General features: G+C 34.7%; 74 protein-coding genes and 1 pseudogene (1 of these 75 running past the window's edge). 36 read left to right on the forward strand and 39 right to left on the reverse strand.

All coding sequences use genetic code 11. The features are described 5' to 3' along the window. Positions 1 to 280: 280 nt before the first annotated feature. Positions 281 to 4246 carry a hybrid sensor histidine kinase/response regulator transcription factor gene (locus EYY60_RS03025; RefSeq protein WP_235832278.1) on the reverse strand — a complete coding sequence of 1322 codons (3966 nt, stop codon included), beginning with the start codon at positions 4244 to 4246 and terminating at the stop codon, positions 281 to 283. A gap of 292 nt (positions 4247 to 4538) precedes the next feature. On the opposite strand from EYY60_RS03025, the gene EYY60_RS03030 reads away from it, so the two are divergent. The 11 genes and pseudogenes from EYY60_RS03030 (at position 4539) to EYY60_RS03080 (ending at position 28566) form a co-directional block, all read left to right on the forward strand. Next, positions 4539 to 7562, forward strand: a complete 3024-nt coding sequence (locus EYY60_RS03030; protein WP_132987924.1) for a SusC/RagA family TonB-linked outer membrane protein — start codon at positions 4539 to 4541, stop codon at positions 7560 to 7562. Between the two features lie 10 nt (positions 7563 to 7572). Continuing rightward, entirely contained in the window at positions 7573 to 9186 is a 1614-nt protein-coding gene (locus EYY60_RS03035) for a RagB/SusD family nutrient uptake outer membrane protein (RefSeq protein ID WP_132987925.1), read from the forward strand. Positions 9187 to 9305: 119 nt separating this feature from the next. After that, positions 9306 to 11330: a beta-L-arabinofuranosidase domain-containing protein gene (locus tag EYY60_RS03040; protein WP_132987926.1), complete on the forward strand. Its 2025-nt coding sequence runs from the start codon at positions 9306 to 9308 to the stop codon at positions 11328 to 11330. 452 nt (positions 11331 to 11782) lie between these two features. Beyond that, complete coding sequence (locus EYY60_RS03045; RefSeq protein ID WP_162847842.1) at positions 11783 to 15220, forward strand: RICIN domain-containing protein; 3438 nt, start codon at positions 11783 to 11785, stop codon at positions 15218 to 15220. Positions 15221 to 15597: 377 nt separating this feature from the next. Further along, a complete protein-coding gene (locus EYY60_RS03050; protein WP_132987928.1) occupies positions 15598 to 18039 on the forward strand; it encodes a beta-L-arabinofuranosidase domain-containing protein in 2442 nt (813 codons plus the stop codon). Between the two features lie 3 nt (positions 18040 to 18042). Further along, positions 18043 to 19602, forward strand: a pseudogene (locus EYY60_RS22430) (glycoside hydrolase family 127 protein); the annotation flags it as partial. Positions 19603 to 19659: 57 nt separating this feature from the next. Next, on the forward strand, positions 19660 to 20364 hold the full coding sequence (locus EYY60_RS22435) for a DUF6805 domain-containing protein (protein WP_394346636.1): 705 nt from the start codon (positions 19660 to 19662) through the stop codon (positions 20362 to 20364). Positions 20365 to 20368: 4 nt separating this feature from the next. Beyond that, positions 20369 to 23059 (forward strand): glycoside hydrolase family 2 TIM barrel-domain containing protein, encoded by a 2691-nt coding sequence (locus EYY60_RS03065; protein WP_132987931.1) that lies wholly within the window; start codon positions 20369 to 20371, stop codon positions 23057 to 23059. A 10-nt stretch (positions 23060 to 23069) separates the two neighbouring features. Continuing rightward, a complete protein-coding gene (locus tag EYY60_RS03070; RefSeq protein WP_132987932.1) occupies positions 23070 to 24038 on the forward strand; it encodes a family 43 glycosylhydrolase in 969 nt (322 codons plus the stop codon). Between the two features lie 307 nt (positions 24039 to 24345). Further along, positions 24346 to 25944, forward strand: coding sequence for a glycoside hydrolase family 43 protein (locus EYY60_RS03075; RefSeq protein ID WP_132987933.1), 1599 nt, complete (start codon positions 24346 to 24348; stop codon positions 25942 to 25944). 609 nt (positions 25945 to 26553) lie between these two features. Beyond that, positions 26554 to 28566, forward strand: a complete 2013-nt coding sequence (locus EYY60_RS03080; protein WP_132987934.1) for an MGH1-like glycoside hydrolase domain-containing protein — start codon at positions 26554 to 26556, stop codon at positions 28564 to 28566. A 98-nt stretch (positions 28567 to 28664) separates the two neighbouring features. Here the strand turns inward: EYY60_RS03080 and EYY60_RS03085 are convergent, their stop codons facing one another. Next, on the reverse strand, positions 28665 to 29696 hold the full coding sequence (locus EYY60_RS03085) for a LacI family DNA-binding transcriptional regulator (protein WP_132987935.1): 1032 nt from the start codon (positions 29694 to 29696) through the stop codon (positions 28665 to 28667). 392 nt (positions 29697 to 30088) lie between these two features. Between EYY60_RS03085 and EYY60_RS03090 the strand changes: the two genes are divergently transcribed. The 9 genes from EYY60_RS03090 to EYY60_RS03130 all read left to right on the forward strand — a co-directional run bounded on the left by EYY60_RS03090 (position 30089) and on the right by EYY60_RS03130 (position 47416). Further along, positions 30089 to 33109, forward strand: coding sequence for a SusC/RagA family TonB-linked outer membrane protein (locus tag EYY60_RS03090; RefSeq protein WP_132987936.1), 3021 nt, complete (start codon positions 30089 to 30091; stop codon positions 33107 to 33109). 19 nt (positions 33110 to 33128) lie between these two features. After that, on the forward strand, positions 33129 to 34742 hold the full coding sequence (locus EYY60_RS03095; RefSeq protein WP_132987937.1) for a RagB/SusD family nutrient uptake outer membrane protein: 1614 nt from the start codon (positions 33129 to 33131) through the stop codon (positions 34740 to 34742). 140 nt (positions 34743 to 34882) lie between these two features. After that, the gene (locus tag EYY60_RS03100; RefSeq protein WP_132987938.1) at positions 34883 to 36424 is read left to right on the forward strand and encodes a sugar porter family MFS transporter; all 1542 of its coding nucleotides are present in this window, start codon (positions 34883 to 34885) and stop codon (positions 36422 to 36424) included. Between the two features lie 7 nt (positions 36425 to 36431). Then, complete coding sequence (locus tag EYY60_RS03105) at positions 36432 to 38012, forward strand: glycoside hydrolase family 43 protein (protein WP_235832279.1); 1581 nt, start codon at positions 36432 to 36434, stop codon at positions 38010 to 38012. A 55-nt stretch (positions 38013 to 38067) separates the two neighbouring features. Beyond that, positions 38068 to 39198 (forward strand): glycoside hydrolase family 26 protein, encoded by a 1131-nt coding sequence (locus EYY60_RS03110; protein ID WP_162847843.1) that lies wholly within the window; start codon positions 38068 to 38070, stop codon positions 39196 to 39198. Positions 39199 to 39520: 322 nt separating this feature from the next. After that, positions 39521 to 39805, forward strand: a complete 285-nt coding sequence (locus EYY60_RS03115) for a hypothetical protein (protein WP_132987941.1) — start codon at positions 39521 to 39523, stop codon at positions 39803 to 39805. A gap of 81 nt (positions 39806 to 39886) precedes the next feature. Continuing rightward, positions 39887 to 44266, forward strand: a complete 4380-nt coding sequence (locus EYY60_RS03120) for a CusA/CzcA family heavy metal efflux RND transporter (RefSeq protein WP_132987942.1) — start codon at positions 39887 to 39889, stop codon at positions 44264 to 44266. Between the two features lie 4 nt (positions 44267 to 44270). Next, positions 44271 to 45407 (forward strand): efflux RND transporter periplasmic adaptor subunit, encoded by a 1137-nt coding sequence (locus tag EYY60_RS03125; protein ID WP_132987943.1) that lies wholly within the window; start codon positions 44271 to 44273, stop codon positions 45405 to 45407. Positions 45408 to 45637: 230 nt separating this feature from the next. Beyond that, positions 45638 to 47416, forward strand: a complete 1779-nt coding sequence (locus EYY60_RS03130) for a mechanosensitive ion channel family protein (protein WP_132987944.1) — start codon at positions 45638 to 45640, stop codon at positions 47414 to 47416. Between the two features lie 6 nt (positions 47417 to 47422). On the opposite strand, the gene EYY60_RS03135 is transcribed toward EYY60_RS03130, so the two are convergent. Continuing rightward, on the reverse strand, positions 47423 to 47776 hold the full coding sequence (locus tag EYY60_RS03135) for a cupin domain-containing protein (RefSeq protein WP_132987945.1): 354 nt from the start codon (positions 47774 to 47776) through the stop codon (positions 47423 to 47425). A gap of 132 nt (positions 47777 to 47908) precedes the next feature. On the opposite strand from EYY60_RS03135, the gene EYY60_RS03140 reads away from it, so the two are divergent. Further along, complete coding sequence (locus tag EYY60_RS03140; protein ID WP_235832280.1) at positions 47909 to 49636, forward strand: tetratricopeptide repeat protein; 1728 nt, start codon at positions 47909 to 47911, stop codon at positions 49634 to 49636. Positions 49637 to 49696: 60 nt separating this feature from the next. On the opposite strand, the gene EYY60_RS03145 is transcribed toward EYY60_RS03140, so the two are convergent. Then, positions 49697 to 50467, reverse strand: coding sequence for an alpha/beta hydrolase (locus EYY60_RS03145; protein WP_132987946.1), 771 nt, complete (start codon positions 50465 to 50467; stop codon positions 49697 to 49699). Between the two features lie 171 nt (positions 50468 to 50638). Then, positions 50639 to 53071: a sensor histidine kinase gene (locus tag EYY60_RS03150; RefSeq protein WP_132987947.1), complete on the reverse strand. Its 2433-nt coding sequence runs from the start codon at positions 53069 to 53071 to the stop codon at positions 50639 to 50641. A 198-nt stretch (positions 53072 to 53269) separates the two neighbouring features. On the opposite strand from EYY60_RS03150, the gene EYY60_RS03155 reads away from it, so the two are divergent. Then, positions 53270 to 55243: a sigma 54-interacting response regulator gene (locus EYY60_RS03155; RefSeq protein WP_132987948.1), complete on the forward strand. Its 1974-nt coding sequence runs from the start codon at positions 53270 to 53272 to the stop codon at positions 55241 to 55243. Here the strand turns inward: EYY60_RS03155 and EYY60_RS03160 are convergent. After that, complete coding sequence (locus tag EYY60_RS03160; RefSeq protein ID WP_235832281.1) at positions 55240 to 56025, reverse strand: alpha/beta hydrolase; 786 nt, start codon at positions 56023 to 56025, stop codon at positions 55240 to 55242. The genes EYY60_RS03155 and EYY60_RS03160 overlap by 4 nt on opposite strands. A gap of 283 nt (positions 56026 to 56308) precedes the next feature. On the opposite strand from EYY60_RS03160, the gene EYY60_RS03165 reads away from it, so the two are divergent. Continuing rightward, positions 56309 to 57145: an alpha/beta fold hydrolase gene (locus EYY60_RS03165; RefSeq protein ID WP_132987949.1), complete on the forward strand. Its 837-nt coding sequence runs from the start codon at positions 56309 to 56311 to the stop codon at positions 57143 to 57145. A gap of 195 nt (positions 57146 to 57340) precedes the next feature. On the opposite strand, the gene EYY60_RS03170 is transcribed toward EYY60_RS03165, so the two are convergent. The 8 genes from EYY60_RS03170 to EYY60_RS03205 form a co-directional block, all read right to left on the reverse strand. Further along, a complete protein-coding gene (locus EYY60_RS03170; protein WP_132987950.1) occupies positions 57341 to 58021 on the reverse strand; it encodes a metal-dependent hydrolase in 681 nt (226 codons plus the stop codon). A gap of 136 nt (positions 58022 to 58157) precedes the next feature. Further along, positions 58158 to 58616, reverse strand: coding sequence for an SRPBCC family protein (locus tag EYY60_RS03175; protein WP_132987951.1), 459 nt, complete (start codon positions 58614 to 58616; stop codon positions 58158 to 58160). A gap of 136 nt (positions 58617 to 58752) precedes the next feature. Next, complete coding sequence (locus EYY60_RS03180; RefSeq protein ID WP_132987952.1) at positions 58753 to 59379, reverse strand: hypothetical protein; 627 nt, start codon at positions 59377 to 59379, stop codon at positions 58753 to 58755. Between the two features lie 6 nt (positions 59380 to 59385). Next, positions 59386 to 60294, reverse strand: coding sequence for a signal peptidase I (lepB, locus tag EYY60_RS03185; protein ID WP_132987953.1), 909 nt, complete (start codon positions 60292 to 60294; stop codon positions 59386 to 59388). A gap of 144 nt (positions 60295 to 60438) precedes the next feature. Further along, positions 60439 to 60855 carry a DUF4440 domain-containing protein gene (locus tag EYY60_RS03190; RefSeq protein ID WP_235832282.1) on the reverse strand — a complete coding sequence of 139 codons (417 nt, stop codon included), beginning with the start codon at positions 60853 to 60855 and terminating at the stop codon, positions 60439 to 60441. Between the two features lie 80 nt (positions 60856 to 60935). Further along, complete coding sequence (locus EYY60_RS03195; protein ID WP_132987954.1) at positions 60936 to 61445, reverse strand: hypothetical protein; 510 nt, start codon at positions 61443 to 61445, stop codon at positions 60936 to 60938. Between the two features lie 254 nt (positions 61446 to 61699). After that, positions 61700 to 62221: a hypothetical protein gene (locus EYY60_RS03200; protein WP_132987955.1), complete on the reverse strand. Its 522-nt coding sequence runs from the start codon at positions 62219 to 62221 to the stop codon at positions 61700 to 61702. A gap of 225 nt (positions 62222 to 62446) precedes the next feature. Next, positions 62447 to 63385: a ring-cleaving dioxygenase gene (locus EYY60_RS03205; protein ID WP_132987956.1), complete on the reverse strand. Its 939-nt coding sequence runs from the start codon at positions 63383 to 63385 to the stop codon at positions 62447 to 62449. A gap of 317 nt (positions 63386 to 63702) precedes the next feature. Between EYY60_RS03205 and EYY60_RS03210 the strand changes: the two genes are divergently transcribed. Continuing rightward, a complete protein-coding gene (locus EYY60_RS03210) occupies positions 63703 to 65283 on the forward strand; it encodes a sigma 54-interacting transcriptional regulator (protein WP_132987957.1) in 1581 nt (526 codons plus the stop codon). A gap of 7 nt (positions 65284 to 65290) precedes the next feature. Here EYY60_RS03210 and EYY60_RS03215 read toward each other — a convergent pair whose 3' ends face one another. The 12 genes from EYY60_RS03215 to EYY60_RS03270 all read right to left on the reverse strand — a co-directional run bounded on the left by EYY60_RS03215 (position 65291) and on the right by EYY60_RS03270 (position 76023). Then, complete coding sequence (locus tag EYY60_RS03215) at positions 65291 to 65641, reverse strand: cupin domain-containing protein (RefSeq protein ID WP_132987958.1); 351 nt, start codon at positions 65639 to 65641, stop codon at positions 65291 to 65293. Then, positions 65641 to 66261 carry an alpha/beta hydrolase gene (locus EYY60_RS03220; RefSeq protein WP_132987959.1) on the reverse strand — a complete coding sequence of 207 codons (621 nt, stop codon included), beginning with the start codon at positions 66259 to 66261 and terminating at the stop codon, positions 65641 to 65643. The genes EYY60_RS03215 and EYY60_RS03220 overlap by 1 nt, the downstream gene beginning before the upstream one ends. Positions 66262 to 66279: 18 nt before the next feature. Next, entirely contained in the window at positions 66280 to 66570 is a 291-nt protein-coding gene (locus EYY60_RS03225; RefSeq protein WP_132987960.1) for a GNAT family N-acetyltransferase, read from the reverse strand. Between the two features lie 72 nt (positions 66571 to 66642). Continuing rightward, positions 66643 to 68001, reverse strand: coding sequence for a sigma-54-dependent transcriptional regulator (locus EYY60_RS03230; protein ID WP_132987961.1), 1359 nt, complete (start codon positions 67999 to 68001; stop codon positions 66643 to 66645). After that, on the reverse strand, positions 67998 to 70229 hold the full coding sequence (locus EYY60_RS03235; RefSeq protein ID WP_162847844.1) for a sensor histidine kinase: 2232 nt from the start codon (positions 70227 to 70229) through the stop codon (positions 67998 to 68000). The genes EYY60_RS03230 and EYY60_RS03235 overlap by 4 nt, the downstream gene beginning before the upstream one ends. A 118-nt stretch (positions 70230 to 70347) precedes the next feature. Then, entirely contained in the window at positions 70348 to 71019 is a 672-nt protein-coding gene (locus tag EYY60_RS03240) for a YoaK family protein (RefSeq protein WP_132987963.1), read from the reverse strand. Between the two features lie 5 nt (positions 71020 to 71024). Then, positions 71025 to 71498 (reverse strand): Dps family protein, encoded by a 474-nt coding sequence (locus tag EYY60_RS03245; RefSeq protein WP_132987964.1) that lies wholly within the window; start codon positions 71496 to 71498, stop codon positions 71025 to 71027. Positions 71499 to 71702: 204 nt separating this feature from the next. After that, complete coding sequence (locus EYY60_RS03250; protein WP_132987965.1) at positions 71703 to 72137, reverse strand: DoxX family protein; 435 nt, start codon at positions 72135 to 72137, stop codon at positions 71703 to 71705. An 11-nt stretch (positions 72138 to 72148) separates the two neighbouring features. Then, positions 72149 to 74035 (reverse strand): amidohydrolase, encoded by a 1887-nt coding sequence (locus EYY60_RS03255; protein WP_132987966.1) that lies wholly within the window; start codon positions 74033 to 74035, stop codon positions 72149 to 72151. 61 nt (positions 74036 to 74096) lie between these two features. Then, positions 74097 to 74729, reverse strand: a complete 633-nt coding sequence (locus tag EYY60_RS03260) for a hydrolase (RefSeq protein WP_132987967.1) — start codon at positions 74727 to 74729, stop codon at positions 74097 to 74099. 97 nt (positions 74730 to 74826) lie between these two features. Continuing rightward, positions 74827 to 75147, reverse strand: coding sequence for a phosphoribosylpyrophosphate synthetase (locus EYY60_RS03265; protein WP_132987968.1), 321 nt, complete (start codon positions 75145 to 75147; stop codon positions 74827 to 74829). 60 nt (positions 75148 to 75207) lie between these two features. Further along, positions 75208 to 76023 (reverse strand): alpha/beta fold hydrolase, encoded by an 816-nt coding sequence (locus EYY60_RS03270; protein ID WP_132987969.1) that lies wholly within the window; start codon positions 76021 to 76023, stop codon positions 75208 to 75210. A gap of 486 nt (positions 76024 to 76509) precedes the next feature. On the opposite strand from EYY60_RS03270, the gene EYY60_RS03275 reads away from it, so the two are divergent. After that, positions 76510 to 77700 carry an MFS transporter gene (locus EYY60_RS03275; RefSeq protein WP_132987970.1) on the forward strand — a complete coding sequence of 397 codons (1191 nt, stop codon included), beginning with the start codon at positions 76510 to 76512 and terminating at the stop codon, positions 77698 to 77700. A gap of 69 nt (positions 77701 to 77769) precedes the next feature. On the opposite strand, the gene EYY60_RS03280 is transcribed toward EYY60_RS03275, so the two are convergent. The 12 genes from EYY60_RS03280 to EYY60_RS03335 form a co-directional block, all read right to left on the reverse strand. Further along, positions 77770 to 78720, reverse strand: a complete 951-nt coding sequence (locus tag EYY60_RS03280) for a polysaccharide deacetylase family protein (protein ID WP_132987971.1) — start codon at positions 78718 to 78720, stop codon at positions 77770 to 77772. A 209-nt stretch (positions 78721 to 78929) separates the two neighbouring features. Continuing rightward, positions 78930 to 80297 carry an alginate export family protein gene (locus EYY60_RS03285; protein ID WP_132987972.1) on the reverse strand — a complete coding sequence of 456 codons (1368 nt, stop codon included), beginning with the start codon at positions 80295 to 80297 and terminating at the stop codon, positions 78930 to 78932. 3 nt (positions 80298 to 80300) lie between these two features. Continuing rightward, positions 80301 to 81323: an MBL fold metallo-hydrolase gene (locus EYY60_RS03290; RefSeq protein WP_132987973.1), complete on the reverse strand. Its 1023-nt coding sequence runs from the start codon at positions 81321 to 81323 to the stop codon at positions 80301 to 80303. A 238-nt stretch (positions 81324 to 81561) separates the two neighbouring features. Beyond that, entirely contained in the window at positions 81562 to 83325 is a 1764-nt protein-coding gene (locus EYY60_RS03295) for an amidohydrolase (RefSeq protein ID WP_132987974.1), read from the reverse strand. Positions 83326 to 83333: 8 nt separating this feature from the next. After that, on the reverse strand, positions 83334 to 84353 hold the full coding sequence (locus tag EYY60_RS03300; protein WP_132987975.1) for an alpha/beta fold hydrolase: 1020 nt from the start codon (positions 84351 to 84353) through the stop codon (positions 83334 to 83336). 39 nt (positions 84354 to 84392) lie between these two features. Beyond that, positions 84393 to 85190 carry an alpha/beta hydrolase gene (locus EYY60_RS03305; protein WP_132987976.1) on the reverse strand — a complete coding sequence of 266 codons (798 nt, stop codon included), beginning with the start codon at positions 85188 to 85190 and terminating at the stop codon, positions 84393 to 84395. Between the two features lie 235 nt (positions 85191 to 85425). Beyond that, positions 85426 to 87375 (reverse strand): sigma 54-interacting response regulator, encoded by a 1950-nt coding sequence (locus EYY60_RS03310; RefSeq protein WP_132987977.1) that lies wholly within the window; start codon positions 87373 to 87375, stop codon positions 85426 to 85428. 14 nt (positions 87376 to 87389) lie between these two features. Beyond that, a complete protein-coding gene (locus EYY60_RS03315) occupies positions 87390 to 89000 on the reverse strand; it encodes a sensor histidine kinase (RefSeq protein WP_132987978.1) in 1611 nt (536 codons plus the stop codon). Between the two features lie 145 nt (positions 89001 to 89145). Continuing rightward, positions 89146 to 90384 carry a sensor histidine kinase gene (locus EYY60_RS03320; protein WP_132987979.1) on the reverse strand — a complete coding sequence of 413 codons (1239 nt, stop codon included), beginning with the start codon at positions 90382 to 90384 and terminating at the stop codon, positions 89146 to 89148. Positions 90385 to 90392: 8 nt separating this feature from the next. After that, positions 90393 to 96767: a hybrid sensor histidine kinase/response regulator gene (locus EYY60_RS03325; RefSeq protein WP_132987980.1), complete on the reverse strand. Its 6375-nt coding sequence runs from the start codon at positions 96765 to 96767 to the stop codon at positions 90393 to 90395. Between the two features lie 390 nt (positions 96768 to 97157). Then, positions 97158 to 97589, reverse strand: coding sequence for a response regulator (locus tag EYY60_RS03330; protein WP_132987981.1), 432 nt, complete (start codon positions 97587 to 97589; stop codon positions 97158 to 97160). Then, on the reverse strand, positions 97576 to 99036 hold the full coding sequence (locus EYY60_RS03335; protein ID WP_132987982.1) for a sensor histidine kinase: 1461 nt from the start codon (positions 99034 to 99036) through the stop codon (positions 97576 to 97578). The genes EYY60_RS03330 and EYY60_RS03335 overlap by 14 nt, the downstream gene beginning before the upstream one ends. A gap of 612 nt (positions 99037 to 99648) precedes the next feature. On the opposite strand from EYY60_RS03335, the gene EYY60_RS03340 reads away from it, so the two are divergent. The 4 genes from EYY60_RS03340 (at position 99649) to EYY60_RS03355 (ending at position 102893) form a co-directional block, all read left to right on the forward strand. Further along, positions 99649 to 100152, forward strand: a complete 504-nt coding sequence (locus EYY60_RS03340) for a CAP domain-containing protein (protein WP_132987983.1) — start codon at positions 99649 to 99651, stop codon at positions 100150 to 100152. Between the two features lie 140 nt (positions 100153 to 100292). After that, the gene (locus EYY60_RS03345) at positions 100293 to 100751 is read left to right on the forward strand and encodes an RNA methyltransferase (protein WP_132987984.1); all 459 of its coding nucleotides are present in this window, start codon (positions 100293 to 100295) and stop codon (positions 100749 to 100751) included. A gap of 36 nt (positions 100752 to 100787) precedes the next feature. Beyond that, positions 100788 to 101639 carry an AraC family transcriptional regulator gene (locus tag EYY60_RS03350; protein ID WP_132987985.1) on the forward strand — a complete coding sequence of 284 codons (852 nt, stop codon included), beginning with the start codon at positions 100788 to 100790 and terminating at the stop codon, positions 101637 to 101639. Between the two features lie 75 nt (positions 101640 to 101714). Beyond that, positions 101715 to 102893, forward strand: coding sequence for an FAD-dependent oxidoreductase (locus tag EYY60_RS03355; RefSeq protein ID WP_132987986.1), 1179 nt, complete (start codon positions 101715 to 101717; stop codon positions 102891 to 102893). A gap of 93 nt (positions 102894 to 102986) precedes the next feature. On the opposite strand, the gene EYY60_RS03360 is transcribed toward EYY60_RS03355, so the two are convergent. Next, the gene (locus EYY60_RS03360) at positions 102987 to 104243 is read right to left on the reverse strand and encodes a DUF3370 family protein (RefSeq protein ID WP_132987987.1); all 1257 of its coding nucleotides are present in this window, start codon (positions 104241 to 104243) and stop codon (positions 102987 to 102989) included. Positions 104244 to 104576: 333 nt separating this feature from the next. Between EYY60_RS03360 and EYY60_RS03365 the strand changes: the two genes are divergently transcribed. From EYY60_RS03365 to EYY60_RS03395, 7 genes are all read left to right on the forward strand, one after another. Further along, entirely contained in the window at positions 104577 to 105803 is a 1227-nt protein-coding gene (locus tag EYY60_RS03365; RefSeq protein WP_132987988.1) for an ROK family protein, read from the forward strand. A gap of 457 nt (positions 105804 to 106260) precedes the next feature. Further along, entirely contained in the window at positions 106261 to 107388 is a 1128-nt protein-coding gene (locus tag EYY60_RS03370; protein ID WP_132987989.1) for a glycoside hydrolase family 10 protein, read from the forward strand. An 88-nt stretch (positions 107389 to 107476) separates the two neighbouring features. Beyond that, positions 107477 to 108892 carry a DUF5009 domain-containing protein gene (locus EYY60_RS03375; protein ID WP_132987990.1) on the forward strand — a complete coding sequence of 472 codons (1416 nt, stop codon included), beginning with the start codon at positions 107477 to 107479 and terminating at the stop codon, positions 108890 to 108892. A 34-nt stretch (positions 108893 to 108926) separates the two neighbouring features. Beyond that, positions 108927 to 110726: an FAD-dependent oxidoreductase gene (locus EYY60_RS03380; RefSeq protein WP_132987991.1), complete on the forward strand. Its 1800-nt coding sequence runs from the start codon at positions 108927 to 108929 to the stop codon at positions 110724 to 110726. Between the two features lie 4 nt (positions 110727 to 110730). After that, positions 110731 to 111393: a GDSL-type esterase/lipase family protein gene (locus EYY60_RS03385; RefSeq protein ID WP_132987992.1), complete on the forward strand. Its 663-nt coding sequence runs from the start codon at positions 110731 to 110733 to the stop codon at positions 111391 to 111393. A gap of 30 nt (positions 111394 to 111423) precedes the next feature. Further along, a complete protein-coding gene (locus EYY60_RS03390) occupies positions 111424 to 112626 on the forward strand; it encodes an AGE family epimerase/isomerase (RefSeq protein ID WP_132987993.1) in 1203 nt (400 codons plus the stop codon). Between the two features lie 34 nt (positions 112627 to 112660). Next, positions 112661 to 115343 carry the 5' portion of a SusC/RagA family TonB-linked outer membrane protein gene (locus EYY60_RS03395; RefSeq protein ID WP_132987994.1) on the forward strand. Its footprint extends 338 nt past the window's final position, so only the first 2683 of its 3021 coding nucleotides appear in the window; it begins with the start codon at positions 112661 to 112663; its stop codon lies off the right edge, out of view.

The raw sequence follows: 115343 nt of genomic DNA on the forward strand, positions 1-115343 counted from the left end.
GAGCGGCATCCTTTTGCGGGAACCCGAAACTTCTATTCTCCTTTGAAAGCTCTTCCGCAAAAGATATAGCGGACAGCACGGCCCGAAGGGAAACGCCCAAATTTGCTCTACTTTGAATTCTTAATTTAAATCAAATTGATGCAATAACATCAGTTATGTAATATTCGTGTTTAAAAATTCCTTAAAAAATAAAAATGATAGTTAAGTATGATATGATCAAAATTGTCTTAAGTGAAATTTTATTTAAAACATTTTTGAATTTTAAAATTGGAAAACACTTTTAATTGTTTCCAGATTCATTCATTTGTGCATATTCTGTGGGTGTCATTTTGAATTGTTTCTGGAAATTACGACCAAATGTTGTTTGAGAATTGTAGCCCACAATTTCTGCGATTTCATAAACTTTATGGTGTCCCAAACTTAGTAACTCTGCAGCTTTTTTAAGTCGGGCGATATTTATGAGTTCATTTGGGTTTAAGTTTGTAATTTCTTTTATTTTTCTGTAAAAAGTAGAACGGCTCATTGCCATCTTTTCAGCAAGGATTTCAACGCTTAATTCAGCATTAGATAAATTCTCATTGATGATTTCGTCTAATTTTTTAATGAACGTTTCGTCAATTTGGCTATGTGCGACACTTTTTAAATGTGATAGTGGTGAACTAGAATAAAAATCCATTAAATTTTTTCGATTCTCAATTAAATTCTCAACCTGAGCTTTTAGATATTCCATTGAAAATGGTTTACTGATGTAGGCATCCGCGCCAACTTCAAGGCCTTCAATTTTTGAATTCAAATTATCTTTCGCTGTAAGCAAAATCACTGGAATATGACTGGATTGTAAATCTGTTTTTATTTTTCGGCATAACTCAAATCCGCTGATTTCTGGCATCATTACATCACTTATAATGAGTTGGATGGTATGTTTTTCAATAATATCGTAAGCTTCATGAGCATTTTTTGCTCTGAGTACGAGATAGGTTTCTCCTAAATCATTAGAAATAAATTCTAATAAATCAGCATTATCTTCAACGACAAGAATTGTGGTTCTAGTATTTGTGATTTCTTCAATTATTTCTTCTTCAGTATTTTTGCGTCTTTGCTTTTCTTCATTTTTATAAAAATCAAAATGTTTTTCTTGATGAAGTGGCAATTCTAGGACAAAACTATTGTATTGCTTTTCAGCCGTATCTAATTTTAGTGTTCCTGAATGCAATTCTGTTAGTGAATGCGAAAGTGATAATCCAATTCCGGTTCCTGTAATGCTCATGGTATCAGGAGCTCTAAAAAATGGCTCGAAAATTTTGTTTTTAAGATTTTCTGGAATTCGATTTCCATCGCTTTTTATTGAAATTCTAAAATGAGAATTGTTTTTTTCTAAAGCGATAATAATTGTTTTTCTGCAATATTTTATGGCATTATTGAGAACGTTGCTTACAATTTTCTTGAGGGCTTCTTCATCAACATAAGCATAAATAGTTTCGGGACTCAAGTCAAATTGAATATCAATATTTTTATCTTTTATGACTTGACTGAAACGGATATAAGTATTTTGAACCAAATCAGTAATATTTACCTTTACAAAGGTTAATTTCACTTCTTCGGTTTCCGTTTTTCTAAAATCCAATAATTGAGAAACCAAATGCAATAAACGTGATGTATTTTTCTCCATAATACTCAAATCGCCGTAAATTTCAGGCATTTGTTTAGCTTTCTTTAGAACCTTGTCAAGTGGACTTTTGATCAAAGTCAATGGTGTTCTTATTTCGTGCGCTATATTGGTGAAAAATTCGATTTTGGCGTTATAGATTTCTTTTTCTTTTTGGTTATTGAGGTACTTAATTTTTTGATCATTTTTCTGCTGAATGTATTGATGATAGTATCGCAAAGCATAGTAAACAATTGCAAAACCTAAAGCAAAATATAGAATATACGCTAATGTACTTGCATAAAATGGAGGCAGAATTCGAATTTCTAAGGAAGCGGTTTCATCGTTATAAAGTTTGTTGCTGTTGTATGATTTTATCTTAAAAGTATATTTACCAGAAGGGAGTTCGGTAAAAAAGACTTGATGCTTCTTGCCTAGAGGAATCCATTCATCACTGATTCCTTCCATTTTGTACCAATATTGCGTCATATCAGAAGAATTGTAGTTTAATGAACCAAATTCTATGCTAAATGATGATTGGCTGTTTTTTAATTCTAATTTATCTGTTAGCGTTATAGATTGGGATAGTGGCGAATCGTTTTTGTTGACATCGACTTCAATATTATTGATTTTGAGCCCCGTTATTAAAATTGGTGTTTTTGATTTGTCTTTTTTAAAAGTATCAGGATTGAAGCTAATGAGTCCGTAAACGCTTCCGAAATACATAGTTCCGTTATTGCTTTTAAAACCTGAACTATAATTAAATTGATCGTTCAATAACCCATTTGCTTTAGTATAAACGGTCATTTTATTGTTTTTGACATTAAATTCTACTAATCCTTTAGAGGTCGAAATCCATAAATTATTTTTTGAATCTTCCAGAATAGTGAAAATTAGATTGCTTGGCAAAAAATCTTTTTTAGTAAATCTTTTGAATGCGTTTGTTTTGGCATCAAATAAGTTAAGGCCATTTTCGGTGGCGATCCAAATATTGTTTTTGCTGTCTTGAAAAATGTAGTTTATCGCATTACTACTTAAACTGTTGTTGTTTTTTCTGTCATTTTTAAAGAATGTTTTTTGCTTTGTTTTTGGATTATAGCAAAATAGTCCGTCACGATAAGTTCCTGCCCATAAATTTCCGGATTTGTCTTCTAGAAATGAGGTGAAAAAATAACCTTCTGGGTAAGCGGAGAATTCTACAAAACGATCTTTTTGGGTATCAAATTTCTGAATTCCTAAAGCTGATAATGCCAATAAATCTTTAGCTTTTGTTTGATATAGTTTGTAGATAAAATTACTTTTTAAACCTCCATTTTGACCTGTTGAGTAGTGTTTTATTACTCTTGAAGTCTTAATATCCATTACATCTAAGCCGTGTTCGAAAGTCCCAATCCAAAGTTTGTCCTTAATTGGCAAAATAGCATGAATATTATTATATGAAATATTCTGAGAACTTCCATCTGCTTTAAAATTTTGAAAAATTTCTGTGTTTGTACTTAGTTTGTTGAGACCTCCATCTTCAGTTCCAATCCATAAATTATTATAATCGTCTTTGTGAATTTCGCGAATAACATTTCCGCTAATTGAATTTTCGCCTACAACGTGAAAATATTTTTTAAATGAAGTATATTGTTTTGGGAAATAATTTACTCCACCAAAGTATGTCCCAATCCAGATGCCACCTTCATTATCAATAGTTAAGGAATGTACTGCATTATCAGATATAGAGTAAGGATTATTGTAACTTTTACGAAGAACTGAATACGATTTTGTCTTTAAATTATATATATGAACGCCATTTTCTGATGACATCCACAATTCATCTTTTCCATTTTTTATAAAATTTCTAATGTAAAGCGATTTTTCGGTATAGGTAAAAAGACGCTTTGTGGTATTGTCTTTTGCATTAAAAACCAGCGCACCATGATTTTGTGTTCCAATTAAAATCTCATCCTTGTTATACGATTTAAGAATATTGATAATAAAGGGCAAGCCATTTGTAAAAGGTGCTGTAATTTCAAATTTTACAAATGAATTATTCTTTTGATCGTACTTAAACAAATTATTATAAGTTGCAAACCATATTGCGCCTTCAACATCTCGAGTTAACGTTATGGCATTGAAATTTTTCTGTGGTTCATAGGTAAAGTTCTCTTTTGTTTTAAGGGAATATTTATATAAAATACCATTGGCTATGTACCAAAGATTGTTTTGTTTGTCATCTTCAATAGCTTGGATTGATTTATTGATGGTTGTTTCTAACAATTCAAAACTTTCGTCTTTTTGGTCAAATTTAAAAAGGCCATTATCAGTTCCAACCCAAATGGTATTATTTAATTGATGCAAACATTGAATAAAATTACTGCCTAAAGTTTTTGGGTCATTTGGATCGTTTTGGAATGATTTGAATGCATATCCGTCAAAACGATTCAAACCATCCTTTGTTCCAAACCACATAAATCCTTTTTTGTCTTGAAGCGACGTCAAAACAGAATTATTAGACAAGCCATTTTCGACTTGATAATGTCTGAAATAGTAATTCTGAGCGTTTGTAAGACAACTCATCAATAAAAATAATACAGCTGATATTTTATTTTTCACACGATTTAATTTGTTTTAAATATAGTATTTAGAATCTTAAAATTCTCCCTAACACATGTTCAATTCGTCTCATTAAAGAGGCATTTTATCCCAAATTACAGGCTTTTTTCCTCAACAGCACCAAATGAATAGTTTTGCCTAACAATTGAAACAAAAGGGTCAAGACTTTAGTGGTTAATTTAGTCTATTTGGCTCACTAATTCACATATCATAATTTATTGGGAGTAAAATTATATATGATGCAATTTTTACCAACTATTAATTTTTATTATCTAACCAAAATGAAAAATCAATGAAAAACAGTATTAGATTACAGTGGTTAAGCAATTTTAAAGCTTTGTCACTTTTTATGATGATTTTTTTCTGTACTGCCACGAGTTACAGTCAAAATGAAATTTCAATCTCAGGAAAAATTACTGATGCAAACAGTCTCTCATTACCAGGAGCAAATGTTTTAGTAAAAGGAACCAAAACTACAGCATCAACAGATTTCGATGGGAATTTTTCGATCAAAGCGCCGTCAAACGGAATTTTAGTTGTTAGTTTTATTGGTTATCAAAGCAAAGAAATAGCAATTAACAGCCAGAAAAACATAACTGTAAAATTAGCCGAAGAAGCTTCAAAATTAAATGAAATTGTTGTTGTGGGTTATGGAACTCAGAAGAAAGGAGATTTAACGAGTGCTGTTGCTCACGTAACAAAAGAAGATTTTGTGCAAGCCCCTGTAAAAGATGTTGGACAGCTTTTGCAAGGTAAAGTTGCAGGTTTAACGGTTACAAACAGCAGTGGAAATCCAGATTCTGGAAGTTCGATTTTCTTAAGAGGAACTTCAAGTATCAGTAATCCGACGCCACCGCTTATTTTAATTGATGGAATTCCAGGAGGATTAAAAGATTTTGCTCCTGAAGATATCGAAACTATTGATATTTTGAAAGATGGTTCTGCAGCCGCAATTTACGGTACAAGAGCAAATAATGGAGTATTGTTGATTACAACAAAAAGAGGAAGCAAAAAAGATATGAAGCCAGAAGTAACTTTTCAGCAAACAACTTCTACTCAGACTATCGTAAAATCGCCAAATTTTTTAACAGCTGATGAATATAGAGATGCCATCAAAAAAGGAATTATTCCTGCAGCTTCTGACAAAGGATCAAGCACAAACTGGATTGATGAAATTACACAAGGAAACATCAGTACAACTTATGACCTTGCTATTAGAGGAGGAAACAACAAAACAAATTATTACGGATCGGTAAATTACCGAGCTTTCGAAGGTATCATGATGGGATCTGATAATAATAGTTTGTATACAAATATCAACGTTAATCATAAAATGTTTGATGATAAACTTCAAATTACTTTCGGAATCAACAATCAGGATAATATTTTAAATGTAAACAGCGTTGGAAGTAGTTTCAATGGCGTTATTTATAGAAACGCACTTATTGCAAATCCAACTGCACCAGTTTTGAAACCTGAAGGAGCAAACTATGCTGGAGATTATTATGAGAACTTTGCCATTTTCGTAAACCCGGTGGCGGACCTAAAAAACAGTGTTGGTGAACGCAAAACACATAGAACGCGTTCAAATCTTGGCGTGATTTTAAAACCAATTGATTATTTGACTTTCAATTTAAGTTTGGCGCAGGTTTCAAGCAACACAACAAGAGGTTATTATGAAAATAAATTCCACTCGTCAAATTTGCTTGGCGGATTAAATGGATATGCTAACAAAGGTTCTGAGGAATATAAAGATCGCCAGCTTGATTTTACAGGACAGTACGAAAGAACTTTTGGTGCAGGACATCACGTAACAGGTTTATTAGGTTATAGTTATTTTGAAACGGAATACGAAAACAGCTCACAATATGCTTACAATTTTGCGACAGATTATTTTACATACAATAATATGGGCGCAGCGACAAACTTTGGCCCAACTGGAAAATTAACATACTTAAACGGAGCTCCGTTTGTTACAAGTTATAAAAACTCGTATAATTTAATTGGCGGATTTGCTCGTTTAAATTATGATTTTAATGGGAAATATTTATTAAGTGGAACAATTCGTCGTGAAGGTTCATCAAAATTCATTGGTTCAGATAATCCTTGGGGAACTTTTTGGGCAGTATCTGGTGGATGGAGATTAGATAAAGAAGAATTCCTTAAAAATGCTACGTGGTTGAATAATTTGAAAGTTAGAGCTGGTTATGGAATTACAGGAGCGGCACCTGGAGGTTATTATTTAGGACTTTCGCAATTAGGGCTTTCAAGCGTAAGTAACTCATTTTATTATAATGGAAACTTTGTTCAGACGCTTTCTCCGTTCCAAAATCCAAATCCAGGATTGACTTGGGAAGAGAAAAAAGAAACCAATATTGGTCTTGATTTTGGGATGTTCAACAGCAGATTTACTGGTACAATTGATGTTTACAACAGAAAGACTGACGGTTTATTATTCAATTTTCCAGTGCCTCAACCACCAAATTTAGTTGGAACAACTTTCGCAAATGCAGGTGTTATGGAAAACAAAGGGATCGAGGTTTCTTTAGGTTACAATGTGATTCAGAATGCAAATGTAACTTGGAATGCACAAGTTAATGGATCTTATAATGAAAATAAATTCGTTTCGTTCAGTGATGATCCACGTTACAAATCGGCAAATGATTATGCAGATTTTGGTTCAACAGGAGAACCGATTCAGCAAAGTACGCATCGTTTACAAGTTGGTCAGCCAGTTGGAAATTTCTACGGATTTAAAGTTGTCGATATTACAGATCAAGGAAAATGGGTTTATGACGACTTAAATAAAGATGGGAAAATTACAAACGATGACCGTCAGATTTTAGGAAACGGTATTCCAAAATATAATTTAGCTTTTAACAATACAGTAAAATACAAAAACCTTGATTTTACAGTTACAATGCGTGGTGCTTTTGATTACCAGATTCTAAATTTTGACCGTATGTTCTATGAGCAAAACGGAAATGTGGAGCGTAACAGATTAAAAACAGCTTTGGAGCCAGTTTTTGGAAAAGCGGTTTTGACAGAATCTGAAAAATACAATTCATATTACATTGAAAATGGAGATTACTGGAAAATTGACAACATCGTGTTAGGATATACTTTCAAAGGTTCAACATTCAAATTTTTTGATGTTTTCAGAATTTATGCATCTACTTTAAACACTTTCTTGTTTACAAAATACAAAGGTTTAGATCCAGAATTGTCGCCAGAAGGTGTAACACCAGGAAATGATTATAGAGATAAATACCCAACTACACGTACGTTCACTATAGGTATTAATGCTACATTTTAAATAAAAGATCATGAAAAATAAAAAAATACTTTCGATTATAGCATGTTCACTTTTGATGTTTAGTTCATGTACTGAATTAGATGATAATGTGTACAGCACAATTGCAAATGACCAATTTAATCCATCAGAAGGCGACTTGGCTTCTTTGATTGGACCAGCATACACACAATGGAGAACTTTATATGCAAACAGACCAGGTTGGTGGGAAATGCAGGAGACTTCGGCAGATGAAATCATTTATCCAGGTCGTCCAAACGGTTGGGTTGATGGAGGAATTTACAAACAAGTACATCAACATATTTGGACTTCACTGCAACCTCAATTGCAAACAGTTTGGAATCAAGCTTATGGTGGAATCGCACAAGCAAATAAAATTATTTACCAAATTGAAAGCGGACAAATTCCTGTTAGTCAAGGAAAAGAGCAACTTATTGCAGAAATCAGAATGGTTCGTGCAAGTTATTATTATGTTTTATGCGATTTGTTTGGGAATGTTCCTGTTCAAACTAGTTTTATTGTTGAGCCAGGATATTTGCCAGAGCAAAAAACACGTAAACAGGTTTTTGATTTTATCGTAACAGAAGTTAAAGAATCGATGCCGTCTTTAAGCCAAACAGTTGGTACATCAACTTATGGGCGTTTTACACAATGGGGCGCGCACGCGTTATTGGCAAAAATGTATTTGAATGCCGAAGTTTATACAGGAACGCCAATGTACAACGAATGTATTCAGGAATCGGATATTATTATTGCTTCGGGAAAATTTGCTTTAGCGGCATCAGTTAGAGATGCTTTTAGTCCAAAAAATGAAAATTCTCCTGAAACTATCTGGGCAATTCCTTATGACGAAGTAAAAGCTGGAGGATTGCAATTTTGGATGCTTGGATCTTGGGATTCGCAACGCGCTACATACAATTCCAATGTTGGAGGATGGGGCGGAATGGGCGTTTTGCCTCAATTCATCAATTCTTTCGATCCACAAGATGACCGCTTAATATATGGTTTCAGATACGGTTTGCAATCTGGTTATGATGGAAAACCGTTGACAGCAGGTTATGGTGCCGATGCCGGAAAACCATTTATTCTGAGAAACACAATGCCAACAATTGATTTATGTCAGCAATTAGATGGCTATCAAATCAATAAGTATTCTATCGAATTAGGAATTCAGCAAAATATGAATAATGATGCGCCTTTCTTCAGATATACTGACGTTTTGATGATGAAGGCCGAATCGTTATTGCGTACAGGAAATTCAGCTGCAGCCGCAACAATTGTTTCTCAAGTTAGAGCAAGAAGTTTCAGCAGTAATCCAGCTAAAGCAACAGTTACTGGAGCGCAGTTATTATTGGGAAGTGTTTACAATTATGGCGTGACCGATAATAAAATGACAGCTACAACTGAAGGAGGAGCTGATATTCAGTACGGAAGATTTTTAGATGAATTGGCTTGGGAATTCAATCAAGAAGGACGTCGCCGTCAGGACATGATTCGTTTCGGAGTGTTTTTTACAAAATCATGGTTTGCACATCAAAAAACAAATAAAGATTATTTGAAAATCTATCCAATTCCACAACAGGAATTACAAAAGAACTCTAAACTGGTGCAAAATCCAGGATATTAAAATTAAGTGTTAAGTTAGTTTGTTTCGTTAACTTTTGGTTGGTTAACTTAATTAGTGATGCTTCTGGAATTTTGAGCCAATTCCAGAAGCTAATTTTTTATAATTTAGAAGATAAAAAAATGAAAAATAAAATAATTCCTTTTTTGGTATTTGCTTCTTTTGCAGCTGTTTCTTCTGCACAAACAAAAAAAGCTCCAGCATATGTTGAAAGGGTTTTCGAAGAAATTCCGTTAGGACAAATCAAGCCTTCTGGCTGGCTGAAAGAGCAGCTTTTGGTCATGTCAAATAATTCGACAGGACATATTGATGAGATTTATCAAAAAATCCAAAATGATAACGGTTGGCTTGGTGGAAAAGGTGATGGCTGGGAAGAAACGCCATATTGGTTGGACGGTGCTGTTCCGTTGGCCTATCAAATTGATGACAAAGTTCTAAAAGAGAAAGTTTTAAAGTATATCAATTGGACGATTGAAAACCAACGACCTTCGGGATATTTTGGCCCAATTACAAAATGGGAACGTGAAACTGGAAATAAAGTTGACGTTCAAAACAGCGATAAAGGCGAAGATTGGTGGCCCAAAATGGTCATGCTAAAAGTCATTCAGCAATATTATACTGCAACAAATGATACTAGAATTTTGCCTTTTATGACGAAGTTTTTTGATTATCAAATAAAAACTTTGGATAAATCACCAATCGGAAAATGGACAGAATGGTCAGCTTCTCGCGGAAGCGAAAATATTCAGATCGTGCAATGGCTTTATAGTATTAATAAAGATAAAAACCTTTTGACTTTAGCCGAAAAAATAAAACAGCAATCTTTTGAATGGAGCAAATGGTTAGGAAATCGTGACTGGGTTATTACAGCAGCAGTAAATCCAAACGGTGATCACTGGATGCGCAGACACGGTGTAAATGTGGCAATGGCACTCAAAGAACCAGCTGAAAATTATTTAAGAACAGGCGATTCAACTTATTTGAAAAATCTGAAAACAGGTTTCAATGATTTGATGACGCTCCACGGTCTTCCAAACGGAATTTTTTCTGCCGATGAAGATCTTCACGGAAATGCTCCAACACAAGGAACAGAACTTTGCGCCATTGTTGAAGCTATGTACTCACTAGAAGATATTATCGGAATTACGGGAGAAACTTCCTACATGGATGCACTGGAGCGAGCAACTTTTAATGCAATGCCATCGCAAACTACTGATACATATAATGAAAAGCAGTATTTTCAAATGGCAAACCAAATTGAAATTCAGCGTGGTGTTTACGCTTTTTCTCTTCCTTTTGATCGCCAAATGAATAATGTTTTGGGAGCAAAAAGTGGTTATACCTGCTGTTACGCCAATATGCATCAAGGTTGGACAAAATTCACACAACATTTATGGTACCGAAATAAAAATAACGGGCTTGCTGCTTTAGTTTACAGTCCGAATGTGCTTTCTACAACAGTTGGTTCTGAAAATCAAAAAATCACAATTACCGAAAATACACAATATCCATTCAATGAAAATATTGATTTTCAGATGGAAATGAAAAAAGTAGTTCAATTTCCTTTTCAATTACGCATTCCCGTTTGGTGTACAAATGCTGAAATTTTTATTAACAATCAAAAAGTTGATTTTAAAGCAATAAACGGAATTGTGACTTTAGATAGAAAATGGAGTAACAAAGACAAAGTAACTTTAAAACTTCCAATGAAAGTTAGTGCTTCTTCTTGGGCAGATAATTCAAAAGTAATCGAAAGAGGGCCATTGGTTTATGCGCTAAAAATGAATGAAACTTGGGGTAAAGGAAACCAAGAAAATGAAGGGGAGTATTTTACCTTAAACTCAACGTCAAATTGGAATTACGGTTTATTGGAAGAATCAGTTAAAAATTTAGAAAAAGATGTTCAAGTAAAACAAATTGGCTTAAAAGAAAATTTCAAATGGAATTTAGCTAACGCTCCAATTGAAATTTCCATAAAATCAAAGCAAATTCCAGATTGGAAAGCGGTAAATGGTTTGGCATATTTGCCCGTTTCCGGAAGAGACGGTGTTTATAAAGGAAATGTAAGTAATGTTCAGGAAACTATTACTTTAGTTCCAATTGGTTTTACAAAATTGAGAATTGTAGCATTTCCTTTGGTAAAATAATTAGGAATTTTAGACAGTGTTTAAAATTTGTTCTCAATAAAGTTTGGTCGAACCCCAGCGGGGTAAAATATTTATAGAAATTTCAATAACACAAATGAAAGAGCTCCAGCGGAGCGACATATATTCGGAACAATGATAAATATGTCGCTCCGCTGGAGCTTTATATAATAAACGTCAATTCTTTGCTATAAATATTGCGCTTCTCCGAAGCTTATCAAAAAAACAAGAGCTGTCTCAAAAATGAGACAGCTTTTTTTATATCATTAAAAGCGAATAATTAAAAAATGTTTTACGAATTTTTTAGTTAACAAAAGAATACTATAAAGAATTAAGAATTTATTGGTTTTGGTACGAAAAGTCGTAATTCTGAAACAATTCGAATGCTTGTTTTTTGGGCTAAAAATTACCTTAGAAGTCTATTTACTAATCTATTAACCCAAATTACAACCATTATGAAAAGAAGATTACATTTTAATCTGCCTTTTCTTTTTCAGAAAAAAAAGGACCATTTCCGAAAAGAAAACAGGCAGTCGAATTTTAGATTTTATCGTTTAGCTGTTCCGCTCTTGCTGTTAATCAATTTGATTTCGGCGCAAACAAAAACAATTTCAAAAGCGGACTATTATGACAAAACTTTAGCCATGCTTATTGGAAGTTGTGGCGGAGTTGTAACGGGATATGAATACTTAAAAGTGTACAATACTCCTGATGGATTTTATCAAGCCGGCGCGACAGTAAAACAACCAGTTGAACCACTTTTGGGACTTCCTGATAGCTGGTTTGTTTTATTGAATGGAACTTTAGGCGGAACCACAAAAGACGAATTCAATTATTTTTCAAATTACGAAGATGGAAAAATTTATTCAGATGATGATCAGCATGTTGAAGTTTTCAATCAGCATATTTTAGAAAAATTCGGACCATCGGTTGCTTATCAAGATATTCGAAAAGAATGGATTGATCACGATTTGAGAGATTTTGGAGGAACTTCAGATGCTTTGGGTTTACTGTCAAGCAAAAATTTGATTGCGCCTTTATTCGGAAAAAGAGAAAACGGAAATAATGGGCACTGGCTTCCAGAATGTTACATCGAACACGAAATGATGGGCGCTAATTTCCCTGGATTGCCATATAAAGCGGCAGAATATGTAGAGAAATTCTCAAGTATGTCTGGGCAAGGCGAGGCATTAACTTGGGGACAATATTGGGCCGCCGCACACGCAATCGCTTATTTTGAAACTGATGCCAGAGTTGTACTTCAAAAATCGATGGAAGTTGTTCCCGGAAACAGTTGGATTCGTGGTATGTATGATGTTGCAGTAGCATTACATCAAAAATATCCAACAGATTGGCGTGCAGCGGTTCGAGAATTATGGACGGAAAAATACCGTAATTTCTATGCCGTTGGTTACGATAAAATTATGTTGTTGAGCGATGTCAATCACGGAACAGGATTTTTGGCCATTTTATATGGACAAAACGATTATATGGAAACTTTGAAAATCTGCTCATTGGCTGGAGGTGACGGTGATTGTACTGCCGCCAATGTCTGCGGAATGATGGGAATCATCAAAGGAATGGCTGGAACGCCACAAGAATTCTTAGATCATATTTACAAAAATGGGACCGGAGTTTGGATCAACGATACGGCGCACGGTTTACATATGCACAAAGATTTTCCGAGAGACAGCAAATTCACAGATTTGGCAGCTCAGTTTCAAAGAAATGCAGAACGCATCATGCGCGCAAATGATGCGACTATTACAGGAAGCTCATATATTATTAAAAATGAAACCAGCATTGCAAAAGTTTCATCTGTCAATTATGATTTTGAAAAAGGCGATTTGACCAATTGGAATATTTGGAATTCGGCAGGAAGCAGCAATACCATTTGGGCCGAAAAACAATACAATGCCACTACAAAAGCAAGTTTGGCAGCGACAGGATTGTATAAAGGAACTGTTATTACAGACTCTAATACGTCTGAAGCAAAATTGTATCAAACGATTACAGGCTTAAAACCAAATACAACCTACAAAATCGAAGGTCGAATTAATAGTGCGGCAGGAAGAGAAGCTCGTTTTTATGCTGAAAATTATGGTGGAAATTATGTTTATGCTTCGGTTTTAAATGGCTTGACAGCTTTTCCGTATAAATATCTTTATATCAAAACAGGAGCAACAAATACTTCTGTAGATGTTGGACTTCATGCCGTTGCGACTACCAATGCGAGCAAATGGTGTAATATTGATGACATTGTAATTACTGAAGTGCCAACAATTCCGATAACAACTTATGAAGCTGAAAGTGCCGTTTTAGCTGGTGGCGCAAGTTCTGCGACTTCTGCAAGTGCAAGCGGAACAAATTATGTAACAGGTTTGTCATCGGCAAGTGCATCAGTTGCTTTTAATGTAAATTCAGATTATAAAGGCGAAAAATTGGTTCGTATTTATTATGCGAATTCAGGAAATAAAATTTTGCAAGGAATTGAGCTAAACGGAATTAATATCGGGAACGTCGAATTTATGGATACCGGTGCAACGGCAGCATTTTCTCAAAATTATATTGAAGCGTTTCTGGATTTGAACTTAGGAACAAACACAATCAAAATTTTAGGAGCAACAAACGGTGTAAACATTGATAAAGTTGATGTCTTGAATTCGTATAACGGAACAAAACCTGGTGACGATTCTGATATTATTTCTGGCGGAATTTATAAAATTACTGTTCGTCATACGGGTAAAAGTTTGAATGTGAATGGTGTTTCAAATGATAATGGCGCCTTGTTCAGTCAATGGGATTATGTGGGCGGAGCAAACCAAAAATTCAGAGTTGAAGCTTTAGGGAATGGATCATATGCAATTTATGCCGTTCATAGCAATAAAGCGGTTGACGTTTTAGGTTCATCTACAGCAAATAATGCATCAGTTGGGCAATGGGATTATGTGCATGGCGGTAATCAGCAATGGGGAATCATCAGCTTAAATAATGGCTTTTATAAATTAGTCAACAATCATAGTGGCAAATGTTTGGAAGTAACGGGCGCCGGAACTGTAAACGGAAGTTTGGTAACACAAAATGATTATGCAAACGCCAATAATCAGCAGTGGAATTTTGAGAAAATTGGCGACGCAACGACTCCAGTTTCTAGAGGAATCTATAAAATCGTGAATCGTAACAGTGGAAAAGTAATTGATATTGCGGGAGTTTCTCAAAACAATGACGCGGCTGTTTCGCAGTGGGATGATTTAGGAGGAACAAACCAGAAGTTCCAATTAGAATTAACTTCTGGTGGTTACTACAAAATCACGGCTTTGCATTCTAATAAAGCTATCGGAATTGCAGCTTCATCAACCGCAAATGGTGGCGTTGCAACCCAAAGAGAATATATTTACGGAAATAATCAACAATGGAGTATTGTCCCTGTAACTGGAAATTATTTCAAAATAATTAATCGTTTAAGTGGAAAAGCACTTGAAGTTCCGGGTTCAAGTACGACGAACGGAACTCAATTAGCACAGTTGGATTCTGGTACAGCAAACAATCAACAATGGACTTTTGTAAAACTAGATAATGGCCAAGGTGTTTTGGCAAAACCAGGAAAAACAGAAGAAGTTTTAGCGGTTGATGAAGCTGAAATTCAAAATAATGAAATCAAAATAACCGTTTTCCCAAATCCGACAAAAGGATTGGTGAATGTTTTGGTTTCAAATCCGCAAGAAGAAATTAGTATTCAAGTTTATGGAGTGAATGGAAAACAGATTTACAACAAATCATACGACTTTGAAAATTCAATAAATTTAGACTTAAACGATCTTGCAAAAGGAATTTACATTTTAAAGGTTAAAACCGGAAACAAGATTTCGACTCAAAAAATTATTCTGAATTAAAAACAAATCACTTTTTTCATCCAAAATCCGCGAGTTCTGACTTGCGGATTTTGTTTTTTAAATCCATTTGAAACCGAATTTGAAAAAAAGTAGCATTTGAAACATTTTGATTGCTTTTTTAGTGAAAAAATCATTGATTTTTTTATTGAAAAAGCTATATACGATGCGGTTTAAGAAAAGAATAGGTAGTGAAAATTCAAAATATTGAAATACCTCTAAAAATAACTGTTTTGGCACAAAAGGACTAAAAAATGAGAAAATAAGACCGCCAAATTGAAGCTAATTTTAATTTATTTGAACTTTTGAGATACATGAAATTGGACATTTTAATTTCAGAAAGAACTCCCATCTCACAAAACTGATAAACATAAATTTTGATGAAAAAGAATCTTATTACGGCACTTTTGCTTTCGAGTGCTTTCAGCATTTCGGCACAAGAAAAAAACAAATATATAGTCAAAGAAAATGGTCCAATTGTTTGGAAAGATTTTCCGTTAAATGATACCAGATTGCTTGAAAATAGTCCGTTTTATCATGCGATGAAATTGGATCAGAAATACCTTTTAGGAATGGATGTCAACCGAATGCTGAACGGCTACCGAAAAAGAGCTAATCTGCCTTTGTTAGGAAATTATCCAGGATCTAATCAGCCGGAAAATACACGACCAGGGGAAATGCCACATTATATTTCGGGAATTGCTTTAATGTATGCGCAGACGGGAGATTTGGAATACAAAAAAAGAGTCGATTATATGATGGCTTCTTTAAAAGAATGCATCGATATTATCAATAAAAACAACCCAGATCAGAATTATATTTTGGGAAGAAAAAATTGGGACAATCCGCTACATGATTTGGCGAATGGAAAAATAACTTTGGATGGTGGAGACGAAACCAATTATCCTTGGGGCGGAATGGGGAATTTTTGGTACGTTGTTCATAAAGATTTGGCCGCGTATCGCGATTGCTACATTTACTGTAACAGCGAAATTGCTTTCGAATTATTAAAAAATGAGGGTTCTAGAATTGCTGATTTTGCCTTAAAAGCCAATCCTGATTTATTTGATGATATGTTGGATATCGAACATGGTGGAATGAATGAAGTTTTTGCAGATTTATATGCTTTGACTGGCGAAAAAAAATACATGGAAACGTCAATGAAATTTAATCATCAAAAAGTGATTTTGAATACGGCTTTAGGAAATGATGTTTTATACGGAAGACACGTAAATATGCAAGTTCCCACTTTTGCAGGAACAGCCAGACAATATCAGCTTGACGGAAATAAAGTCAGTAAAGACGCGACCTTTAATTTCTTGGATCAAATGTACGCGCAACATAATCATGTTATTGGCGGAAGCGGGCGTTACGAGCGCTACGTTCAGCCAGGCGATGAAACCAAAGGTTTAGGCTTCACTTCTGATGAAACTTGTGCGACTTACAATATGCTAAAAACAGCCAGAACAGCTTTTGAAGTCTCGGGCGATTTGAAACATTTAGATTATTTTGAACGTGCGCTTTACAACCATATTTTGGCTTCGCAAGATCCTGATTCTGGTGGCGTGACCTATTACACTTCATTAATGCCGGGCGGATTTAAATCATATAGTGATGGCTATAATTTGGAAAAAGTCTGGTGCTGTGTTGGAACAGGCATGGAAAATCACGCGAAATATGGTGAATCGGTTTTCTTTCATAATAAAGAGGATTTATTTCTGAATTTATTTATTCCGACAACTTTAAAATGGGAAGAAAAAGGATTAGAAATCAGCTTAAAGACTAATTTTCCAGAAGAAGATATTATTAATTTAGAAATCAATGAAAACAAATCTTTTTCAAATAAATTAATCGTTCGTTATCCATCTTGGGCAGGAAAAGCAAAAGTTTGGATCAACGATAAAGAAGTTTCTTTTAATGGAAGAGTGGGAGGAACAATTGAACTATCAAACAATTGGAAAAAAGGCGATAAAATCAAAATTGAAATGCCTCAGAATTTCTGGATTGAAAGATCAAAAGACGAACCCAATTTAATAACCATTATGCGCGGACCGTTAGTGATGGCAGCAGCGCTAGGAAAAGACAAAATGCCGGGAAGCGATTTGGTAAGTTACGCCATGCATTACAACAATTGGGTAACGCCTCAAAATGATATTCCGTCGCTATTGGCTTCAGAAACTGATATTAATAATTGGATTGTTCCTGTTGCTGGAAAAAAAATGGAATTCAAAACGAAAGGCGCAGGAATTTTAAATGGAAAATCAAACGAGATTACTTTGATTCCGTTTTATCAAATGCATCATCAGCGTTATTCGGTTTATCTGAAAATGTTTTCTAAAGAAGAAATAGCCGAACGTCAGAAAATTGTAAGCGATGAAATTGATGTTTCTTCAGAATTAGACGAAAAAAAGCATAAATTGAACGCTGGCAATTCGACCCGAATTTTAGAAAAAGACGCTAGGCATTTCTGGGAAAACAATCGTTATGGACGCAGCGTTTCTAAAAATGAAAGTTTTTCATACGAAATGAAAGCAAATGAAAAAGCTTCAAAGCAATTTTTGACCGTAACGTTCTGGGGAAGTGCATCAAACGGAAACGGAATTTCAATTTACGCCGATGATCAGCTTTTGAGCACAGAAGATTTGGGAGAAAAACAGCCTTTGCAATATTATGAGAAAAGCTTTGAATTGCCTGAAAGCCTGAAGGGAAAAAAGAACGTGAAAATCACCTTCAAAGTCCCTGAAAACCATACAGCTGGAGCAGTTTACAGCTTGAAATTATCTTCGGATATTTCAAAATTTAAAGGATATTTATTTTATTAGAATATGAAAAATAATGTTTTTAAAATCTTAGGAATTATCCTGTTTTGCACCGGAATTCAAGCACAGCAAGGATTTTCTGTAAAAGACAAAGTGTCGTATAAAGCTGACTTATTTCAGTTGAATGAAGTTCGGCTTTTAGATAGCAAATTCAAAAATGCAATGGATAAAGATGGCGCTTATCTTTTGGCATTAGAACCAGATCGTCTGCTTTCGAGATTTAGGCAATATGCTGGGCTTTCGCCGAAAGGCAAAATTTACGGAGGCTGGGAGGCAAGAGGAATTTCAGGGCATTCGCTTGGGCATTATTTTACAGCGGTATCTTTGATGTACGCGGCAACTGGTGATCAACGATTTAAAGAGCGTGCTGATTATATCATAAATGAACTTGCAGAATGTCAAACAAAGAAAGGAACAGGATACATTGGTGCAATTCCAGACGGCGATAAAATTTTTGACGAAGTAGCCGCAGGAAATATCCGTTCGCAAGGATTTGATTTGAATGGTGGCTGGGTGCCGTGGTACACGCAACATAAAGTTTTGGCTGGCTTGGTTGATGCTTATACTTATACAGGCAATAAAAAGGCGAAAGATATTGCCGTTGCTTTTTCAGATTGGATTGATGTAAAATTCAAAAATTTGACGAAAGAACAATTCTAAAAAATGTTGGATTGTGAACACGGTGGCATGAATGAAGCTTTGGCAAACGTATATGCGATTACAGGAAATAAAAAATATTTGGATTTATCTCAGAGATTTTATCACGAAAAAGTTTTGGTTCCGCTAGAAAATCAAAAAGATCAATTGGCTGGATTGCATGCTAATACGCAAATTCCAAAGGTAATTGGAACGGCAAGAGATTATGAATTGACGGGAAATCCTAAAATGCACATGGTTTCTGATTTTTTCTGGAAAGAAGTTACAAATCATCATTCGTATGTAATTGGAGGAAATAGTAATTACGAGCATTTTGGAGAACGCGATAAATTGGCCAATCAATTAAGCACAAATACAACCGAAACTTGTAATTCGTACAATATGCTCAAATTGACCGAGCATTTATACAAATTAGATCCGTCGTCGTCGTTTATGGATTATTACGAGCGCGTAATTTACAATCATATTTTGCCTTCGTTAAATCCAGAAACGGGAATGGCGTTGTATTATTTTCCGCTGAAATCAGGCGAAAAAAAGATTTTCGGAACGCCTGATGACTCGTTTTGGTGTTGTACCGGAACAGGAATGGAGAATCACGCCAAATATGGTGAAGCTATTTATGCCAAAGGAAGTGAAGGCGATTTATACATCAATCTTTTTATTCCGTCTGTTTTAAATTGGAAAGAAAAAGGATTTAAAATGAAACAAACAGGAAGTTTTCCTGAAGAGGATAAAGTGACTTTTACGATTGAAGAAGGAAGTTTTAAAAACAAAATTTATTTGCGTGTTCCAATTTGGACTTCAAATGCGTCAGTAAAAATTAATGGTAAAAAAGCTACAGGAAATTTAACTTCGGGAAGTTATTTTGTGATTTCTGACAAACTTAAAAAAGGTGATGTAATCGAATACACTATGCCGATGCATCTTCATAAAGAAGCCATGCCAGATGATCAGAATAAAATCGCAATGCTTTATGGACCAGTGGTTTTGGCCGGAGAATTGAATAAAAATGCAATGAAAGCGAGAGAAATTCCAGTTTTGGTTACCAACGATTCCGACATCAACAATTGGATTCATTTAAATGACCAAAACAAGTTGAAATTTACTATAGACAATGCGCAAAAAACTACTTTATTGCCTTTATACTCGATAATTGACAATCGCTTTATGGTGTATTGGGATAAATTTTCTACAGCTGAATGGAAAGTTCAAAAAGAAGTTTTTGAGAAACAACGTATTGAAGAAGAGGAACTTGAGGCTAGGACTTTAGATCATTTAAGAATTGGAGAAATGCAGCCAGAAAGAGATCATCAGTTTGAAGGGAAAAATACTTTTACGGGAGAATTTCAAAATATGCGTTGGAGAGATGCTCGCGATGGTGGCTATTTTAGTTTTGTAATGAATACGAAAAACAGTACAGAAGCAAATTTGATTTGTACGTATTTTGGTAGTGATGGAGGAAAAAGATCCTTTAGGATTTTAGTAAATAATGTCGAAATTGCGAAAGAAATTTTAAAAGCCAAGAAACCAAATTCGTTTTATGATGAAACATATGCGATTCCGACGGCTTTACTAAAAAACGAAAACCAAATTACAATTCAATTTGTAGCCGATCCTGGGAATACAGCCGGAGGATTATTTGACTGCAGATTGGTAAAACCACAAAATTAATACCATGATTCAAAAAAAGATTTTACTGCTTGTAACTGTATTTTGCTTCGTGACTGGTTTCAGTCAGGAAAAAATGAAACAATCCATCAATTCTAACTGGCAGTTTTACAAAGGGAAATTAAATCAAGCCGATTTAGAAGACACAAAAAATACCGCTTGGGAAGATGTCAATTTGCCACACAGCTGGAACAAATTTGACGTTATGGATGATCAATGGGGATATTACAGAGGTGAAGGTTGGTACAAAAAAATGCTTTTTGTAAATCCGCAATGGAAAAACAAATCGGTTTATCTTTATTTTGAAGGTGCAAATCAAACTACAGAAATTTTTATCAACGGAAAAAAAGTAGGTTCGCATATTGGCGGTTATTCTGCTTTCAGTTTTCCGGTAAATGAATTTCTTCAATTTGAAAATCCTGAAAAAGGAAATCAAATTGTGGTAAAAGTAGATAACAGTTACAACGATGATATTCCGCCTCTTGATGCCGATTTTACTTTTTACGGAGGAATTTATCGTGACGTATATTTGATTGCTTCAAACGAAGTTCATTTCGACATGACAAACCGCGCTTCTGATGGTGTTTTTGTTACAACTCCAGAGGTTTCAGCTTCGGCTGCGAAAATCCAAATTAAAGGAAATATTGAGAACAATTCGAAACTTTCAAAAGATATAATTGTTACCACTAAATTATTCGATAAAAATGATGTAGAAGTGGCTACTTTGAGTACTACTTTAAAATTAAAACCAAACTCAAAAACAGCATTTTTACAACTTTCAAAAGCGGTTCAAAATCCAAAATTATGGTCACCAGATGAGCCTTATTTATACAAAGCGGTTTCGGTTATTATAGATAAAAAGACAAAGGAGCAATTGGATTTATTTTCAGCGCCAGTTGGTTTTAGATGGTTTTCATTTACTGCTGACAAAGGTTTTTATTTGAATGGAAAACCAACTAAATTAATTGGAGCAAACCGTCATCAGGATTATAAAGATTTAGCGAATGCTTTGCCAGATGTTTTGGCTGAAAAAGACATGCAGTTGATAAAAGACATGGGCGGAAATTTTGTTCGCGTGGCACATTATCCGCAAGATCCATCGGTTTTAGAAGCTTGTGACAGAATCGGACTTTTGGCAATGGTCGAAACTCCGGAAGTAAACCGAATTACAGAAACGAAAGCTTTTGAAGAAAACAGCATCGAAATGCAACGCGAAATGATTCGTCAGAATTTCAATCATCCAAGCGTAATTGTTTGGGCGTATATGAATGAAATTTTGCTTCGTCCGAGATATGAAGATAAATCACCAGAAAGGCAAGCGTATTATAAAAACGTTGCTGCATTGGCACAAAAACTAGAGAATGCAACTCGCGAAGAAGATCCAACACGTTATACGATGTTGCCAAATCACGGTGCTTTTGATTTGTACAATTCAGTTGGATTGACAAAAATCCCGATGATTGTGGGATGGAATTTATACCACGGTTGGTACAATGGCGAATTTGCTGGCTTAGAAAAGTTTCTGGAAAACCATCATAAAGTATTGCCAGACAAACCTGTAGTTATTACAGAATTTGGTGCTGATGCAGATAGAAGAATGCGATCTGATAATCCGAAAAAGTTTGATAAAACTATGGAATATGCCATGTTGTATCACAAACATTATTTGAATGCCATCGAAAATTTAGATTATGTTGCTGGAGGTACTATTTGGAATTTAGTTGAATTCAATTCAGAAGGAAGAGCGGAAAGCTGGCCACACATGAACAATAAAGGAATTATTTCTTGGGATAGAATTCCTAAAGATGCTTATTATTTCTATCAAGCGAGATTGCTTAAAAAACCAGTTGTAAGCATCGGATCTAAAAGTTGGAATAATCGTTCGGGAGTTTTGAGTTCAGAAAATGAATCGGTTTTTTATCAGGATTTGGAAGTTTTTTCAAATGAAAGTGAAATCACTTTAAAAGTAAACGGACAAAGTTTAGGAAGCCAGAAAACAAAAGAAGGATCGACTATTTTTAAAGTTCCGTTCAAAAATGGAAACAATATTGTAGAAGCTTTTTCGACTTCAAATGAAAGTGTAAAAGATTTTGCATCAATTCATTTCACACTTTATGCACCGAATTTAAACAGTGAAAAATATCCTTTTGAGAATATCAGAATCAGTTTGGGAGATCAAAGACAATTTACTGAAGAATTGACACAGCAAAACTGGCTTCCAGAACAAGCTTACACAAAAGGAAGCTGGGGTTATGTTGGCGGACAAGCGTACAAAATGCCAGGAAATCCTCAAATTCCATACGGAACCAATAAATTGATAAAAGGAACCGAAAATGATCCAATTTATCAAACGCAAAGAGAAGGAATTGAAGCTTTTAATTTTGATGTTCCTGACGGAAAATATGAAGTGACACTTTATTTTGCTGAGTTTCTTTCAGGAAAAACAAGAGAAGCGCTGGCATATAATTTAGCAGAGAAAAGTCAGAAGGAAGAAAAAGCCTTTAGAGTTTTTGATGTTTTGATAAACGGACAATTATTTCTGGAAAACTTTGGAAATAATAATTACTTGGAACCTGAAAAAGCCATTGATATGAAAACAACGATTTATGTAAAAGACGGCAAAGGAATTCAGGTTGATTTCAAACAAAAAACCGGTAAGACAATCCTAAACGGAATTGAACTGAAAAGAATTTTCTAAAAAACATAAAATGAAAAATTTACTCTTTACCTGCGTGCTTTTTGCATGGGGGCTTGCTTCTTGCGCCCAAGAAAAACCTGAGATGTACTTTACAGATATGTCTTCTGGGAACCCTGTGGCAAAAGATCCGAAAGTGGTTTTCTTCAAAAAAAGCTATTGGATGTATTATTCGATTCCGGGAAAAGAGATGTCGGGATGGCATATTGGGATTGCGAAAAGTGATAATTTAAAAGATTGGAAGAAAGCTGGCGAAATCAATTCGGGGGCTGAATATGAGAAAAACGGACTTTGTGCTCCGGGAGCTTTGGTTCGAAATGATACGATTCATTTGTTTTATCAAACCTATGGAAATGGTTTAAAAGATGCTATTTGCCACGCTTATTCAACAGACGGAATTAATTTTAAAAGAAACGAAACAAACCCAATTTTCAGTCCAACTGGCGACTGGACTTGTGGACGCGCAATCGATGCAGAAGTAGTAGAATTTAAAGGAAAATATTTCCTGTATTTTGCCACTCGTGATGCTTCTTATAAAATTCAGAAACAAGGTGTTGCTTCGGCACCAATTAAAACTAATTTCAATAAAAATAATTGGACACAGTTGACGAATACTTCGGTAATGGAACCAACTTTGGATTGGGAAAAAAACTGCGTTGAAGGTGCTTCTTGCATTAAAAAAGGAAAATATTTGTACATGTTTTATGCAGGCGCTTATAACAATGAACCACAGCAAATTGGAATTGCAAGAAGTTCAGATGGAATTCATTGGGAACGAAACGGCGTTAAACCTTTTTTAGAAAATGGAAAAGCTGGAACATGGAATTCTGCAGAATCAGGTCATCCGGATATTTTTAAAGATCAAAAAGGGAAATATTGGCTTTTTTACCAAGGAAATAATACCAAAGACGGAAAATCGTGGTATTTATCTAATTTGAAACTGAATTGGAAAAGTGATGATTGGCCTACGATTCAGAAATAATAAGTTGGTTTTTTAACACATAGAGACATAGTTTTATTTTGTCTACAAGAGGCGTTTCACTTGTTTAAATAAACATAGTCAGTGTAGTCTGTGTCATTTCGAGGAACGAGAAATCACACTAGAAACTCCGCAAAGAAGAGCGCCAATCTTTGTAGATATAAGAGTGTGATTTCTCGTTCCTCGAAATGACAAACTTTGAGAACTATGTTTTAGAAACTAGTTTCTTTCTATCATCTTTTCAAAATAAAAGGAAAATCTATGTTTCTATGTGTTTAAAAAATCAAGCGCAATTAAACTATTAATAAAAATGAAAAACATACTTTACATTTTCACCGCATTACTGCTATTTTCATGTAGCACTAAAAAGCAAATTACTTCCAATGTAAAACCTTTAGAATTAGTAAATCCTGCATTACCCGGCGATAATCCAGATCCGTCGATTATCAGAGTTGGAAAAAACTATTACGCAACTTCAACAACAAATGAATGGGCGCCCTATTTCACGATCTATAAATCGACCGATTTGAAAAATTGGACACTCGTAAACCATGTTTTTCCAGAAGGTTTCAAAGACATGAAAGACCAATGGGGCGAAAATAATTTTTGGGCTTCGGAATTGGCTTATGACAAAAAGCAAAACAAAATTTATGCTTATTACACAGCTCACAACCGATTTACAAAAGGAAATCCGGGTTTGCAATGTGGAACGGCTTGGATTGATGCTTCTAAAATCGAAACAGGGAAATTTACAGATAATGGCCCCGTAATTATTGAAGATGATTGTGGCGCAATTGACGCCTTTGAAATGGAAGATAACGGAAAAATTTACGCTTTCTGGAAAAATGATGGAAATGGCTGTGGAAAAGAATCCTGGATTTGGATGCAGGAAATCAATGAAACCAGAACCAAATTATTAGGCACAAAAAAGAAAGTATATACCAATAGCCAGCCTTGGGAAACGGCTTTAGTTGAAGGTGCTTGTTTTTTTAAATTCGGAGATTATATTTATAGTTTATATGCTGTTGGAGGCTGTTGCGATGCACGTTGTAATTACAAAACCGGAATTGCCCGCACAAAAAGTTTAGAAAGTGGTGTTTGGGAAAAATATCCACAAAATCCTATTATGGTCAGCAATGAAAAATGGAGATGTCCGGGGCACGGAACGGTTATTACGACCGAAGAAGGAAGATTGTTTATGCTGTATCATGCGTTTAACATGGATTATGATGTGTATGTGGGTAGAGAAGGTGTAATTGAAGAATTGGTTGCGGGAGAAGACGGCTGGCCGATTCTACGAAATAACATAACGGCAAACCGACCAAAATCGGAATTGGATTTTAGTGATGATTTTAGAAAAGATCAAAAACTAAATTTAGCTTGGCAATGGCCTTCAAAAAAAGAAAGACCGCAATTGAGTTTCAAAAATGGCTTGGAATTGAAAGCTTCAAACGAAAATCATAATCTGGGGACTTTTTTGGGACAATACATTAAATCAGTTGATTTTACAGTAAATACTTCGATACAAATTACAGAGGCTGAAACTGGAATTGCTTTAGGTGGTGCAATTTACAAAAGTACTTGGCCTGGAGAATTGGGTGGAATTGGGGTTTCGATCTCTAAAAACGGAATTAAGATTTTCAATAATTTAGAAAACGGTTATCAAGTTTTAAAACAAATCGATAAAACTTTTTCTGGCGAAATCGAATTGAAAATGAATATTCTAGAGAAAGCAAAAACATTGGAATTTTATTATAAAGAGAAAAATTCAGATTGGATAAAAATTGAAACTTTAACTTTTAATCCTGACAAATATGCGCCGTGGGGAATGGGATACAGAATTGGAATTGTTGCTAAAGGAGAAAACAGTTTTGGAATTTTTAATTCATTTGAAGTGAAGAATAATTAAAACGTTGAGTTTTTTTAAACACATAGAAACATAGTTTTATTTTGTCTATAAAAGGCGTTTCACTAATTTAAATTCACATAGTCAGCGCTGTATGTCATTTCGAGGAACGAGAAATCACACTCGTATATCTACAAAGATTAATGCTCTTTTTTGAGGAGTTTCTAGTGCGATTTCTCGTTCCTTGAAATGACAAATCACAACAACTATGTGTTAGAAACTAGTTTCTTTTAGCCATCTTTTCAAGAATAAAAAGTCTATGTTTCTATGTGTTTAAAAAATTGGCTTATTAGAGAGTCGTTTCAATAAAAAATCCTCGAAATGAGACTAATTCGAGAAAGAATGAGATTTTTTGTCTGACCTTAAAAAATTATAATCTCTTTATTTGCTGATCTATAAACGATTTAATTAATAAAAATTCGTTGGTGCATTTTTTTTAAACACATAGAAACATAGATTTTCTTTTTCTCTAAAAAATGTTAGAAAGAAACTAGTTTCTAACACATAGAACTATGTGAATTTAAATTAGTGAAACGCCTTTTTACTTATTCAAAAGTTATGTTTCTATGTGTTTAAAATGAATCCAATGAGCTAAAGAAAGATTTTTAATTTATGCGACATTATTTTCTGCTGTTTTCTCTACTGATTGCTATGCCAATCTTGGCTCAAAAAAACGAAACTCATTTTATAGATTCCAATAAAAAAAGCATTTCACATTACGGCAATGACAGCGACTGGTATTTGAAAAATATTCCGTTTTTTGAAATTTCAGACAAGGAAATAGAAGATGTGTATTATTATCGTTGGGAAGTTTACAAAGCACATTTGCGAAATATTGGCGATTACGGCTATGTAGTGACCGAATTTTTAAATGCCATGAGCTGGGATCATAAACCCTATAATACATTGAACGCGGCAACGGTTTTTCATATTCATGAAGGAAGATGGCTCAAAGATCGTTTGTACATGAACAATTATATCGATTTTATGTATCAGCATGGCGGGAACAATCGTCGTTATACCGAGTCGATTGCCGATGCGACTTATGCCAATTATCTAATCAATCGCGATAAAGATTTTATCATAAAACAATTGCCGTCAATGATTAAAATTGATGCTGATTGGCAAGATCATTATGATGCTTCTAAAAAGCTGTATTTTGTTGAACCTGTTATGGATGCAACTGAAAATACCATTTCATCAATCGATGCAAGCGGAGGAACGGACGGTTTTACAGGTGGTGATGGATTTCGTCCTTCGATAAACAGTTATATGTATGCAAATGCTTTGGCGATTTCTAAAATTGCGTTGTTGAAAGGTGATCAAAAATTGGCCGAAAAATATCAGCAGAAAGCATCGGAACAAAAACAAAATTTTCAGGATAATTTATGGAACCCGATTTTAGGGCATTTTACGGATCGTTTTAAAGTCAATAATGAATTTGTAAAATATTGGGACTTTATTCGCGGGCGAGAGTTGGTCGGATTTGTGCCTTGGGTTTATAATTTGCCTGATGATATTGAAAAGTATAATTCTGCTTGGTCGCGTTTGCGTAATCCGGAAAATTTTGGTGGAGCGTTTGGTTTGCGCACAGTTGAGCCATCTTATCAATATTATATGAAACAATATCGTTTTGGGCCAAACGTAGCAAAAGAATGTCAATGGAACGGTCCAAGCTGGCCTTATCAAACCACTCAGGTTTTATTAGGAATGGCAAATTTGCTGAATAATTACAATCAAAAAGAAATTTCGAAAAAAGATTATTGGGAAATTCTGAAACAATATGCCGATCAACATTACAAAAACGGAAAACTTAATATTCTAGAAAATTATTATCCCGACCAAAAAGGCGCCATTGCCGATTTTGACCAAAGAAGCGAACATTACAATCATTCTGAATTCAATGATTTAATTATTACAGGTTTGTGTGGCATCAGACCTTCAGAAGGAAATAAGCTGGAGATTAATCCGCTTGTTACTGAAGATGTGAAGTATTTCTGTTTGGAAAACATTCGTTATCATAATCAAAATTTGACGATTTTATATGATGAATCTGGAAATCAATACAAAAAAGGAAAAGGTTTGTCGGTTTATTTGGATGGAAAAATGGTTTTAAAACCTTCAGTTTTGGGAAAGAAAATCATTTCGCTTTCAAATTCATCTGAAATTGACCAGCCTTCAAAATCAGAAATAAATTTAGCAGTAAATATCAAAGGAAAAGATTTTCCTAAAGTTGCTTCTTCAAACTCAGATTCAAAAGAAATAAATCAGCTAAATGACGGCAGAATTTGGTATTTTGATAATGTCAGAAATTATTATGAAATGAAGGTTTTTCAAAAGAAGGAAAACTGGATTGAGATTGATTTTGGAACAGAAAAAGAGTTTCATAAAATTGTTTTGTCCTTTATAGGTTCAGAAAATAAAAAGCTTTTGGATGAAAAATGTATGCTTTCAATTTTAGATGAAAATGGGAAATGGAAAATGGTTTCAAAACCTGATAAATTAGTTGTAAATACCCTTAATGAAATTGTTTTTGATAAAGTAAAATCGAATAAAATTCGATTGTCTTTTACAAGTAAAGTCGCAAAATCTGCTCTGAAGATTGGTGAAGTCGAAGTGTATTGAGTTTTTAATCTCGCAAAGTCGCAGAGGCGCAAAGTTTTATTTATAAAGACTTAAAAAAAATAACTTCGTGACTTTGCGAGCAATTTACGCCAGTAAACTTAAGGAGTAATTTTCTTAGTAGAATCACGCTCAATCAAACTCGCTTTAATGATTTTAGTCTCAAATTCAGGCTGATTTTGATCTTCGTTTTCTATTCTTTCGATCACTTTCTGTACAGCAATTTGTCCCATAAAAACGCCATGCTGGCTGATGCAGGAAATAGAAGGTTTGCAATATTTGAACATTTCACTATTTGTAAAGCCAATAATCGAAATGTCATCAGGGATTTTATAACCTCTGTTTTGTGCAATTGTCATTGATTCAACCGTTGAATATTCTTCAAGTCCAATAATAGCATCTACTTTTTGATAGTCGAGCATCGTTTTGATTTCGGTTTCAAAATCATATTCTTTTTTAATCAGCGAAATCAGTTTTTTGTTTACAGGGATATTATAGTCTTCGTGTGCTTTTAAATAACCATCGATTCTAAGTTTTACAATTCCGAGATAATCCAAAATCGTAACAATGGCAATATTTTTACATCCCGTTTTTATTAAATGTTCTGTGGCTTTATACGAGCAATTGAAATCATCAACAATGATTTTGTCTGTATCCAAAGAATCAAAAACGCGATCAAACATAACGACCGGGCCAGCATTTTTTATGAAGTTTTCAATATGCGAAACATGTTGTTTGGATTGCGCTTCTTCACACAAAGAAATTAGAAGACCATCGATAATTCCGTTTTCTAATAAGTTGATTGAAGTAATTTCTTTTTCGAGTTTTCCATTCGAAATAATAGTAATCAAATTATAGCCTTTTTCGTTTGCCGTTTGTTCCATTCCGTTAAAAATCTGAACAAAAAAATGATTGAGAATAGTAGGCATGATGACGCCAATAGTTTTGGTTTTTTTGTTCAATAAACTTAAGGCAATACTATTGGGTTTGTAATTATGAAGCTGTGCGTAATTTTTGATTTTATTTTTTGTTGCAACGCTAATATCATGGCTGTCGTTCAAGGCTTTAGATACCGTTGCGATAGAAGTGTTGAATTCTTTTGCAATTTGTTTAAGCGTAATTTTTTTATTCATTTTTGAGATTCTTAGGCAATAAAATCAACAGCATTTTTTGTTTTTCACTGACTAATATACAATATAAATCATGCCGATTTATGAATTATGTTTTGCTTTTCATAATTTTTTTTAGAAGAAATAGTATTGTAGTTAAATTCTTTAATATTTCGTTTTTTATGAAAAATTTACTTAAACCTTTAAGTAAAATTCCAGCAAAATTTCCAATCAGTTTTGATGCCTTGTATTTACTGCATTTTTAGAATTTCGATTCCATTTTTTTCACAAACTCATTTTTTGTGATTTGAAGATTTGTGAAGTTAAAAATTAAAGCATTCCTATTTCACGTCTATATATTTGAACTATTAACAAAAAAACAACCAAAAAAATCCAAATTTAAAAAACCAGCATTTATGAAAAATTACTTATTCAAAATGGTATTGTCTGTTTTTCTTTTGATGACGACAAACTCATTTTCACAAAATGTCTCAGGAACTGTGACATCGAGTACAGGTCCATTGCCTGGCGTAGATTTAAAAGTTAAGGGAACGAAGATTGGCACAACTACAGATTTTGATGGAAAATTCTCGATTTCTGTGACGGCAGAAACAGCAACTTTAGTAGTGAGCTATTTGGGATATGAAACGAAAGAAGTTGCAGTTAAAAAAAATCAGCCAGTGACAATTACTTTGAGCGAAAGCACAAATACACTAGATCAAGTGGTTGTGATAGGATACGGACAAACGCAAAACAAAAAAGCAGTTTCTACAGCAGTTGGTGTTGTAAATGCGGCACAAATTTCAGAATTGGCTGTGAGCCGCCCAGAAGCCGCTTTGCAAGGAACTACGCCGGGAGTTACTGTAGTTCAGACTTCAGGTTCTCCGGGTGCGCCACTTACGGTGCGCTTGAGAGGAGCAGCGTCTGTTGGAGCGTCGGCACCTTTGTATTTGGTTGATGGGCAACAGGTTCCGAATTTGAATTTTGTGAATCCAGACGATATCAAAAGTATGAACGTCCTTAAAGATGCTGCGTCATCTGCTATTTATGGTGCGCGTGGTGGAAACGGAGTTATTTTGGTAGAAACCAAAACCGGAAGACGAAATTCTTCAAAGCCAAGCATTACAATTGATACTTACACTGGTTTTCAATCTCTGGGAAATAAGCCAGATTTGATGCAGAAAGATGCTTATGTTTCCTATTTAAATGATTTTAGAACCAAAAATCCAGGAAACGGAAATCCGCTTACTCCAGCCGAAATTGCAAAATTGCCCAATACAGATTGGTACGGCGAATTATTCGAGACAACACCAGTTTCTAGTTTAAGCGCTTCTGTTTCTGGCGGAGGAGAAAATTATTCATATAATATTTCTGGGGGACTTTATGATCAAAAAGGTATGGTTGGCGGAAACGAGGGCAAATCGCAATACACTAGAAAAAATGTAAAAATGAATTTTGAGACAGATCTTACTGCTAGATTCAATTTGAGTGTTGGACTTAATTTGGTTGATGTTGAGCGCGATTATCTTTTTGAAAATCAATCTGGAACTGGAATTTCGATTATGAATTTTGTGAATTCAATTCCGGCAATTTATCCTGCTTTTGCTCCTGACGATTCTTCAGTTCCTTTCGGAATGGGAAATCAGCAAGGAGTTGTGGTAAATGGAGTTTCGTTGCCAACTGTTGGTGCTGTAGCAAACCCGTTTTTAGCTTTGATTATTACCAATAATAAATCGGTTTCAGATATTACGACAGCTAATATTAAAGGAACCTGGAAAGTAACAGATGATTTTAAAATCACAGCAACTTATTTCCATTACAAAGACAACACTTTCGACAAACAATTTACGCCAACTTTTGACTTTTCAGAACAAGGTTATGTAAATACAAATGCCACTTTGAAAGAAACAGTTTATTCCAACAAAATGACTCAGTTTGACGGAAATGGTTCTTATAAATTCTCGAATTTAGGAAATCATAATTTAGATGTTTTAGCTGGAATGTCGGTTTATGAAACTTCTTTCGGTACAAGTTCAAGAAACGGAGTTGGCTTTTTTACCAATGATTTTGATTCAACGAATTTTGCTACAATCCGAAATCCATCTGGAATTACATCTGCGGTTCCTTATGCATTTGATACTGCTTTAGTTGGGTTTTACGGAAAAGTAAATTACGATTACGCGCATAAATATTTATTGTCTGGAACTTTAAGAGCAGATTCTTCTTCAAATTTTGGATCAAATAATAGAACAGGAATTTTTCCTTCTGTTTCTGGAGGATGGGTTATTTCTGAAGAAAGCTTCCTAAATGATACAAAATGGATTAATCTTTTAAAACTTCGCGCGAGCTGGGGTATCAACGGAAGTGATAATATTGCGCCATTTCAATATTCTGCGGTCTTGAATTCAGGTTCGGGAACTAATTTTGGTGGAGAAAATGTTTCAGGCTTGACGCCAGCATTTTTGCCAAATCCTGATGTGAAATGGGAAGAAGTGGCACAAACGAACTTTGGTTTGGATATCAATGCTTTCCATAATTCATTCGGATTGACTTTCGATTATTACATCAAAAAAACCAGCGACATGCTTATTCCAATTGGTGTTCCTTTATTTTCGGGTTATCCTGCGCCGGCAACAAATATTGCTGATATGGAAAACAAAGGTTTTGAGTTGTTGCTTTCGTACAGAAAAAAATATGAAAATGGATTTTCTTGGGATATCTCAGCAAATTTAGCTCAAAATAAAAACAAAGTAACCAGTTTAGGAAACAACGGACAGCCATTGACTGGTGGAACAGGAACTTTTGTTTTCAACGATCCAATTACATTGACTACAGTTGGACATTCGATTGCCGGATTTTATGGTTATCAAGTAGAATCTATTGATGCTTCCGGGAATTTGGTTTACAAAGACAATGATGGAGTTCCAGGAATTACAGCAGCAGACAAAACCTACATTGGAAGCGCTCTTCCTGATTTTACTTATGGCGTTAATCTTGGCGCAGCTTACAAAAATTTCGATTTCAATGCATTTTTATACGGTTCAGAAGGAAATGATATTTATGATGCGACAATTAGAACAGATGCCGGATATTCAAACAGAAAAAATTCATACGCAACAAATGGTTTGAAAAACAATTTAGGTTTTGGTTTGACCGATTCTCAGGTTTCAGATTTTTATGTGAAAGATGGTTCTTTCTTAAAATTAAAAACAGTGACTTTAGGATACAATCTTCCATCGAGTTTGGTTGATAAATTGAAAATAGACAAATTCAGAATCTATGTTACAGGGCAAAATTTATGGGTAAACACCAAATACGATGGAACAGACCCCGAAATTGGTGAATCTGGAGCAAGCAATTCTTTGGATATGGGAATCGACAGGGGATTTTATCCACAGGCGAGAACAATTTTAGTGGGGGTACAAGTTAAGTTTTAATGTAAAATAAAATTTCGTTATGAAAATTAAATATATAAAAGGAAGTGTTTTAGCATTTATGATGTTATTTATGCTCAACAGTTGCTCTGAAGATTTTTTGACCATCGAGCCAACAACTCAGTTGACTGCAGATGCGATTCAAACCGATTCAGATTATGAAGCGTTAGTAAATGCGGCTTATGATCCTTTGCGTTGGCAGGTTGACGGAGCGGCGACAAGACATATGTATCCGGTAATGTTTCAGGATATGCGAGCAGATAATGTGGTGTCACAATGGGCGACATTTTGGGTTGCGGGTCAAGCTTTTGACAAAAATCCTATTCAGACCAATAATCCTAGCGTAGAAGGAATGTGGAAAAAATGGTACACGATGATTTCAAGAGCCAATACTGCTATTGGTCTTATTTCTGAAACACAAAAAATAAAAGATGAAGCGTTTAGAAATCAGTTAATTGCACAAGCTAAGTTTTTACGTGGATTTGCTTATTTCGAATTGGTTAAACATTTTGGAGGTGTGCCTTTGATTACAGAATATATTAAAGATGCTTCTTATAATTTCAAGAAACCTAAAGCCACGACGGCCGAAGTTTATGCGCAAATTGAAAAAGATTTGCTAGATGCGGCACAAACTTTACCAACGGTTCCTGCAAAAAAAGGAAGAGCTACAAAAGGTGCGGCGTATGCGGTTCTGGCGAAGGCAAATTTATATCAAAAAGATTATAACGAAACCGTTAAATACTGCGAAGAAGTAATGAAATTGGGGTATTCATTGGAAGAAAAATTCGAAGACAATTGGGATTTGAGTAATGAATACGGAAAAGAATCTATTTTCGAAATTGGCTACATCAGCGGTTCATTATACAATAATTTTGAAGGCGGACAGAGTTATTCTAACCAAGGTTCATCTTCACATCAAATGTTTGGCTTCTTGTTTAATAGCTCTGTTGGAAACAGCGCTTTTGGAAACAGTGTTCCAAGACAAGAATTAATTGATTTTTATGATGACTCAGATCGAAGAAAAGAATACACTTTCATTACGCCAAAAACAATTGTAAGAGGCGGAAGAGGAGCGGTTTCTTGTAATTGTAGCACAAATCCTGACGGTTCAATCAATTGGAGTACAGAAGGTCAATGGGTTTTTGGAACTGATACTTACAATTATTTTTGGCCAACGGGTACAGCAGCTTTCAAATCTAAAGCAAGTATGTATAAATATTGGATTCCGCCAGCAGTTCAAGACGGTTTACAAAACTATGCTGATTCTCCATTAAATGAAAAAATCATTCGTTATGCTGATGTTTTGTTGATGCATGCTGAAGCACGATTAATGGGAGGAAATGGCATTTTGAGCGGAGCAAGTTCGTTTCAGTTAGTTACAGAAAGAGCTTACGGAGCAGGAAACCCAAAAATTCCAGCTTATACATTACAAGGTGTTAAAGATGAAAGAAGAAGAGAATTAGCAACCGAAGGCTGGGACAGATATACCGATTTAGTACGTTGGGGCGATGCTAAAACGGCACTTGAGGCTGTTGGAAAAGTATTTACAGCAGGAAGAGATGAATTACTGCCAATTCCGGCATCAGAAATTCAGCAAGTGGGTGCAAGCATTTTAATTCAAAATCCTGGATATTAATTAAGTTTATAGTTAATTTCATGTTAGTTGTGGTTGAGCTGTGTGTAAGGCAGCTCAACCTTTTTTAAAAATTAATTAAATTTCAAGTTTTTGAGTTTTTCTCTCAAACTATTTATGAAATAAAACAACCGTAATTTTAAATGAAAAAATCAATATTTGTAGCTTTTGTAGTTTCGTTAGGCGGATTTTTGTTTGGTTTTGATGCAGGAATTATTTCTGGAGTAATGTCTTATGCTGGTCCTGAATTTAATCTGAATGATTTTCAAACCGGTTGGGTGGTAAGTTCGCCGTCGTTTACAGCCATGTTTGCTATGCTAGTTTCGGGGCGTTTGAGTGATAAAATCGGAAGGAAGAAATTATTGATTTTGGCCGCATTTTTATATGCATTATCCATTGTTTTGTCTGCTTACAGTTTTTCTTATGAAATGCTTTACATAGCAAGGATGATTGGCGGAATTGCATTTGGAATTGCCCTTGTTATTGCGCCAACATATATAGCCGAAGTTTCTTTGGCCCAAAATAGAGGAAAGCTAGTTTCAATCCAGCAACTCAATATCGTATTGGGATTTTTCGCCGCTTTTTTGAGCAATTATTTTATCAATTTTTTATATACATCTGGTGGCAGTAGTTTTTTAACCGAAACAAACGTTTGGCGCTGGATGCTCGGAATTGTAATTATTCCGTCTATTTTCTATTATATTCTTTTGTTTTTGGTGCCTGAAAGCCCGCGTTGGTTGTTTATTCAGAAAAGAGACGACGAAGCCAAAGAAATTTTGATTTCCATGCATGGAGAACAAAATGCAAAAAATGAAGCCGAATCTATTTTGGAAAGTTTGAAAGAAGAAGGTCATCAGAATAACGAAAAAGTGAAAATCGGAGATCTTTTTAAGCCTTCATTAAAGTTTGTTTTTACGGTTGGATTGGTAATTGGTATTTTACAACAAATTACCGGAATCAATGCGATTTATTTCTACGCAACATCTATTTTCAAACAAACCGGAATAGGAAATGATGCTTCATTTTCTTCGGGAGTTTTGTTGAGCTTTATTACAGTTGCTTTCACCATTGTTGCCATGTTTTTGATTGACAAAATGGGGCGCCGTCCATTGTTATTAATTGGTATTGGAGGAATTGCAATTAGCATGGCATTCTGCTCATTCGGATTTAATGAAGCAAAATACCAGCTTGCATCAGAGAAAATCACTCACTTAGATTCTTCTATAAAAGAAAAATTAAACCCAATTGCAGATAAAGTTTATGATACTGATATTGCTTTTAAAAATGAAATGAAATCACTTTTAGGAGATCAAATTTATGCAAAAAATGAAGGGACAATTCTGGAAATGGCAACGCAAATGAACGCTGTTTTGGTTTTGGTTGGCGTAATGGGATTTATTGCTTGTTTTGCTTTTTCGCTTGGTCCGGTTATGTGGGTGATGTTGTCAGAATTATATCCAAATCGTTATCGTGGTTTGGCAATCGGAGTAATTGGTTTTGTAAATGGATTTGTGAGTTGGGTCGTACAGCAAGTTTTTCCTTGGGAATTATCAAATCTAGGAAATGCAATTAGCTTTTCTATTTTTGGCGGAATCGCTTTAATCGGTTTTTTTGTTTTGTATAAAATTCTTCCAGAAACCAAAGGAAAATCATTGGAACAAATAGAGATTGATTTTGTAAAATAAGATGGATATGATTCAGAACCCAATTTTAAAAGGTTTTAATCCTGATCCTTCTATTTGCAGAGTTGGAGACGATTATTACATTGCGACATCAACATTTGAGTGGTTTCCCGGAGTCCAAATCCACCATTCAAAAGATTTGAAAAACTGGAAGGTTATTGCGCATCCGCTTAACCGAATTTCACAACTCGATATGAAAGGAGTTCCAGACTCTTGTGGCGTTTGGGCGCCTTGTTTATCCTATAAAAACGGGATTTTTTATTTGGTTTACACCAATGTAAAATCGTTTGACGGCGTTTGGAAAGATACGCCGAATTATGTGGTAACGACAAATGATATTTTAGGAGATTGGAGCGAGCCTGTTTATTTGACATCAGCGGGCTTTGACGGCTCTTTTTTTCATGATACCGATGGAAAAACCTGGTACATTAATATGCTTGTCGATCATCGAAAAGGAAAGTTTTTTGGCGGAATCGAACTTCAGGAATATGATACCAACGAGCAAAAATTGATTGGGGAAATATTCTACCTAACTTCAGGTACTGATTTAGGATTTACCGAAGGCCCGCATTTGTATAAAAGAAACGGCTATTATTATTTAATTCTTGCCGAAGGCGGAACAGAATATGGTCATGCTGAAACGGTTATGCGTTCAAGAGACATTTCGGGACCTTATGAGTCGCATCCTAAAAATCCGATTTTGACAGCTCGGAATTCTCCGGAATATGAATTGCAAAAAGCAGGACACGCTTCTTTTGTTGAAACTCAAAATGGAGATTGGTTTGTCACATTTTTGGTAAGCCGACCTTTGACGGTGCAAGGAAGATGTATTTTAGGAAGAGAAACCGCAATTGAAGAAATTGTTTGGAAAAACAATTGGCCGTATTTAAAATCAGAATCGAATTTGCCTCGTTTAGAAATTCCATTTTCAGGATTTAAAGAAGTTGTTTTTGGCAAAAGCTCAGAAAAAGAAGATTTTGATTCAGACACGCTTTCGATTGATTTTCAAAGTTTGAGAATTCCACAATCAGAAGAATGGATTTCGCTTACTGAACGTTCGGGATTTTTAAGATTGAAAGGAAAAGAATCACTAACATCGACACACACACAAGCTTTTGTTGCGAGAAGATTGCAACATTTTAATGCTCAAATTACAACGTCTGTTTGGTTTGAACCTACAAAATTTCAGCAATTAGCAGGATTGGTTTTGTATTATAATACAGGACATTACCATTATTTGCATATTACAAAAAATGGCAATGACAAAGTGCTTTCAATTGTAAGCTGTTGCAATTATTTAATTATTGAACAAAAGGAAATAGTCGTTGTTTCTGGAGTTGAAGAAATTTTGTTGCGAGCAAATATTAATCATGACGAATTACAATTTAGTTTTAGCATAAATAGAAATGACTTCAAAAACATTGGAGAAAAACTGGATATGAGCATTTTGTCTGATGATTATGTTCGGGACGAAAGTGAACGTTATCGACCTGCTTTTACGGGTTGTTTGGTAGGATTGTGTTGTCAAGATTTAGCAACTAATACTGTTCATGCTGATTTTGATTGGTTTGAATATAGAATTTTGGATTGAGTGAAAAGTAGAAGAAAGAAGAAAGAAGAAAGAAATGACGCAAGAATTTAGAAATATGAAATTAAGATATATTACGATTATTGGATTTTGTTTTTTGATGTTGAGCTGTAAACAGAATGCTGCTAAAGAAAAAGTTGCGGAAAGAAAAGAACAAAAACGAGCCAAATTTGAACCTGAAGATGGCGAAGTAATTTTGTTTATTGGTCAAGAAAATGATGCTTTAGGCGGAACGGAAAAAGATAAAAATGGTTATTTGGATCATTTTCCGGCACCCGGCGGATTTACAATGTACACTGATATTATGCCGGGAGTCACAGAAGAATTTGATGGACATTCTTTTACTTATACAGGTTTAAATGGAATTTATGAAACGGCAGATTGGGGAGATGGACCAGAAAATATGTCTTTGCAACTGAATAGTCTTAATTTTAAAAATTCGGCATTGGCAATTGGTTTAGCTATAATTGATTCTGAAGAAAAAATTGCGAGTGGTGAATTGGATCCTTACATTCTAAAAATGGGAACCTTCTTTAAAAGTTTAGGAATACGTCCTGTTTTTCTCCGAATCGGATTTGAATTTGACGGCCCTTGGAATCGTTATGAAAGAGTCGCTTACATTAATGCTTTTCGACATATTAAAGATAAACTAGACGAACAAGGCGTTACAAATGTTGCTTATGTTTGGCAATCAAAAGGCTTTGAAAGCACTTTAAAAAATCTGGAAGAATGGTATCCGGGAGACGATTACGTAGATTGGTGTGGATTATCTTTCTTCAATAATTATAAACAGGAAAAAATGATTGCTTTCGCAAAAGCAAAAAACAAACCTGTTTTTATCTGTGAAGCTGCTCCAACAGTAACAGATTGGGAAAATGATCTAAAAGGCAACACAGGACTTACAAAAAAAATGATTTTATCTAATCCTGAACAAGCTAAAATGGCTTGGGATGAGTGGTTTGTTCCTTTCTTCAAAACCATAAACGATAATCCTAAAACGGTAAAGGCAATTAGTTATATCAATGCTAACTGGAAAGATAAACCCCGATGGAAAGTGAATCCAACTTTTAAAGGAATTGATTCCAGATTGCAATTGAGCGATTTCATCACTAAAAAATGGAATGAAGAAGTCGGGAAAGATAAATATTTGAAAGCTTCGCCAGACCTTTTTGATAAGTTATATAATTGAATATTTTGAAAGTGAACGAAAAATGTGCTGATAAATTCAGCACTTTTTTGTTTTATTAAAGTATAGGTAAATTAAGAGAAACTGTCGAAAATCAGAATTCTTTAAACTTGTTTTCAATGTTTGTAAAATCGCGTAATTGCTGAATATTTGGAACACGTAATAAATGACAAAGATTTTACAGATAAGTCTTGTAATAAAGCTTCAATCTTAATATTTTTGTGCTGTGCGAAAAATTTCCCTGTACATATTGATCCTTTTAATCAACTTTAATAATTGCTTTTTCGGGCAATTATCAAAAGTACCTGTTCTTGTACAGCATTTTATGGAACATCAGGAAAGGTCAAACGGACAAGGACTTGCATTTGCCGATTTTATCGCTATGCATTACTTAGGTCAGGATATCAATGATAATGATGATGAGCGCGATATGCAGCTTCCTTTTAAGAAGGTTGATCCACACTCACAACATATTGTATTTATTCCAAGCCGAGTTTATACTTCGACTTTGCACATAATTCCTCTAGACTCTCAATTTGTAAATAATTACAAAGCAAATTTTCATGCAAATCCTTATTTAGGAAGTCTGTTTAGACCTCCAATTGCATAATTCTTTTTATTGGAAGTTAACAATGCCATGCAGTTTTGAACCGCATGAGTGTTGCATTTTAGTATTCCCAAAAAAGAAAATATGCTTAATAAAATCATTCAGTTTTCAGTTAATAATAAACTGGCAATTGGGATTTTCACATTGCTATGGATTATCTATGGTGTGTTTGAAGTAACCCGTTTGCCAATTGATGCCGTACCTGACATCACTAACAATCAGGTACAAATTATAACCACGGCTCCATCATTGGGAGCCGAAGATGTTGAACGCTTGATTACTTTTCCCATTGAACAAGCCGTAAGTAATATTCCGCAATTGAAAGAAAGCCGAAGTATTTCAAGATTCGGTTTGTCTGTTGTTTCAATTGTTTTTGATGACGATACCGATGTGTACTGGGCGCGTCAGCAAGTAACGGAACGTTTGCAGAAAGTCGAAATAGACGAAAATGCCAATATGCCCGAAATGGCGCCCGTAACAACAGGACTCGGTGAAATTTACCAATATGTTTTAAAACCGCAATCCGGATACGAAAGCAAATATTCACTAGCCGATCTGCGAACTATTCAAGATTGGACAGTAAGAAGACAATTGCTTGGAACTCCAGGAATTGCTGATGTTTCTACCTTTGGAGGAAAGTTGAAACAATACGAAGTTGCCGTAAATCCAGCACGATTGAAAGCACAAAATTTAACCATTAGCGATGTTTTTAATGCTTTAAGCCGTAGCAATCAAAATACAGGTGGAGCTTACATCGAAAAAGGTCCTACAGTCTCGTATATTCGAAGTGTAGGTCTTGCTAAGAAGATCGAAGACATTGAGAATATTGTCATTAAAACGACTCAAGCCGGAACTCCGGTTTTGGTGAAAAATGTGGCAGAAGTAAAATTATCTTCAGCAATACGTTATGGTGCTTTAACTACAGATGATATTGGAGAATCGGTTGGGGGAATTGTGATGATGTTGAAAGGTGAAAATGCCAGCAATGTCATTGAAAATGTCAAAACAAAAGTAGCCGAAATCGAAAAAATTCTTCCCGAAGGACTTAAAATAGAACCTTTCTTGGATCGTACTAAAATGGTGGACAACGCCATTGGAACAGTTGAACACAACTTGATGGAAGGTGCATTGATTGTCGTTTTGGTTTTGGTTTTGTTTCTAGGAAATTTAAGAGCTGGACTTATCGTAGCTTCTGTGATTCCGCTAGCAATGCTTTTTGCTATTATAATGATGAATACTTTTGGCGTAAGCGGCAATTTAATGAGTTTGGGAGCGCTAGATTTCGGACTTATTGTAGATGGCGCCGTTATTATCGTCGAGGCGATTTTGCATCATATGCATACTTCGAAAAAATACAAATCGATAGATAATATTTCTCAGGAAGAAATGGATAAAGAAGTTTCGGGTTCAGCTTCGCGAATGATGAATGCAGCTGTTTTTGGACAGATCATAATTCTGATTGTATATCTGCCAATTTTATCACTCCAAGGAATTGAAGGAAAAATGTTCAAACCAATGGCTCAGACTGTGGCGTTTGCCATTTTAGGTGCTTTTATATTGTCATTGACGTATGTGCCAATGGTGAGTTCGCTTTTCATCAGCAAAAAAATAAGTCATAAGCTTAACTTCTCAGACCGTGTAATGTTAAGATTAGAAAATTGGTATGAAAAAGCGCTAACAAAAGCATTAGCCATTAAAAAAAGCATTGTTGTTACAGCAGTTGTATTGTTTGGTTTCGCCGTATTTTTATTCGGATTGATGGGAGGTGAATTCATTCCACAATTAGAGGAAGGAGATTTTGCAGTAGAAACCCGAATGCTTTTAGGAACAAACCTTTCGACTACAACTGAAACGATTGTAAAAATTTCGGCCGAATTGAAGAAACAATATCCTGAGGTCAAAAAAGTAGTTTCTCGAATCGGAAGCGCTGAAATTCCAACCGATCCAATGCCAATTGAAGGAGGCGATATGATTATTGTTTTAAAAGACAAATCAGAATGGACAAGTGCTTCTTCTTTCTCTGAATTGGCCGAAAAAATGGCAAAAACGGTTCAAGAAGTTGCACCAGGTGTTACAACAGGTTTTCAGTTTCCAGTTCAGATGCGCTTCAACGAATTGATGACAGGAGCAAAACAAGATGTTGTTTGTAAAATATTTGGAGAAGATCTCAATAAACTCGATGAATATTCAGAAAAACTAGGGGCAATAAGCAAAACTGTAAAAGGTACTGCTGATTTATACGTGGAGAAAGTTACAGGTATGCCACAAATTGTAATTGACTACAATTGGGCAGAAATGGCAAAATACGGTTTATATGTTCAAGACATTAACAGAACTGTAAATGCTGCTTTTGCTGGAGCCGTTGCCGGAAATATATACGAAGGAGAAAAACGTTTTGATTTGGTTGTACGTGTTGAAAACAGCGGCAGACAAGGAATTGAAAATGTTAGAAACCTTTTAGTTGCAACACCTTCTGGAACACAGATTCCGCTATATCAAGTAGCTTCTGTTCAGGAAATTGAAGGACCAAATCAGATTCAACGTGAAGATGCCAAACGAAGAATTATTGTTGGATTTAACGTTCGCGGACGTGATGTGCAAAGCATCGTAAACGAATTACAGCAGAAGGTCAATGCTCAGATCAAAATGGATCCCGGATATTATATTACATATGGTGGTTCTTTTGAAAATTTACAACAAGCTAAAAGCCGACTTGGAGTTGCCGTTCCAGCAGCACTTTTTATGATTTTCGCACTCTTGTATTTTGCTTTTAAATCGTTTAAAGAAGGAATTATCATTTTTACCGCGATTCCGTTATCGGCTATTGGTGGCGTTTTTGCTTTATGGATGCGCGATATGCCGTTTAGTATTTCGGCGGGAGTTGGATTTATTGCTCTTTTTGGAGTAGCCGTTTTAAACGGAATTGTGTTGATATCGGAGTTTAACCGAATCCAAAAACAGGGCGAAATTACAAATCCTTTTGATATTATTATAACAGGAACCAAAAACCGACTTCGTCCGGTATTGATGACCGCCGCAGTAGCTTCTTTAGGATTTTTGCCAATGGCGCTTAGTAACGGAGCAGGAGCAGAAGTACAACGACCTTTAGCTACTGTAGTAATCGGCGGACTGGTGACTGCTACATTATTGACTCTTTTTGTACTTCCGGCCATTTATTTGATGACATATAGTATGAAATCTTTTAGAAAGAAAAAGAAAATGAAAAACATCTCAGCAATTATAGTCGTGTTATTTCTATTAAATGGTTTTAATGGTATTTATGCACAACAAACGGAAAAAATTTCATTGCAACATTCGATTGAAATTGCGCTTAAAAATAATAGCAGAATCAAAGCCGCAAAGTTCAATGAGGAATCTAAAACGTTTTTGAATAAAGCAGCGTATGATCTTCCAAAAACACAAATCGATGCCGATTATGGTCAATTCAATAGTCGATTAAACGATACGCGCTTTGGAATCAGCCAGACCATTAATTTTCCAACAGTATATTCCCGACAGAAAAAAGCATTTACTGCGGGAGCTGAAGCAGCAAAAGCACAAAACCAGCTGACACAGCAGGAAGTAAAATCATCAGTCCGAAAATTATACTACGAATTGGTATGGCTTAATAGCAAACGCGATCTTTTGCATTATGCAGATAGCATTTATCGATTAATGGAAGAAAAATCACAATTGCGATTTAAAACAGGAGAAACAAATGTTTTAGAAAAAAGTGCCTCACAATCGGCTAGACAGTTTTATACCAATCAGCTGAATATGCTGGAACTTGATGTTGATATTGCGCTTCGTTCATTTAACGCTTTGTTGCAGGATGACAAACAATATTCACCAGAAAAAACAAACGTAAAAATGGATTCGGGCTCACGTTCGGAAGTTAAAAATATAGACGAATTGCCTATGACAAAAGTTTGGAAACAGGAAACCGAAGCCGCAAAATGGCGATGGAAAACTGAAAAAGCTCGTTTGATGCCCGATTTAAATTTTGGCTATAATAATCTAAGCATTACGGGTTTTCAAACCAATGCTGCAGGACAGGAAGTGTATTATAATTCAGGAGATCGATTCAGTTATATCACGGCAGGTCTGAGTGTTCCTTTGTTTTTTGGAAGTCAATCTGCTAAAAGCAAAGCTGCAAAAGCTGAATTTCAAAATCTTGAAGCACAATCAGAAGCCGTAAAAATTGAAGTTGCAGCACAAATACAAAATGCTTCTAAAGAAGTTCAGAAATACAAGCAAAGTCTTCAATATTATGAAAGCGAAGGTTTGGCAAATGCACAAATTATTATTGATGCAGCTAACAGTCAATTGCGTAATGGTGATATTGATTATCTACAATGGGTTTTAGTCGTAAATCAAGCGATTACAATTAAAAATGAACATTTGGATACGGTGAATAATTATAACAAGGCTTTGATCACCTTGCAAACAGTAACAAATTTATAATGCAATGAAAAAGAAAATCATTTTTGCGTTTACAATCGCCGTGTTGATGCTGACATCATGCGGTAAAAAAGAAGAAAATAAAGAGGTTGAAGCAGGAAAAACAAATTCTAATTTAATAACCTTATCGGTAGAGCAGGCTAAAAATGCCGGAATTGTAACAGGAAATCCTAAAGAAAAAGAGCTTAGTGCGATTGTACAGCTTCAGGGTGAAGTTACGGTACCGCCAAACAGTTTGGTAAATGTAACTTTCCCGTTAGGAGGCTATATTAAAAAGACGAATATTGTAACGGGAATGCATGTTAGAAAAGGACAAATTTTGGCCGTAATTGAAGACATGCAATACATTCAGTTGCAACAGGATTATCTGACTGCAAAAGAGCAATTCAAAGCAGCTAATTTAGAATTCAGTCGTCAAAAAGAATTAAATGCAAAAAAAGCAAGCAGTGACAAGGTTTTTGAGCAAGTCACAGCTGAACGCGAAACGCAACGAATTGCAATGGCATCATTAGCACAGAAACTTGAATTATTAGGACTTAACGTAAGCCGATTGAATGCTTCAAACATTACAAAAGCAATTAATGTGGTTTCTCCCGTAAATGGTTTGGTTTCAAAAGTAAACATCAATAATGGCAAATATGTTTCGCCAACCGAAATGCTTTTTGAATTGACTAACATTCAAGATGTAATGCTGACTTTTAATGTTTTTGAAAAGGATGTTCAATCGCTTAAAGAGGGGCAAAAACTAGAAGTGTATAGCAATTCTAATCCTGAAAAGAAATTTAGTGCAAAGATTCAGTTTATCAATCACAGTCTAAATCAGGATCGCGCAGCTGAGGTTATAGCAAGATTAGATCATTATGATTCACTTTTCTTGCCAGGACTTTTTGTAAATGCAGATATTCATATCACGAATAAAAAGCAATTGACGTTGCCCGAAAATGCGATTGTAGACTGGAAAGGCAAAAGCTATGTTTTTGAAGACAAAGGAAACAACAGTTATAAAATAGTGCCTGTTAAAGCAGGAATTACTCAAAATGGTTTTAAGCAATTTACTTCGGAGGTTATTACGGCTTCGTCAAAATTGGTGGTAGAAAACGCTTATGCACTTTTGATGAAAGCGATGAATGAAAGTGCACAATAGGTTTAAATTCCAAAAATAAAATCTCAAATTCCAAAACGATTGGAATAAAAAAACAGTTTAGTTTGAAGAAAGGCGGTGGTATTTATATCACTGCCTTTTTTATTTTCACTAAAAAATAAAAAAGAAATAATTCTGCTAGATTTTAGGACTTATTTTTTCTCCCAGAAAGATTTCTTTTTTTCTGCTATATTTCTTATTTTTAGTAGATTAAACTGCTAAAATAGATTTCCATGATTTTAGGTGCTAAACGTTTTCTGTGTAATTTATCACTATTGTTATTATTTTTAGTTATCCCAAATACGGTATCTTCTCAATTATTGGGTACATCCAAACCAGCTACGGAAGTACCTGAAAAATCACCAGAAGATTCTCTTGGAAGGCGAACACCTCAAGGTACAGTAAACGGATTCATAAAAGCAATTGGTGACCAAAATTATTTGCGTGCGAGTCAGTATTTTGTGTTGAGTAAACGTGCGTATCGCAAAACTGCAGAAAGAATAAAAATTGCAAAAACTTTTCAATTGCTTTTAGATCAAGGCGGTAACTTATCTCCTTCATCAATTATCAGTAATAAAGAAACCGGACGTACAGATGATGATCTAGCAATTGGAGTAGATCTTGTGGGAAACATATCTACCAATAAAACAGTAATACAGCTTTATGTAGAAAATCAGTCAGATGATAGTGAGCCTGCTTTATGGCTTTTTTCTGCTGAAACTATAGATTCGATTGTTTCAGCTGATGTTGCAAATGAAAAGACTTTTTTAGATCGGATATTGCCTGATTTTTTATTAGAAAAGAAATTAGGAAATGTTCCTTTGGGGCATTGGGCAGTTGTCGTAATTATGATGGTAGTGTCATACTTGCTTTCTAAAATGTTGCTTTTTGCTTTGGCCTTTATGATTCAAAAAATCTGGAAAAGAGCAGAAAGCGATAAAGGCAGGGCCATAATTGAAGCTTTTGAATTGCCTATTCAAATGTTTCTTGCTGTAATTTTATTTGTTGTATTTACGCAACGAATGGGGATTTCTATTGTAGTTCGTCAGCGTTATAGTATCATTATCATCACTATTGGAATAATTGCTTTTTTAATATTACTTTGGAGAATAACTGATTTTGTAAGTACGTTCACTCGTAGGAGAATGAGTTTAAGCGGACGAGTCTCAGCAGTTTCTACTATTTTATTCTTAAATCGAACTACCAAAGCGGCTATTGTTGTCATCGGAATTATTGCTATACTAGGTATTATTGGTGTAGATGTTACAGCCGGACTCGCTGCATTGGGAATTGGGGGGATTGCTTTGGCGCTTGGAGCACAAAAAACGATAGAAAATTTTGTTGGAAGCGTAAGCCTTATTGCTGATCAGCCAATTCGTGTTGGCGATTATTGTAGAGTCGATGATATAAAAGGAACGGTAGAATCCATCGGGATGCGCTCAACAACGTTGCGAACTTCAGCGCGAACAATTGTGACTATTCCTAATGGACAATTATCGGCGAGTAAAATTGAAAATTATGCGCATCGTGACCGTTTTATATTTAATCCGATATTAGGTTTTAGAATGGAAACAACGCCCGATCAAATGCGTTATTTATTGGTAGAAATTAGGTCTTTGCTTTATGCGCATCCATCAATATTAGATTCGCCGCCAATTGTTCGTTTCACAGGAATTACAGCCGATGCCTTGAAAGTTGAGATTATAGCATATATCGAAGCAATAAGTCTGGAAAAATCACAAGAAGTACAAGAAGATGTTTTATTGCGAATGATGGATATCATAGAAAAAAGTGGTACTTCATTGGCCTATCCATCGCAAACTATCTATATGGCGCGTGATACTTCTTCTTCAAATGAAAAATCTGCTGCAGTTTCAGAAATCGTTAAAAAATGGAAAGAGAATAACGAATTGCAATTGCCAAATTTTGATCCAAAACGTATTGAAGAATTAAAAAACAGCATCAAATATCCAGACGATGGAAGTTTTATAATGAAAGAAGAAGAAGAGTAAAAAATATTACTCTTCAATAGTAGTTCTGTCGTTATTTGTTGTGGGTTGAGAAATCACAAGAAATTCAAGTGGTTCCAACGTTTCATTTGCGATATAATGTTTTGTTTTTGGCTGAACCAATATTCCTTTTTGCTCGGCAACAATTGTTTTGTTTTCTTCCAAATAAAAAGTTGCTGTGCCTTTCAAAATGAAGAAAAATTGCTGCGCTTCCTTATGAAAATGTAATTTTTCTCTCGTTGAAGGCGGCATGCTTTCTTGTTTTATCGAAAGTCCAGCCGTGTCTGCTAAAATCCAGCTATCGCAATTTTCACCCCATAAATAATGTGTTGCGGTTTGTTTGTCAATTATTTCATTGCTCATTTTGTAGTTAATGTTTTGGTTTAAAGGTATTTTACTGAAAAACAAGTATTTAGTTTTGATTTTTTATAACTTTGTTAGCAACTTTCTTTGTTTAGGAATTGTTTCACTGATGTAATAAATTAAATAGTTTTTATGATGAAACATTATTATCTGCTATTTGCTGTTTTATTTCTATTTGCTTGCAGTAAAAATAAAAATACTGAAACAAAATCTCCACAAATTACCTCAAAAATTGGTTGTTTAACTCCAAAGACAACAGATAAAGATTGGTATTCACTAAATAAAAAAGCACCAAAATTTGAAGGTCTTAAAGGAATAGATTTTAAAATTTCTACTAAAAATCAAGAAGTACAGCAGTATTTCAATCAAGGAATGATGTTGGCTTATGGTTTTAATCATGCCGAAGCTGCAAGATCATTTTATGAAGCTTCGCGTTTGGATCCTAATTGCGCAATGGCATATTGGGGTTTTGCTTATGTTTTAGGCCCAAATTATAATGCCGGAATGGAGGAAGATAATTTTCAGCGTGCTTATGATGCCATTCAAAAAGCTAAAAAACTTTCAGTAAAATGTTCTCCAAAAGAAATCGCGCTAATAGATGCAATGACAGTAAGATATGTAGAAAATCCGCCAGCGGACAGAAAGCCATTGGATATTGCCTACGCCGAAGCGATGAAAAAAGTATATGCCAAATTTTCAACAGACCCTGATATTGGAGCACTTTATGCCGAATCTTTAATGAATTTGCATCCTTGGGATTTGTATGATAAAAATACCGGAGCAATAAAAAAATGGACTCCCGAAATAGTAGAAATTTTACAGGAATTGATGGTGAGAAATCCAAAACATCCTGGGGCGCATCATTTTTATGTTCATGCTCTAGAGGCTTCTTCGACACCTGAAAAAGCCTTAAAAAGTGCGAAGTTATTAGAAACTTTGGTTCCCGGCTCTGGCCATTTGGTTCATATGCCGTCGCATATTTATATTCGTACGGGAGATTATCATGAGGGATCACTTTCAAATATTCAAGCGATAAAAATTGATAGCCTTTATACGACTGTATGCCATGCACAAGGGGCATATCCGCTTGCTTATTATCCGCATAATTATCATTTTTTGACGGCTACTGCAGCTTTAGAAGGAAACTCTAAATTGGCTTGGAATACTGCTAAAACACTTCAAGAGCATATTTCTGTCGAGATTATGCGTCAGCCAGGATGGGGAACTTTGCAGCATTATTATACAATTCCATACTATATTGCAGTTAAATTTGCAATGTGGGATGCCATTATCGCACTTCCTAAACCTGAAAATGATCTTGTTTATCCACAAGCGATTTGGCATTATGCGAGAGGCATGGCTTATCTTGGAAAAAATAATTTGATAAATGCCGAAAAGGAATTTTCAGCTCTTGATAAACTGTCGAAAAATACAACTTTAAAGGACCTTACAATTTGGAATATCAATACTACAGCAGATCTTGCCGTTATTGCTTCGAAAGTTCTTGAAGCCGGAATTGCTTCAAAGAAAAAGGATTTAAACAAATCGATATTGTTGTTAAATGAAGCAATAGCAATTGAAGACAATCTCAATTATAATGAACCTCCTGATTGGTTTTTCTCGGTGAGACTTTATTTAGGAGCAGTACTGCTTAAAGCAGAAAAATACAATGAGGCAGAAAAAATCTATCGTAAAGATTTAGAAATCTGGCGCAAAAACGGCTGGGCATTAATTGGATTATACAATTCGTTGTTAAAACAGAAAAAAGAAAGCGAAGCTTTAAAAGTCAAAACTGCTTTTGATGATTCATGGCAATATGCAGATTTTAAGATTACATCTTCTGCGTCAATAATGGAGTAAAAAAAGGCTTTTGTCAAAAAAAATCTTGACAAAAGCCTAGTGTTTTTTCTAGTTGAATATTTAGAGTGCTTCGTACCAATTAAGAATATAATCGGCTACCGATTCCCAGCCAGGTTCTCCACAAATAAAATGACTTTTGCCATCAAATATTTTTAGATCAACACGACCTGCTTGTTCATTATATTTATTGGCAATCGTTTCTGTGAGACTAGGAGGGAAGATGTGGTCACTGCCTCCTCCAATAAATAAAATCGGTTCATGAGACTTCTTGAAATTGATATTTGAAAAAGAGTTCAAAACCAGTTCGCGGCTCACTTTATAACTTTCTGGAACGGCAAATTTTTCAAAAGCTTTTCTTTTTTCCGCTTCTGGAATAGTATTAAAAAAAGCATAATCATACCATTTTCTGCTTCCCATAAAATATTTGTTTGATGAAAAGAACCCAAATGCAGGGATTACTGTTTTTAAGGTTTGAAATGGTGGAAAAACATTTTTGGGTGGCGCGCCATCAATACTTACTCCTGCAGCGGCTTTTCCTAATTCTACTAATTTCAAAGCAGCCATTCCGGCCATTGAGTGGCCAATTACTAAAGGTTTTTCGGGGAGGGAATCGATTAATTTGCTGATATTATTAACTACATCTATAAAACCAGTTTGAATTAAATTTGGATGAACTTTTGCTCTCAATTCCGCAGGATCACCGTCGTGTCCTGGATTTGCAGGCGTATAAACGGTATATCCTTTTTGCTCATAGTACGTTTTCCAATCTGTCCAAGTTTTATCGTTGACAAAATTTCCGTGAATAAGTACAATCGTTTTTGATTTTGACATGATTATTTTTATTTGATTAATGTTAGAATTTCTGCTATTCTAAAGAAAGAAACCAATTTACATGCCATGCAATAAAGCGCCAACAAACAATTGGTTTGCATGCTTTTTTTAGGTTTTAAAAGCACTATATTTCGCTAAACAGATTTAGATTAGTGAGATTTCGCTATCCAATTATCTTCTTTTTTCATTCATTGGAAATTCTTTAGAAAACTCGATTTTAAATATTGTTCCGTTTTTATTTTCCATAGAGAAATTAGCATCTAAATCGTCGCTTAAGCCTTTTATCAAACTCAGTCCGAATGAATTGATTTTTTTGGCACTGATATTTGCGTCAAAGCCAATTCCGTTGTCAGCGATCGTCAGTAGGTATTTGTTTTCTGAAGTAGCCGCTAAAGTGATGTAAATCATGCCGCTTTTATCATCGGGAAAAGCATATTTAATTGAATTGGTAATCGATTCATTCAAAATTAATCCGAGTGGAACTGCCTGCGCGACATCTAATTCCAATGGATCGATTTTCAATTCAAAGCGAATTCGTTGTCCAAGTGAAAAAGATTCACGTAAATATTCGACCAATTCTTTAATGTAATTAGGCATATTGATGGTCGAAATATTTTCAGAATTATACAATTTCTGATGGATCAATGACATCGAATGAATACGATGCTGGCTGTTTTTAATAGCCGACAATGCCATATCATTTTCTAAATATGCCGATTGAGAATTGAGCAGACTAATTACGGTCTGAAGATTATTTTTCACACGATGGTGAATTTCTTTCAAAAGCCACTCTTTCTCATCCAGCAAATGTCTAAGATTGATATTTTTCTGATTGATTTCTTTTTCCTTTAATTCTAATTCGGCATTGTTTTTTTGCTTCAAACGATATCTGTTGAATAATAATGCAATTATTAGCACCAATAAAACTAAGCTCCAAATCGAAAGCGTATTTAATAATTTGGATTTCTTTAATGCTGTTTCCTGCAAATCGGTTTCCTTATCTAATTGCTTGATTTTTTGTTCCTTATTTCCAGTTTCATATGCAATTTTAAGTTCTTCGATTTCTTTATTTTTCTTGCTTCTAAACATAGAATCACTCACAATTTTATAGTTTTGAAAGTGTTTTAGAGCTCCTTTATAGTTTCCATTAAGAGAATCTAAGCGAAATAATAATATTTGAAAACCTTCTGAATTGTAATCTTTTCTATAAGTTTTTCGAAGCTCCATAACTTTATCGGCATAAAATTGCGCTTCTTTTAAGTTATTTCTGTTCGCATAAAATAGACCCATAAAGATATATTGGTGAATAATCTCTCTAGCGGTTTCAGGACTTTTCACTTGCTTAGCATAAAAATCCATTTCCTTGTAGTATTTTTCTGCTTTTGTATAATCTTTTAAATCTTCATAGCAATTTGCTTTAATATAAGCAATACACATTTTGTCAAAGGTATTTTTAGGAGGATACTTTGCGGTCATCGTATTGATATGATCCAGCGCTTCTCTATTTTTTCCCTTTTCTGATAACGCTGCAATAGCACCAAAAAAACTTTTGTACCAGGCACCGCTGTTTAAGGTGTTTTGACCAATTTCAATGCTTTTATCATACATTTCAAAGGCTTCTTCAGTGTGGCCAAGTATATTATAAACGTCGCCAAGACGCATGTAGTAAATATCACCAAGAGTGAAATCCTTTTCGGCTTCCATTCTTTTCACACTTTTTAAAGCATAATACAACGCAACTTTAAGATCGCGCTGATTCATAGCAAGAAAGGCAAGAGTGGTCTCCGTAAATTGCTGATGTGTAAAATTAATTTTTCGTAGATCTATAAGATTTTGATAAAGTCTTTTCTTCGCCTCATTTATTTTTCCGCCCCAAAAATAAATAGTAGTAATTTTTGCGTAGTTCTCGATTCTTTTTTCTTCCATTTTTAGTGAAGCATAAATTGAAATTGCTTCTTGCAGTATTTTTTCTTTCTGAGGATCTAAAATGAATAAAAGTGTCCCATAGGCATCTAGAGCTCGAGCAAGGCCTAATTGATCCTTTTGTTTTCTGCAATCGTCAATAACTTTCAAAAAGTACTTATTTCCTTCGACTTGATTATTTGCCTGATAATAGAATTTTCCAAGTAATAATAAACTCTCATGTTGCCATTTTTTGATTTTTAGATTATTTGATTCGGCAACAGCTTGATCTATAAATGTTTTGGCATTTTGAAGATCGTCTGGTTTTGAGCCAGGCTTAAAAAGATAATAATTAGAAAGTTGATAGAGAAGTTTGATATGATCTTCATTTTTTGTTTTTGCCAAAAGTCTTTTTGCCGAATCAATATTTCCTTTATTAATTAGCTCGTTTCCAATTAGATTTTCTCCATTATTAAAGCCTTCGTCATAAGCAAGTGAAAGTGGAAGTTTATAAGCTTTACAGGCTAATACAACAGAACTGTCAGCATCAATTGTGCCCTGATTAGCATTGTATAAATACATGGAACAAAATTGGATCAGCAGTCTTTTTTTATTTAAATCATAATTTGAAACAGATGGGGATTGAGCTGAAGAGATGAAAACATTCACTAAAATCAAAAAGAAAGTAAAACGAAGTTTCATAAAGGATTTATTTTTAGGTTTTTGGTTAAACAAATATAGAAATAAACGCAACTGATTGCTTGAAAAAATATCAAGAAAATTCACATTAAAAGTCTTTTTTATGATTTTTATTTGGCAAAAAAGTTAATTTACTTCGATTAATTAAGTAATTTTATCTCAATGTTTTAGATTTGCAATAACACTAAAAATACCACAAAAATGGAAATAGCTTCTGGTCACGTTCAAAATTCGCCCGAATCTAATTTTAAAAGGAAGATTTTAATTGTAGAAGATCAATTTATTGAAGCACATGATTTACAGTTGATTCTCGAAAAGGCAAACTATGAAGTGACTGGAATTGCACGTTCGGTTGATCAAGCCTTGGAGCAAATTGAAATTGAAAAACCTGATTTGGTTTTTTTGGATATTATGCTGAAAGGAAACAGAAGTGGCATTGAATTGGCTTATTTTCTTAAAGAAAAATACATCGGATTTATATTTATTTCGGCCAATTCTAGCAAAAGTATTCTGGATCAGGCCAAAATGACACAACCATACGGATTTATTGTGAAACCATTTCGCGATCAAGATGTTCTCACCACTTTAGAAATTGCATTTTATCGCCAACAATATAGTTTGGAAACCCAGTTGATGCAGCAGTTTCAACTCCAGAAAGAAATTACAGAAGTTATAAATTCAAATTTAAAAAGGGAAGAAGCGTTATTGGCTTTTGGTAAAATAATTCAAACGTATATTCCTTTTGATTATTTAGAAACTGGATTTGTAACGGCTACAAACTATGACAATCTAGGAATTATTCGGAAAAATATTGATTTGTATCAAATTATTGATTCAAAGAAGCTTTCGCAAATTGCTGCAGTTTCTGAAAAAGAATTGAATGAAACCTACAATAAATCGAAAAAGGATAAAAACCCGATTATTTATAGTGAAGAATCGTTAATCAATAATCTTCAGGAAGCACCTATAAAAGCAATTATTGCTCATAGTTTCAGAATTAAATCTTATTTGGTTTTTCCTATTTCAGTGGCATCAATTCAGTGTTATCATTTTACTTTTTACAGCCGAAATTTAAAAATTTATTCTCAGGAAAATTTAAAACTTCTGAGTTCTCTTGAACATACTTTCTCTCAGTTTATCAATAAAATTTACTCGAAACAAGATTTCAGTTCAACAGCTCAAAAAACTGAAATTAAACAGACCAAAAACACAAAAACAACAGAAGGTTTTGAAGGAATTATTGGCAACAGCTCGCAAATGATTTCTGTTTTCAATTATATCCGAAAAGTCGCTCCGTCTGATACTTCAGTTTTAGTTTTAGGCGAAAGCGGTACAGGAAAAGAAAAAATTGCGCAAAGCATTCATGCTTTATCTCCAAGAAAAGACAAACCATTAGTTATAATTAATTGTGGTGCGATTCCTGAAAATCTTGCCGAATCATTGCTTTTTGGGCATGAAAAAGGAGCTTTTACAGGCGCGCTAGATCGCAGAATTGGGAAATTTGAACTTGCTGATGGCGGTACTGTTTTTCTGGATGAAATAGGCGAGATGTCACTAGAACTTCAAGTGAAATTATTGCGTGTTTTACAGGAGAGAGAAATTGAACGCGTTGGAGGATCTTCATCTTTAAAAATCGATGTTCGAATTATTGCGGCAACAAATAAAAATCTTGAAGAAGAAGTTGCGGCTGGAAGATTTAGAATGGATTTGTACTATCGTTTGCACGTTTTCCCAATTCTAGTTCCTTCACTGAAAAAACGAAAAGAAGATATTCCAGATTTGGCAAATCATTTCATAAAAGTATATAGTGAAAAACTTGGCCGTAAAGCGCCAAATATGTCTGATTTTGCGTTGCAGCAAATCATGAATTACAATTGGCCGGGAAACATTAGAGAACTAGAACACGTAATGCAGCGTGCCATTTTGTTGACAGATGGAAATACGATCAAAGAAATTGAACTTTCGATTTCTGCAAAAATGCATCCGGAACAAACTTCTGAGCCATTTTCCATTAAAACTATTTTAGAAAATGAGCGCGATTATATTCTTTATATTCTTAAAAAATGCAACGGAAAAATTTCTGGAGCTGGTGGCGCTGCAGAGATTTTGGATATTCATCCTTCGACGTTGAATTCAAAAATAAAGAAATTGGAAATTAAGAGAGAAATCAGTTAAGCAATTTTTTCAAGCCAATTCGCAATAAATGCAGCAACAGTTTTCCAATTTTCCTGTTTTAAAACAAGATGATTGCTTTCTGGAAATTCTTTGTAACAACTTATCGAATGGACATTGTTGTATTTTTTAAAATTTGAATGCTGAATTGACGCTCCGATAAAATGATCTTTGGAGCCAGACACAAATAGCAAAGGGCAATGTTTTTTTGTGAAATCTATTTTTGAAGCTTTAGATAAAATATCTCTTAAAACTAATTTAGACTCTGGAATTGCTAATTTTTCATAGGTGTCTTTTTGTTCTTCAAATGCCATTTCATTGGTAAAATAATATTGCCATTTTTTGAAAGGCATCAAATAGATTTTTTCTGCAGTATCAAAAAAAGAAACAGTGTTCCAAATTGTTTTATAAAAGGAAAAACGGAAATACACTATTTCTGCTGGAGGAATGGCATGCATGCAAACTCCAACTGAAACCAGCTCTTTCTGAACCAATAATTGCGTTAAAAGCCCGCCATAAGAATGACCAATCAAAATAGGTTTTTCAGGCAGTTTTTCAATAATTTCAGTGTAATAATCTACTAAGTCATTGAGTCGAAGATCGGCAATTTTAGAATTGGAATTCGTTTGTCTTAAAGTTTCTGATGTTTCATTTTTGTAGGGCCAAGGCGGTGCAACCGTTTTGTATCCTTTGCTTTCAAAAAAAACGATCCATTCTTCCCAACAAGAATGGCTAACAAACGCCCCCGTAATAAACATAATCGTTTTTCTGCTAGATAAATACATAGGCTCACATCATTAAGATTGTTTCAAGAAAGCAGTACAAATTTGGTTTGCAAAAACAAAAGGAATGCCTTTTTTGTAAAGTATTGATTATAAAAGCATTTCTGTAAAAAGGAATTTTAGAATTATTATATATCGTTAAAAAGAAGTTTTAATTATTGAAATATCATAATTTGAAATAAGATAAAGGTTTCTTAATGCCTTGTTTTAAAGTGTTTTGTATTTTGGTTTAATCTTTGCCCGCCTCAGTTCGAAGAAAAAAGATAGGAATCTTTAAATTATAGTTATGAAAAAAATTTATGATGCAGAAACACGTTTTGCCGATCTCGGCGATCGTAAAATTGCTTACCGCTCTTACGGAAAAGGGAAAGCAATATTTTTTGTAAACCGTTTTAGAGGAACTCTCGATACTTGGGATCCGTTATTTGTGGCATTGATGGCAAAAAAGTTCAATGTTATTGTATTTGATTATTCGGGAATTGGTTCTTCTACGGGCAGTTTAGCACCCGACTTGACAATTGTTGCCAAGGATATTAAAGACCTTGCCGATTTTTTGAAATTGGATTCAATTGCGGTTTTAGGATGGTCTTACGGCGGATTGGTGGCTCAAGCGGCGACTTTATTATATCCTAATCTTGTGACACATGCGGTTTTAGTGGGTACAAATCCACCGGGAACAAATTTGGTTCCAATAGAGCAGGCGTTTTATGATGCGGCCTTAAAACCTTTGAATGATTTTGACGATGAAATTGTTTTGTTTTTTGAGCCAAAATCAGAGCCAAGCCGATTGGCAGCTAAAGCTTCACATGACAGGATTCATAAAAGAATTGAGGTTGAGAAAATCCCATCGACAATGGATGTTTTTCAATTGTATTTCGGCGGAGGAGATGGATTTAGAGAAGATGTTTTAAATTTCAGGGAACAAATCAAAAAAACGAAAACTCCTATTTTGATTATTTGCGGTGATCACGATATTAGTTTTGCAGTAGAAAATTGGTATTCATTTTTCAATCAAATGACCAATGCCCAACTGGTTGTTCATTCTGGAACAGGACACGCGCCACAACATCAATATCCAGAATTGACTTCAAAACAAATCATTAACTTTATAAAATACACATAATAGATTTAGAATTTCATTCACGCATAGGATTGAAATTCTACAAAAAATAGTATGTGTTAAAAGGAATAGTTTCAGCGACTATTCCTTTTTTTTTATAATTATTTTTTACGAACGGATTTTTTCAATAAAAAGGATAAATGATATTTCGCTAAAAAGTTTTTTTTAGCGAAATATAACTGAGAAAAATGCTCTAAATTAAATATCTATTGAAGTATTTATTTTTGGCAAGTAAAGTTGAAGATTTGCATTTTTGAATGTATCCAATGCTTTTTGATGATCCATAACAATGAACCCAAAAGTGTCATAATGAACACCTAAAACTTTACTCACGCCCACAAGTTTTGAAGCTTCAATAGCTTCTTCAACTCCCATTGTGAGTCCGTCGCCAATAGGGAAAACGGCAAAATCGAGTTTAGTGAATTTTGGAATAATCTGCATATCCAAAGTAAGTGCAGTATCGCCACTGTAATAGAAATTTCCGTCAGAAGTGGTAAGCACAAAACCACAGGCAATGCCACCGTAAGAGCCGTCCATAAAACTGCTCGGATGTTGTGCAATCACACATTTTACAGTTCCGAAATCAAAATCAAATTTTCCTCCTGGATTGATAGGATGCGCGTTTTCGATTCCGTTTTTTAAAAGCCAGTTATAGATTTCAAAATTGCCGAGTACTTTTGCTCCAGTGTTTTTTGCAATTCTTTCTACGTCTAGGATATGATCGTAATGGGCGTGTGAAATAAAAATATAATCTGCTTTTATGGCATCTACATCAACATCTTTTGCTAATTCATTTGGAGTAATAAAGGGATCAAAAAGAATATGTTTTCCATTGGCATAAACCGAAAAACACGAATGTCCGTAATAGGTAATTTTCATGATTAAAGATTTAATTAGTTTATAATCAATCTTGTTTTCAAGAAATATGCCAGCAGATTTTAATAAAAAAAGCTGTCTAAATTTTGGACAGCTTTTTAGAATGTTTTTGTATTTGACAGAAGATCAAATGGGTTTTTTATTTTTCTGAAACTTCTTTTAATTTATCCATTGCCTTTGGATACATGCTATTGAAATAATCCAAATAGTCATCAATAACATCCATTTCTACTGTGACTGTTGTAATGCCGTTATTTTCCTGAAAAGTATAATTTTCATGTCCGCCAGCCCATTTTTCTACTTGTTCGCCTGTGGTTACTTCAGTATCTCCATCTATAAAACCGTAATGACGAATGGAAACAAAATCAGCAGGTTTATGTTCTGCAATTTCCGATACCATTCCACCTCTTTTGCCGTTTTCATCTGTTCCAACAAATAGGATTTTGCTTCCTTTAACCCAACTTCCTTCATAAGTAGAAGTAGGGTTGAAGGTTGCCGTCCAATATTCATAAGTGGCCTTGTCTTTTAAGCCCAGCATCGTTTCATATACTTTTTGAGCTGATGCATTTATCTCTTTTTTAAATTGTAATTTTTGCATGGCTTATTTGTTTTAAAAGTTTATATCAGTTTGATTTGTAATAATTTATATTTAAAATGTCTTATTAGAAATATAAATTTACAATATAAATTCACAATTTCGACAATGCGTATAACGGTTAGTATTTCTGTTTAGATTACTGTAAATGGTTAATAGTACGTTTTTTATTAATTTCATCATTAAGTGCACGAATTTCAGAAGTACTCTTTTCACCTAATATGTACGCTAGCTCCCAATAATCAATTTTTCCAATTAAATAATAATCAATGAGTGTTTCTCTTACTTTTTGAAAGTCATCTGAATTAATTAATTCAAAAGCATATCTTTTTGATGTACTGGACTCAAAAAAGAGTATTAGAAAATTATTAGTTCCATTGGAAAGAGCGGGACCTAAATTGCCACTTGAAATATGAGCCAATCTGCCAACATAATCATCATTAGAGATTTTAATTTTTCGTATTTTTTCAAGTGGATAAATTTCGTTGCCAACAGTTATTGCTTCCTTTTCAAATGATAAGTAGCCTTCGAGTTTTCCCCGAAGCGGTTCTATTTTATTTGAGTTATAAAATTTTAAAATTATGCCGAACATAAAAGTACTAACGGCAAACCAACCAAAAATTTCATCAATAAGGTTATGCTCTAGGTTAAGAACTTTTTGTTTGAAAAGCATTACTCCACAAATAAAAAATAATGTCGAATATGTAATAGTTTGTGGACTCCAATAAAATTTATTAGACTTTATAAAAATTGAAAATTTTGGCATGCTTTCTTATTTATTACGAAAATCAATATTTATTCGGTCATTAGTTTTTCCCCAATAACTAAACACTACTTTTCCTTTAATTTCATCTTCTTTTATAACGCCGATATATCTTGAATCCATTGCATTGTCACGATTGTCTCCCATTAAATAATAACCGTCTCTAGGAATGATTATATCGTGTTCTGCGTTTTCGTCATCTTCAAAAGGTTTTTTAAGCGTATAAATCTTGTGTTTATGGCCATTTGGAAGTTCTTCTTCATATTCTTTAACATCAAATTCTTCGCTTTTTGTTTCTTTAATGAATGAAGTTTTGCATTTTTTTCCATTAATGATCAAAAAATTGTTCTGAATTTCAATTTTGTCATTTGGCAATCCAACGATTCTGTAAATCCACGGATACAGACTGTCTTTTTTTTGAAAAATCACAATGTCTCCATAATTTGGTTTTACGTTATCGAAGGCATTTAAATCAGCAACAACATTATCGCCAACTTTTAAAGCAGGTTCATTTGCAGTCGTTGGAATTTTAAAACTTTTAATTCCTATGATTGAATTAGCATCGTAATACCATAGTATCGTGTAAACTCCAATTATGATTCCAAGAAAATAATACCATTTATTATAAGGTTTTGGCGCAAAGTCTTTTAATTTTTTGGCATTTGTAGTCGCATCATAAATCAGATAAATTCGATATGAAAAACTAATTATTAAGATTAAAACAAATCCAACAAAAAACACTCCTAATTTTGTCAAACCATAAAGAACTGGTAAAAAAAGTTCTATAAATAGAAATAGCATTCCTTTTTTAATTTGTCCATTATAGATTTGACCAAATCCTGGTCCAATTAAGGCTAATAAAAATGCTAATTTGGGATTTCTTGGTTTGTTTTTTTCTTTACTTATTTCAGAATTCATAAGGTTTGGTTTGTGCTTTATAAGAGATATTTAGGATTACAAAAAGTCACAGATATTTGCGCAGTAACTAGCGGGAAGCATTATGTGAAGCGAAGTTGGTTTTTATTCATCTTTCGCTCTGGTTGAATGCAGCATTTGCAATTTTCAACCGTTTTTGGTTAAAATTGCGGTTGCACTTTCCAGCCAATATACTTTTTTACTTGTTTGATCTTCAAACGAAAATACTGCGTGGTTTTTGTAGGCAACCCAAGCCATTCCATTTAAAATTTTTACTTCAATAATTTCAATTGAATTCACTCGTTTCGGAATCGGTTTATCAAGTAGGGCCTTGTCTAAATAATTTGCAATAGTTTCATTGTTCCAGACTTCTCCATTTTCTAAAAGAAGAAAATCTTTTGTATAGTATTTATCAATGTTTTTAGAATCTAATTTAGACCAAATTTCATCAAAAGATTCGATAATTAATTGCTCTATTTTTGATTTGTCGGTTTTGGTTGCGTTTTGTCCAAATGATAATGTTGTAAAACATATCATAAAAATTAGGGTATGGAGTTTTTTCATTTTTTGTTTTTTGATTAATAATGAAATGTCATTTTGCGTAGTGCCTCGTGATTATGTGGAGCGAATCTCTATACTTTGGATTACATGCTATTGTTTTTTAGATTCATTTTTTGTAAAATATTGTTAGCACGTTCATTATTCAGCCAATCAACTATTCTAATTGTTTTACCATTTTTTTGAATAACAATAGAGTAGTAAGAGTTTGAAAATAGATAGTTTATTCGTGTGAAATATTTTGTTTTTTCAATTCCTAAATCTAAAATGGAAATTTTTTCAATTTCAGATTTAAGATATTCGTGTGGTTTACTGAAAAGTTTGTGTTTATTTGTAACTTTTATTTTTTCTGGAGAAATTTCTAAAATTACTTTGCCAAATGTGTTCCATAACCAAATGTAAAGGAAGAGAATAAAAAATCCTAGAAAAGGAATCAATGAAAAAATATAACTCAATGCGGAAAGTAAGTAAGTTTTTTCAATCGAAGCAAAAGGTAAAATAATTAGCATTATAAAAATCAAAATTAATAACGCAAAAGAAGATATTATAGTAATAATCCAATTTGACTTGTTTTTAATTGTTATGATTTCGTTCATGTGATTTTTATCTGTTTTTTTGTAGCTAATGTTGTGGTGTTATTCTGGTTTGTTTTATTACTATATTACATTTTTGTTTTTAGAGTTTTTAGCGAGCCAATACCGATAGCGCAGATTTTGCAATCCGTGCCCGCAACAGTGAGACATAATACAAATTATCAAATATAAACTTAACATTAAATATGTATTTTTTGTATTTACAGAAAATAGACAATCTTTACAGGCACGGATTGCAAATCCGCGCTATCTGGATTTTATTTTCTCTTTTCTAATTTGAGTATAACATTTCGATCTTTTGATTGATAATAATATAGTCTGATATAAGCATTTTCATCTATTGCACCACCTTTCGATTTGGAGTTATTGTATCCAAAATCAGATAAGTCGAAATCAGAAAATTTAAATTTCACATTTTTTACTTTGAATCGTTCAGTGTCGTGCCCTGATGATGGCATTCCATGAAAGTCAGTTACATAACCTTCGACTGATTTTAAGCCATTGTTCAAAATGCTATAAGTTCGATATATCTTTTTAGTTTGGAGAATGACTAAAAATATAAAAAAGATGAAAGACATATATTTAACTATTTGTGTTTTTGCATCTTCGAAAGTTTCATTTTGTCCTAATAAATTCTGAAATATATTCCCTTCGTTATGTTCATTAGTTCTAAGTCTTTTATTTGCTATCCAAAATATAATTAAGGGTATAGCCAAAAACCATGATTTTTTTATGACTTCCAAAATTCCAAAATCGTAAATAATATCAAATTGTTGCATAGAACTTGATTTTGTAATTTCAGCTAATTGTTTTTTTTTTTTTACACTTATCACACCTAATTTGAGCAAATGAATTAACCCAATTCAGCATTTTTAATTACCCAAATATAAAATATTTCCTCATAAATAATAATTTCTCGGAACAAAAAAAGCCATCCTAAATCAGGACGGCTTTTTCAAAAAAATAGTTGTGATATTCGGGATAAACCCAGTTTAGTAAGCGAATTAATTTATTTTAACCAAATGTGCTTCAATGGCCTCTCTTTGTGGCTCGTATTGTGCTGGAAGTTTTAGGTTTTTGCCTAATTCTTCTAAGCTTTCATCTACTGTAAATCCAGGATTATCGGTAGCGATTTCGAATAAAACACCGCCCGGTTCTCTGAAATATAGAGAGTGGAAATATTGTCTGTCAATTTGTGGTGTAATCTGTAATCCGTATGCTTCGATTTTTTCTCTGAATTTCATCAAAATTTCATCATTTGGCACACGGAAAGCTACGTGGTGAACGGTTCCGTTGGCATTCAGACCGCGTTTTTCATCAGCTAATTCTACTAAGTCCACAATTGCAGCATTTTCAACAGCATCAGTTGCATAACGGTAACGGTTTACATCTTGGTCAATCAATTTATAGCCAAATATTTCTGTTAAAACTGCTGCAGTTGGTTTGATGTCGTTTAAAGTCAGCGTAATGTTGTGGAAACCTTTTGTTGCTACATCCGCTTTTACTTCGTCAGTTTCCCAAGCTTTTCTGTTGTCTTCCGTTTTAGATTCGATCAATTCTAATTTCAATCCGTCTGGATCTAAGAAAGTCAAATATTTCTCTCCGAATTTCTCAGCCGGTTTGTTGTAAATTACATTGTATTTCTCAAAACGTTTTTGCCAGAAATCCAAGCTTCCTTTTGGCACAGAATATCCAATTTCAGTTGCCATTCCAGAACCTTTTCGTCCTTGTTGAATTCCTTCGCCCCAAGGGAAAAAAGTCAAGATTGTTCCTGCGCTTCCTACTTCGTCACCAAAGTAAAAATGGTATGTTCCTGGATCGTCAAAATTCACTGTTTTTTTGATGAATCTCAATCCTAAAATGTTTGAATAAAAGTTGAAGTTGCGTTTAGCGTCACCTGCAATTGCAGTAATATGGTGTAAGCCTAAAATTTTATTTTCCATGGTATTTTTATATTAAATTGTTGTTTGATTTTCTTATACAAATTTACGTCCGTTATGCTTCTTCATCGATTAACCTAGATTAAGAAATGAAATACTGCATGTTTTTGAAATTTTCAAATGATAACCAAATAACATTCCATTTGAATTAATGTCTTATTATTCAAGGATTTTTAAAGAAAGTTCGCTTTTAAGATTACACGATATATCGTGATTTTGCGGAATGTGAAATGTATATTTAGAAAATCGATAGTTATTTAATTAGGACTATTTCTTAAATTTACTTTTTTACCGCCAAGAAATACCACAGAAATACCATTATGGAAAAGCCGATAGATCAAACTGCAATCCTAATAAATCGAATGCAGGAAAGAGAAAAAGAACAAAGACTCATTTTATCTATCTGCGGACCACTTTCTCAAGCAACAAATAAAGTTGAATTTAATGCTATCGTTGAAAATGTTTTAAAAGACAATTTTCAATTTGATGATTTTATTTTGATTTCTTCAAATGAAGAAGAAACCGAGTATCAAATCTTTTATCAATTTTTGAATAAAACCGAGGAAACAAAAAAATATGTTTTGAATGACGGATTTTTTGATCGTTGCTTGAATTCTGCCGAAACGGTTGTTTTCAATTTGAATGAAAGCCAAAATCATCCAGATTATATTCAGGCGGTTTATAGAAAAGGGTTTAAAAATGGGGTAGGGATTGGTCTTCCAAATAATAAAGGAAACCAAAGTGTACTTTTTCTTTTCTTTAAAAGGGCCAATACTTTCACTAAAGAATCTAATCGAATTTTAAGGGGAATTGCGACGCAACTTTCGATTACGATTCGAAATATTAGTTTGACAGAAGAATGCGAAAGAATTAAGCTAGAATTGACAACTTTAAAAAGAAATACTTCTCAAAATTTGGAAGAAATTAGTGGGGCACAAAATCTAGGGTTTAATGGAATTATTGGAAACAGTGATGCCATACAAAATGTGAACAGATTGATTTCGCAAGTTGCATCTTCTCCTTCAACAGTTCTCATTTTTGGTGAAACAGGAACCGGGAAAGAATTAGTTGCAAGAGCAATTCATGATTTATCGCAAGTCGCCAACAACAAAATGATTAAAGTAAATTGTGCGTCGATTTCTGAAAATTTAATAGAAAGCGAGTTATTCGGACATGAAAAAGGGGCTTTTACCGGCGCTACACAACAAAGAAAAGGCAAATTTGAAGAAGCAGAAAACAGTACCATTTTTTTAGATGAAATAGGAGAGTTGCCTTTAGAATTACAAGGAAAGCTTTTGCGTGTTTTGCAAGAAAAAGAAATTGAGCGTGTTGGCGGAAACAAAAGTATAAAAGTGAATGCAAGAGTAATTGCAGCAACCAATAGATCACTAGAAAAAGAAGTTTCAGAACAAAGATTTAGAAGTGATTTGTATTATCGTTTAAATGTTTATCCAATTCTATTGCCGGCACTCCGTGAGCGTAAAGAAGATATTGAAGTTTTAGCTAATTTTTTCTTGGCAAAATACGCAAAACGAGCAGGTAAAAACATAAAGGGTTTTACCAAAAAAGTGCTTAATAATATGAAAGCAAATGCTTGGCAAGGAAATGTGCGCGAATTGGAAAATATGATTGAAAGAAATGTTTTGTTTGCTAAGGACGATGTTATTAAAGAAATGGTTTTTCCTGAAATTTTTAAATCAGATCTAAGTTTTTCTGAAACGACATTCCATACTAAAACATTGCAGGAAGTAGAGAAGGAGCACATTTTAAAAGTGATTAAAAAATGTAACGGAAGAATTTCGGGCCCGCATGGCGCTGCGGTATTGTTAGGACTTCCTGCAACAACTCTTGCTTCCAGAATGCAAAAAATAGGAATTAAAAGAGAACATTTCGTTGACTGATAGAGTCTTATAATTTTATAAAAATAGACTTTCTCAGTTTAGCCTCAATATTTTTGGTTTTGTGACCTTTTCCAGTAGTATCTTCAACCAAAAGAATTGAACCTGTATTGAAGGTTCTTTTTTCACCCAATGAGGTTTCGATTTCTACACCGCCTTCCAATAAAATAATATATTGACGGTCTGGCGCATTATGAAAATCGTAATCATAAGAAGGATTGACTTCTCGGAAAACGATAGATTTAACAGCTTCATCATCTGATAAAAAACCGATGTCGCCATTGTTCTTCAACGGAACTTCAAAGTCTTCAAAATGACTTTCACCGTTGGAATCACTATAAACGCGTGTAATCGTAATCATTATTTTTTATTGAAAATCAATGCGTTTGCACAATCTACTTCATCTTGGCTAATAGTATGTCCCATATTTGGATAGATTTTTTTAGTGACATCTGCGCCCATTTTTTCCATCAAAGCTTCAGTCTCATTTACTCTTTCTACAGGAACATGAAAATCAGGATCGCTTGTTCCTATAAAAACTGGCGTATTTTCAAAGTTTCCAGAATAATGATTTTCATAAACTTGATCGCCAATTAATCCGCCTGTAAAAGCTACAATTCCACCATATTTGGCAGCATTTCTAGAGGTGAATTCTAAAGCAAGACAAGCTCCTTGCGAGAAACCTAAAAAGTAAATGTTTTCTTTTTCAATTCCGTTTTGCTGAATGGCTACGACAACTTGATGAATAGCTTCTATTGATTTTGAAAATGAAGGCTCATTTTGATCAAGCGGAGCCAAAAATGAATACGGATACCAGGTTCTATTTTCTGCTTGAGGCGCTACCAAAGCAAAATCATCCACTTTGAGATGTTTTGCAATTGATAATATATCGTGAGCTCCAGCGCCACGTCCGTGTAGCATAATTAAAGCTTTTTTAGCTTCATTTAACGGAATTCCGTCTGTCAATATATTAGTGTTCATACTATTGTGTTTTTTAGATTATTTTTTCCAGATATCTTCATATTCATCTGGATGTCTTTTGAACTGCGCGTGAACATAAGGACAAAGAGGCAAAACTTTCAAATTATTGGCACGAACGTATGCCACCATTTCTTCTAAAAGCTTTTTGGCATAACCTTTTCCTTCAGCTTCAGGTTCGACTCCAGTGTGATAAACCGTTAATACATCAGGCTTGAGGCTTACAGTCATTTCTCCAAGTTTTTTGTCATCAACATAAAGATTGAATGCGCCGTGTTTTTTTTCGTCTAATTCTAATTTTATTGTTTCCATATTTATTTTTTTATGTCTTGGTTTAGAACTACAAAGTTCGTTAAACTAACAGTTAAGTCTACTTAATGTAGATTAATTATAATCTTGTTTAATGCCTAATTTTTTCATTTTTGAAAACAAAGTCTGTGGTTGCATTTTTAGCAATTCTGCAGCTCCTCCTGAGCCCGAAACTTTTCCGTTGCATAATTGCAGAGCATTCAAAATATGTTCTTTTTCCATTTCTTCCATTGATTTTATTTTTCCTGCAGTTTGTTCCACAGTAACGGAAGTTTTTACTGGAAGATCAAATTTTTCGATTTCATTAGTTTGAGCCAATAGCACATTTCTTTCGATCAAATGTTCTAATTCACGAATGTTTCCCGGCCAATCATAATTGTTTAATTCTTCTAAAGCATTTGGATTTATGCTCTTTACATTTTTTCTTGCTAGTCCCGCATATTTTTTTAGAAAATGATTAGCAAGTGCTTCAATATCTTCCTTTCGATCTTTCAGCGTTGGCAATTGTATCGGAAAAACATTCAAACGATAATACAAATCAAGTCTAAAACGGCCTTCGGCGACTTCTTTTTCTAAAGATCGATTGGTCGCTGCTACAATACGAACATTGATTTTAATGGTTTTATTGCTTCCAAGTCTTTGAATTTCTTTTTCTTGTAATACGCGCAATAATTTTACTTGAGAATCTAACGGAAGTTCTCCTATTTCATCTAGAAAAATAGTGCTGTTTGCAGCTTGTTCAAACTTCCCAATTCGCAAGCTATTGGCTCCCGTAAAAGCGCCTTTTTCATGTCCAAAAAGCTCTGATTCTATCAAAGATTGGGTTAAAGTGGCGCAATTTACAATTACAATTGAATTTGATTTGTGCGACGACAAATTGTGTATTGAATGTGCCACTCTTTCTTTTCCTGTACCGCTTTCGCCCAAAATCAATACAGAAGTCTCAGCTGGTGCAACAAGTTTTATTTTTTCTATAACATCTTGTAAAAGTGGACTTTTGCCAATGATTTCCGAAATTTCATTATTTACGCCTTCGTTGTCAATTGAAGCTAAAGTTCCAATTTCTTCATTGTATTTATATTTTGCAATGTCCAGCATTACAACTAAATCTTTTTCGCGAAATGGTTTCACTAGAAAACCATACGGATTTGTTGCTTTCACTGCTTCTAGCGTAGTCTGATTGGTATTTGCAGAAATGTAAACGAAAGGCAAATTTATTTTGCGAAGTTCCCACGCTAAATCTATTCCGGTCAGAGCGCCTTTGAGCATAATATCAAGCAATACCCAATCTGGTCGTTTTTCTTCTATAAACTTTTTGGCCTGAACAACAGAAGAAGCAATCCCTACAACTTGATAGCCCGCTTTTTGCAGCATGATTTTTAAATCATTTGCAACGATGAATTCATCTTCAACAATTAAAATTTTCTCTTTCATTGTAGTATTGCTGTAATTTCAGAATCTTCAACAACAGTTTCAAATTCATTATTTCTTGTAAATGTAACCTTGATTTTTAATCCGTTATCATTTTTCATTTCAAAAATTCCGTCTATTTGAGAGCTTAAGCCGGTCATCAAACTCATACCAAGTGAATCTCTTTCAGCATAGTTGAAATTTTCAGGCAGACCAATACCATTATCTGCGATAATTAGTTGATAAACATTTTGTTCAATATTTTTTAACGAAATAAAAATTTCGCCTTTTTTGTCTAAAGGAAAGGCATATTTAATTGCATTACTGATGGCTTCATTTGTAATTAATCCAAGAGGAACAGCTTGTGCGACATCAAGACAGGTATTTTTTATTTCTAGAACAAAATTGATTTTTCCGTCTGTATCATAACATTCTTTCATGTAATTGATTAATTCATAAATATACCAAGACATATCGATATTTGAAAGATTATCAGATTGATATAATTTTTGATGAATCAGTGACATTGCATGCATTCTGTGCTGGCTGTTTTGAATGGCGAGTAATGCATCTTCATTATCCAGATAAGCAGATTGTGTGTTCAATAAACTAATGACAATCTGAAGGTTGTTTTTAACACGATGATGAATTTCTTTCAGAAGCCATTCTTTTTCTAGCAGCATTTTTTTATTGAGCTCATTTTGCTCGTTGATTTGCTGACGCTGTATTTCTAGTTCTTCGTTCTTTTTCTTTTTAATTCTGAAACTATTGTATAAAAGTCCAAGAATAAGAATTAAGACCAAAACACTTCCAATAAATACATATTTCACAACGTTGTCTTTCTGAATTTGAATTTGCTGTACTTTAGCTTGTTGTGTTAATAAATCTATATTTCTGTCTTTTTTATCAGTGTCAAATTCAATTTGAAGATTGTTAATTTGTTTGTTCGTCTCGCCTTTATAAATAGTATCTAAAATGTTTTTATATAGCTGATAATGTTTTATGGCATCGAGATATTTACCTCTTGAAGAATCTGCTTTAAACCAGATAAGATAATTGTCAGACAACATTATAGGATTGTTTGACGCTGTCGCAAGCGAATCTAAGCGGTAAAGTATCGGATATAAATCGGTATAGTTTTTTAACTGATAATGATATCGGGCGAAACTTCTCAGAATTGGCATTCCGTTTTCGGCACTTTTCTCGGCATATTTACCACAATAGGCTACCAATTTTTTATAGTATACTGTTGCTTTTTCATTATTGTTTAGTACTCTGTAAATACCCAGAAAAAGGTAATTTTCTTTTATCAGCCTCTCCTCATCATAAGAAGGATAATTTGCCTGCATTTCTTTTAAAAGTTGGAGCGCATCATTTCCTTTTTTTTGCAAAATAAATGTCGAACAAAGATTATCGCCAATTGTCCTGACATAATCTGTATCTTTATGCTTTTTGGCTATTTCCAGACCCTTATAAAAATATTCCGCTGCATTGTTTTTCTTTTGAAGATTGAGATATGCCATTCCAACATGATTGTAAATTGCGCTTAGCTGTAGTGAACTATCACGTACCGCTAAGGCTGTTTTTTCTGCTAAAAGGGCATACTTCAAAGCTCCTGCAAAATTTCCTGTGTGGGTATATCCGTCAGAAAGTAGATTATAGACACCTTGTAAATGAGGAAATTTTATCGATTGATACAAAAGAAGCGATTCTTTTAAAAGTGTCAAACCTTTTTCCTCATTTTCATTCATAAGGTATAATTCACCGGTTTCTTTTAAAACACCCGCCTGCTTAGCTTTTGCGCCTAATTTTATCAATAGCGGAATCGCCATTTCTTTGTATTTAATTCTCTCATCTAGAGATTCACCATACATAGAAAGTTCTAAGTAAGCATCTGCCTGAAGTTCTGTTAAATTATTTTGTTTGGAATATTGCAGCGCTTCTTTTGCTTTTTTTAAGCCTTTTTCAGAATCTCCTTTTTCTCTGTTAATCTGAGCATTAAGGAGAATCGATTTTCCAATTCCAGATTTATAGTTTAATTGAGTGCCTAATTGCCTTGCCTGCAAGTTTGCACTATCAGCTTGATCGAGATCTGACTTATATTCGTGATCTTTGTTTAGGTAATATGCACTTAAAAGCAATAATAAATCAACTTTCAGGTGATCATCATTTGTTTCAGCAATTCTCGTTTTTAGTTCTTTAGGATTCTTTTTTAATTGCGTCTGTGCTTTTGAATGTACTGAAAAAAACAAAAAAAATACACATAAAAACTTTATGTGGTTTTTGGCAATAATACAACGGATAAAATTCATTTTTTAAAGGTACTATTATTATCAGCAATCTGCAATTTGCAATCCAAAAAATCTATGTTTATCGTACTTCGCGATGATACCAGTAACAAATAATCATTGCAGTTCCAGGAAGAATTAAGGTCCCCAATCCAAAAAACTTACCTGCAACTGCTCCCATAAAACATCCTATCAAAAAACCGATTATAGTGACTAATTGCTTTTTAAAACTTAATAAAACCTCAACATCTTTGAGTCCACTTTTTAGCAAGTTCCCTAAATCTAGAGAAGCCTGCGTTACATTACCGGTCATCATGGTTGTCGGGCCGTGTGTTTCTTTTGCATAAAGCTTTCCAAAAGCATTTTGAAGTCCCATTGCAAATACTGTCGCCATAGCTACAGCATAAATTGCCCATTCTGAAGTATTGTTAAAGTAGTCAAAAAGATAGGCGGCAATGCCACTTAAAACCAATATTACGCCTTCCCAAAACAAAATGGTATATCGATTGGTTGCTTTTAAGGCGATTCTTCCGCCCGCAATTACGGCAATTATGAACACAGGAAATGTCAATAATTTTACCCAAGCATGAATGTCGTATCCTTTGATGATTTGGTAAGCAAAAACAATAAAGTTTCCTGTAACGTGCGCAGAAAAAATCGAATCGGCGGCGACAAAGGTCACGGTATCGCAATACCCTGCAATCATGGTGAGAAGCAGGGTTACGTACCAAATGTTTTTTTGTTGTAGTTCCATAGTTTTTAGTTCAAATGTGCACGAAGCATCCAAGCCATTTTTTCGTGATTTTCTACGAGACCTGTGATAAAATCACTTGTACCTGCATCTTGAAGTTCATTGGCAATACTGTTGATGTTTTCGCGCAAATAGATTATGATGCTTTCATGATCCAAAAGCAATTCTTTAATAAAACCATTGGCATCATTTTTCTCTTGTAATTCTTCTGTAAGATGTGTCAATGCTAAGAAATCTTTTAGCGTTGCAGGTGTATAATGTCCTAAAGATCGAATTCTTTCAGCAACTGTATCGACAATTTCGTCAATGGCATCATATTGCTGTTCAAAGAAAAGATGTTTGTTATAAAAATCTGGACCTTCAACATTCCAGTGTGCTCTTTTTGTTTTGGTATAAAGAACAAATTCGTCTGCAAGAATTTTAATTAATACCTCAACAACTGCTGAGATGCTTTCTTGTTTGATTCCGATGTTTGTTTTCATTTTAAATTTGGTTTAGTAAATAATATTTTATGAATAATTCCAAAATATGTTAAACACATAGAGACATAGTTTTCTTTGGTTTTGAAAAGAATGAAAAAAGAAACTAGTTTCTAAAACATAGCTATGTTCATTTATACAAGTGAAACGCCTTTGTGCGCATCAAAAAGCTATGTTTCTATGTGTTAGAATATTTATGTGTTAAAATTAATTGTTTATGAATGTCAATAAATAATAATCAAGTGAATAAGTTCCTGCGCCAAGTGCAAGAAGTAATAATAGTGATAAAGTGTACATGTAAGGAACGTCGCGCACTTCGAGGGAATCATTTTTATGAACCACAAAATAGCCAATTGCTGTTACTCCAATTGTAGGTAAAACAGCCAATCTTGTCCCGAGTCCGAGCATAATGAAAAACGGAATTATGGTATCTGAAAACGTCGCCACTAATCCATTTAGTTTTTCAGGCAAATGCAACGGATTTGGAACATGTTCTTTTTGTCCGTTTTCAACTCTGAATTTCTTCATTCCGTGTACTCTGAAAAGCTCAACAGCAAGGAGAATTCTAAAAATCAAGAGCGCTCCATTATTGAAGGACGATCCCAAATCGGAATACAGGATTTGTTTGATAATTTCAATCATTTCATTTAGATTTAAAAAGCAAAACAGGAGCAACCTAATGCACCCCAAAATGCATGATAATTATTAACAGGAACATTGCTCATTCGGGCCGCGTCGTGATTATGTGCGTGAACACCACAACTTCCACTGCAACTGTGAATTTGTGCCGTCAATTTTGGTTTTGAAGATGCTTTTGCATTTTTTTCAATTGCGTTTTGCAGGCTGCTTCTCACTGGATAGCCATTGTAAATATTTGTTGGCGACCAATCTGGCAAAATCGGAATATGAGGAGGCGAGAAGGACGAAAAATCGCCATTAGCATAGACGATTTTTCCATCTACAATGGTCAAATCAGATTCGATTTTTTTGATTTCTTCATCTTCAACGGTAAAATAGTCACGATCTAAAACGGTTAAATCAGCAAACATTCCCACTTTGATATCTCCTTTTTTGGTTTGTTCTTGCGAAAACCAAGCACTTCCTCTCGTATATAATTCTAAAGCAGTTTGTCTGCTTAATCTTGTTTCATTGTACAATTGTAAGCCACCAACAGTTTTTCCAGCCGTCATCCAATACATTGAAACCCAAGGATTATAACTGCTCACACGTGTAGCATCTGAGCCTGCGCCTACAGGAACTTCCATTTCAAGCATTTTTTTGATTGGAGGCGTATTTTCAGCAGCTTTTGCTCCATAACGATCTGTAAAATATTCGCCTTGGTACGCCATTCTGCTTTGTACAGCAATACCGCCTCCTAAAGCTTTTACACGTTCGATGTTTCTTTCATCGATGGTTTCGGCATGATCAAAAATCCAAGGAAGTCCGTTGAAAGGAATTTCTCTGTTGATCTTTTCAAAAACATTTAAAAACCTTGTAATGCTCTCGTTGTATGTAGCATGAAGTCGAAATGGCCAACGATTTTCTACCAAAAGGCGAACAACTTTTTCCAGTTCAGCTTCCATATTTTCAGGAAGATCGGGTCTTGGTTGAAGAAAATCCTCAAAATCGGCAGCAGAGAAAACCAACATTTCTCCAGCTCCATTGTGGCGATACATATCATTTCCTTGATATAATTTTACCGTGTCAATCCAATCTGAGAAATCTTCAAATTCATGCTTGGGTTTTTGAGTAAAAAGATTGTAAGCAATTCTTATGGTCAATTGTTTCTTTTCATTCAATTCGTTAACGACTTTGTAATCGTCAGGAAAATTCTGAAATCCGCCACCGGCATCTATAACACTTGTAATTCCAAAACGATTCAATTCTTTCATATAATGACGAGTCGAATTGATTTGGTGTTCGTAGGAAAGCGTTGGGCCTTTTGCCAAAGTCGAATACAAAATCATTGCATTTGGCGTCGCAATTATAAGTCCAGTTGGCTCGCCGTTTGAATCACGCTCAATATGTCCACCCGGAGGTGCTGGCGTATTTTTGTTGTAGCCAACTGCTTTTAGAGCTGCTCGATTCATAAAGGCTCGATCATACAAATGCAGAATAAAAACTGGTGTATCAGGCGCAATTGCATTAATTTCTTCCAAAGTAGGCATTCTACGCTCAGCAAATTGAAATTCAGACCAACCGCCAACGACGCGAACCCATTGCGGATTTGGAGTACGATCGACTTGTTCTTTCAACATTCGAAGCGCATCTGCTAAGGAAGGAACACCATCCCAGCGCAATTCTAAATTATAATTCAAGCCACCACGAATAAGGTGAATATGCGAATCGTTGATTCCGGGAACGACTCTCTTATTCTGAAGATCAATTATTTTAGTTTCTTCAGAAGAAAAACTCATAACCTCGCTATCATTTCCAACAGCAATAAATTTTCCGTCTTTGATTGCAACTGCTGTAACATTTGGAGTTCCTGGATTGAAACTATGAATTTTTCCGTTGAATAAAATTAAATCTGCTTTCATAAATTAATTGATTAGAGTTGTGCTTAGGATAGGTTCTAAATATTGTAAATGGATTTACTGATTAGTGTTTCAGCATTTTGTGTGCGTATTGAATTCCTATACCATATGAACCTCCATATTTTTTCATTAAAGAAGTTACAGGACCATAAGTTTCTTGACGAGCCCAGTCTCTTTGAAGCTCTAATAAATATTGGATAGCAGTGATTGGAATTGCACCAGCTTGTATCATTCTTTCCACAGCACGTTCGTGAGCTTCTTTGCTTACATCACCACAGGCATCTGTAATTACATATACTTGGTAACCTTCCTCGATTGCTGATAAAACTGGGCCAACGATACAAACACTCGTCCATAATCCTGCAAGAACTAATTTTTGTTTTTTCTTTGCTACAATGGCTTTATAAGCATTTTCATCTTCCCAGGTATTCATTGTTGTACGGTCGATATATCCTGAAGTTGCAATTGGATAAAATTCTTCTACTTCTGGAAAAACGGGTCCTGAAAAACTTTCTTCTGCAACAGTTGTTACAATTGTACTTACATTGAAAATTTTTGATGCTCCTGCAACAATTGCAACATTAGTACGTAATTCGTGCACAGGAAGATTGCTTGTAGCAAATGCCATTTGTCCTTCAAAATCGATTAATACTAAAGCGTGGTTGTCTGGGGTCAATAAGTTAACTGATGGTTTCATATGGTTTATTTTTAAGATTTATAATTAGTTAAGCCAATGAAAGGCGAAACTTTTAATAGGTTATTAAAGAATTCGTCTTTTGAAAAGACATTTTTAGTTATTGATGTACTGAAAGTTTTCTAATCATTTCAGTTGAAACACTGTCGGCATAAGTTCCGAAAGCACTTGTTAGAACACCTTTCAAATTATGGATTTCAGATATAATGCCGTACACAATATCTTCGTCTGCGGGATTACTGTCGCCTTCAAATCGGAATAAATATTCAATTTTGAATTCTTCCGGCGACAAGCTTTGTTTCGTAGTGTTGCAACGAATACAATCTGAATCAATATTGAAATCGGCTGTAAAACCTTGAGTATTCAGCCATTGTAAAGCTTCAGTAACTGTGTCGAAAGAGGGTTGTTGAAAAAAACTCATAGTGTGATAAGATTAAAACTGCCTGTATAAACAGACCTTTTGCAGGCAGTTTTGATTGATTTATTTGATGAAATCCAGAATATCGTTATTGATTGTTTCTGCATTTATAGTTGGCATTCCGTGTGAGAATCCTGGGTATGAAATCAATTTTCCGTTTTTCAATAATTTTGCTGATTTTGGTGCTTGATGAAAAGGAACAATTTGATCATCTTCTCCGTGTAATACAAGAACCGGAATATCTAAACTTTGAAGGTCTTCTCTAAAATCTGTTTCAGAGAAAGCTTTAATTCCTTCATGGTGCGCCCAAACAGATCCCATCATTCCTTGACGCCACCAATTTTGTTTGATTCCTTCTTGAACGGTTTGTCCTTCACGATTCCATCCGTAAAAAGCTATTGGGAAGTCATAAAAAAACTGTGCTCTATTAGCAGCTGTACCGTTTCTGATTTGATCAAAAATTGACAAGGGTACACCTTCAGGATTTGATTCGCTTTGAACCATAATTGGTGGTACTGCACTAATAATTACTGCTTTTGCAATACGTCCTTTTCCGTATTTTGCAGCATAACGAATTACTTCGCCACCTCCAGTTGAATGCCCAACGTGAATTGCATCTTTCAAATCAAGAGCAGCGGTTAATTCAGCAATATCAGATGCGTAAGTATCCATGTTGTTTCCTTCAGAAGTTTGGCTAGAACGGCCATGTCCTCTGCGATCGTGTGCAATAACTCTGTAACCTTTTTTTAGGAAAAACATCATTTGTGCATCCCAATCATCGCTTGATAAAGGCCAACCGTGGTGAAAAACAATTGGTTGTCCCGTTCCCCAATCTTTATAATAAATTTCTGTTCCGTCTTTTACTGTAAATGTGCTCATGATTTTTGATTTTAAGATTAATAATTTTTTGTTATTTTATTTGTATAGATTATTTATTTCAATTTTTTAATATTAATACTGTGTAATCATTAGAATAATACTGTTTCTGATGCAAATATATTATGGTCTTATAGGTGTATCGATTAATCTAGATTAAGAAGTAAAAAATACTGCTCATTTTAGTATTAGATTTCGCTTATAAGACCATATTTGACAGTCTTCATCTGTGTCATTTTATAATTTGTGCCAGAATGCCAAACAATAGCCAATTAGTGTGCCTTAATTCTTAAAACCTTTACTGGTAAGGGTTTTTGTGTTTTCGGCTATTATTTTAGTAGCGATATATCGTTAATTTATGCAACGAAATAATATTATGGCGTTTTTTGAAGCTTAGTTATTTTTATCACGGGCTTTTCTGTTTTTTTGCGTTTCTTTGCCCCATTAAATCTTGCGTTAAGATTTAAGCTCGAGTAAGAATAAGAATCAATGTCAAATAATAAAAAATCCATTTATACAGTTCAGTTTATGCTGCTTTGTATGAGCTCGCTTTTATTTTCCTCCAGTTTCAATATGATCATACCAGAACTTCCGAATTACCTTAGTAGTTTGGGAGGAGCTGAATATAAAGGACTTATTATCTCGCTATTTACTCTTACAGCAGGATTATCGCGACCCTTCAGCGGGAAATTGACAGATAAATGGGGGCGTGTTCCGGTTATGGCGGTTGGTTCTGTGGTTTGTTTGATTTGTGGTTTTTTGTATCCCATATTAAGTTCGGTTTCTGGTTTTCTTTTTTTGCGTTTAGTGCATGGTTTTTCAACTGGATTTAAGCCAACAGCGACATCTGCTTATGTTTCAGATATTATTCCGCAAGAACGTTGGGGAGAGGGGCTGGGCATGCATGGTTTATGCTTTAGTATCGGCGGCGCACTTGGGCCAGCATTGGGCGGCATGGTGGCTAATGCTTACGGAATTGATGCGATGTTTTACAGTTCTTCATTTCTTGCTTTTTTGTCTATTGTGATTGTGATTAACATGAAGGAAACCTTAGAGACTAAAGAAAAACTTCATAAATCGATGTTTTTTCTCAGCCGTACCGATATTATCGATGTTGGTGCACTTCCCGCGGGCATCATTACATTTTTTTCTTATTCAGCTTACGGATTAATTCTGACTTTGATTCCGGATTGGAGTGAACATCTTGGAACAGAAAATAAAGGCGTATTTTTTACTGCTTTTACTGTTGCATCAGTTCTTGTGCGTTTTGGAGCGGGAAAAGTTTCAGACCGATATGGAAGAACAAATGTTTTACTCGTGGGGTTAATTATTACGTCCTTTGCAATTTATACCATCAGCGAGGGCAGAGATGTGACAATGCTGTTGATAGGTGCCGGAATTTATGGAATGGGGACAGGCATTTTATCACCAGCCATAAACGCATGGACAATTGATTTGAGCAAGCCACAACAGAAGGGAAAAGCTATTGCAACGATGTACATTTCAATGGAACTAGGTATAGGCTTAGGTGCACTCGTGGGGGGAAGTTATTACCAAGATCAGATTATGAGAATACCACAGATATTAAAAATTGATATTTTGATGCTAGTGCTGGCGATTCTATATTTAGTGTATTGGAAAAGAAAGAAAAATAGTCGAGCGGCTAAATCGCTTACATAATTTAGATTTTGAAAACCTGCAAAATTCTTTGCAGGTTTTTTGTTTTCTAAATGTTTATTCAAAAAGATGTTATTCTCTAATTGATGTTTTATCCTGAAGTGTCATTTTAGCAATTTCGTCTTTTCTTTTAAAACTTACGCCATTGTGTTTTTTCATATAATCCAGCAATTCTGAAACTGTTTTTACCATTTGTGGCGTTCCGCCAATTCGGTCGTGAAAACTGATAGACATTTGTCTGCGTTTGAACTCGCTTTCTGCGTAGAGTTGGTCAAATTCTGCTTTAACTTGATTGAAGAATTGATCAGTAGAGAAGTTTTTGCCTTCTACTAAAACAATATCATTACAGCGAATTGTGTATGGAACAACAACAAAATCTTTTTTATTGGCTTGAATTATAAAAGGTTCGTCTCGGCTTAAATCGTCTATGTGATACGTAAAACCTAGTTCTTGCAGAATTTTGATTGTATTTTCTCCGCGTCTGAGCCAATTGGCATTGTATCCAACAGCCGTAAAACTTGTTACATTTTTTATGGCATCGACACCGTCTTTGATAAACTTTTTTTCTTCTTCGTAAGACATCGCATATTCTGAACTCCAGTTCATTCCATGCGCCGCCGCTTCATGTCCGCGTTGCACAATTTCTTTGGCAAGCGTAGGATTTTTTAAGACTGCAGAGCCTACCATATGGGAGGTAACTTTTATGCCGTGTTTGTCCCAGTTGTCCAACATTCTCGGAATTCCTTCTTTATACCCATATTGATACCAAGTCTCAGCTGGCAAATCGCGATATCCTTTCTGCATGTTTGGAGGAAACGGACTTTCTGCATTTTCAGGTTGTCCGCCTGCTTCAAACTGCATTGAAACTGAAACGACTAATCTCGATCCATCTAACCATTTTTTTTGTATTTCAGAATCCATTTTTTCTTCTTTTATTGGGTTCGAAAATGCATCAACAGGATTTGCCATTACTGCAGCGCCAGTTAAACCCGCCATTTTTATAAAGCTTCTTCTTGTTGTCATTTTTTTGATATTTAGAAATTATCATTTTCTCTTTGTGCGGTAAGTTTTTAACACATAGAAACATAGATATACTTTTTAGAAAAAGGCGTTTCACTTAATTTAAATAAACATAGCTCTATGTGTTAGAAACTAGTTTCTTTCAATATTCTTTACCAAAATTTAAAAATCTATGTTTCTATGTGTTTGAAAAATCTATCAATGATTTAAACTTAAAATTTAAGTTGCATCGTAACTCCTGTAAAAAACATATTTTTTCCGGTTCCGGCTGCTTTTAAGAAATCTCCGGCTTTAAACCAAGTTGCCTCAACGCGGAAATATAGATATTGATTTGGCGTATAGATAATTTCGCTTTCTAATTGTTTTCCGATTTCTTTAGCATCTGTTGCATCTCCAGGATATATCATAATGGTATTAGGACCATAAATTCCATCTTCGCTGCTGTATCTCCAAAACATATCATAATCGACAACCCAATCGATATTTTTTGCCAATTCTAAACTAATCGACGGATGAAAATCAACAAGGTTCGACGGGCCAATTACAGATGCCAATCCGAAATAAGCACCTCTTGGAAACAACGGATTAAAGGTGTTTAATTTAGTATCGCCATTTGTTTTATCTCCACTGATCAGTTCAACTTTAATTCCGAATTCCGGTTTTAAAACTACAGTGGAAAGTCTGTATCCTGTATTTAAGGAAACTGTCCATGCTTTAATGTCTTTAGAAGCAACATCTCCAAATTGATAAACCGCTTCGGCATCATAACGCCATTCCTTGTATTTCCCCCAAATACGTGTTCCCACAGAATGACGTAATTCTTTTCCGCTTGCGTCATCAAAATTGGCATTTGCTCTTTCATAGCCTAAATAATAAAGGTCAATATTTTTGATGGCCGGAATTTTATTGATTACAAAATAACTTCCCCAGAATTGTCTTTTTTTATTCGAATAATCATCAAAAATACCGTCTTGAGCCACTACATAATGGCTGTAGAATAAATCGGCATGATAATTATTGTAACCAAAAATTGCTTTTGCGGCATCAAAAGATTGGCGGTTATTTGGCCCATCTCGAACGGCAACCAAACGCTGAGATCCATAACTTAACTCCTGTCTTCCGGCTCTAAAAATCAATTGTTTGTTTCTTTCCGAAAACAGATTAATATCGATAAATCCCTGATGCACTTCAAGTGGATTGCTGTCGACTGGACTCGGATCTATTCTTCCATTTGCATTACTGCTTTGAAGCTGAACAAAAGCTCGAAAATATTTGCTAGAATGAAAATCGGCGTGAAGCAAAAATCGGTTTAAAATGTAGCCGTCAGGATCTTGCGGATCGTCTCCCCATTTTTCATTTTTGGCATAGAAATATTGATACCTGACTTCTCCTCCAAAACTCAAATAAGTTTGCCCCGAAGAGGAGAGAGGCATATATTTCATGGTTTTGTACCAATTTTTTTTGACGGTATCTTTTTGTAAAACCTCATAGTTTTCGTCAAATCGCAGCGGTTTAAAATCTGGATAGGACTGAGCATGGAGGTTAATATAAATAAGTAATAATAGAATGATTTTTTTCATGGCTTATTTGCCTAAACTGTTTTTCTTAATATCGTTGTAAGCGTTTGGAATATTGAAATTGTAATGCAACCAATTAAAAAGTACATAACCTTTATCAAATTCTTTCATCGTGACAGATGCTTTTACTTGCTCTAAAGTTTCCCCTTTTTTAACGGCAGCTTCTACATTTGTCTTCAAAGCATTTACATAATCAATGGTATATTTAATGCCTTTTTTATTTGTAATTCGGCCGTGACCTGGAACGACAACATCATTATCACCAATCATATCGTAAATTTTTTGAAGATTGCGAACAGGCTCCAAAAAATAACCGTCAAACAGCCAAGGAATCGTTGGGCTTTCAGCAATAAACGGATTTCCGGCCCACAATACATTTTTGTCTGAATCTTTCAAAAATACAAACAAATCTGCTGGCGATTGCGCTGTTCCCACATTAATAATTTCTACAATTTTATTGCCTCCCAAATCAAGTTTAATACTTTGATTTACTGCAATTGTAAGATCAGCGGCACGGTAAACACTTTGTTCTATCCCGCGGTCTTTTCCAAAAAGCATGATCATAAATTGTTTTATGTTTTCGAAATTCTTAGAAAGATTTTCTTTGCAGAATTCATTTTGTATTAAAATCGTCTCTTTTGGAAGCAGATAATTTCCAAAACAATGATCTCCGTGATCGCTTGTATTTACAGCAAAAATAATTGGTTTTGGAGTTACGGAACGAATCAGTTTGTACAATTGATCGTATAATCTTTTGTTCAGCATAGTTTCAATCAACAAAACGCCTTTATCGCCCACAATGAATCCAGCAGACGTAGCCTGCGGAATTCCTTTTGTAGTTTCTATTTCGGTTGTTGACGGCGAAACCGCATAAACATTATCCGAGATTTTATGTAATTGCAAGTTTACTTTATTGGCATCCCAAATTGGAACTTCTGGTGGCATTGGAAATTGCGCATACGTTTTTTGCGCCGATAAAAAGACGACGACAAAAAGTATTGTAATTAAAATAGATTTATAATTTTTCATGGTTTAATAATTTTGTTAATGTTCAATTTTATTAGAAGCAAAAGCATTTGGCATTTTTGGATTCATGGTTCCTGCTCTCCGCTATATCTTTGCTTTTTTAAAGAAAAAAAGCAAAGGATATCGGTGCGATCAGGGCTAAAGGGAGAAAAATCGCTTTCTTGCAATCATCCCAAAAAAGAAAAATCCGTTAAAATCCGCGTCTTCGCGAAAGCGAATCAGTAAAATCCGCGTGCCATTCTTATTTTTGGTAACCGCCAAAATATTTCACGGGAGACCAATCCGGAATTACTACAGGAATTTCTGGATTCAAAGCTTTATATTCCGCGGAAGCGTAAACAATTTTGCCATTAACAATAGTCAAAACTGATTCGATTTTTCGGATATCATCTGGTTTAAGCGAAAAATAATCATCTGATAAAATCGCCATATCGGCATACATTCCTTTGATCAATTTTCCCTTGTCTTTTTCTTCGCCAGAAAACCAAGCGCTTCCAGATGTATACAATTGCAAGGCTGTGAATTTGTCCAAAACTTGATCTTTAGGCCAAAACTGCATACCGCCAATAGTTTTTCCGGTTAAAAGCCAATGCAATGACATCCAAGGATTGTAAGTTGAAATTCGTGTCGCATCTGTTCCCATTCCGACTGGAATTCCTAATTCTAGCATTTTTTTAATTGGAGGCAACTGTGTTTTTGGAACGCCGTATAATTTGTTATACAATTCGCCTTGATAATACATTCTGAATTGAACTGCGATACCGCCGCCTAATTTTTTAACACGTTCCAATTCAGGATTTGTAATAGTTTCGGCATGATCAAAAAACCAGCGCAAACCGTTAAACGGAATTTCTTTGTTTACTTTTTCGAAAACATTCAGCATTCTGTCAATCGATTCTCCGTAAGTAGCGTGAAGTCTAAAAGGCCATCTATTTTTCACCAAAAGTCGAATAATGGGCTCCAAATCAGTTTCCATTTCATCAGCTAAAACAATTCTTGGTTCCAAGAAATTTTCGAAATCGGCGGCTGAAGCTACAATGTTTTCTCCGGCACCTTCTTCTACATAACCATTTGCGACAATCAGATTGTCATTTTTATTGATTTTAGTTTCGGCAACCCATTTTTCATAATCTTGCAATTCTTTGCCTTTTTGCTGTGCAAATAAGTAATATGAAATTCGGAGACTCAATTTGTTTTGTTTGGCCAAATCTAAAGAAGTAACATAATCAGCAGGGAAGTTTTGGCTTCCGCCCGCAGCATCAATAACACTTGTCAATCCGAAGCGATTTAGTTCATGATTAAATTGTATGGAACTGTTGATTCGTTCATCGGGAGTTAATTTTGTTGTAAGCCCCATTGTCATGTAAATGGCTTTTGGAGTTTCTTTGGCGTACATTAAACCGGTTAGATTGCCTTTAGAATCCTGTTCTAAAAGACTTCCTTCGTATTTTGTATCTTTTGTATATTTTAAAACTTCAATTCCTTTTTTGTTTAGAAAAGCTTTTCCATATAAATACGTTATAAAAACCGGTTTATCAGGAACGGCCGCATTGATTTCGTCAATTGTAGGTTGTCTTTTTTCTTCAAATTGAAATTCATTCCAGCCTCCAATAACTTTTATCCAAACGCCATCGGGAGTTCTTGCGGCTTGTTCTTTCAGCATTTCCATAGCACGTTTTAAGGTTTTTACACCATCCCAACGAAGTTCAGAATTATAGTTCAAACCTTCACGAATTACGTGCATGTGGCTGTCATTTAATCCAGGAACGACTGTTTTCCCTTTGGCATCAATCAATTTTGTTTCCGATGATTTATAAGAAGAAAGAATGTTTTTTTCTGTTCCAATATCCAGAATAATTCCATCTTTCATTGCAATTGCCTGAACAAATTCGCCTTGTTTCTGCATTGTTGCAATTTTTCCATTATAAATAATCAGGTCAGCTTTTTGCTGGGCTTGAGATGACAAGCCCGCAGAAAGCAATAGAATTAATAATAATTTTTTCATGATATTTATTATTTAGCCAAAAAGAAGGCTAGTAAATCTTTTTGTACTTGTGCGGTATTTTCTTGAACTAGCCAATGTCCAGAACCTGCAATTTTAGATTCGGTTACATTTTCAGCAACCAATTTTGAGTGATCTTTAAGGAATGCAGCGGCGAAATATTCTCCACCCATTGCTAGTAATGGCATTTTCAGTTTTTTCTTTGCGAAAATTAAATTGTCTTTTCCGTCTTGATCAAATGCGCCAAACCATTTAAATGCAGCAGTTGTGCCTCCTTCGGTAGCATAAGCTCTAATAAATTCAGCTGATTCTTCCGCAGTAAATGGATCTTTTACATGGCCTACAATTGGCCAGAAATTAGTCAAGAATTCTTTTTCTTTTCCTTTCACGATCTCTCCAGATGCAGGCCATCCGAAGAAACCAAACCACCATGCAGACCCTTTTACATTTGACCAAACTGGCTCAATTCCAGGTAAAAGTGCATCCATCAAGGCAACTTTGTTTACGCTGTCGCCATATTGTGCAGCATAAGCATACGCAACCATAAGTCCGATGTCGTGTCCAGCCAAGTTGATTTTTTTATATCCAAGCTGATTTACCAATTCATGAATGTCAGATGCCATTGTTTTTTTATCGTAACCGCTTTCTGGTTTATCAGATTCGCCAACACCTCTTAAATCGGGAGCTATTACCGTGAAATGTTTAGAAAGTTCTGGCAACAAGCGATTCCACATATACCAGTTTTGCCCAAAGCCGTGAACTAAAACTAAGGGATCGCCTTGTCCGCCAATAACGTAATGAATCTTGATTCCGTTTACAGTGGCTGTAGCATGTTTAAAATTTGCCGGCGGATTTGCTGGTGCAACTTCTGCTGTTTCGGTAGTTTCTGCCGGTTTAGTTTCTGTGGTAGCTGTTTCTTCGGCTTTTTTATTACAAGAAATTATGGTCAATATTAAAATAGCAACAGCTAGAAACTGTTTTGCTTTTGTTTTTAAATTGAAAAAAGTAGTGTTTAATGAATTTGTTTTCATGATTAAAATTTTTAGAAGTGGTTAATGATTAATTGATTATTATGAATTTTGTGGAGGCAGTTTGGCGATCCATTCTTGAATGTAAACCGCTATTTCCTGCCAACCAGGCTGATTTAATACAAAGTGATTTCGATTTGGGAAAACCTTAAAATCGGTGATTGAATTTTTGTCTGAGTATTTTTTGTAGTTCGAAAAATTCAGTGATTCGGGAATAGTGTGGTCGATTGACCCTGCAATTAGCAAAAGCGGTTTATGCGGTGCTTTAAAATCTACTTTTGCAACAGAAGTTATCGTGTCGCGAACAATTAATTTAGATTCTGGAATTGCCGATTCACAATAGGCTTTATCCTGCCATTCTTCAGGCATTCCGTTTGTAAAGGCATATTGCCATTGCAAAAAACTCATTAAGAAAGTTTTCTTGGTAGAAGTGAAAAAACCAAGTGGTCCCCAGCCAGCTTTTAGGAAAGAAAATTTGAAAGTCATTATTCCTTGAGGAGGAACCGAATGTATTGCAATTGCAGATGAAGCTAGATTGCGTTGCAAAAGTATTTGTGCAATAAGTCCACCGATAGAATGCCCAATTATAATAGGTTTCTGTGGCAGATTTTTAGCGATATTCTCAAAATATTCAATTAATTGAGATAATCGCAAACTCGCAATCTGCGGATCAGGATGACGTTCCCGCAAGACATTTGCAGGCGCATCTTTGTACGGCCACGCGGGAGCAAGGGTTTTAAAACCTTTGTTCTCAAAAAATAGTTTCCATTCATCCCAACATTTATTGCTGACAAAAGCTCCAGTAATAAAAAGAATCGTAGTAGGGTTTTCGGTTAGCATAATACATATTTTAATGTTATGCCAAACTTTAAACTAAAATCGAACCTAATTTGTAACTAATTGATTTTTAATAAGTTGTGCGTTTTTGAAATTGTAATGCCAAACTATATATCGTTAAAAAACGAAAAACAACCAACTTAATATCGTCTTTTTTAATTATGAGTGATGAATTATTGAATTTGAAAATTTCATGTAAAAACTATGTAATTAATAATTAACAATTGATAATTAATAATTAAAAATGACTTCTCTTAATTCCTAATTTTTGCATTCTTGACGCTAATGTAGTAGGAGGAAGGCCCAATATTTCTGAAGCGCCACCAGCGCCTCTGATTCTTCCGTTGCATTTTTCCAAAACATTAATTATATGTTCTCTTTCATTTTCTTGAATGGTTTTGAAGTACCATTCGTTTGATTTGTTGTTTACTTTGATTTCATCGAAAGCAGGAAGCGGAATATGTTCAATAGTATCAGTTTTAGTCAAAAGAATACTTCTTTCAATAAGATTCTCAAGTTCACGAATGTTTCCAGGCCAATGATAAGTTAATAAACTTTTTAAGGCATTTTCTGATATTTCACGTACATTTTTTCCCGTTTTAGCGCTATATACTGCAATAAAATGGCGGGCAAGAAGTCCTATGTCTTCTTTTCGTTCTCGTAATGGTGGCATTTGGATTGGAAAAACATTTAAGCGGTAATACAAATCAAGCCTGAAACGTCCATCTGCGACTTCTTTTTCGAGATTGCAATTTGTTGCGGCGATAATTCGAACATTTACTTTTATGGGATGATTTCCACCCACGCGCTCAATTTCTTTTTCCTGAATTGCGCGAAGTAATTTTGCTTGCATTTCCAGAGGCATATCGCCAATTTCATCTAAAAACAAAGTGCCATTATTGGCTTGTTCAAATTTGCCAATTCGTTTTTCTGTTGCGCCTGTAAAAGATCCTTTTTCATGTCCAAATAATTCTGATTCGATAAGGCTGGGCGGTAAAGCGGAACAATTGATTTTTATGAATGGACCATTTTTTTTACTCGATAATTGCTGAATGCTATTGGCAATACTTTCTTTTCCTGTACCGCTTTCGCCAGTGATTAAAACAGTTGTGTCTGCTGGAGCAACTTGTATGATATGATCGAATAATTTTAAAAGCATTGGGCTTTTGCCAACGATGGATTCGAATCCGGATATTTTTGTGTTTTTTCCGGTACTATGATTTACAGCTGAAGTATTTTTTTGATCTAATTTTTTATCGGCATGTATTAAATTTTCAATCGCATAAATTAAAGGTTCTTGAAGCCTGTCGCACAATTTTAAATGATTTTTATTGTAATTGGTAGATTGTCTGCTAAAAAATGACAGATACAATCCGCCATTTTCGTGAAGTGCTAGCGGAACGGGAAGCATTAAATTGGACTTCATGTTCATTGAATTGGCGATCAATTTTTTGATCGGTGTTTTTTCGCATATTCTAACGAAATCATCGTCGTTATAGAATGTTGCATCAGTTTCAACTTTGCTTTTGTTTCTTAATTCATTGATTTCAGATTCTTTTAAAGCTGTAATATTTTGCAATTCTTCAATTCCAATTTTTTGATATTCATGCAAACCGGTTCTGGCATATCCCAAAACACGATTGGATAATTTGTTATCGATGTAAAAAACGGCCATCACAAGATCAAAAGAAATGAGCGATTGCAGAGAAGTAATAATGTTGAGAACTCGATCATCCCAAGTACCGCTTTTTTTGACGATTGATTTTAATTGTTTCTGAAATAAAAGCTCTTTTCTGATTGAAGATTCTATACCGTGTTCTTGATGATATTCCGCGATTTCAATCGTAATCAATAAATCTTTTTCGCGAAAGGGTTTTACCAAAAATCCATACGGATGCGTCAGTTTTGCTTTGTTTAGAACTTCTTCATTAGAATTAGCGGAGAGATAAATAAAAGGAATATTATTTTCCCTGAGTATTTCGGCGAGATCAATTCCCGTTTCTTTCCCTAAAAGGAAAATGTCCAAAAGAACCAATTCGGGTTTTTCCTGAGCAATATAATATTTAGCATCTGAAACTGATCGCGCCATTCCAGTAATAGAATGTCCTGCTTTTTTCAGCATCAATCGCAAATGATTTGCTTCTACAAACTGATCTTCAACAATAAGTATTTTTAGTGGTTTTGCCATTTTATAGAATTAAATTAATCAAGATTATTTTCATTAACAGCAAATTCCAAAGTTATTTTGGTACCATTTGCGTTCGTTATTAAAAATTTTCCTTCGATGTCAGCGGCCAAGCCATGCATCAATTTTATACCTAAAGAAGGATTGTTGTAAGGATCAAAATTAGGCGGAAGTCCAATGCCATTGTCACGTATGATGAGTACGTAATTATTGTCGTTATTTTTTTTAAGAGAAATGTTAATGATGCCTTTTTCTTGGTTTGGAAAGGCATATTTTATTGCGTTTGTTACGGCTTCATTAAAAATAAGTCCGATTGGAATGGAATGTGACAAAGGAAGATTAAAATTGTCAACATCTAACATAAACCGAATATTGTTTTGTATTTCGAAGGAATCTTTTAGGTATTCTGTCAATTCGAAAATATAGGATGACATTTCAATCAAAGATAAATTCTCAGATTGATATAATTTTTGATGAATCATAGACATCGTCTGAATTCTGTTCTGACTGTCATTAATAGCCTGCACGGCTTCTGGAGTCTTCAAAAATTCAACCTGACTTGCTAATAAGCCAACAACCATATGCAGATTGTTTTTTACTCTGTGATGAATTTCACGCAAGAGCCATTCTTTTTCAACTAAGAGATTTTGCAGCGTAGTGTTTTTTTTATTGATCTCATTTTGTTGCGTTTCCAGTACCTTATTGGTTTTTTTCTTGAACATGAAACTTTTGTAAAGCAATCCAAGAATGATGAGCAAAAGCACCAGAAAAATGATCATTGAGTTACGTAAAATCGCCTCATTATCAAGTTTGCTTTGTTGCAAATGATTTTTATTTCTTAATTTGATGATATCTCTGTTTCTTTTTTCTGCTTCATAAATAATGTTGAGCCTTGTTGAAATTGGGTAAATGACTTCTTCTTTAAGATGTGCAGCTCTATAATAAAATATGGCTTTTTTGAGATAATTTAGAGCGTTATTAAAATCAGAAGAAGAAAAATACAATTCGCTAATTTCTCTGTAGCAATCGCCAATCCTTTTATTGTTTCCGGCTTTTTTAAACATGGAGGCAGCTTTGAAAATTGGATCCAACCTTGACGCTATGGGAGCATTAGTTCGCATTTTTGAAGACCAAACCATAACCCAAGATTCGGCCAAATCATCGAAATCGTCTGTTTGAGTCAATGCTTCAATTGCTTTCCTTGCAAAGACTTCTATCATTGCATTATTGTTTCGCAACTCACTCACCATAGAGAGCTGTAAATAGCATTTGCCAATATAAATATTAGAATGAAGCACCAAACTTATCTTAAGAGCTTGTTCGCCATATTCAAATGCTTTCTCTAATGTTTTAGGGTTGTTGTACGAAGCTTCATACCAATCGCTTACTTTCAATAGAATTTTGATTTTATCGATGCTTTCTGGTAATGAGGGCAATTGTATTTCCGCTTTTTTTACTTGCTGTTCGGTATAAGGTGCTTCTTTTTCTTTATGATATTTGTTTGTTGGAAGACTTTTTTCTGCTGTTTCAATTTGCTTTTCGTTTTTTAGAAGAGTCAATGCATTTAAGTCTCCAATTGTAAATAAAACAAGGAGAAACAAAAAAACTTTTGTTTGGTTAGAAAACATCTTTGGTAGAATTAAACTTGCTATACGAAGGTATTGATAATTATGTACCTAAGTTTAAAATATCATAAAATTGATTGCCGACGATATTTCGTCGGCAATCAGATAAATTTAACTTCTTACGGTTGAATAGGAGGAAAGTTGTAAACTAAGATTGCGGAATATAAATGTCAAAAGTTGCACCTTGCATGGGCTGTGAAGTTGCTATTATTATGCCGTTATGATTCTCAACTATTTTTTTGACAATTGCCAGGCCAATTCCGGTTCCATCATAAATATCTCGACTATGCAATCTTTGAAAAACGCCAAATATTTTTTCGCTGTGCTCGGCTTCAAAACCAATTCCATTATCTCGAAAACTGATATGACAGTAATTTTCAAGCGGCACCAATTTATCATTATGCAAATCCTTTCCGGTCGCAATACGGCTTTTGATTTCAATTTTCAACGGAACTTCCTTTTGAGAAAATTTAAGCGAATTGTTGATCAAATTTTCGAGAAGCTGAATAAATAAAAATGGAATGATATTAATTCTTCCATGCAAATCAGTGATAATTTGTGCATTTTTATCCTTAATATTTTCTTTTAAAGCTTCTTTTACATTATCGACAATCGATTCGAGATCGGTGCTTTCATAAATTCGATCCATGACATTGGTTCTTGAAAAAGCTAAAAGGTCATTAATCAATTCGCGCATTCGATTGGTTGAATACAAAATCCGATCAAATTTTAATCGTCCATCAGGACTTAAATTTTCATATTCTTTTGCTAGAATGATATTTGAAAAAGTTTGGATTTTTCGCAATGGTTCTTGAAGATCATGACTTGAAATATGTGTAAATGCATCTAATTCGGTATTTTTTCTTTTTAATTCGTTTGCATATTTTTCGATGGCTTGATATTGCGAAGCCAGATCTTGATTGGCTTTTGTGATTTTGGTATTCAATGCATTTGTTTCTTCTTCCTTAAGCTGTAATTCACGTGTTTTCTTATACAATTCAGTAAAAACCATCACTTTTGCCTGAAGTATTTCGGCAGATAATGGTTTTATCATATAATCAACTGCACCAGATTGATATCCTTTAAAAATATAATCTGACGTATTCATATTGGCGGTAAGGAAAATAATTGGCACGTGTTTGAGTTTGTCACTTTGCCTAATAAGTTCGGCAGTTTCAAATCCGTCCATCAAAGGCATTTGCACATCCATTAGAATAATCGCAAAATCTTGGCTTTTCAAAAGAATCCGTAGCGCATCTTTTCCTGATGTAGCCTCAACAAATTGATAGCCACGATCAGCAAGAATGACTTGTAAAGAAAGCAGATTTTCCTTTTTGTCATCAACTAATAATATTTTAACAGGAGATTTTTCCATGATGTTTTTCATTTAAAATATTATTTCAGCCAAACCCTCATTAATGAAGACAATTGTTCGACATTGACCGGTTTGGTAATATAATCAGAAGCTCCAGACTCAATACATCTTTGTCGGTCTCCTTTCATGGCTTTTGCAGTAACGGCAATAATCGTCAAATCTTTATGTTTTGCATTTTGTCTAATGATTTTCATAGTTTCATAGCCATCTAATTCAGGCATCATGATATCCATTAAAACAATATCCATTTTGACATTCTGATTTAAAATCTCAATCGCTTCATGGCCACTTTCGGCACTGATAACATCGAGACCAAAACGCTCTAAGGCCGTAGTCAAAGCAAATAAATTTCGGACATCATCATCAACAAGAAGCACTTTTTTATTGATTAGGACATCTTCTTTTAAGTAATACGTTTCGATTTGTTCCCTCATGTGGTCAGGTAGATCTCTATGCACTCGGTGTAAGAATAGGGCAGTTTGATCTATTAATTCATCAATCGAAACGGCACTTTTGGTTATGATGCTATGCGCAAATCGGCTTAGCTTGCTGCTTTGTTTTTTATTGACATCGCCGGCAGAATGAATAATGATAGCAGTTTCTTGTCCGTTGATATTATTTTCTAAATCGCTAATTAAATCTAATCCATCTGCATCTGGAAGAACGAGATCCAAAATAATACAATCAAATGACTTTTCTTTGATCAATTCGACAGCATCTTTTGCTGTAAGTGCTGTCGAAATCGAAATGTCATCTCCTCTTACTGCTTCTACAATTCTTCTTAAATCCACTGGATTATCATCAACAACCAAAAGATTTTTTTCTTTTTTGTTTTTGAAATCGTGAATGTCATTAAACATTGCAGTCAATAAATCATTTTTTACCGGTTTTACTAGAAAGTTTCTTGCACCGCGTTTCAAACCTTTATTTCTTTCATCTTCTCCCGAAATAATATAAACGGGAATGTGTCGAAGCGTAAAATCGGTTTTTAAGCGATCCAAAATTTTCCATCCGCTCGTATCAGGCATATTTAAATCCATTGTAATGGCATGAGGCTGAAATTGATTGATATAATCGACTACATCATTGCCTTTTGTTGTAACAACAGCTTTAATATCATGCTGATGTGCTCTTTCCAGCAAAATTTTGGCAAAAGTTATATTGTCTTCGGCAATCAACAGAATTTTGTCATTTGGACCGATATTAGCGCGATCATCGCCAACCTCATCTATAAAATACAGATCGACATCAGATTTATTAAAACTTGAAGAAGGAAGTGATTTTAGGCGATTTTTTCCGGCATGAAGTACATTAGTTTCCTCATTGACATTCATGTCCTCAATTTCAGGAACATGAACAAACTTTAAAGGCAAAAACAAGGTGAATTTACTTCCGATATTAGTATCACTTTCGAGTTCAATACTTCCGCCTAATAAGTCCGAAAGTCCGCGGCTGATAGATAAACCTAAACCGGTTCCGCCATATTTACGGCTTGTTGATCCTTCTGCTTGTTGGAAAGCTTCAAAAATGATGTTTTGTTTTTCTTTTGAAATTCCAATTCCAGTATCCGAAATTTCAAAAGCCACAACGGCTTCGGCATTTTCTAGATTTATATTTTTTGTTTTCCAATTATTATCTGCTTTGTAAATGTTTAATCGGACTTGGCCTTTTTCGGTGAATTTGAAGGAATTGGATAAAAGGTTTTTCAAGATTTGATTTAATCGCTGTGAATCGGTTTCCATTAATTCTGGTAGATTATCATCCATCAGAATTTCAAAATCAAGATGTTTTGCCTGCGAAATAGGGTTGAAGGTCGATTCCACAAATCGACTGATTTCTGCAAAACTAATCGGATTGTAATCCACAGAAATGTAACCCGATTCGATTTTAGAAAGATCCAGAATATCATTAATAAGCTGAATAAGGTCATCACCGCATGAGTTGATGGTTTTAGCAAACTGAATTTGTTTTTCAGATAAATTTCCGTCGCGATTGGCAATTAATTCGTTAGCCAAAATTTGCAGACTGTTCAGCGGCGTTCTTAATTCGTGAGACATATTCGCCAAGAATTCCGATTTGTATTTTGAAGTTAATGTAAGCTGATCAGCTTTTTCTTCCAAAGCTTTTCTGGCAACTTCGACTTCCTGATTTTTGAGTTCCACTTCTTCTTTTTGATTGGCCAGCAAAATGGCTTTTTCTTCAAGTTCTTCATTGGTATTTTTCAATACTTCTTGTTGACTTTTTAGCTCGTTTGCTAGTGATTGGGACTGAACTAATAATTCTTCAGTTCTTGAATTTGATTCAATCGTATTCAATACAATTCCGATACTTTCTGTCAAACCTTCAAGAAAATCTAAATGTGTCTGATTAAAGGTATCAAGTGAAGCCAATTCAATAACAGCTTTAAGTCGGCCTTCGAATAAAACCGGAAGGATAATCACATCTTTTGGCTTCGCGTCTCCAAGCCCAGAATTGATTCGAATATAATCTTTTGGAACATTGCTCAAAATAATTCGTTCCTTTTCAATCGCTACCTGACCAATAAGTCCTTCACCCATTGCATATTGCGTAATCGAATCTTTTCTTTTGATGTAGGCATAAGAGGCAATTAAATTTAGTTTAGAATCCATGAAATCTTCGCCTTCTTCCAAAATATAGAAAAGTCCATGCTGTGCTGTAACAACTGCTGCAAGCTCAGAAAGAATTTTTTTGGTAACTGCATTCAGCTCTTTTTGCCCTTGAAGCATTTGCGTAAATTTCGCTAAATTCGATTTCAGCCAGTCTTGTTCCTGATTACGTAAAGTAGTTGCTTTAAGATTTGAAATCATTTGATTTATAGTATCTTTAAGTGCTTCTACTTCACCTTTTGCTTCAACACCAATTGTTCGAGTTAAATCCCCTTGTGTTACTGCAGAAGCAACCTCAGAAATAGCACGAACCTGAGTCGTAAGATTCGCCGCTAATTGATTTACATTTTCCGTCAAATTTTTCCAAGTTCCCGATGCTCCAGGAACGTTTGCTTGACCACCCAGTTTTCCTTCAGCACCAACTTCACGCGCAACTGTTGTAACCTGATCAGAGAATGTTGCTAGCGTATCAATCATCTCATTAATAGTATCCGTAAGCTGTGCTACTTCACCTTTTGCATCAATTGAAAGTTTTTGTTTGAGATTTCCTTTTGCAACAGATGTTACCACTTTGGCAATTCCACGAACCTGACCTGTTAGATTCGATGCCATAACGTTAACCGAATCCGTTAAGTCTTTCCAAGTTCCAGCAACACCTTTTACTTCTGATTGTCCTCCCAGTTTTCCTTCGGTTCCAACTTCTCGCGCCACACGAGTTACCTCAGAAGAGAAGGAATTCAGCTGTTCCACCATCGTATTGAAAGTATTTTTCAAATCGAGAATTTCTCCTTTTACGTCAACGGTAATTTGTTTTGAAAGGTCGCCATTTGCTACGGCTTTTGTTACTTCGGCGATATTACGAACTTGTCCAGTAAGATTTGAAGCCATTTGGTTCACCGAATCGGTCAAATCTTTCCATGTTCCGGCAACACCAGGTACGAATGCTTGTCCTCCCAGTTTTCCATCGGTTCCAACCTCACGGGCTACACGAGTTACCTCAGAGGCAAAAGCACGAAGCTGATCCACCATGGTATTTACAGTTTCCTTTAATTGAAGGATTTCTCCACGAACGTCAGCAGTAATTTTTTTAGACATATCACCATTGGCTACGGCAATCGTAACTTCGGCAATGTTACGAACTTGAGTGGTCAAGTTACCCGCCATTTGATTCACCGAATCGGTCAAATCTTTCCATGTTCCGGCAACACCAGGAACATTTGCTTGTCCTCCCAATTTTCCTTCAGTACCCACTTCACGCGCGACACGAGTTACTTCCGAAGCAAACTCACGAAGCTGATCCACCATGGTATTCAAAGTTTCTTTTAATTGAAGAATTTCTCCGCGCACGTCAACGGTGATTTTTCGCGACATATCTCCATTTGCAACGGCAATCGCTACATCGGCAATGTTACGAACTTGTGCAGTTAGGTTTCCAGCCATTTGGTTCACCGAATCGGTTAAATCTTTCCAAGTTCCGGCAACTCCGGGAACGTTGGCTTGACCTCCCAGTTTTCCTTCGGTACCTACTTCTCGCGAAACCCTTGTTACTTCCGAAGCAAAGCCTCGAAGCTGATCCACCATGGTATTGATGGTATTTTTTAATTCTAAGATTTCACCTTTTACATCAACTGTAATTTGGAGCGATAAATCTCCTTTTGCTACGGCAGTCGTAACTTCGGCGATATTACGAACTTGTCCAGTAAGATTGGAAGCCATTTGGTTAACTGAATCCGTCAAATCTTTCCAAGTTCCTCCAACACCTTCAACTTGTGCTTGTCCGCCCAGTTTTCCTTCAGTACCAACTTCGCGTGCCACACGAGTTACTTCAGAAGCAAAGGAATTCAGCTGGCCCACCATGGTATTGATGGTATTTTTTAATTCCAAAATTTCTCCTTTAGTATCAACCGTAATCTGACGTGATAAATCGCCTTTTGCTACGGCAGTTGTTACCTCAGCAATATTACGAACTTGTCCAGTAAGGTTGGAAGCCATTTGGTTAACTGAATCCGTCAAATCTTTCCAAGTCCCACCAACACCTTTTACTTTTGCCTGGCCTCCCAATTTCCCTTCGGTACCAACCTCAAGCGCCACACGAGTTACCTCAGAAGAAAAGGAGTTCAGCTGATCCACCATGGTATTGATGGTTTTTTTCAATTCGAGAATTTCTCCTTCGGCGACGGCCGTAATTTTTTTCGAAAGGTCGCCATTTGCTACCGCTGTTGTTACCTCGGCTATATTACGAACTTGTCCAGTAAGGTTAGAAGCCATTTGGTTCACCGAATCGGTTAAATCTTTCCAAGTTCCACCAACTCCTTTTACTTTGGCTTGACCTCCCAATTTTCCTTCAGAACCCACTTCACGCGCCACACGAGTTACCTCGGCACCAAAAGAGTTCAGCTGATCCACCATGGTATTGATGGTATTTTTCAATTCGAGGATTTCTCCCTCGACATTTACAGTAATTTTTTTAGATAAATCGCCTTTTGCAACTGCTGTTGTAACCTCGGCAATATTTCGTACTTGTCCGGTTAAGTTGGATGCCATCTGATTTACAGAATCGGTCAAATCTTTCCAAACGCCACCGACACCTCTTACTCTTGCTTGTCCACCCAATTTTCCTTCAGAACCTACTTCACGCGCCACACGAGTTACCTCAGAAGAAAATGAATTCAGCTGATCCACCATCGTATTAATGGTGTCTTTCAACTCTAAAATTTCCCCTTTTACGTCAACGGTAATTTTTTTCGAAAGATCTCCTTTTGCAACCGCAGTAGTTACATCGGCGATATTTCGTACTTGTCCAGTAAGATTGGAAGCCATTTGATTTACAGAATCGGTCAAATCTTTCCAAGTTCCTCCAACACCTTTTACTTGAGCTTGGCCGCCTAGTTTTCCTTCGGTACCAACCTCACGCGCCACACGCGTTACCTCAGAAGAAAATGAATTCAGCTGATCCACCATGGTATTGATGGTGTTTTTCAATTCCTGAATTTCACCTTTTACGTCAACCGTAATTTTTTTAGATAAATCACCTTTTGCTACCGCTGTCGTTACATCGGCAATATTTCTTACTTGTCCAGTAAGGTTAGAAGCCATTTTATTCACCGAATCGGTCAAATCTTTCCAAACGCCGCCAACACCTCGTACTTTTGCTTGACCACCCAATTTTCCTTCGGTACCAACCTCACGCGCTACACGTGTTACCTCCATAGAGAAAAGGTTCAGCTGTTTTACCATGGCATTTACCTCTTTTGCAATTCGAAGGAATTCTCCCTGCAACGGATTTCCTTCAATGGACAAAGGCATTTCTTGAGACAGATTTCCTTTTGCAACCGATGTAATTACGTGCGCAATTTCAATTGTTGGGTGAACCAAGTCGGAAATCAAAGTGTTGACCGAATCGACACAAGAGCTCCATGAACCGCGAGCGCCGTCAAGAACTACGCGATTGGTTAATTTTCCTTGTTTTCCAATACTTTTTCCAACCTTTTGAAACTCAAAAACCATTCTTTCGTTCAAGTCAATAATTTCATTCAAAGTATCACAGATGGCTCTCTTGGTGCCATCTTGATCTGTTGGGAATCGCTGTGAAAAATTACCGTTTTTTACCTTCAGCAAAATTTTCAGAAATTCAGCATCGCTTAGAATAGATTCTTCCGTTTTGCTTTTCTTGCTTTTGCGATTCGTTGTTTTTTCATCTGTTATGATAGGCAAGGCGATCAGTACTTCATTTTTTGGTATCTTATCGATTGGTTTATTTTTTTTCATAATTGGTGACTCTTTTGCTGAAGGTTCTGTTTTTGGTGATTTTGGGTTATGAGTTATGAGTTATGGGTTATGAGTTATGAGTTATGAGTTATGAGTTATGAGTTATGAGTTATGAGTTATGGGTTATGGGTTATGAGTTATGAGTTATGGGTTATGGGTTATGAGTTATGGGTTATGAGTTATGGGTTATGAGTTATGAGTTATGAGTTATGAGTTATGAGTTATGGGTTATGGGTTATGGGTTATGGGTTATGGGTTATGAGTTATGAGTTATTAGTTATTAGTTATTAGTTATTAGTTATTAGTTATTAGTTATGAGTTATTAGTTATGAGTTATGGGTTATGGGGTGAGTTTGTTAGTTTTAACTCATAATTCATAACTCATAATTATTATACGTTTTCATTAAGTAAAATTTTCCTAAGATGAAATTGCACAAAAGCTTCCATTGAATCGGGTCTTTTTGTATTGTCGTTATAATTGAGCGGTTTTATTATATAGCCTGAAATGCCTAATTTTTCGGCATTTATGCGGTCACTTCCTTCGGCGGAAGTCGTCATGATAAAAACTTTCAGATCTTTTAAATTTTCATCATTTCTGATAATCTTCAAAAATTCTATTCCGTTCATTTTTGGCATATTTATATCAAGCAAAATGACATCAGGAACAAGCGGATCTTTAGCATTTCTCAACATTTGAAGCGCTTCAAGTCCATTGTATGCAGTATGTAAGACATATTGGATTTCCAGTTTTTTTAAAGATCGTTCCACCGAAATCGTATCAAGCTCGTCGTCTTCTATCAATAAAATATTAGGCTTTCTCATACTTTTTATTATTTCTCCAGGTGAAAGTAAATTTGGTTCCTTCTCCTAGTTTTGATTCTACATGTATTTGTTCTCCTTGATCGTCAATGATTTTCTTGACAATTGCCAATCCAACTCCAGTACTTTCCATTTCATTTTTTTCTCTCAGCGTTTGGAAGATTTCAAATATTTTTTGATGATATTGCGAGTCTATGCCAATACCATTGTCAGCTACTGAAAATTCATAAAAAGCACCTACTTTTTGACATGTTATTTCAATACTCGGATTTTCTGGTTTTGAGTATTTGACAGCATTGCTTATTAAATTGGAAAAAACTTGTTCCAGTTTTAAGCGTTCTGTAACAAGTTCTGGCAGATCAATAATTTGAAGCTTGAATTCTCTAGGTACAATTGATTGTGCGATTTCATGAACGAGAACATTCGTATCGACAAATTCTGGAGTTGTCTTTCGATTTATGCGGGCATAGTCTAAAAGGCCATTAATTAAAGCTTCCATGCGCTGTGTTCTTTTTGGAATAATGTCTAAATAATTTCTTAGAGCAGGAGAGAGTTCGTTAGATAAATCTTCTTCGATCCAACTGATAACATTATAAATGCCACGTAACGGCGCTTTTAAATCATGAGATACTACGTAAGCAAATTTGTTGAGTTCCTCATTTTTGTTTTCCAGTTCTTGAATATTCATTTCCAATCGGCGCGACATGATATTTAAAGATGATGCAAGCGCACTCAGCTCATCGTTTTTAAAATCTTGGACAATCGTAAAGCGCCCTTTTGAGATCGTATCGGCGACACGAACCATTGAATTTATTCGTTTTGTAATCATAATTACGATGTAAGCCGTGCTGCATATTCCCACGAAAATCGTAAGCGTTAAAAACACCAACGAATATGTTCTTGTTTTTTTTAAGCTGTGAAGCAACATTTCGCTGTGATGTGCTCTGGTCTTATATTCGATTCGCTCAAAATTTTTGAATTTTTTTGTGATCGAATCATTTATGTTTTTGCCAATATGCTTTTTAAGCTTAGTATCTAAAAGATATAAATATTCTGTAGGATTTTCTCTTCTGGCGCGAATCAATTCTGATGTATAAGAGAGCCATTCGCTGTGAAGAATGTTTATTGAATCCAAGATGGAAGCTTGAATAGCGTTGCTGTCAATGAGCGTGTGCTGTTCTATGATAAATCCCGGGACTTTTTCTATACCGCTGTAATAAGGAACCAAATAGGTGCTGTCATTTGTGAGTAAATAACCTCGAACGGCACTTTGCATTTGTAGTATGGCTCGATGTGTTTTGTTTGAATTTCGTATTACTTCTTCAGATTTTGATAGAAACGCCGAATTTTGATTGACTTTAAGCGATAACCTGTAATTGCTGTATGAATCTGCGGCAGAAAGCAAAATAATAAGCGTGAAGGCTAAAATTATTTGAGTTGATAATTTCATTGTCTTTCTGTTTAAGAAAACCCGTTAAGAATTAATAATTCTAAAATTGCGTGGAAGCTTCTTTTTGATTGAGGGCAGAATCTTTGCAGTTGTAGCTCAAAGAAGAACTATAATTTGATATTGAAATTAAAAATAGCGCAAAGACTATGGAAAAGTATAGGTGTTTCATTGGAGTCAAAAATTTAGTGTTAAGGCTACAATGAAAATAAGAAATAAGATTTTACTTTCTTTTATATAATTTCTTTTATATTTTATATAATTAACACCATTATGATTTGCAGGTAGAAAAATGGGTTTTGTCTTTGAATTGAAAATCATGATTTTTTGTAGAAAAAAGGTATTGATCTAGCGTACTTTTTTTATAAAAAAAAGAATCTTAAAATTAAGCTTAATCTTTTGTTTTTAAATCTTTTAGGGTACGAAAGAAAAGTATTGATTAAGGAAATTTGCACTCAGATTTTAAGTGAATTTATGAGTAAGATTTTCTATTTAAGATAAGCCTATGTGTCTTGATATTTAGTGAAAACTTCCTTGTAGCAGAATTCAAATGAAATTTGCCCGCTCCAAGTCAATATTATTCTGAAAATTTATTTCTAAAATACATATTGAGACATGATAAAATCTATTTGGATTGCAATTATAAGTGTACTGTTCTTATTCATTATTGTAGGTTGCGAAGCAGAAACACAAAATGTGGAAGAAAATGCTAGCAAACCCGAAATTGTAACTGATTACAATTATTCTTATATGGAACTCGAAACCGTACGATTAATAAATGAATACAGAATTTCTAATGGCTTAGATTCTCTTAAAATAATAAATCATTTATCGTATAAAGCAGAAGAACATACTATTTATATGATAGGAAAAAAAGTTCCGAGCCATGATGATTTCGTTAAACGATCACAAGATATAACGGAAGTTTTAGGAGCGAAAAAAGTGGCAGAAAATGTTGCATATAATTATCGTTCAGCTGAAGGAGCGCTTAATGGTTGGTTGAATAGCCCCGAGCATAAGGAAGTCATTTTAGGTGATTTCAATTATTTTGGAATTTCTATAAAAGCAGATCCAGAAACTGGCAAAAATTATTTTACTACTATTTTCATTAAGTTATAAATCTAGGATGCCAAATGCTGCTTTTAAAAAGTTTTTCAACGCTTCCCATATTGATTAATAAACATTTCTAACCCCACGTTAGAGCTATTATTACTTTCATTTTTTGAATATTCATATCGAAAGTTTGTACTTTTGCTTTTATGAATGAAAACTTTGTAAATGAATATTTTGGCATAGGAATACAAAATGGTAAAACGCCAGAAAATCTTGGGGTTTTGTGGCGATCAGCTCAAAATATGGGTGCTACTTTTATTTTTACCATAGGTAACCGATATGCAAAACAAGCATGTGATACACATGATGCTGTTAAATCAATTCCTTATTTTCATTATGAAACTTTTGAAGCTTTCTTTGAAAACTTGCCTAAAGGAGCACGATTAGTTGGTGTAGAATTAGCTGAAAGAGCAGCTGATTTAGAAACTTTTGAACATCCAAGAAGATGTGTCTATTTATTAGGAGCCGAGGATCATGGCTTATCCAAAAAAGCAATGGATAAATGCCATCATTTAGTAAAATTTAAATCGGAAAAAAGTCTAAATGTGGCCGTGGCGGGAACTATTATTATGTACGACAGAAACTTGTCGAAGCCTCGTTCCTAAAATTGTAATTCTCTGCGCTTTAAAACAGATACTTAAATGAAAATTAAATCAATTCCGGTAAATGCTTTGCCTTCGGAGCTTAAGGAAGGGATGATAATTGCCAGAACATCATTTGATGGGTCGCCTAATTCTAAAGAAGTTGAAAGATCTCATCGTGATGGCGGATATACTTTTATTTTACAAGAACAGGGAATTACGCATATTGAAATTGATTTTAAAAAATATGAAATAAAAAGCCCATCGGTTATTTATATCCATCCAGATCAGGTGCATCGTGTAATTTCATTTGAAAATGCTATAATTAGCAGTTGGATAATAACAGTTGAGAATATAAGGCCAGAATATTTAAAGATTTTAGAAGAGCTTACTCCCGTAAAAGTTTTGTCTTTATCTGAGGAGGTTTTCTCAAATTTAAAGGAAACGGTTTCTTTGTGTGTCAAATTTTTTGAAAGCAAGAATGAAAAATTATATAGTTCCATTTTAAAAGAAAGCTGTAATGCTTTGTTGGTATTTGTTGCTTCGCAATATTTGGCCGACTCAAAACCAATTGATAATTCTTCAAGATTTGAAACGATCACTAAATCTTTCAAAACCCTACTTGAACTTCATTTTACAACGATTAAAAGTCCCAGCGAATATGCTGACAAACTGAATATATCAACAGCCTATTTGAATGAGTGTGTCAAAACAGCAACAGGCCATTCCGTTTCCCGTGTTATTCAACAGCGAATTGTTTTAGAGGCAAAACGATTGTTGCATCATTCTGATAAATCAGTAAAAGAGATTGCTTTAGAATTGGGCTATGATGATTATTCTTATTTTACGCGACTTTTTTCAAAAGCAGTAAATATGACTCCATCTGCATTTCGGAATAAAAACCTCGAATAGTCCTATTTTTGCTTTGTATTGGTGTTGCTAATCCACTTGGTGCATTGTTACTTTGTACCCATAAAAAAGGATAAAATGGAAACGCTAATAAGGAAGAATTTTTTAGAAAATAAAAAGATAGCAATCGTTGGGGGAGGCCCGGGCGGATTGACTTTAGCTCGTCTTTTGCAATTAAAAGGAGCAGATGTAAAAGTTTATGAAAGAGATTTTAATCAATCATCTAGAATTCAGGGCGCAATTGTGGATTTACATTTTGACTCGGGATTGAAGGTCCTAAAAGAAGCTGGATTAGTAGAGGCATTCAAAGCCAATTATATGCAAGGTGCCGATAAATATCGTTTGGTAAATAAAGATGCATTTATTTATGTCGATGAAAACAATAAGGAAACTGAAGACGATTTTGAAAACGAACAATTCAGGCCAGAAATTGATCGTGGCGCACTAAGAAATATGCTTATCGACGGCCTCTTTCCAGATACTGTAGTTTGGGATTCCCATTTTTTGAATATGAAAGAAGTTGGAGATTCATGGGAACTAGAATTTAAAAATGGAAGCAAAGTTTTAGCAGATATTGTTATAGGATCTGATGGATATCGCTCAAAAATTCGTCCATACGTTACAGATATTAAAGCACAATATTCTGGTGCAACAATTATTCAAGGAGAAATTGAGAATGCCGAAATAGTTTGCCCAGGGATTTTCGAATTGGTCAACAATGCAAATCTTATCGCAATGGACAATGGAAAAACCATTGCTGTGCAACCAATGGGAAATGGAGGCTTGACATTTTATGCCGCTTCGCTCTATCCTGAAAATTGGAGCAAAACCAGCGGAATAGATTTTAGCAATTCTGATGAGGTTTGCGATTATTTAATTGACTTTTATAAAGAATGGAATATCGTATTCTTTGACATGTTTAGAGCATGTGAGCAATTTACGATACGACCATTGAATTATTTTCCGCCAGATCAAAAGTGGAATTCAAAAGAAAATGTCACACTTATTGGTGATGCGGCTCATTTAATGCCGCCTTCTGGAGAGGGAGTCAATACTGCAATGCTTGATGCTTTAGACTTAAGTGAATATTTATGCAATAGTAAATTTGAAGATGTGAAAAGTGCTATTACAGCTTATGAAATTAAAATGAGATCAAGAGCTGAAATTCTTGCAAAAGACGCTATAGAAGGAATAAAAGATTTTGCGTCTCCTTCGGAGGAATCTATACGAGAGCTAATTGAAATGTTTAAAGAATAAATTCTTTAAGGATAATGTTGAGTTTTTTGCCAGATACAATTCATCATTTGCTAATAAATGACTTTGAATTTTGTATCTGGCAAAATAACTAGATTAATTAGTTTGTTTTAAAATTAATTGTTGTCCTGTCGTAATTAAGCCTGGAACATAAAATGTTATTGTGGCATTAAATAATGAATTTGCTGGAATGCTCCACGTAGCCAAGTTTTGCGCAGGCTGTGTAGGCGTCGTGTAAATGTTTTTCAAAGCTCCGTTTAAATAAAGTGGCCCGTTAAAAGTAAATGAAGGCGAATTTGTTCCCGAAGTAAAGTTTGAAGCAAATGTAAGCGACACATTTTTTGCTGTACTATTTGGGTTGTTCAACTTTAAAGTCAAGGTGTATTTGTGGCCATAATTTCCATACGTATTTTGCGAAGCTCCATTTAGTTTATAAGAATAAGGCGCATTTTGATTTTGCAAATAAGTGCCACCTACTGCAAATTTAGAACTTGTATTTAAGCATAATCCCATATATGCTGGCCCTGAAGGCAGATCAATATCTGTAGTTCCAGACCATCCAGAATCTGTATATATTCCAGCTTCTCGGCCATAAGCGTTAGTACTTTCTGTGTAAATATCGCCTGCAGCGGCAGTTTGAGTAGCGGTTACAGCGTCATTTATATTTCCAGTTGAGGTGACAACGGTATAAACATAAACACCTTGTGAAGCCGTAATTTCATAAGATCCATCAACCATATTATTGTTTGCCAATGTTGCTTTGTAAACTTCATACACTTTAGAAGGGTTTATAGTAACATTACTGAAAGTTGTACGTGGCGTATTTTGCAACCAGTCTTTCGAAACAAAATAACTTTGTCCTGTAGCGCTTCCGTTTAATGGTTTTTCAGCATTTGTATAAGTTGATCCTTTTCCGCTAATGGTTAGTGCTGTAGTTTGCGGATTGGAAACTAAAACATGAAGGTACTTTGTGGCGCCTGATTGGTTGATGTGGAATAAATAAACTCCAAAAGTACCAGAAAGCGGATTTGAAGAACCACCTCGGCTAGAATCAACTCTAGCATTTTGCATCAGCCATCCATTTCCTTTTATAATTTCAGGATTGTTGCTTTTCCAAATTTGTTTGTCGGATAAATTTCCGCTTAAAAATTTCAAATTTTGAGGCGGAACAATCGAAGTTGGCAACGTTCCAGAAGTCCAGTCTGAAGAAACTAGTGAATTAACAGCTAATGCTGTCTTTGCACTCATTTTTGTTGTGCTTTGAACGGCAGTTTTTTCAGCAGAATCGTCGCTTGAGCAAGCATAAGTAAGAATTGCTGTAATAACAAAACATAATAGTTTTTTTGTTTTCATAATTGGTTAGATTTGATTGATTTGACAATCAGTTAGTTGGTGGCTAAAATAATAAAAAATTAATATCTATATAATTAATATTAAAAATATTTAATATTAATTTCGTATTTAATTTATTTTTTTTTTTAAATCTTTGAATGAAAATAAAAAAGACGTAATTTTAAGATGTTTTTTCTTATTCTGTTTTGGTTGCTTGCTTTTTTGGGAGATCCTAGCGCCAGAATTGTCGCTTTTGATATTGTAAGATTGTGTTTTAATTTTGTAATAAAAAAAGCAACGGTTAAGTTAAAAATGAATTATGTTTGTAATGGAATTTGTTAAAATCGATGATAAATGAATTTAAAAGATTTACTTGATATTAGTAAAGACAATAGTCTTTCGGGGCAAAAGTGGCACATGCTCAGACAGTCAATTGTAAAACGATTACTTTCTGCAGGTAATGCAACAATTGCAGAAATAAGTTCTGAACTGCAATCCAGCGTACCAACCGTTACTAAGGCAGTCAATGAGCTTTTGCAAGAAGGCACTGTAGTGGATATGGGAAAAATTACCAACAGCGGCGGACGAAGACCTTCTTTATATAGTATCAATCCGACTTGCGCTTTTTTCTTAGGCGTTGAGGTTGGAAGAACACATATGTCGATAGGGTTGCAGAATATAAAAAATGAGTTTATAAGCCTTGATTTGCGCGTTCCGTTTGCATTAAAAAATTCGCAAGAATCTTTGTTAGAGTTTTGTGCGCTTATAAATAATTATATCGAAGAGAGTTCTGTCGAGAAAAAATTGATCGTCGGGATTTGCATTAACTTTTCGGGCCGAATCAATTCGATGGAAGGTTTCAGTTATAATTATTTCTTTAGTGAAAATAGGCCTTTAACGGAAATTATATCAGAACAACTAGGTCTTCCGGTTCATCTTGAAAATGATACGCGCGCGATGGCTTTTGGAGAATATTGCGAAGGCGTTGTTGACGATGAGCAAAATATAATTTTCCTAAATTATAGTTGGGGAGTAGCTATTGGAATCATGACCGACGGAAAGCTTTATTATGGAAAATCCGGTTATTCTGGCGAGTTTGGGCATAGTACTCTTTTTGAAAATGAAATCATTTGTCAATGTGGTAAATTAGGTTGTCTTGAAACTGAAATCTCGGGTTGGTCTTTAGTGCGACAATTTAAAGAAGCGCTTAAAGAAGGCAAGCATTCAAAAATAGAGCTCAACGAAAATGAAGATCTGCAACATTTGGATATCATTTCTGGAGCCATTAACCTGGAAGACAGCTTGTGTATCGAATTGGTTACGAGACAAAGCGAAAAAATGGGACGTTATTTGTCTATTTTGCTGAATATTTTTAATCCTGATCTCCTTGTTATTGGTGGAGATTTTTCGCAACTAGGTGATTTTGCGTTGCTTCCGATTCAGTCAGCGCTTAAGAAACACTCTCTTGGATTGGTAAATCGAGATATGAAATTGAAAAAATCAACACTTGGGCATCGTGTGGGCGTAATTGGCGCTTGCTGTATTGTAAAAGAAAAGATGCTTTCTCCCTTTTTTAAATAAGTAATCCCTAATAAAATTCTTCAAAACTCTATAATTCAATTTATAGAGTTTTTTTGTTTTTGTACTTCTCGATTCTCTTTGCAAAGGTTCTTTTTGCGCTTAGGTTTCGTTTTTAAATTTTTTTCAAAATCGATTTGCTTGTAATTGCTCTTTTGGCAAATAAGAAAGACGTTATGGAGTCTGTTTGATTGCTAAACATTCAGTATTTCATCAAATTCTTGAACGAGTGCAAAGTTTTTTTGTGCGAATAATTTTCTTTTCAAAAAAAATATCCCCAAAAAAGTAAGGATATTTCAAATATGCTTTTCACGTCTTATTGGCTGTATTTGCTGAGGATTCCTAGAATACTCCCAAAACTTTCTAGAAATAAGCCAAATATTAATTAATAAATTTTTTTAATAACTAAGTTGTGGTTAGTAAAATTTTATATATTTGCTCAAACCAAAAAACAAAACCAATGCAGAATATCTTAAAAATTACCTTATTACCTATTTTATTGTTTTCACTTTTTTGTTGTGCGAGCAGTGCGGCATCAATTAATGACAAATCTCCTATTGCTCCAGTTAAAGGAGTTTGGATTACTAATGTTGCATCAAAAGCGTTAGATTCTAAAGAAAATATTAATGAGGCTGTTGCGCTTTGCAAAAAATCGGGTATTACAGATATTTATGTAGTGGTTTGGAATAGAGGAACGACTTTGTATCCTAGTAAGATTATGAAAGATTTATTTGGAAAGCCAATTATGGAACGTTTTGGAGATCGTGATCCATTACAAGAAATGATTGATGCAGGACATAAAGAAAATATAAAAGTGCATGCATGGTTTGAATTTGGTTTTGCTCCTTCTTATGATGAAAATGGAGGCGCAATCCTGAAAAAATTCCCAAACTGGAAAGCAATTGATAATAAAGGGAACTTGGTAACAAAAAATGGTTTTGAATGGATGAACGCCATGGATCCTGAAGTACAGAATTTTGTAAAATCACTGATTATAGAGGTTGTAAAAAAATATAATGTTGACGGAATTCAAGGGGATGACCGTTTGCCAGCAATGCCATCGCTTGGTGGTTATGATCTTTACACGATAGCTTTATATAAAAAAGAACACAATGGGAATCTTCCTCCTGATGACTATAAAAATCCAGACTGGCTTACTTGGCGCGCAGATAAACTGACTGTTTTTCTTGGTGAACTTTATAGAGAATTAAAAGCAATTAAACCTAAATTAATTGTGAGTATGGCCCCAAGCATACATCCTTGGGCAAAAGAAGAATATCTGCAAGATTGGCCAACTTGGCTGGATAAAGGGTATTGTGATTATGTAATTCCGCAGGTTTATAGAAAAACAATTGAGAGCTACACTTCTACATTAGAAGAGCAAGTAAAATTCCTTAAAAAAGATCAAAAAGATAAATTCTTCTCAGGAGTCTTGCTGCAAGTAAATGGTGTAAATCCAAAACCTGATTTTTTAAAGCAGATGATTGACGTCAATAGAAAATTAGGAGTAAAAGGAGAATCTTTCTTTTTCTATGAAGGTTTGAAAGCTTTTCCAGAATATTTTTCTACAGAATATACTAAAAAGTAGATTGACAAAGAATGTCAAAGAGGTAAATCGCCGTAAAAGCGACTGCCATAATATTGCCTCAAAAATAATTGATTTTTAAAATCTGGATATGAAAACAAGAGCTTTGTCTATTGATGCTTTAAGAGGATTTGCGATTATCGCAATGATACTTTCTGGACAAATGATCCTAACGTATTTACCTGCTTGGATGGCGCATGCACAAGTGCCCCCCAACTCATCATTTAATCCAAATATTTACGGGATTACTTGGGTAGATCTTGTTTTTCCTTTCTTTTTATTTTCAATGGGTGCCGCATTTCCTTTTTCATTAGGAAGCAAATTAGAAAATGGAGCTAATAAATGGACGCTCTCCCGAGATTCCTTTTTTAGAGGACTTCAATTGGTCTTTTTTGCCATATTTTTTGAGCATATGAGACCATTTGTAATCGGTAATCCTGTAGATGTTATTTCATGCTTAATTTCTCTAGGCAGTTTTGTTTTGATGTTTTTTATGTTTTCAACAGATACGCTGCCGTTTATAAAAGCTTCAAAAAATCAAAAATTAAATAGTTCGATTATAAAATTAGCGGCTTTTGCAATTGGATTTGCGTTATTATTGGCGACAAATTTTCAAGGAAAAGAGAATCAAGATTTTGATCTTTATTATAGCGATATCATTCTGATTGTTCTTGCAAATATGGCCTTTTTGGCAAGTGTGATTTATATTTTCACATTCAAAAAACCAACTCGCCGACTATTGGTTTTGCCGTTTATTATGGCCGTTTTTTTAGCGAGCACAAACGATGGATGGGTAAAGCAATTGTATAATTTTACGCCGTTTGCATGGGCTTACAAATTTTATTATTTAAAATATTTCTTTATCGTAATTCCAGGAACTCTTGCCGGAGAATATATAAAGGAATGGACTGTTGCGCAGCTAAATGAAGTGCGAGAAAATGATAATAAGGCGATTGTGGCCGGTCTTATTTCTATATCGATTATTATAAGCAACGTTTATTTTTTATTTGTACGTGAATTAGAAGTGAATCTTGTGGTTACTTTAGGTTTATTGATTTTGAATTATTTTATTTTAAAATCAAATACTTCAGAGTTTGGTGTTTTTTGGAAAAAACTTTTTTCGGCAGGAGCTTATTGTTTAGTATTAGGATTGTTTCTAGAGGCTTATGAAGGCGGCATTAGAAAAGATACTTCAACGTACAGTTATTATTTTGTGACATCAGGTTTGGCATTTTTTGCGATACTTTTTTTCTCCGTGATTTGTGATTATTTCAAATGTATCAGAGCAACTAAATTTTTGGTTTTGACAGGACAAAATCCAATGATTGCCTACGTTTCGACCTCAATGGTTGTGATGCCAATTCTCACCATTTTAACAGTTACAAATTATTTTGACACATTCAATGAAAATGCTTTTACAGGATTTTTGAGAGGTTTTATACTTACTGTGTTAGCTGTTTTGATAACAACCTTTTTCTCTAGAAAAAAAATATTTTGGAGAACCTAAAGAATTCAATCTTGCTATTAAAATATTATATATTATGAAAATTCAAATAATCGCATTTTTTTTATTTTGTTATGGATATTCTCAGAATATCACCAAAAAAACGGTTGACGTTTTAGTAATTGGAGGCTCTACCAGCGGAACATCTGCTGGTATTGCATCTTCGAGATTGGGAGCTAATACATTAATTGTTGAAGAATCTCCATGGATAGGAGGTATGTTTACTTTGCAAGGAGTTGGTGCCTGCGATGGTAACCATAATTTAGATTCTGGAATCTGGAATGAATTCAGAGGCGCGCTTAGAGATTATTACGGAGGTGCCGCTGCTCTTGAAACAGGCTGGGTGAGCAACACACTTTTTGAGCCTTCAGTTGGAAATAAAATTTTCAATCAAATTGCTGCAAAAGAAAAAAATCTTGCAATTATTCACGGTTATTATGTTGTAAGCATCTTAAAAAATGGAAATATTGTTACAGGTGCTACTTTCAAAAATGATAAAAATGATATTTTAGAAGTTCAGGCAAAAATTACAATTGATGCTACAGATATTGGTGAAACGCTGAAAATGGCTGGAGCGGCTTATCGCTTAGGAATGGATTCCCAAAAAGAAACCAAAGAAGCCAATGCTCCATTAAAAGCCAATAATATTGTTCAGGATTTAACTTGGGTTGCCATCTTAAAAGATTATGGCAAAGGAACTGACAAAACTATTGCAAAACCAAGCAATTATTCAGCTTCAAATTTTACTGGTTCTTGCATGGAAACAGTTGATCACAAGGAAATCGACTGCGATAAAATGCTATCGTACGGTAAAATGCCTAATAATAAGTACATGATCAACTGGCCGAAAAAAGGCAACGACGTATATCTCGACGTAGTTGAATTATCAAGAGAAGACAGAAATAAAGAACTGCTAAAAGCAAGAAATTATACTTTACAGTTTGTTTATTATATACAAAATGAACTCGGATACAAGAATCTTGGTTTAGCTGATGACGAATTTAATACGTCAGATTTATTAGCTTATGCTCCGTATTATCGTGAAGGAAGAAGAGTAAAAGGAGTTTCGTTTTTGACATATAACCACGTTGCTGATCCTTATAATCAAAAAGAAGCTTTGTATAAAACAGGAATTTCTGTCGGAGATTATCCTGTAGATCATCATCACAAACAAAACCCAAATGCCCCTGATCTTGGATTTCCAGCGGTACCTTCTTATAATGTGCCGCTAGGATCTCTAATCCCTGAAAAAGTTGATGGATTTATTGTTTCTGATAAAGCGATTTCAGCCTCGAATTTAATTAATGGCGCAACACGTTTACAGCCTGTGGTTTTGCTTACTGGCCAGGCAGCGGGAACTTTAGCAGGAATTGCGGTAAAAAATAAAGTTGAGCCGCGACAGGTTTCGGTAAGAGAAGTGCAGCAATCACTTTTAAATCAAAAAGCATACATCATGCCTCTGTTTGATGTAAAACCTACAGATCCTGCTTTTGAAGCTATTCAAAAAATTACTGCTACCGGAATTTTAAAAACAAAAGGCGAAAGCTACAAATGGGCAAACAGAACTTGGTTTTATCCAGAACAGAATATTACAGTTCAGGAATTTACAGAAGGATTGAATCAGTTTGACAAAAAGAATAAAGTCGTGAAAAGTCAAACGCTTCTTACGGAACAGGAAGCAGTGAATCTTTTGACAAAAGCGGGGGCTAAATTCCCAAAAGGAAATCTTTCGGCAAATCCAATAAGTAAAAAAAACTTGGCAATACTAATTGAGGAAAGCCTACATGCATTTGAAAAAGAAATTGATTTTTCGGGAAACATCAAAGCCAAAAAATAATAAAATGTTCAAAAGTATTTGTGTTTTCTTTTCGACTCTTTTTATGGGGCTATTAGCTCAAGAAAACAAGCAGGTTTTTCATAATTATTTCTATGACCAAAGACGCTCTTTTTTCGAATCAATGCCAGCAGGTAAAAACGAAATTATTTTACTAGGCGATAGTATAACGAATTGTGCCAACTGGGATGAAATTTTTTCAGGTGGGAAGGTAAAAAACAGAGGGATTTCAGGTGATATTACATTAGGAGTTCTTGACAGAATGGATGAAATCGCAAAACGTAAACCTAAAAAAGTATTTATTCTCATTGGGATTAATGATATCGCTCAAAAAATCAGTACCGAAGTAATCTTGAAAAATTATCAAAGTATAGTGTCAAAATTAAAAAATGATAGTCCTGGAACGTTAATTTATATTCAAAGCATTTTACCCACAAATGATGAGTTTGATACATTCAAAAATCATCAAGGAAAAATGGAAACTATAAAACAGGTGAATGTAGAATTAGAAAAATTGGCTAAAGAGAATAATGCCGAGTTTATAAATCTTTTTCCGCATTTCTTGGATCAAAACGGCAAGCTGAGCAAATCCTATACAAATGATGGACTGCATCTTTTAGGACCAGGTTATCTGTTATGGGCATCCCTAATAAAAAAATACATTGAGTAGAAATAATAAACTTTTAAAAATATAGTGTAAATGTTAGAGACTAATAATGATATCAAATTTGACCAAATTCAGCACACAGATTTGGGTCAATACGCAGACTTATACAAAGATGAATTATTAAATGAAGTGATTCCGTTTTGGGAAAAATATTCTATTGATAATCAGTACGGCGGATATTTTACTTGTTTGGACAGGCAAGGTAACGTTTACGATACTGATAAATTCATCTGGTTGCAAGGCAGACAAGTATGGACTTTTTCGATGCTGTACAATAAAGTAGAAAAAAAACAGGAATGGCTTGATATAGCGCTTCATGGAGCAAAATTTTTGTTGGAAAACGGCAGAGACGAAGAAGGGAACTGGTATTTTTCTTTAAACCAAAAAGGAGAACCTTTAGTAGTTCCGTATAACATATTTTCAGACTGTTTTGCTGCAATGGCATTTGGGGAATTGTACAAAGCCACAAACGACGCTTTGCACAAGGAAGTTGCCGTAAATACTTATAACAATATTATTGCAAGACAGAATGATCCGAAAGGAAAATGGAGTAAAGCATACAACGGCACAAGAGAATTGAAAAACTTTTCTCTTCCAATGATTTTATGCAATCTGTCTCTTCTTCTCGAAGAAGCAATTGGTAAAGAAGTGGTAGATCGAATGATTCCGCCACTTATTGAAGATATCATGACTAATTTCTTAAACAAAGAACACGGCATCATCATGGAAAATGTGGGAGCAAATGGTGCTTTTAGTGACAGTTTTGAAGGAAGAATCATCAATCCTGGCCATGGAAATGAATCAATGTGGTTCCTTATGGATATTGCGGCTCGATACAATAAACCAGAGCTTGTTAAGCAATGTGAAGAAATTTTAATCAAAACAACAGAATTTGGTTGGGATAAAGAGTTTGGAGGAATCTATTATTTCTTAGATATCAAAGGCCACCCGACACAAGAACTGCAATGGAACCAAAAGTTATGGTGGGTTCATATCGAAACCATGATTTCTTTTGCGAAAGCTTATAAACTGACAGGTAACGAAAAAAGCAAGGAATGGTTTGTAAAACTTCACGATTATACCTGGAACCACTTTAGAGATGAAAAATACAAAGGAGAATGGTTTGGCTACCTGACCAGAGAAGGAAAACCGCTTCTAGAAGCAAAAGGAGGAAAATGGAAAGGATGCTTCCATGTTCCTAGAGGATTGTACGAATTATGGACGACTTTAAAATAAACTAATTAATCAAAAACCAAAATTATTATTAACTATGAAAAAAGGAATATTATTCTTGATGTTTTGTTTGGTCTCGCTGTTTGCTGAGGCACAGACAAGACAGTTAAAAGGGGTGATTACAGATTCTGACGGCATGCCGCTGGTGGGAGCTAATGTTTTGATCCAAGGTTCAAAAACTGGAGCTTCGACAGATTTTAACGGAAGTTTTCAATTAGATGTACCAAACCAAAAAACAACGTTGCTTGTAAGTTACATCGGATTTAAAGACATGACGGTAGATGCTACAGGAAAAACTTCTATAAAAATACAAATGCAGTCTGTAACAAACCAAATGCAAGAAGTTGTTGTTGTTGGATATGGAACACAAAAGAAAGCAACTTTGACAGGAGCTATCGGAATTGTAAAAGGTGCTGATTTAAACAAAAGAGCAGTAGCGTCATTATCAACAGGATTGCAAGGAACTATTGCAGGGGTTACGGTACAACAAACTTCTGGAGAGCCAGGAAGTGATGGTTCTAATATCAGAATTAGAGGTATTGGTTCTGTAAATTCAAGCACATTTCCATTAGTATTGGTAGATGGTATCGAAATGGATATCAATCAAGTAGATATGAATACGGTTGAAAATGTTTCTGTTTTGAAAGATGCTGCTTCAGCTTCTATCTACGGATCAAGAGCTTCAAATGGGGTAATTTTGATTACAACAAAAAGAGGAAAAGATGGAAAAATGAAAGTAAGTCTTGATGCTTATACTTCGATCCAATCGCCTACAAACATGCCTGTAGTTTTAAAAGCAGCAGATTATCTTCAAGCGGAATTGAATTCTTTGGATAACGCTGGAGTTACGATTCCTGCAGATCAGAGAGCAGCAAGAGAGCAAATGATTGCAGATCAAAGAAATTACAAACCAGACAACTGGAACAGATATGATACAGATTGGAAAGATGCTACGATCAAAAAGAGCGCAATCATGACCAACAATAATATATCATTATCTGGAGGAGGAAAAGACATTAAATATTTTGGGGCATTCACTTCTCTTAAGCAAGATGGTTTGATTGAAAATAATAATTTCAGAAGAATCAATGTGAGATTAAATACAGATGCAAAAATTAACGAATGGTTAAAATTAAACAACGAAATCTCATATAGAACTTCTACTCAATTGACACCTGGAATTTCAACTCCAAAAGGAATCATAAACAAAGCTTTGTATATGTTGCCAACGCTTTCTGCGGTTAAAGAAATTGATGGAAACTGGGGGTACGGAAAAAATGGTGACAATCCTGTAGCAAATGCAGAAGCATCAGGAAGCCAAACTATTGAAAGACCTGAGATTTTGATGAATGCTACTTTGATTGCTACTCCAGCAAGCGGATTGGAAGTATTAGCACAATACAGCTACAGAAAAACTGAAAACAGAGGTACGTTTATCACAACTCCATACATGACTTCATTAAAAGGAGTGGTACAAGGTTATTACCCAGCTAGAGATGGTGTTACAGAGGCTTATAGTGCTAATGTTCGCAATTATTTTAGAGCACAAGCTTCATATGCTAAAACTTTCGGTGAGCATGATTTTAAAATCATGGCAGGAACCCAAAGCGAGAATAATATTCTTAAAGATATCAGCGCGAGCAAAAATGGTTTTGATTTAGAAAGATATTATTTAGTAAACGGTGATGGCGCAACAGCATCAGCAACAGGTGGAGCAACAGAGTGGGCAATGTCTTCTTTTTACGGAAGATTTAATTATGATTTTGGTGGAAAATATCTGTTTGAAGTAACTGGCCGTTACGATGGTTCTTCTAGATTTAGTGAAGGACAACGTTGGGGATTCTTCCCATCTTTCTCTGCTGGATGGATGGTGAGCAAGGAGAAATTTATGGAGCCAATCCTACATTATGTAAGTGATTTTAAGTTAAGAGCATCTGTAGGAACTCTAGGAAATCAAGATATCGGAAACTATCCTTATGCATCAACTATTCAGCCTGGATACAGCTATTGGCTAGACAAACAATTGGCTCAAGGTGTAGCGCAAACTACATTATCAAATCCTAATGTTACATGGGAAAAATCAAAACAGACAGATTTTGGTCTTGACGCTACTTTCTTCAACAGAAAACTTTCTGCTACGTTTGATTATTACATAAAAGACGTTTACGATATGCTTTTGGTTTATCCAGTAACTTATTATACAGGACTTAACGCAACTTATACTAACGCTGGTGATATGCAGAATAAAGGTTGGGAGGTTAGTTTGACATACAAAAATCATATTGGAGATTTTAACTACAGCGTTACAGGAAACTTGAGCAACAATGAAAATGAGATTACAAAATTATACGGACCAAATTCAGACAGATCAGTTACTGTAGGATATCCTAACGGCGGAATCTGGGGTTATAAAACAGATGGATATTATGTAGACGCAGCCGATGTTGCAAATTCTCCAAAACTATCTAATGCAACAAAACCAGGTTATGTGAAGTATGTAAAAATGGATCCAACTGGAGCAAATCCAACTCTTATTACTGAAAATGACAAAGTATATTTAGGAGATCCATTTCCTCATTATGAGTATGGATTGAATTTGACAGCAAGTTATAAAAACTTTGATTTGACTTGTTTTTTCCAAGGAGTTGGAGAGCGAAAAGTATTGATGAGCGGTATTGGAGTAAGACCATTCTTTAACGGATCAAATTTATTTGCACATC

Source organism: Flavobacterium zhairuonense, from assembly GCF_004352915.1.
In the GTDB taxonomy this organism is placed as follows: Bacteria; Bacteroidota; Bacteroidia; order Flavobacteriales; family Flavobacteriaceae; genus Flavobacterium; species Flavobacterium zhairuonense.

Excerpts from the sequence above, each read along its gene's own strand:
- EYY60_RS03030 (WP_132987924.1), top strand. The coding sequence starts at position 4,539 with ATGAAAAACAGTATTAGATTACAGTGGTTAAGCAATTTTAAAGCTTTG.
- EYY60_RS03035 (WP_132987925.1), top strand. The coding sequence starts at position 7,573 with ATGAAAAATAAAAAAATACTTTCGATTATAGCATGTTCACTTTTGATG.
- EYY60_RS03040 (WP_132987926.1), top strand. The coding sequence starts at position 9,306 with ATGAAAAATAAAATAATTCCTTTTTTGGTATTTGCTTCTTTTGCAGCT.
- EYY60_RS03045 (WP_162847842.1), top strand. The coding sequence starts at position 11,783 with ATGAAAAGAAGATTACATTTTAATCTGCCTTTTCTTTTTCAGAAAAAA.
- EYY60_RS03050 (WP_132987928.1), top strand. The coding sequence starts at position 15,598 with ATGAAAAAGAATCTTATTACGGCACTTTTGCTTTCGAGTGCTTTCAGC.
- EYY60_RS22435 (WP_394346636.1), top strand. The coding sequence starts at position 19,660 with ATGCTTTATGGACCAGTGGTTTTGGCCGGAGAATTGAATAAAAATGCA.
- EYY60_RS03065 (WP_132987931.1), top strand. The coding sequence starts at position 20,369 with ATGATTCAAAAAAAGATTTTACTGCTTGTAACTGTATTTTGCTTCGTG.
- EYY60_RS03070 (WP_132987932.1), top strand. The coding sequence starts at position 23,070 with ATGAAAAATTTACTCTTTACCTGCGTGCTTTTTGCATGGGGGCTTGCT.
- EYY60_RS03075 (WP_132987933.1), top strand. The coding sequence starts at position 24,346 with ATGAAAAACATACTTTACATTTTCACCGCATTACTGCTATTTTCATGT.
- EYY60_RS03080 (WP_132987934.1), top strand. The coding sequence starts at position 26,554 with ATGCGACATTATTTTCTGCTGTTTTCTCTACTGATTGCTATGCCAATC.
- EYY60_RS03085 (WP_132987935.1), bottom strand. The coding sequence starts at position 29,696 with ATGAATAAAAAAATTACGCTTAAACAAATTGCAAAAGAATTCAACACT.
- EYY60_RS03090 (WP_132987936.1), top strand. The coding sequence starts at position 30,089 with ATGAAAAATTACTTATTCAAAATGGTATTGTCTGTTTTTCTTTTGATG.
- EYY60_RS03095 (WP_132987937.1), top strand. The coding sequence starts at position 33,129 with ATGAAAATTAAATATATAAAAGGAAGTGTTTTAGCATTTATGATGTTA.
- EYY60_RS03100 (WP_132987938.1), top strand. The coding sequence starts at position 34,883 with ATGAAAAAATCAATATTTGTAGCTTTTGTAGTTTCGTTAGGCGGATTT.
- EYY60_RS03105 (WP_235832279.1), top strand. The coding sequence starts at position 36,432 with ATGATTCAGAACCCAATTTTAAAAGGTTTTAATCCTGATCCTTCTATT.
- EYY60_RS03110 (WP_162847843.1), top strand. The coding sequence starts at position 38,068 with ATGAAATTAAGATATATTACGATTATTGGATTTTGTTTTTTGATGTTG.
- EYY60_RS03115 (WP_132987941.1), top strand. The coding sequence starts at position 39,521 with ATGGAACATCAGGAAAGGTCAAACGGACAAGGACTTGCATTTGCCGAT.
- EYY60_RS03120 (WP_132987942.1), top strand. The coding sequence starts at position 39,887 with ATGCTTAATAAAATCATTCAGTTTTCAGTTAATAATAAACTGGCAATT.
- EYY60_RS03125 (WP_132987943.1), top strand. The coding sequence starts at position 44,271 with ATGAAAAAGAAAATCATTTTTGCGTTTACAATCGCCGTGTTGATGCTG.
- EYY60_RS03130 (WP_132987944.1), top strand. The coding sequence starts at position 45,638 with ATGATTTTAGGTGCTAAACGTTTTCTGTGTAATTTATCACTATTGTTA.
- EYY60_RS03135 (WP_132987945.1), bottom strand. The coding sequence starts at position 47,776 with ATGAGCAATGAAATAATTGACAAACAAACCGCAACACATTATTTATGG.
- EYY60_RS03140 (WP_235832280.1), top strand. The coding sequence starts at position 47,909 with ATGATGAAACATTATTATCTGCTATTTGCTGTTTTATTTCTATTTGCT.
- EYY60_RS03145 (WP_132987946.1), bottom strand. The coding sequence starts at position 50,467 with ATGTCAAAATCAAAAACGATTGTACTTATTCACGGAAATTTTGTCAAC.
- EYY60_RS03150 (WP_132987947.1), bottom strand. The coding sequence starts at position 53,071 with ATGAAACTTCGTTTTACTTTCTTTTTGATTTTAGTGAATGTTTTCATC.
- EYY60_RS03155 (WP_132987948.1), top strand. The coding sequence starts at position 53,270 with ATGGAAATAGCTTCTGGTCACGTTCAAAATTCGCCCGAATCTAATTTT.
- EYY60_RS03160 (WP_235832281.1), bottom strand. The coding sequence starts at position 56,025 with ATGTATTTATCTAGCAGAAAAACGATTATGTTTATTACGGGGGCGTTT.
- EYY60_RS03165 (WP_132987949.1), top strand. The coding sequence starts at position 56,309 with ATGAAAAAAATTTATGATGCAGAAACACGTTTTGCCGATCTCGGCGAT.
- EYY60_RS03170 (WP_132987950.1), bottom strand. The coding sequence starts at position 58,021 with ATGAAAATTACCTATTACGGACATTCGTGTTTTTCGGTTTATGCCAAT.
- EYY60_RS03175 (WP_132987951.1), bottom strand. The coding sequence starts at position 58,616 with ATGCAAAAATTACAATTTAAAAAAGAGATAAATGCATCAGCTCAAAAA.
- EYY60_RS03180 (WP_132987952.1), bottom strand. The coding sequence starts at position 59,379 with ATGCCAAAATTTTCAATTTTTATAAAGTCTAATAAATTTTATTGGAGT.
- lepB (WP_132987953.1), bottom strand. The coding sequence starts at position 60,294 with ATGAATTCTGAAATAAGTAAAGAAAAAAACAAACCAAGAAATCCCAAA.
- EYY60_RS03190 (WP_235832282.1), bottom strand. The coding sequence starts at position 60,855 with ATGAAAAAACTCCATACCCTAATTTTTATGATATGTTTTACAACATTA.
- EYY60_RS03195 (WP_132987954.1), bottom strand. The coding sequence starts at position 61,445 with ATGAACGAAATCATAACAATTAAAAACAAGTCAAATTGGATTATTACT.
- EYY60_RS03200 (WP_132987955.1), bottom strand. The coding sequence starts at position 62,221 with ATGCAACAATTTGATATTATTTACGATTTTGGAATTTTGGAAGTCATA.
- EYY60_RS03205 (WP_132987956.1), bottom strand. The coding sequence starts at position 63,385 with ATGGAAAATAAAATTTTAGGCTTACACCATATTACTGCAATTGCAGGT.
- EYY60_RS03210 (WP_132987957.1), top strand. The coding sequence starts at position 63,703 with ATGGAAAAGCCGATAGATCAAACTGCAATCCTAATAAATCGAATGCAG.
- EYY60_RS03215 (WP_132987958.1), bottom strand. The coding sequence starts at position 65,641 with ATGATTACGATTACACGCGTTTATAGTGATTCCAACGGTGAAAGTCAT.
- EYY60_RS03220 (WP_132987959.1), bottom strand. The coding sequence starts at position 66,261 with ATGAACACTAATATATTGACAGACGGAATTCCGTTAAATGAAGCTAAA.
- EYY60_RS03225 (WP_132987960.1), bottom strand. The coding sequence starts at position 66,570 with ATGGAAACAATAAAATTAGAATTAGACGAAAAAAAACACGGCGCATTC.
- EYY60_RS03230 (WP_132987961.1), bottom strand. The coding sequence starts at position 68,001 with ATGAAAGAGAAAATTTTAATTGTTGAAGATGAATTCATCGTTGCAAAT.
- EYY60_RS03240 (WP_132987963.1), bottom strand. The coding sequence starts at position 71,019 with ATGGAACTACAACAAAAAAACATTTGGTACGTAACCCTGCTTCTCACC.
- EYY60_RS03245 (WP_132987964.1), bottom strand. The coding sequence starts at position 71,498 with ATGAAAACAAACATCGGAATCAAACAAGAAAGCATCTCAGCAGTTGTT.
- EYY60_RS03250 (WP_132987965.1), bottom strand. The coding sequence starts at position 72,137 with ATGATTGAAATTATCAAACAAATCCTGTATTCCGATTTGGGATCGTCC.
- EYY60_RS03255 (WP_132987966.1), bottom strand. The coding sequence starts at position 74,035 with ATGAAAGCAGATTTAATTTTATTCAACGGAAAAATTCATAGTTTCAAT.
- EYY60_RS03260 (WP_132987967.1), bottom strand. The coding sequence starts at position 74,729 with ATGAAACCATCAGTTAACTTATTGACCCCAGACAACCACGCTTTAGTA.
- EYY60_RS03265 (WP_132987968.1), bottom strand. The coding sequence starts at position 75,147 with ATGAGTTTTTTTCAACAACCCTCTTTCGACACAGTTACTGAAGCTTTA.
- EYY60_RS03270 (WP_132987969.1), bottom strand. The coding sequence starts at position 76,023 with ATGAGCACATTTACAGTAAAAGACGGAACAGAAATTTATTATAAAGAT.
- EYY60_RS03275 (WP_132987970.1), top strand. The coding sequence starts at position 76,510 with ATGTCAAATAATAAAAAATCCATTTATACAGTTCAGTTTATGCTGCTT.
- EYY60_RS03280 (WP_132987971.1), bottom strand. The coding sequence starts at position 78,720 with ATGACAACAAGAAGAAGCTTTATAAAAATGGCGGGTTTAACTGGCGCT.
- EYY60_RS03285 (WP_132987972.1), bottom strand. The coding sequence starts at position 80,297 with ATGAAAAAAATCATTCTATTATTACTTATTTATATTAACCTCCATGCT.
- EYY60_RS03290 (WP_132987973.1), bottom strand. The coding sequence starts at position 81,323 with ATGAAAAATTATAAATCTATTTTAATTACAATACTTTTTGTCGTCGTC.
- EYY60_RS03295 (WP_132987974.1), bottom strand. The coding sequence starts at position 83,325 with ATGAAAAAATTATTATTAATTCTATTGCTTTCTGCGGGCTTGTCATCT.
- EYY60_RS03300 (WP_132987975.1), bottom strand. The coding sequence starts at position 84,353 with ATGAAAACAAATTCATTAAACACTACTTTTTTCAATTTAAAAACAAAA.
- EYY60_RS03305 (WP_132987976.1), bottom strand. The coding sequence starts at position 85,190 with ATGCTAACCGAAAACCCTACTACGATTCTTTTTATTACTGGAGCTTTT.
- EYY60_RS03310 (WP_132987977.1), bottom strand. The coding sequence starts at position 87,375 with ATGGCAAAACCACTAAAAATACTTATTGTTGAAGATCAGTTTGTAGAA.
- EYY60_RS03315 (WP_132987978.1), bottom strand. The coding sequence starts at position 89,000 with ATGTTTTCTAACCAAACAAAAGTTTTTTTGTTTCTCCTTGTTTTATTT.
- EYY60_RS03320 (WP_132987979.1), bottom strand. The coding sequence starts at position 90,384 with ATGAAAAACATCATGGAAAAATCTCCTGTTAAAATATTATTAGTTGAT.
- EYY60_RS03325 (WP_132987980.1), bottom strand. The coding sequence starts at position 96,767 with ATGAAAAAAAATAAACCAATCGATAAGATACCAAAAAATGAAGTACTG.
- EYY60_RS03330 (WP_132987981.1), bottom strand. The coding sequence starts at position 97,589 with ATGAGAAAGCCTAATATTTTATTGATAGAAGACGACGAGCTTGATACG.
- EYY60_RS03335 (WP_132987982.1), bottom strand. The coding sequence starts at position 99,036 with ATGAAATTATCAACTCAAATAATTTTAGCCTTCACGCTTATTATTTTG.
- EYY60_RS03340 (WP_132987983.1), top strand. The coding sequence starts at position 99,649 with ATGATAAAATCTATTTGGATTGCAATTATAAGTGTACTGTTCTTATTC.
- EYY60_RS03345 (WP_132987984.1), top strand. The coding sequence starts at position 100,293 with ATGAATGAAAACTTTGTAAATGAATATTTTGGCATAGGAATACAAAAT.
- EYY60_RS03350 (WP_132987985.1), top strand. The coding sequence starts at position 100,788 with ATGAAAATTAAATCAATTCCGGTAAATGCTTTGCCTTCGGAGCTTAAG.
- EYY60_RS03355 (WP_132987986.1), top strand. The coding sequence starts at position 101,715 with ATGGAAACGCTAATAAGGAAGAATTTTTTAGAAAATAAAAAGATAGCA.
- EYY60_RS03360 (WP_132987987.1), bottom strand. The coding sequence starts at position 104,243 with ATGAAAACAAAAAAACTATTATGTTTTGTTATTACAGCAATTCTTACT.
- EYY60_RS03365 (WP_132987988.1), top strand. The coding sequence starts at position 104,577 with ATGAATTTAAAAGATTTACTTGATATTAGTAAAGACAATAGTCTTTCG.
- EYY60_RS03370 (WP_132987989.1), top strand. The coding sequence starts at position 106,261 with ATGCAGAATATCTTAAAAATTACCTTATTACCTATTTTATTGTTTTCA.
- EYY60_RS03375 (WP_132987990.1), top strand. The coding sequence starts at position 107,477 with ATGAAAACAAGAGCTTTGTCTATTGATGCTTTAAGAGGATTTGCGATT.
- EYY60_RS03380 (WP_132987991.1), top strand. The coding sequence starts at position 108,927 with ATGAAAATTCAAATAATCGCATTTTTTTTATTTTGTTATGGATATTCT.
- EYY60_RS03385 (WP_132987992.1), top strand. The coding sequence starts at position 110,731 with ATGTTCAAAAGTATTTGTGTTTTCTTTTCGACTCTTTTTATGGGGCTA.
- EYY60_RS03390 (WP_132987993.1), top strand. The coding sequence starts at position 111,424 with ATGTTAGAGACTAATAATGATATCAAATTTGACCAAATTCAGCACACA.